The organism is Planococcus liqunii, from assembly GCF_030413595.1.
GTDB lineage: Bacteria > Bacillota > Bacilli > Bacillales_A > Planococcaceae > Planococcus > Planococcus liqunii.
Genome location: NZ_CP129238.1, coordinates 3,284,869 through 3,398,925, shown reverse-complemented (window position 1 = coordinate 3,398,925; position 114,057 = coordinate 3,284,869). Strand labels below are relative to the sequence as shown.

The following is a 114,057-nucleotide window of genomic DNA, read 5'->3' as shown; positions in this document are numbered from 1 at the left end:
AAGTAAAAATACAACAGGTTTTTATTCAGGATGCTTGAATAGGCGCTTAACCCCCGGAAGTCCTGGACGATCGGCGTGTTGTTCCGAACGCCTTCCATCCAGTCGATGCGGTAGGAAACGCCGTCTTCGCGTTCATGGATGGTTTCAATAAGGCCGCGCACTTCCGCTGTGTCGTATCCGGAACTCGTCAGCAGATCTTTATTGACGTGTTCAATCCGGCCATCCTCCAGTATTTTTTCCACTTGATAGATGTTGGCAAAACTGAGGGTGGAAGCAATCAGGAATCCTGCAAGCCACGCTTTGGCGCTTTTCTTCTTAACTTGCAGCACCGTAAATACCAAAAGGAGTGTGAGCAGCAGGCTCAGCAAGATCAATTTGGTAGACTGGGCATTCCAATCAAATGTCTGATCCATCCATACGGCGAACATATAGACAGCCGCGGTCAAAACGCCTGCCGCAGCGAATTGGCGGTGCGTCAGTGTCCTGATGTGCTGGAAACCGGCCGCAACTGTGCCGCCGGCAACCAGCGACAGGAAATATTCCCAGCGGTATTGAGGAGCTGAAAACCCGTTGAAGACACTTGCTGCAACCGGGCTGAAATGAAGCAGCGTTCCGGCTATGCCCAAAACGGCAAACAACCGGAACGTTTTGTAGCGGTACAGCGAAAAGCAAAAAAGAAACAGCACGAAAATAGCTGGCAGCACAATGAAACGGCTTGTAAACAAAATGTTGTCTGTTAAATCAACCCACGGGATTTCCTGTTCAAAATCCGGGCGGTGGTTGTTCAAAAATGCATAAACAGCCGGCACAAAGGACACGGCACTGATGCCGAAGCCGATGATCCCGGTAACCAGAAACACCGCGACGGCTTTCAGCCAGCCGGTTTCGTTCGGTTTCTGGCGAATTACCAAGCGAGCAAGTATGTATAGTCCGGCTAACAGGAAATTGATATAAGAGAAATAGAAATTGTCGATCAAGGAAATCGAGACGGCGAACAAAAACCAGCCAGGCTTTTGCTCCCTGAACACTTTCTCAATACCAAAAATCAGAATCGGCAGCCATAAAAAAGCATCCGCAAAAAATTCCCAATAGGTGGCATGCCGGAAATACATGCCGGAAATTCCGTAGATGCTGGCGCCAAGCAGAGCAGGGAAGCGGTTGATTTTCATATACATAAACAAACGGGCAGTGATGAACAGCACCAGGCTCAGCCGAACCACGTTGATCCAGACAGCGGCATTTGCCCAGAACAAGACATCAGGCGAACCGATGGCATGGAGCGACTCCAAGGCAAACACTATAACGACGGATGCCCAAAACACGATCGACGTGGAAAAGTAGTAGGACAGTTCGCTGAAAGTTCCTGCGCCGAGCCCAAAGTCGAATGAGTAGAAAAACTCGCCGTTTGTGTACTGATTGTAAAGCAAATGTTTAAACGGCAGCATTTGAGAGCCGCCGTCATTGATGCCGATCATATAATGCTGCCGGGTCCACTGATACAAAAAGACCCCGTGGGCAAGAAAAGCCAAACCAAGGCAAATGAAATAGAATTTGAGATTAGGGGATTTTTCTTTCATCAATTCACCTTCTTTTCGCACCGGCCGTCCGGACCGATCCTTTCAGAATTTTACTGGAAACTGCGAATGTAATCGGGATGGTAAACAATACTGCCGCGAACGGGGCAATATTGCTGTTAAGATTAAAAAATTCCACGAATACGAAAATCAGCAGAGTGGAAACAGACATATTGACGACTTGCGTCAGCGGAAAATACAAATACTTTTTCAAGGTCGGTTTGATCCTGTACGTAACATAGCAGTTCAGGAAAAAAGAAATATTCAACGAAATGAAAAAACCGGCGATATGCGCCAATAAGTAGGGCAATGACAATAGGTTATGCAAAATCAGATAGATGGAGTAATACGTAGCTGTGTTGATGACACCGACAAATATGAAACGGGTGAATTCAGTATTCAGCGATTTAAGATTCATCGTAATCATCCGCATTGCTGATATCGATTAAAAAATTCGGCCGCCTTTTGGTTTCATTGTAAATCCGGCCAACGTATTCCCCGATCACGCCTAAGCTGATCAATTGAATTCCTCCCAAAAATAATATTGCAGTAATGGTGGTGAAGTACCCGGGCGCTCCAACCCCTTCTTTCAGGATTTCGTAGAAAGTCACCCCGATATAGACGAGCGAGAGGAAGAGCACAAGGAAACCAGTATAAAAACAAACGCGCAAAGGCTTTAAGTTAAATGAAATAATACCATCAATGCCGTAATTGACCAAGCTCCAGAACGACCATTTGGATGTCCCTTTCGCGCGCTGCACATTTTCGTAGCTGATGATTTTTTTGCTTAAGCCAATCCAGGAGTACAGCCCTTTTGAAAAACGGTTGCTTTCACTGAGCTGAAGGATGGAATTGATGGCTTTTCTGCTGAGCAGCCTGAAATCGCCCTCGCCGTCCACGAAGTCGACATCGGTGACGGCATTGACGATTTTATAATAGAAGGAAGATAAAAAACTCCGAAACTTTGAATCGCCTGTCCGGGAGCGTTTGGCGACTACTTGGTGGAAGCCTTCTTCAAAACCTTCGATCAGTTGGCCGATCAATTCGGGAGGATGCTGCAAATCGCTGTCCATTAAAATAGCCGCATCGCCCTGGATGCGGTGCAGCCCAGCCAAAATGGCGGACTCTTTGCCGAAATTGCGGGTCAGCGAAATGTACTTCACGTCCGGATGTCTTTCAGCGAGCTTTAAGATTTCCTGGAGAGTTCCATCACTGCTGCCGTCGTTAATAAACATAATTTCATATTGGTATGGAAGCAGGTGAAGTTCCTGGACCAACTTTTCATACATGCTCATAATATTTGCTTCTTCGTTGTAAGCCGGAACCACAATTGAAATAAGCTTCATCTGTACTCCCCTTTCATTTCTTGATGCTTTATGCTCATAAAATACACACTATGGTTTTGTTTACCCGCAGCTCGATAAAAGTATGCTGAAAACCGGTGGATAACATTGAAGAATTGTATCTTCTGTGACAAATGAAACTTAAAAGCGAGTTAATCGTATATATTTATATCGGGATTATTTTAATTTTACCACAGTAAAAAGTTCCCATTTTAAATCGGGACGTTTTTTGGGTGCGCGGGTTCCTTAAGGGGGAACCTTTAGGCAACAACCCTTAATAATTGAAATTTTCCGGATTTACAAATACTATTGAAGTTAGAGTACATAACGATGAATGGAGAGTGCGAAGAATGGCTATCAATCTCGTAAAAGGTCAAAAAATTGATTTAACTAAAGGACGTTCGTCACTTTCAAGCATCATGGTCGGACTTGGCTGGGACCCGGTCACTACCAAAAAAAGCGGCGGCTTTTTAAGCGGACTGCTTGGCGGCGGTGGCGGTGGTGGAGCGGATGTGGATTGTGACGCTTCAGTTATCTTGCTTGATGAAAACGGGAAGTTAAGTGGGAAAGAAAACCTCATTTATTTCGGCAACAAAAAAAGCAAAGACGGCAGCGTCGTCCATTCCGGCGATAACTTGACCGGTGCAGGCGAAGGAGACGACGAAACCATCCAAATCGACTTGAAACGGATTTCCCCATCGGTTCATCGTTTGGTCTTTGTCGTAAACATTTACAATGCCAAGCAAAAGAAACAGGATTTCGGCATGATTCAAAATGCATTTATCCGTTTGGTGGACAACCAATCGAAAGAAGAGATGATCCATTACAATTTGACTGAGAACTACGCAGGCAAAATGTCGCTGATTCTTGGTGAGATGTACCGCCAGGGAACGGATTGGAAATTCTCGGCTGTCGGAGAAGGCACCATCGATCCGGATATCGGTTCAATCGCAAACAAATACGCATAAGGAGTGAAGGAAGAATGGCAATCAATTTATCTAAAGGGCAAAAAGTGGACTTAACAAAATCAAATCCAGGATTAACAAACGTAATTGTCGGTCTTGGCTGGGATACAAACAAGTACGACGGAGGACAGGACTTTGACCTTGATTCATCTGTTTTCTTATTGAACTCAAGCGGCAAAGCTTCTTCTGAAGCGGATTTTGTTTTCTATAACAACACAATCGGTGCAGCTGGTGCAGTAGAGCATACAGGCGACAACAAGACGGGCGAAGGAGACGGCGACGATGAGCAAGTGAAAGTGAACTTATCTACGGTCCCATCTTCGATCGAACGCGTTACATTCGCCATTACGATCCATGATGCAGAAACACGCGGCCAGAACTTTGGCCAAGTCAGCAACTCTTACGTGCGCATTGTAAACGGCGACACGAACGAAGAATTGATCCGCTACGATTTAGGGGAAGATTTCTCTATCGAAACAGCGGTTGTCGTTGGTGAGCTTTACCGCCACAACAATGAATGGAAGTTTAATGCGATCGGCAGCGGCTATCAAGGCGGGCTCGGTGCACTTGTTAAGGATTTTGGATTGGACGCTTAATGGCAAAGAAAAAAGCAAGGAGCATACCTCCTTGCTTTTTTAGCCTTTTTTTATGTAACTTTAGTTATTAATTTTGGCCATGCTTTTGCAGCGTGCCGGGAGGAAACAATTTATGAGACATTTTGACGTATTGACTGATTCTGAGCTGAAGGCATTTTTTAAATATTCCCCGGCAGAATTTAACCGTGATACGGAACGGGAAACACTGGGGCTGGCATTGGGTGCAGCTCTTTACACACCGGGGTCACGCCCGGAATTTGGAGATAAGATTTTGTCGGGGCAGTATAGACGGGGGGCTTTTTCGGGATTAGCCACGTTGATTATCTGTTTGGAAGATGCGGTTGCCGATTTGGAACTGCCGAAGGCGGAAGCAAATGTCATCGAGCAGTTGAAACTGCTGGAAAGAGCAGCTATTTTTCAGGCAGAAGCCGGTCCGGCGCTATTTTTGCGTGTCCGGAATGCGGCTCAGCTTGATAAGCTGACTGCAGAAGCCGGAACAGCTTTTGGCGTTTTGACCGGAATCGTTTTTCCGAAAAGCAGCGCTGAAAATCTTCCAGGCTTTTTCGCTGCATTAGACCGGGCAAGCGAAGCAGCAGGACGGAACCTTTATGCCTTGCCTTTGCTGGAAACAAAAGAAGTGCTGTATTCCGAACTGCGTGAACAAAATCTCCAGGAAATCCACCGGATTTTATTGGCAGAAATAGACCGGGTGTTGACGGTGCGGGTTGGGGCCACCGATTTTTCCAGCCTTTACGGCCTCCGGCGCCCGGCGGAGCGGATAATTTACGAGGTCCATGTGATCCGGGACGGCTTAACCGCTATCCTAAACCAGTTTGGCCGGGCGGAAGACGGTTTTGTCGTCTCGGGTCCGGTATACGAGCATTTCTCTTCAGGACAGGAGCGCCCGATGTCTTCCAAGCCGGAACAAATGCTTTGGCAGGAAGTACAGGTGGACGTTCTAAACGGTTTTAAGGGCAAAACATGCATCCATCCATCCCAGATCTCAATCGTCAATGCCGGCCATATCGTGTCTCTTGAAACGTATGAAGATGCATCGTTGATCATGTCTCAAAGCTTCAAGTCCAACGGCGTCCTGCAAAGCCCGAAACGCAACAAAATGAATGAAGTGAAACCGCATTTAAGCTGGGCACGGAAAGTGATGGCCCAGGCGGAAGTATATGGGGTGCTGAATGAAAACTATAAACCAATCGATGTCCTCAACTATATTGGATCGAACCGATTATCAAACCAACTTTAAATTATGGCAAAACCTGGACCTTTCGGTTGCAGTTTATGAAACTTACAAAGGGCTTCTTCCGGAGTCCCTTTTCTCTATGGCTTTACGAGTCAACAAAAAGCGGCAGTTCCTGTTCGTCAGTCCGTTAATCGCCAAGCATTTGGCTGTGCGGCCCGAAGTCGCGCTTGGGACCGGCACTTTGCTTGCTTATTTGTTGATGGAAGACGCTGGACTCGACTACCCGTCTTATGCGGATGCACTCGCAGCATTAATAAAAACCGGAAAGAGCGATCCGGATGAGATAAAGAAAGCCTTGGCTTATAAAACGAAGCTGCCAGAACGAACCATTTTCATCGGAATGGCTGAGACCGCTACAGGGCTAGGGCATGCTGTATTCCAGCATTTTAAAGAAGCGGCCTATATCCATACAACCCGCGAAAACGTCAATGGACTGACCCCTTCTTTTGTCTTCGAAGAAGAACATTCCCACGCCACTTCCCATATCGTCTATGCTCCTAAAGGAATGTTGGAAGAAGCGGAAACCATTGTGTTGATTGACGATGAGATTTCGACCGGCAATACCTTAATAAACTTAATCCAGGCACTCGATGACCAATTTCCTGGGAAAAAATACAAATCGCTTTCGATCTTGGATTGGCGGAGCAAAGAACAGCAGAAAAAAACGGCTGAACTGGCAGCTGCGCGAAACATTCAAGTGGATGTTCTGTCGCTCATGAAAGGGCAATTTGAACTGCATCACAGTGAATCGCCGGACGAAGCGCCTCTTCCTTATTTAGCAGGAGACAGTTCAGTCCCGCTGCAGGAAATAACGGAAGCGGACCAGCTTCCATATGAATCCGCCACCGGCCAGCGCTACGTGCCGCTAACCGGCCGCTTTAGCCTGACAAGCGAAGAACATGATAAAATCAGCCGCTGGGCAGAACAGGCAGCTGGCCGCGTAAACGCTAAAGCCGGGGAAAAACCTCTGGTCATTGGCATAGGGGAGAATATGTACTTGCCTCTGCGCTTCGCCCATGCCTTAAATGCTGATGCATTGGTGCAGACTGCGACAAGAAGCCCGATTTTCGCTTCTGATGCAGAAGGGTATCCTATCAAAGAAAAAGTGAAGTTCCGCTTGCCTGATGCAGAAGGTGTGGATCAATTCCTGTACAATTTAAAGCAACTGGATATCGATAAAATTTATTTGATCGCCGAATCGGTAGTGGACGAAGCCGCGTGGCGGCAGCTAGTCACGTACCTTAAAGAAAAAGCGCCTGTTGAATGGATTTCATTGACGGGGGCAAAAAAGGGAGATTGAGCCTGATGATTGCGACCGGATTGGTGAAAACAAGTTATCCGAAAGAAGACATCACATTTTTGTTGAAAGATGTCTCGGAAGTTTTTGGGGAAAGTACGCTCGAGGAACGTGAAAATGCAGTACGGGCGGGAGGCCATTACGCAGAACGCCTGCCGATGGAATACCGTCCTTCTGCAGAATATACAAAACTGTACCACGAAACAGTGGAGGCGACGAAGCAGCGCTTAGGCTTTTTAATCGGGCTTTTGACGCGCCGCATTGCATTGAATGCCAAAACGGAGGACATTGTGCTCGTTTCTTTGGCGAGAGCGGGAAGCCCGATCGGCATCTTGGTCCGACGCTACGCCCGGCAAGTGCTCAATGTGGACTGGCCGCATTACAGTGTGTCGATTTTGCGTGGAAAAGGAATTGATGAAAATGCGATGGAAGCCATCCGGAGCCGGCATCCCGAAAGCCGCATCCAGTTTGTTGACGGCTGGACCGGAAAAGGGGCCATCCAAAAAGAGCTGACCCGCTCGGTCCGTTTGCTGAATGAACAAAAGGGCTTGAAACTATACGATGATATGGCAGTGCTCGCAGATCCTGGAGCGTGTGCGGTACTATTTGGTACACGCGAAGATTTTCTCATTCCGAGTGCCTGTTTGAATGCTACGGTCTCAGGCCTGATTAGCCGGACCATCTTGAACGACCAGTTTATCAACGAAGAAGATTTCCACGGCGCCAAATTCTACAGCGACTTGCTGGAAGAGGACTTGTCGAATGATTTTGTCGACCGGGTTACAGCCAGCTTTTCGGAAACGTTAAAAGCGGTAGAAGATGCAGTTGCAGCGAATCCGGTTACAGCTGAACGTACTTGGGAAGGCATGAAAGAAGTAGAAGAAATAGGTCAAAAGATGTATAATGAAAGAGACTATACGTTAATCAAACCAGGCGTTGGGGAAACGACGCGTGTTCTGCTTCGGCGCAGTCCGTGGAAAGTGCTTGTCCAAGATCCGGCACATTCGGATGTTCAGCACTTACTGGTTTTGGCAAAGGAAAAGGACGTGCCGGTTGAAGTGGTGCCGGAGTTATTTTACCGGGCAATCGGGCTGATCCGTTCGGGGAAAGAGATATGACGATTTTATTTGCCAGCGATTTGGACCAGACTTTGATTTATTCACGCCGCACTATGGGTTCTGGCGTTTCGGAAGAGGAACTGAGAGAAGCGGAGCGGATAGACGGGAAACCGCATTCGTTTATGACGGCAAAAAGCCAGTCGGCGCTGTGGAACCTTGATTCTTCCGTCTGCTTTTTGCCGGTAACCACCAGAACCCAGGCACAGTATGAGCGGGTGACGGGCATCTATAGCGGAAGTGAACGCCCGCGTTTTGCAATTGTTGCAAACGGAGCCGTCATCCTGGAAAACGGAAAACCCATAAAAGAATGGTCGGACGATATCCGTAAGCGTTGTGTCAGCCGGAAAACGATCATTCAGGAGCTGAAGCCGGAAATTGAGCGATATTTTACAGAAGACTGGGTAGTGAGCGTGCGGGAAGCGGATGACTGGTTTGTTTATATGATTTTGGACCGGGAACGTTTCCCGGAAGACCAAATGGAATTTTACCAAAGGACATTCCGTGAAATCGGCTGGTCGCTGTCGCTCCAGGGCCGAAAGCTGTATTTTATGCCGGAAAGCATTACGAAAGCGGCGGCAATGGAATACGTTAAAAAGCGCATCGATGCGGCTTATGTAGTGGCAGCAGGGGATTCGCTTTTGGATATGTGCCTGCTTGAAAATGCAGATCTGGGCTTGCTGCCTGCCCACGGAGAAGCGGTCCAGAGCGGTGCTGTCTCTGAACATATTGAAATTACCGAGGAAAAAGGAATCAAAGCCGGGGAAGAAATCTTGGAGAAAGTGATGAGTATTTCCCGGAAGTTTGAATAAGGAGGAAATCCCATGGTTCAACTGCATCCGGTCCGCGTGAGAACGTGGGATCCGGAAAAATTGGGCGACTGGCTGACGAAGCCGATTGTCAATCATCCGGAAACGAAAGTTGAAGAAGATGCCATCACTTATCCGCAGCTGCTCGGCCAATTTGTCGGAATGCCGCTCGATGCCGACGATTATTTTGCTTCAATTTATGATCTGATGGAAGAGTCAAAGGGGCGCCTCGTACGGCTATCCGGGCGCTTGAACAAGCAGATTGCGGCTGAACGTTTGCGCAGCCTGCAGGATTTGTTTGAAATGAATACGAAAGAGCGAGGGCTGTCGCCAAACCGAATTGTAGCTTTTCTTGATGGCAAAGGCTTGCTGCCAAGATTGAAAGACGCAGGGCTGAATCGGCGGATTCGCCTGGTCATGATTGATATATTGAAAGCTTTCCAAACGCAATCCGGCGGAAGCACGACCCATTCTTCGTTCCGGCGGGTTGCAACAGACTTGGTCAAATGGACGTTCAACCACATCGAGCCGGAGCTGGAAAAGCTGGACCTGGAAAAAGGGCTGCCTGCTTTCCTTTGGTACGGCGATACGACAGAAAGCGAAAAATGGTTCCTTAAATTTTCTGCGGCTTTCGGTTTTCATGTCATCGTTTTCGATCCGACCGGAAAGCATTGGCTCGAAACGGTATTGGAAGAAAAAGATTTACCGACCCACAGTTTCCAGGTGACAGGGGATGCGGTTCTGCCGTTTCCGGAAGAAAAGCCGGAGCGGGTCGGAACGGTCGCATACCGGGCGACACAGGAAGTGGACCGCTTGCTGCACCATGACGATTCCGGCCTCTATAAGCCTTATCAGTTTAAATCCTATTTAACCAAATCCATCCGGCTGAAAACGACCATTGATGAAGCATTTATGCTTGCAAAAGAACGGGCAATGGTCCGCCCATCATTTGGCGTGGAACGCGGAAGCGTCAACATCCCGGTGGTGTTTGCCAAAATCATGGGCATTGAAAAAGACCGGAAGCGCTTCTGGGACAATATCCATGGGTTGACCGAACGCGAGGACACGCTATTGGTCCGGAGCTTTCCGTTTATCGAAGAACGCAAAGGGAACCAGCAGTTCCATTACCGGGCGGCGCTCGGAAAAAATGGACGGTTGGATCCCGAGAAGATGAAAACGGCCAACTGGTGGAAATACGGTCGCTTGCCGGACGGCCTGCAAACGGCCCTTTGCGAAGCGATTGCACGGCTTGTTGAAAAGCCGATGCTCACTCCGCAAAACGGCGAATCGTTTGAAGATCTCCAGCTTTATCAATTTTCCCAGTCAATGTCGATGCCGGACGCTGTTATTCAGCTGATCCAGCAGTTCGATTACCCGCAGTTTGTCCCGACTTTGCTGTTTTACAATGAAGAAAAAGACGGCGAATTGAGCCGTGCGGATGCTAATGCCATTGCACTCATTCATACATTCGGACTCGATGTCATCATTATCAATCCGCAAGGGCATCAGGACATTGAACGTTGGATCGATGCCGAATCAATCGATACGCACTGGCTGGATGACCGCAGCTACAACGAGCCATACCGCGAACCGTCAGTGGTCAAAAAGTTATTCAGAAAATGGCTTTAACCATTACAGGGAGGGATACCAATGAGCACATTGCCAAATCAAATCGAGCAGCAAGAGCTGGTCATGCAAGATGAAAACAACTTGAAAGTCCAGTTGAAAAAAGACCCTGAAGTGCTGGCACTGGCTTCAAAAATAAACCCCAAAAACCAGATTGAATTGCTGGAATTCGGGCGTGAACCCGCAAATGAAATCTCCGCTTTCACCGGCAAAGTCTTGAATTCGGTCCAGGCCAACAGCATGGAAGAATCAAGTGAACTTTTAAAGCAGCTCGGCAAAATCATGGACAAATTCGATAAAAAAGATTTTGTTGAAAAGAAAGGCTTCCTCAACAAAATCTTTAATAAAGGCAATAAAGTGATTGAACAATTGTTCAATAAGTATCAGACAATGGGTACGGAAATCGACAAAGTCTACGTCGAAATTACAAAATACGAAACTGAAATGAAAAAGTCGACATCGACTTTGGAAGAGCTGTACGACCAGAACTTCAATTATTTTATGGAACTGGAAAAGTACATCGCCGCTGGAGACATCAAAGTGCAGGAACTGAAAGCCCAGGAGCCGGAAGTGCGCAAACGGGCGGAATCCGGCAACCAGATGGCTTTGATGGAATTGAATTCCCTGCAAAACGCCATCGAATTGTTGGAACAGCGCGTCTATGATTTGGAAATGGCGAAGCAGGTTTCCTACCAGTCGGCTCCGCAAATCCGTATGCTGCAGCGCGGGAACACGAAGCTGATCGGAAAGATCAATTCTGCGTTTGTCACAACGATTCCAATCTTTAAGACCGGCTTGATTAATGCCATTGCGGCCAAACGCCAAAACTTGGTGGCAGAAGGCATGAATGAACTGGACCGCCGCACCAATGAAATGCTGCTGAATAACGCAAATGATATTTCGCGCCAAAGCGTGGATATTGCCCGCATGTCCGGACAACCTAGCATCAAGATCGAAACCATTGAACAGACTTGGGAAACGATTATGCAAGGCATGAACGACACACGTGAAATCGAAGCGGAAAACCGCAAGATGCGTGAGCAAGGGCGTTTGCGCATTGAGGAATTGCAGAAGAAATACGAAGACACCCAACGAAAAGCGAATTAATCGGAGGAGGAAATCAGTATATGTCTACAATTAACTTAACAAAAGGCCAGAAAATCGATTTAACAAAAACCAATCCGGGATTGACAAAAGTGCTTGTCGGCCTTGGCTGGGATACGAACAAATACAGCGGAGGCGGAGATTTCGACTTGGATGCATCTGTATTCTTAGTTGCGGAAAACGGAAAATCCCGCAGTCCGGAAGATTTCATCTTCTACAACAACCTGTCAGGCGGCAACGGTTCCGTTGTGCATGCTGGAGATAACTTGACCGGCGAAGGCGATGGAGACGACGAGCAAGTGCTGGTTGATTTGCCGAATGTTCCTGCAGATGTCCATAAAGTGGTCTTCACGGTAACGATCCACGAAGGCGAAAGCCGCGGCCAAAACTTCGGCCAGGTATCCAATGCCTTTATCCGTGTATTGAACGAAAGCACCAACGAAGAAATTCTGCGCTACGATTTAGGCGAAGATTTTTCGATTGAAACTGCGCTTGTCGTCGGCGAATTATACCGCCATGTAGGCCAATGGAAATTCAACGCCATCGGAAGCGGCTACCAAGGCGGCCTGGCAGCCCTTGTCAGCGACTTTGGTTTGAGCTGATAAATGAATGCAAAAACGTCCATCAAGAAATTGATGGACGTTTTTTTGTTTTGCAATTTACCGGCTGGATATAGGCAAGGAAGAAGAAGTTGGAGGAATCCTCAGCTTGGATATAGCTTCAAGGAAGGATAATAAACTTTTACACAAACCAATTTACGATGAATTTAATTATCATACTATAGTATCAAAAAATTCTCTTTATTTCATTAATTCTACATCCGCTTTTTATTTTATGCTAAGCTCGAAAAGAAGAGTTGATACATAGAAGGGATGAATACAGATGACGATTACTGAACGTGTGAAAGAGATTCGGAGAGATTTGCACCGGAATCCGGAACTTGGCGGCGAGGAATGGGAAACTTCTAAACGCATTCAGGCCGAATTGGAGAAAGCCGGCATTCCTTTCAAAACAGGCTTTGCCAAAACAGGCGTCCTTGGAATAATTGAGGGAAGTGGAAGCGGAGGGACTGTCGCTTTGCGTGCAGATATTGACGCGCTTCCGATTATCGAAAAAACGAATGTCGAATTCAAATCGACAGTTGCAGGAAAAATGCATGCGTGCGGACACGATGCGCATACATCCATGCTGCTTGGTACAGGATTCAAGCTGCAGGAAATGAAGGATCAATTGCCGGGGCGTGTCCTTCTTGTGTTCCAGCCGAATGAAGAATCCACGCCAATCGGCGGCGCAAGGCCGATGATGGAAGACGGTGTTTTTGATGAATACAAACCGGATGTCATTTTTGGGCAGCATGTATGGCCCGACTTGCCAGTAGGGAAAATCGGGGTTCGCGATAAAGAGATGATGGCGGCATCCGATAGGCTATCGTTTACAATTACCGGCGCAGCAGGGCATGCCAGTATGCCGCATCAAGGAAAAGATGCGATTGTCGTCACTGCGGAATTTATTTCTTCGCTTCAGTCGATTGTCAGCCGCAACATGAACCCATTGGAGTCAGCTGTTATTACGATTGGCACGATTAATGGCGGATACCGCTACAACGTAATTGCCGACCATGTAGAACTGACTGGAACGGTTCGGACTTACAGTAAACAAGCAAAGTCGACCATTAAACGGAGAATTGAAAATCTGGTCAAAGGATTTGAAATTGCATACGAAGTCAAAATTGCTTACGACTATATTGAAGGCTATGATGCCACCGTCAATACACCGGAATGGGCAGAGTTAGTCCGGGATACTGCAGTTGGTTCGTTTGGTGAAGAAGCATTGCCAACAGTAGATCCATCCATGGCAGGAGAAGATTTTTCGCGGTTTTTAGCTCAGTATCCCGGTGCATTTTATTGGCTGGGATGTGCCAAAGAAGGAGAAGAAATTCCGAAACCGCTCCATGATCCGGAATTTTATTTTAATGAAGATGCAATTGAAATCGGCGTCGATACAATGGTAAAAGTTACGGTCAAAGCTTTGGAAAAATTGAAGGAATTACGTTAATTCCGAACGTTAAGACGTCATTTTATTAAAAATTATCGGAATATCTTGAAAAAACGATGTATTTCTGAATATAATATTAAGGTATTAGTGTAATTATGCAGTCAGAGGAGGAGAAAGATGAAACAGCCAAAACAGAACGTGGAGAAGCGGGGATTTTTTATACGCTTTTTGAACGTCGTCGAGAAATTAGGGAATAAGCTGCCCGATCCCTTTATGATTTTTGTGTACTTAGCAGTCGCCGTTATGATTGCTTCCTTTATTTTCAGTATGTTCAATGCTTCGGTCGTTCATCCAGGCACTGGAGAGACGCTGGCAATCCAAAATTTGCTGTCGTGGGCCGGGCTGCAATACATCATAACTTCCATGCTTGAAAACTTTACAGGCTTTGCACCGCTTGGAACGGTACTCGCAATTATGCTAGGTATCGGCTTGGCCGAAAAAGTCGGATTATTGGAAATTGCCATTCGCAAAACTATTTTAAAAGCACCGCCTGCGCTTGTTACATACGCCATTGCTTTTGTCGGAATCATGGGGAATATCGCATCGGATGCTGCCCAGATTTTGATTCCGCCGCTCGCGGCAATGGTATTCTATAAAATTGGACGCCATCCGCTCGCGGGTCTTGCAGTAGGTTTCGCAAGTGCCGGCGCCGGGTTTACGGCAAACTTGCTGATTGTTGGAACAGACGCTTTGCTTTCGGGAATTTCAACGGAAGCTGCTGCAATCCTTGATCCTTCTGTTATTGTCACACCGGCTGACAACTGGTATTTCAATATGATTTCTGTTTTTGTTCTAACCATAGTTGCTGCACTCATCACAGAAAAAATCATCGAGCCTAAATTAGGAAAATATGAAGGCGATATGGTCATTGACGTGGATGCAGAAGAGCATCCAAAAGCCAATAAGGGCCTGCGCAACGCCGGCCTTGCAGCATTGGCTTATCTGGCGGTGCTTGCATTGCTTATCTTCCTGCCGGGTTCATCGCTTCGGAATGAAGAAGGCGGCTTGATTCCTTCGCCGTTCTTGACAGGAATCGTACCTATTATTTTCGGTCTTTTCATTGTACTCGGCGTAGCTTACGGAAAAACCGTCGGAGCTATCAAAAGTTCAAGAGATGCTGTCGGATTTATGAGTGAGTCTATCAAAGATATGTCTGGATTTATCGTTCTGATTTTTGCTGCATCGCAATTTATCGCTTATTTTACATGGACCAATATCGGAACTTGGGTAGCGGTCAACGGTGCTGAATTATTGACGCAAATCAACTTTACAGGAATCTACCTGATCGTCGGCTACATTCTCTTTACCGCAATGCTGAACTTCCTGATTTCTTCCGGTTCTGCGAAATGGGCACTGGAAGCACCGGTGTTTATACCGCTGTTTATGCAGCTCGGTTATCATCCGGGATTCACACAAATGGCTTATCGGATCGGGGATTCCTCGACCAATATCGTGACGCCGTTAAATCCCTATTTTATTGTCGTGCTTTCTTTCATGCGCGAATACGATAAAAAAGCAGGAATGGGAACGTTGATTTCCTTAATGATTCCCTATACATTGTCTTTCCTGGCCGTCTGGATCATTATGTTCCTGATCTTCTTCTTTGCGGAACTTCAGTTTGGACCGGGAATCACCCCTTATCTATAAACAATCATTAATGGAAAAGAGGAGAAAAGATGGCAGAGCAATTATTGGATGAAAATTTGCAGGATCAGATGATTCGCTGGCGCCGCGATTTGCACAAACATGCCGAATCGGGATTCTTGGAAATGCGGACAGCTTCTCTTGCCGCAGCATATTTAGACTCACTTGGCTATGGCATGAGCACTGCGGAAGAAGTTATGAAAGCAGAAGCGCGCATGGGTGTGCCGACACAAGATATTTTGGATGCGCATTACAGGTGGGCTGAACAAAATGGTGCCAATATCGACTGGCTGCCGAAATTCAAAAATGGCATGACAGGAATTGTTGCGACGTTAAAGACCAACAAACCAGGTCCCGTTCTTGCTTACCGTTTTGATATGGATGCGCTTGATATCCAGGAAGAAATGTCTGCCGGCCACATTCCGTTTGAAAAAGGTTTCACTTCGTTGAACGAGTTTAAGATGCATGCCTGCGGACACGATGGCCATACTTCCATTGGTCTTGGATTTGCGAAAACCCTAATGGACAATAAAGAACAGCTAGCCGGAACGATTAAACTGATTTTTCAGCCGGCTGAAGAAGGGACGCGCGGAGCCAAGTCAATGGTGGAAGCGGGAGTTGTAGATGACGTCGATTTCTTTATCGCCATGCACTTGGGCATCGGAGTGCCATCCGGTGAGTTTGTAGCCGGGAATTCAGGGTTTTTAGCAACGACTAAAATGGATATCGCCTTTAAAGGAACAGCGGCCCATGCCGGCGGAAAGCCGGAAGAAGGACGCAATGCGTTAATGGCAGCATCCTCAGCGGTACTCGGCTTATACGGAATCCCGCGGCATTCGGCAGGCGCATCACGGGTAAATGTCGGTGTTCTGAATGCCGGAACCGGCCGCAACATCATTCCCTCTCTAGCGGAACTGAAAGTGGAAACACGCGGAGAAACGTCGGAAATCAATGACTACATCCGTTCTCAAGCCCTCAATGTTTTAGAAGGTGCTGCAAAAATGTACGGAGTGGAAGTCAAAGTGGAGATTGTTGGCGAAGCGAAAAGCAGTATGCCCAGCAAAGAATTGGTGGAAACTTTAGCAAGGGCTGCGGAAAAGTCGCCGCTGATGAAGAAAACAGTCGAATGGTCGACGGATTCGGCAGGCTCTGAAGACGCGACTTATTACATGGAACGCGTAAAAGAGCTCGGCGGGCTTGCGACTTACTGCATCGTCGGCAGCGATTTAGCGGCCGGGCACCATAATGAACGTTTCGATTTTGATGAAGATTCAATGCTCGCAGCGGTTGATGTACTGTACCAGTCGGCCGTAAAAATAAGCAATTCATAAGAAAAAGACGGAGGCTCAGCTCTCCGTCTTTTTGCTGTCTATCGAGTTAGTTTACGTGAGGTATAAAGAAATCTGCGGGAAGATAATGACAATCACCAGCACGATAATGAATATCGCGAAAAACGGAACAACGCCTTTGATGACTTCTTCCACCTTTTCGCCTGATATCCCGCTTACAACAAAGAGATTCAGACCGACCGGCGGAGTAATCATCCCGAGCTCCATGTTGACAACCATGATGATGGCAAAATGGATGACGTCGATTTCCAATGCTGTAATGATCGGCAAGAGAATCGGCAGCGTGATCAAAATGATGGCTGTCGGTTCAAGGAACATGCCGAGAACAAAGAACAGCAGCGAAACGATCAGCAGGAAGGTCCACTTATTAAACCCGCTGTCGCTGACCCACTGGGCAAAATCCTGCGGCACTTGTTCGGTAGTTAAGAATGTACCGAGAACAAGAGCTGCTGCGATGATCAGGAAAATCATGGCTGTTGTGTTAATGGATTCGGTAAGAATATTTCTGAATTGGAATAAATTCAGTTCGCGGTATACAAAAACAGAGATGATGAGCGCATACAGCACAGCAAGGAAAGAAGCTTCAGTTGGTGTGACAATCCCGCTGTAAATTCCGCCCAAAATAACAACGGGCATAATCAGACCCCAAATGGATTTGATCGTCGGTCTGATCCGGTCTTTTATCGGAACTTTTGGCAATCCGCCGTAGCCTTTTCTGTGGGCAACAATCACTGCATAGATGATTAATGCCAGCCCTAATACTAAGCCCGGCAGGATACCTGCAGAAAACAGTTTTCCAGTCGATTGTTCCGACACAGATCCATAGAGGATCAAAGGAATAGAAGGCGGTATTAGAATTCCTAGTGTTCCGGCTGAGGCAACCAAGCCCATGGAATATTTCTTGTCGTAGCCAGCCTTGACCATCATGGGAATCATGATAGCACCAATGGCAGCAGCAGTAGCCGGGCTGGAACCTGAAATCGCGGCAAAAACCATACAGGTGAGGACCGTAACAACGGATAATCCGCCTTTTGTATGGCCGACCCATGAACGGATGGCTTCAATCAGGTACTTCGAAATTCCGCCTTGTGCCATGATCAATCCAGCGAATACGAAGCCGGGAATGGCCATCAAGGTGGTGCTGTTGACGCCGGTAAACATTCTCTGGATAACCGTATTAAGTGAAAAGTCCACCAGGTAAAGCCCGATAATACTTGAAACCGCCAAACTTATGGCAATCGGTACCCGCAATAAAGCAAGAATGAATAATAAACCAATGACGATTACTGTTTCCATAGAATGTCATCCCCTCCGGTATCATCTTCTTTTTTAACAAAGAACCGATAAGCTTTTTCGCAAAAACGAATGAACAGCAGTAGACCGGCGAGCGGCATGATTAAGTAGTTAATCCAGATGGGGAAACCAAGGTCGATCGTTTTGATTTGCTGATCATAGGCGGTCATCACCATATCCATGCCTGTCCAGAAAATAAATGCACTGAAGAAGAGTCCTACTAAAAGGGTAATGACCTGAGAAAACTTCCTGAAAGCAGGCCCAGATTTGTCATACAGAATATCGATGGCAATGTGTTTGTTTTCTTTTAACGCAGTAGAAAAGCCGATAAAGATTGCCCAGACCAGAAGCATTGTATAAATTTCCGTAGCCCAGCTTTGAGAGTTGCCTAAAACATATCTCATGAAAACGGAATAGAGACTGATGCCAATGCCGACCAAAAAAAACAAAGAAGAGAAAGCGCTTTCAATCAAATCTAAAACTCGTAAAACTTTCATCTTTTTTCCTCCCTTACATTATCAATGTATTTTGGATACGAGATTATTAGCTAAATCATAATATAAGATGAAAAGGATAACAAGAGCAAATATTTAAATAATTCTAAAATCGGTAAAAGTAATATTGGTTTAATCGATAGAAATCTACTATAAAATGTTCTATAAAACAAACTCTTTAAACCTGTATAATAGTTAGAAAATTAAAATTTTTTCTTTACATTAAGTTTTTTCTGTGCTAATTTTGGGGTGAGTTGTATCCAAAAATCAAGATGGAGGAATTCGACTCTGATTCAGCCATAAAATTCAATTTAGCAGGAGGGATGCGAGTTGGAATGAAAGCCCTTTCAAAACGCAGCGTCTGTATTGGATTAGTTTTATGCACAAAAACAAATTAAGGGGGAAATCGTGTATGAAGAAGTTTGCCTTATCTTTATTTTTACTGACGTCCAGTGCTTTCTTGGCTGCTTGCGGCAGTGACGAACCAGCAAGCGGTGGGGGTGCAGACGGCGTTGAGGAAATGACCATCAAATTCTCTCACGTAGTTGCAGAAAATACGCCTAAGCACCAAGGGGCCTTGGCGATGAAAGAGTATATTGAATCAGAGTCGGGCGGCAAGATTGAAGTGGAAATTTATCCGAACTCTTCGTTATTCGGAGATCAGGATGAATACCAGAACCTAGTTTCCAACAACGTGCAGTTCATTGCACCTGACTTGACGAAGTTTGTAGGGAATAACCCGCAGTTCAACGTTCCGGCACTTCCGTTCATGTTTGAAAATGATGAAGAAGCGATTGCCTTCTGGGACGGTGAAAAAGGCCAGGAAATCTTGAGCAGCCTTGAAAATGATGGGGTACTTGGATTGAAGATGTGGCCGAACGGCGGAAAGCATTTAACAAACAACGAACGCCCGATTGAGTCTCCAGATGACTTAAAAGGCTTGAAGTTCCGTACACAAGGCGGACAGGTTCTGGAAGCTCTTTACTCTGAGCTTGGAGCGGGCTCCGAGTCGATTCCTTTCTCTGAGCTGTACACAGCTCTTGACCAAGGGGTAGTAGATGGCCAGGAAAACACATTCAGCAATATTGAGTCTAAGAAATTCGATGAAGTCCAAAAGTATATGACGGTTATGAACCATACACGTGTTGATTACGCAGTGTTCACCAACACGGAATTCTGGGAAGGCATGAACGCCGAAACCAAAGAAATCGTTGAAGCCGGTTTGGAAGAAGGAACGAAAGTGGCTCGCGAAGAAGCGATCAATTTGAATAAAAAAGCGTATGATCTGATTAAAGAACGCGGTGAAACAGAAATCATTGAATTGACTCCAGAGCAAATCGAAGAGTTCAGAACTGCGTTGGAGCCGATTTACGAGGAATTCGAAGAGGAAATCGGTGCTGATGTGTACGAAGCAGCCCGAGCTGCAGCTGGCCAATAATCATTTCTTCATATCTTTAACTGAAAAAGTTGGCTGTGTACATAGCCGGCTTTTTCAGTTTAATGAAAACGCAACATCCATCCGCTTAAAAAAGGAGAATGAAGATGAACAAAGAAAAGTTTGAACAAGGGTTGGAAATCCGCAAAAGTGTATTAGGAGCAGAATACGTCGAAAAATCCATTCAAAATGCCACAGATTTCAATATGCCGATGCAGGAACTAGTCACCGAATATTGCTGGGGAGAGGTTTGGTCACGTCCTGGTTTATCAAGAAAAACACGCAGCATCATCAACTTGGCGATGATCACCGCATTAAACCGGCCGCACGAATTGAAACTGCATGTCAGAGGGGCCATCAATAATGGGCTGACCCGGGAAGAAATTCAGGAAGTGTTCTTGCAAACTGCCATCTATTGCGGGGTGCCGGCGGCTATCGACAGTTTCAGAACTGCAAAAGAAGTATTGGACGAGATGGACCAAGAAGAAATTAATCCGTCCTAATCGCGGCATTGGCAAGCCGTTGGAGCGAAGAAACAGAATCTGGGGTGAAGGAAATACGTATATAAATTTTTTCGCAAATTTTGGATACAAAATACGAAAAGATATGATGCAGGAGTAATTCAAACCAGACTCTGTTTACAGCTTTGCTTGAGTAAAAAAGAAACACAAAACAGGCGCAGTCGAAGAGACGAATCTTTTGAGCGAAAGTCGCATAGTTTCATCAAAGTGGAGGAGGATTTTCATGAATTTCCCTGAACATGTGCAAATAAATGAAGTGGTCTTAAGAGACGGCCTGCAGCTGGAAGCCAAAATCGTTCCTTTGGAAGAAAAAAAGGAATTGTATGAACTGCTAGTGAATGCTCATATAAAGACTCTTGAATTCGGTTCGTTCGTGCATCCTAAACTAGTTCCCCAAATGGCCAATAGCGGAGAGCTTTTTGACGCTGTTGCTGCAGAAATCCAACGCCCCGCTTTAATCGCCCTGATCCCGAATTTAAAAGGAGCGGAAAATGCCCAGTCGCATGGCGTCAGCCGGCTCAACTTTGTTTTTTCTGCCAGTGATACCCATAATCAGCAAAATGTGCGCAAAAACACAGAAGAATCACTAACCGAACTAAAAACCATATTGGAATTCTGCAACTCGCATGGCATCATTTTGAATGTCTCCATCGCGACAACGTTTGGCTGCCCATTTGAAGGCGAAGTGCCGGTGGCAAGGATTCAGAATTTGGTGCACCGGCTAGTGGAGATGAAGATCGATGTAATTACATTAGCGGATACCACCGGAATGGCCAATCCCAAACAAGTCTACGGCTTGCTTTCATTGCTGCGAGGTGAATTCCCATCACAAAAATTCAATTTGCATTTCCATAACACAAGAGGGATGGGACTTTCCAACATCCTGGCAAGCCTGCAGGCAGGAATCGACAGCTTCGATACATCGCTTGGCGGGCTTGGCGGCTGCCCGTTTGCCCCAGGCGCTACCGGGAATGTCTGCACAGAAGATGTTGTTCATATGCTTCATAATATGGACATTGATACCGGCCTGTCGCTGGAAGGACTCTTAAAAGCATCGGCAGCGCTTGAAAAAATCGTCGAACACCGAACGCCGAGCTACCTGTTGAAGGCTGGGCCTTCTGACCGCAAATACCCGGTGCCGGCCGGTTGAAAAGAAAAATAAATTGAATCCTACAAAATGGAGGCTGAATCATGGCAGAATGGCAAACGATTTTAGTAAATGAGGAATACGTTTCCGATAATGTATACATCCTGGAATTGAACCGCCCGGAGGCAATGAACTCCTTGAACACCTTAATGGGCATTGAATTGATCGACTGCCTGAAATCACTGCAGAAAAAACCGGATTTGCGGGTGTTGATTTTGACGGCATCCGGAGAAAAAAGCTTTTGTGCCGGAGCGGATTTAAAAGAGCGGAAAGGGATGACCAATGAGCAATGGAAAGAACAGCACGATATTTTTGAAGATGCTTATGAGCAGCTTCGGAACTTCCCGTACCCAGTGATCGCCGCAGTCAATGGCTTTGCATTAGGCGGCGGCATGGAAATGTTGCTGAGCTGCGATTTGCGCTATGCTGCAGAGCACGCAAAAATGGGGCTGCCAGAAGTGACGCTCGGCATTATTCCCGGTGTCGGAGGCACACAGTTATTGCCAAGAGCCATTCCGGTCGGCTTGGCCAAGGAATTTTTATTTAGAGGAAATCAGATACCGGCTGAAAAAGCATTGGCGGCTGGAATTTTAAACGGAGTTTTTACGAAAGAGGAGTTGCTCTCAGGGACTTTGGACGTTGCCAAAGAAATCGCAAAAAACGCACCACTTTCTTTGAAATCCATTAAAAAAACCATCAATACCGGCTTGGAAACGGATCTCACTACCGCTTTGTCGATTGAACTGGACCAGTACTATAAATGCGCAAATTCTGAAGACCGGCAAGAAGGCGTTCTGGCGTTCAATGAAAAACGGAAACCGCAGTGGCAAGGAAAATAAACCTGTGATAGAGAAAACGGATGTCTATTCCTAAGAAAAGGAGCGGAAACGATGGAGCTTAGCAGAAAATTAGCGGAATACAGCCTGAGGCTGGCTTATGAAGACCTGCCAAAAGAAGTGGTGGAATTCACGAAGCTCTGCATCTTGGATTATTTTGGGTCAGCAATCGCCGGCTCGGAAAAAGTACCGGTTCAGATGATTAGCGAATTAGCGAAAGAAATGGGCGGATCCGAACAAGCGCATCTGGTGACCGGCGGGCAATCGTCTGTTTTAAACGCAGCTTTGGTGAACGGTGCGGCTAGCCATGTAGTGGAGCTGGATGATATTCATAAAGGATCAATCATACATGCAGCAACGGTCGTGATTCCCGCTGCCTTGGCAGTAGCGGAATGGAAAAGGCTATCCGGAAAAGATTTGATTGCCGCAGTCGTGGCAGGATATGAAGTGTGCTATCGAATTGGCGAAGCCGTTTCGCCTTCCCATTATTACTACTGGCATAATACGGCCACCTGCGGCACATTTGGTGCTGCTATTGCAGCAGCTAAATTGCTCGGTTTGACAGTGGACCAGACGATTGCGGCTCTCGGCAATGCGGGCACTCAGGCAGCTGGGCTTTGGGAGTTTATTGAAGACGGCGCGATGACGAAACAGCTGCATACAGGAAAAGCGGCTATGAACGGATTACTGGCTGCGCTTCTTGCGCAAAAAGGATTTACAGGGCCTCAAAAAATCCTGGAAGGCAACCGAGGCTTTTTTAAAGCGATGAGTGAAGAATACGATATTTCCCGTGTCACAGAGGGACTAGGCAGTGAATTTAAAATTATGGAAAATTCCTTTAAAATCCATGCTTCCTGCCGGCATACCCACCATGCAGTGGATTTATTGATTGATATCTTTAATGAACGCCAGCCCAAGCTTGAAGAAATCGAATCAGTTATGGTTGAGTCCTACCAAGTGGCGCTTAATATCACGGACAATGACAATCCGCAAACACAGTACGCTGCGAAATTCAGCCTGCAGTTCTGTTCGGCGCTTGCTTTATTGAAAGGCAGTGCGACACTGGACGATTTTAGCGATTCGGTGCTATGGGATGAAGAAATCCGCCAGCTGTTGAAAAAAGTGAAAGTGGTCACCGACCCGCAGATTAACGCCAGTTACCCCAAACAATGGGGAGCAGCAGTCGAGGTCCGCTTTGCCAATGGAGAAACCGTCAAAAAGCAAACGGATTTCCCAAAAGGAGATCCGGAAAATGCAGTAACTGCTGAAGAACTGCGGGAAAAATTCCTGAACATGACGAACAAGTATCCGGAAAAGCAACGGCATCAACTGGCTGACGATTTACTTGAATTGGAAAAGTTTGAAACGGTAGAAAAAGTAATGGTGACTCTATAACTTATCCCAATAGCAAAGAGGGAGAGACGATGATTGATAAAAGAAGTGAGCGATTAAATGCAATCCAGGACCAACTCAACACATTAAAAGACCATGAACTTGAAGAAATGGAGCATCTTCTGTCCCTTTATCAAGATCAAACCGTTACAGAAGACCATCCCAATGCGGTGCCGATGCATTTCTTGGGCCGGTTTTTAGGAATTACTCAAAATCAGGACGGCACTTCCGAAATGAAACTGGGTTTGCAAAACGCCAATACGTACAGGGTTGCCCAGGGAGGCGCCATTTATACATTAGCAGATGTCGCAATTGGGTTTAGCATTTTGCAGGATGTAGAAGAGGGGCAAAAAGTGCTGACTTTGGAACTGAAAGTCAACTTTATCGAAAAAGGGCAAGGGTCCCGGCTGATTGCTTCTCCAATCATTTTGCGCCGCGGAAGGAGCACCGTGGTTTCGGAATGTGCAGTAATGGATGAACAAGGAAGATTAGTGGCAAAAGCACTTGGCACTTTTTATATCACCAGCTCCCGGAAAGCTCGTGAGGAGGAGACATCATGAAAGAAATTCACTACCAGGCAATTGTTGAAGAAGTTAGCGAAATGTGCAAGAGAGCCAATTACGATCTGGGGGACGACGTGTATACTGCTTTCAAAAAAGCGTTGTCTGCTGAAAAGTCGGAAACCGGAAAAGAAGTTTTAACCCAATTAATCGACAATGCCGATATCGCAAAAGCCGAAAGAGTGCCGATGTGCCAGGATACAGGAACGGCTGTCTTTATCGTCGAGCTGGGGCAGGATTGCCATATTATAGGCGGAAGCTTAATCGATGCAATTAACGAAGGCGTATCAAAAGGCTACGGCGAAGGATACTTGCGGGGGTCAATGATTTACAATCCGTTGAACCGGAAAAATACCGGCAACAATACGCCGGCCATTGTCCATATCGAATTGGTGGAAGGCAGCGAGTTGACTCTTCATATGACCGCAAAAGGCGGCGGTGCAGAAAATATGAGCGCGATGAAAATGTTGAAGCCTTCGGACGGCATGGAAGGCGTCAAAGACTATATCTTATCCATCGTCAAAGTGGCAGGCCCGAATGCCTGCCCGCCGCTGGTCGTCGGAATCGGGATTGGCGGAAACTTTGAGCGCTGTACGTATTTGGCGAAAAAGTCATTATTCCGTTCTGTAGGTGAACGGAATGAAGATCCGGCTGTTGCAGAGCTTGAAGAAGAGTTGCTGAACAAAATTAACCGGCTTGGAATCGGTCCTCAAGGAATGGGCGGAAGCACAACGGCATTGGACGTGAAAGTGGAAGTGGAATCCTGCCACATTGCTGCATTGCCAGTGGCTGTCAATTTGAATTGCCACGCGAGCCGCCACCAAACGACTACATTATAGTAAGGAGGGCGAACTGTGCAAAAGAAAATAACACTGCCATTAACGGATGCGGACCTGGACTCATTGAAAGCAGGAGACCGGGTATTATTGTCCGGCACGGTTTATACCGCGAGAGACGCTGCCCATAAACGTATGACTGAACAAGAAAAAGAAGGCATCCCATTTCCAATTGATGTAGCGGGGCAGGTGATCTACTATACAGGGCCGACACCGGCAAAACCGGGTGAAGTAATCGGTTCAGCCGGGCCTACCACAAGTGGAAGAATGGATCTATATACACCAAGACTATTGGAAAAAGGTTTGAAGGGCATGATTGGGAAAGGCTATCGGAACGAAGAAGTAAAGGCGGCTATCAAGCAGCACCGGGCAGTTTACTTTGGCGCGGTGGGAGGCGCCGCAGCATTGATTGCACGCTCAATAAAAGCGGTGGAAGTGATTGCGTATGAAGACCTGGGCACTGAAGCGATCCGCAGACTGACGATTGAGAATTTCCCGGTGTTTGTCATCAATGACGTGCACGGCGGCGATATTTACGAACAAGGCGTTGCCCAATTCAGGCAAGACCATTAGCATAAACTGACCATTACAAAAGGGGGCGAATGACGGATGAAAGCAGGAATCATAGGGCTTGGCAATATGGGAGGCCGAATGGCCAAAAGGCTGCTGGAACAAGGGGTTGAAGTCGGCGTTTTCGATGTGAATAAAGAGTTTGTTCGTTCTTTTGTAGAATTGGGAGCTGAAGAAGCCCGAAGCCCCGCAGAGCTGGCTAAAAAGTTTCCCTACATCATCACCGTATTGCCGAATGTGTTTATCGTCAAAGAAACGCTGGCAGGAGCAAACGGATTGATGGAAGGCATGACACCGGATAGCCTGTTAATCGAAATGACGACGTCTATCCCTTCTGTTACGAAAGAATTAAATGAAATGATGAAAACGAAAAGCTTTCGGATGATTGATGCTCCGGTAAGCGGAGGCGTGAAAAAAGCGGAAGATGGAAGCTTGTCGATTATGGTAGGAGGCGAAGCGGATGATTTTGAGGAAGCGAAGCCGCTCCTTTCATTGCTTGGCCAGAATATTTTTCATGTTGGAGAATCAGGGGCAGGCCATACCATCAAGGCATTGAACAATATGATTTCCGCCACTACTTTAGCGGCTACGGGTGAGGCCATGGCGCTTGGCGTGAAACTAGGGCTGGATCCGAATAAAATGCTCGATGTCATCAATTCCAGTACAGGAAGAAGCTTTTCAAGCGACTTTAAATTTCCGAACCAAGTATTAACGAGGAATTTCGAAGTCGGGTTTACGCTGGATTTGATGGTGAAAGATTTGAAAATTGCCATGAGCATGGCAGAAGAAGAAAAAGTGCCGATGTTTATCTCCAGCGCATCCTTCCAGCTGTGGAAGCATGCCTGGTCACAGGGTGGCGGCAGCGAGGACCATACGGCCATCGTCAAATACATTGAAGAAATGTTTGGTGTCGAAATAAAGGGATGAGCACCTCATCTGTACCGGATTTTTAGAAAGAATGCTAAAATTACTTCATCTTTCTTTTCATGAGAGAAAAGTATTTAAGGGGTGCAGCATGGAGAATATCAGATTGACCGAACAAGATAGAGCCACTTTGCAGTTCAAAGTTACAACTAAACTAAGAGAACTGATTTTAAAAGGCGAATTCAAAATGGGCGAACGCCTGATGCAGGAAGAGTGGGCACAGAAATTAGGAGTAAGCCGCATGCCGCTCCGCGAAGCTTTGCGGCAGCTGGAAGTGGAAGGCCTGGTTCGTATCGAGCCCAGAAGAGGCGCAGTCGTAACACCGGTTTCGACGGAAGACATTGAAGAGATCTATCAATTGCGGGCCCTTTTGGAAGGAGAGGCGGTCGTCAAATCCCTTCCATTTTTGGATGAAGAAACGATCCAGGAGCTTGAAACGATTTACAATAAGATGCTTCAGTTGAAAGCGGATGAGACCGATATGGAAGCCTATATGAAGCTGAATACGGAATTCCATCGGATTATTCGGGAAGGTTGTCCGTGGAGAAGAATTCAGGGATTCATCGAAACCTTATGGAAAGGCATTCCGCCGTACACACCGAGCCTTCTTGCAAATCATTTGCCGGAGTCCCATAAAGAGCATGGCTTGATGCTGCAATACATTAAAGAAAAAGACGCGGAAAAACTGAAACAAGTGACCATCAAACATATTCTTCGCACAAAAGAAAATTTGATTCAAATGATTGGGAACAAATAGCTGCTGACAGCGGAAAACGAAGGGAGATCAGTTCATGAAGACATTGGAAATAGCCGTCATACCGGGAGATGGAATCGGGAAAGAAGTGGTACCGGAAGCGCTTCGTGTATTGGATGCAATTGCTGATATTCATGGAGGCTTTAAGTTTAACTATACTCATTATCCTTGGAGTTCCGAATACTACGTAGAACATGGAACGATGATGCCTGAAAATGGGCTTGAACTGATTAAAGGGAGTGACGCCATCTTTTTGGGAGCTGTCGGAGATCCAAATCTTGTGCCGGACCATGTTTCGTTGGGGGGGTTATTGTTAAGAATCCGCCGGGAGTTTGAACAGGTCATCAATGTCCGTCCGGCAAAGAAGCTTAGAGGGATGGTATCGCCATTATCGAATCCCAAAAACTTCGATATTCTAATCGTGCGGGAAAATAGCGAAGGTGAGTACAGCAGCAGCGGGGGCAGAGTCCATAATGGAATAGATGAAATTGTCGTCCAGAACGCCGTCTTTACAAAAAGAGGTGTGTCCCGTGTCATGGAATACGGCTTTGAAATAGCAGGGAAAAGAAACGGACATCTCACAAGTGCGACAAAATCGAATGGCATCGCCCATTCCATGCCTTTCTGGGATGAAGTGTTCAACGAGTTGTCTGCAAGCTATCCGGATATCAAAACAAGGAGCGAACATATTGATGCGCTTTCTGCCTTTTTTGTCACTCGTCCGGAAACGCTGGACGTCGTTGTTGCGAGCAACTTGTTTGGCGATATTTTAAGTGATTTAGGTGCGGCCATCATGGGCAGCATCGGCATTGCACCGGCAGCGAACGTCAACCTTAACGGGAAATATCCGTCGATGTTTGAACCGGTCCATGGCTCAGCTCCAGATATTTACGGAAAAGGCATTGCCAATCCAATCGGCCAGATCTGGACAGCGAAAATGATGCTGGACCATTTAGGTGAACCGGAAATGGGAGCTATCGTTTTAGAAGCAATTGAACGTACCTTGGAAGCAAATATTAAAACCGGGGACATCGGCGGCAGCTCCACAACGAGTGAAGTGACAGATGCCATTATTGCCGCTATGAAAGAACAAATAAGATAATGAATAGCTGGGGATCGAGTAAAAGGTGATCAGTTTTTATTTTTTGCTTCAGATTCCCTTCCTTACGCTTTCCTTTATCTGAATTTTTAATAGAATTTAAATTATTTAAATATTGTATCCAATATCCTATATGGTTTAATCGATTTGTTGATGTTTAAAGAACCGTTGGAAAAAAGCGGTTTCAATAAATTCGAGTAGGAAGAATAGATACGAATTGCTGCCATATATGGAAAAGAGCAATTGAGGAAGGCAAGGAGCTGAAATGATGGCCAAAAAGATGGAATTTGATACGGAACTTGCAAAAGAATATGACAAAGGCGTGCGGCGAACACTGCCGACTTACGATCCGATGCTCCGTCTGGCGAAGACATTTTTACGTTTCAACTTGGATTCGGAAGCCTCTTTGTTAGTTGTCGGAGGCGGAGGAGGGGGCGAACTGAAAGCATTCGGCCCGGAAAATCCAGGCTGGCGTTTCACGGCAGTGGATCCTTCAAAAGCCATGCTTGAAGTGGCAGCTATGAAAGCAAATGAATTGGAAATGCAGAACCGGGTGGAATTTATCCGCGGAACGATTGTAAATGTGCCTGCTGAATCGGTTTATGACGGCGCGACGTGCATTCTGGTGCTCCACTTTATTGCTGAAGCGGAAGACAAATTGGCACTATTGAAGAGAGTGCGTTCTCATTTAAAGCCGGGTTCGCCGTTTGTGCTGGTTTCAAAAGTTGGCGATCCGACTGACCCCGAATTTAAGGAGTTGGTGTCGCTCTGGAAAAATTACTGGCTGGATCATACACGGATGACCGAAGAAAAAGTGGAAGAGTTGATGAAGGGGACATTGACAGAGTCGGTAATTCCCGAAAAAAGGCTAAGGGAATTGATGGAAGAAGCCGGATTCCACCGGATTGCCAACTTTTTCAAAACCAATCATTTTGGCGGCTGGATTTGCTACGCCAAGTAACAGCGGTTCGGATTCTGCTATGATATGCGGCGAATAAGAGGTTGAGACAGGAGGCAGGGAGCATGAAACGATTCGACAGTAAAGATATAAAAGTATACGGCTCTTTTGCACTTGCTGTTCTTGCCTTTATCGCTGTTTACTATGGATTGCCGGATGCCTTCAGCTACTCAGGAAAAATCATGACCGCAATCATCGTTTCCGGAGTGATTCTTTGGGCGTTAGAACCGATTTCATTGGGGCTGACGGCTTTACTGATTTTACTGGCAATGCTGCTGTTTAATGTCGCTGATTCGTCGGTAGTTTTCAGCGGTTTTGCTTCGCCGGCCACTTATTTGATTGTCGGGGGGATGATGCTGGCAACTGCGGTTGATGAAACTTCCCTTATCAAAAGAATGACTTATATCATTCTGAAAAGATGGGGGAGCCATTCAAAAGGGCTGCTTGGCAGCATTATCATGATTCAGCAGCTGCAGGCCTTCTTTATTCCTTCTACGGCGGTGCGTTCGGCTCTGATTTTGCCGGTTTCCAGTATGATTATCGACACGACTGGAGCCAAAGCGGGCAGCAACCTGCGGAAAATGATCATGCTCGGCGTAGCTTACGGCGGCGTCATCAGCGGCACGTCGGTGATGACTGCGGCAATTGGAAATATCCTGACTGTCGAACTGCTGAACCAGTTTGCCGGAATTAAGATTACGTATTTTCAATGGTTTTACTATACCTTTCCCCTATGGGTGATTTTAATCCCGGCTATCTGGCTATTGCTGATTAAAATTTTTCCCTTGCCGAAAGAACAGCAATACTTTCCCAAGATCAAAGGCGAAATGCAGGAGAAACTGGCGGAACTTGGCCCAGTCAACCGGCGGGAAGTCCGCTGCTTTGCCATTTTGCTGTTTATTGTTGCATTGTGGTTGGCCGAACCGCTGCATGGCATGCATCCAAGCATCCCGGCATTGATCGGCGTCGTATTAATGACATTGCCAAAAATCGGTGTTGCCGACTGGGAGCCGGTGGTGAGGATCAATTATAATACGATTTTATTAATTAGCGTTACCTTATCGATGGGCTATACCTTTGTTGACTCAGGGGCAGCTGACACCATCAGTGAGTATTTAAGCGTCAGCTGGTTTATGTCACTGATCAAAAATCCGCTGCTTGCAGTCATTATCGTGACATTCCTGGCGCAGGTGTTCCATAAACTGATTTCAAATGTGGCAACAGCCGTGGTGGTACTGGTACCTATCATTATCAGTGTGGCGCAAAATGCCGGTATCGACCCGACAGTCACCGGCTTTGCGACAGGACTCAGCTGCCTGTTCGGTTTCGTGTTGATTGTGGAATCGATGCCGAATCTGCTTGTACATAGTACGGGCATGGTCACCCAAAAAGATTTTTTGAAACCCGGTTTATACGCCACCATCATTTCAATAGTAGCTACTGTCTTGGTTGCATCGACTTGGTGGACCTGGATCGGATTGGTTTAAATAGCGGTTTAAAGAAAAATATAGAAGGAGGGACTGTTATGTTGCCATTAGAAGGGATTACGGTTGTGTCATTGGAACAGGCTGTGGCAGCGCCTTTTGCTACACGCCAGCTTGCAGATTTAGGAGCTCGTGTCATTAAAGTGGAACGGCCGGGACCAGGTGATTTTGCTCGAGGTTATGACCAAACGGTAAAGGGAATGTCGAGCCACTTTGTATGGGCGAACCGGTCGAAAGAATCGATTGCCTTGGATTTAAAGCACGAAGAAGCGAAAAAAGTCTTGGAGGAACTGCTGTCAAAAGCGGATGTGTTCATCCACAACCTAGCACCGGGTGCCGTGGACCGGCTCGGTTTCAGTGCGGCTGAACTGAAAGAGAAATACCCGCAGCTGATCATTTGTTCCATTTCCGGTTACGGAACGTTCGGCCCCTATACTAATAAAAAAGCGTATGATCTGCTGATTCAATGCGAGGCGGGTTTGGTATCGGTTACGGGCACCGAAGAAACGCCGTCAAAAGCAGGGATTTCCATTGCGGATATTGCAGCGGGGATGTATACGTATACCGGTGTTTTAACAGCGTTAATTGCCCGCTCGAAAACAGGGAAAGGCGCCGTTATCGAAGTGTCGATGCTTGAAGCGCTTGCGGAATGGATGGGCTTTCCGCTGTATTATTCCGCTTATGGAGAACAGGAACCGAAACGGACCGGCGCGAGCCATGCCACCATTTATCCGTACGGTCCGTTCAAAGCCGGAGATGGGAAGTTCGTCTTTATGGGTATTCAGAACGAGCGGGAATGGGTGCGTTTTTGCAAGGAAGTGCTGAAAAAACAGGAAGTTGCGGCAGACGGCCGGTTTGACAATAACTCCAAGCGGGTGGTGAACAAAGAGGCGTTGAAAGAGATCATCGAAGACGTCTTTCAGCAAAGCGAGTCCCTTCAAATCATCGAGCTTCTCGAAAGCGCGAAAATTGCCAACGCCCGCTTAAACACATTGAAGGAATTGGTTGATCACCCTCAATTAGAAGCACGCAACCGCTGGAGCGAAGTGGATTCGCCGGTAGGACCGCTAAAAGCCTTGATTCCGCCAGTCACATCTGATGAAATCAGTTCGGTGATGAAACCGATTCCGGAAGTTGGGCAACATACAGCAGCCATTTTAAAAGAGTTTGGATTTGATCCCGATAAAATGCAGTCATTTACATCGATAGATGCTGCTGAAAACTAAAATAAGATTGAATCGAAATTGAAAGGACGGAGAAGCTTGTGGCCAAGTTAAATGTGCAGGAGAGAGAACAGTTAAGAGAAGAAATCCGGAAATTATGTGCGGATTATCCAAATGAGTATTGGAGACAATTGGACATCGAACGCGAATATCCCTATGAATTCGTGGATGCCTTAACGAAAAGCGGCTACCTGTCGGCATTGATTCCCGAAGAGTATGGCGGTAAAGGCTACGGCATGACAGAAGCCACCATCATTCTGGAGGAAATCAACCGCTCAGGCGGCCATGCCGCCGGATGCCATGCCCAGATGTATACAATGGGTGCTTTGCTGAAACACGGCAGCGAAGAGCAAAAACGCAAGTATCTGCCGGAAATTGCGAGCGGCAGCCTGCGCTTCCAGGCCTTTTCGGTGACCGAAGAATCAGCTGGTTCCAATACAACGGCAATCGAGACCTTTGCGGAAAAAACGGAAGAGGGTTATATCGTCAATGGGCATAAAAACTGGACAAGCCGCGTTTTGCAGTCAGATTTGTTGATGCTGCTGGCAAGAACGACTCCGGCGGACCAAGTGGGTGCAAAGAAAACGGAAGGGCTCAGCTTGTTCTTAGTAGATTTGCGCGAAATCCGCGAAAAGCAGCCGGAAACCTTTGTTGTGGAATCGGTACGCACCATGTTCAACTACGCCACCAACCAGGTGTTTTATAAAAATATGAAAATTCCTTCAGAATGCTTGATTGGAGAAGAAGGGAAGGGCTTCCGCTACGTCCTTGACGGCATGAACGCTGAACGTACTTTGCTTGCTGCTGAAGCAATTGGGGACGGTTATTTCTTCATCGACAAAGCGACCAGCTATGCCAACGAACGCGAAGTATTTGACCGCAAAATCGGAACGAACCAGGGAATCCAATTTCCGATTGCCCGCGCCTATGCCGCCATCAAAGCGGCTGATTTAATGCGCTATGAAGCGGCTCGGAAATACGACCAAGGGGAAAAATACGGGGAGCAGGCCAATTTGGCGAAGTATCTGTCGAGTGAAGCGAGCTGGCAGGCTGCGAACGTTTGCCTGGATACGCATGGGGGCTATGGTTTTGTGGACCAGTACGATGTGGAGCGGAAGTTCAGGGAAACCCGCATGTACCAAGTGGCGCCAGTCAGCAATAATATGATTTTGGCTTTCCTTGGGCAAAACGTGCTGGGCATGCCGAGGTCTTACTGAAAAAAAGTGCAACAAGAAAGGATGCCGGTTTGTTCCGGCATCCTTTTTAAATGGTTTATTTACTTCACAGCAGAAGGTTTGACGTCTTTTGGAATTGGGCAGAAGTAAGGCTCTTTTGCCCGTTTCTTTTCGTGTTCAGCTTTTACTGCCTGCAGAGCGTCTTCGTTTTCGTATAAATGAATAGCTGCAGCGGCCATGGATTCTGCAGCCAACAGCATGCCGCTGTGGGCGAATGGGCTGAGGCCCTGCGTCACCATTTGCCAAGTATGCAACGGCGTGCCGATGGCACTTGTGGCAGCCGTTAACTGTGCGGTAGGAACGACCCAACTGACATCGGAGACGTCAGTGGATCCCGGCATGACTTTGTCGGAAGCGACATAGTCTGAAATGATATCCGAAAGGAATTTGCCTTCGAATTCGCTGCCATCGCCGAAATAGCCGAAGCTTTCCATTCCGGAGACAAAGTTTTTCTTTTCACCGTCGGACAAAGAGTCCCAGATACCTTTGGCAAAGGCGATGTCTTCTTCAGTCGGTTGAATCGGACCGGCTTCCTGCAGCTTTTGGTATAGGATTTCCTCTAAAACACGATTCGGTTCGTAATTCGAGCAGGCTTTATCAAAGACAATCGTCATTTCAGTTTCCGTCATCAATGCCGCCCCTTCTGCAATTTTGCAGACGCGTTTGTAGATTTCGTCAACCTGCGCCACTTTCGGCGCCCGGATCAAATACAGAACTTCCGCTTCCGATTGGACAACATTCGGTGAAATGCCGCCGCTATTGGTAATGGCGTAATGGATGCGTGCTTCCTGTACGACGTGTTCCCGCAAATAATTGACCCCGACATTCATCAATTCCACTGCATCCAGTGCGCTTCTTCCAAGATGCGGGGAGTTGGCAGCATGGGAAGCGATGCCCTTAAAACGGAAATAGACCTGGTAGTTGGCAAGGCTTGATAAGCTCATAATAGTAGTTGAATAGGATGGGTGCCAAGTGAAAGCCGCATCCAGTCCTTCGAAAACGCCTTCCCGGACCATGAATGTTTTGCCGGATCCGCCTTCTTCTGCCGGGCAGCCATAAAATTTCAAAGTGCCTTTGATGCCATTTTCCTGAAAATAAGCTTTCACTGCATAAGCGGCAGCTAAAGAACCGGTGCCGAGCAAGTTATGCCCGCAACCGTGGCCAACACCGCCTGGAACCAAAGCTTCCTGTTCGGTGCTATTGGCTTTTTGGCTCAGTCCGGACAAAGCATCAAATTCCCCTAAGAAACCGATGACCGGCTTGCCTTCACCAAAAGTCGCGATAAAAGCTGTCTCTATTCCGCCGACGCCGCGTTCCACATGGAACCCTTCTTTTTCAAGTTCATCCGCTAAAAAGCGGGCAGATTCAAACTCCTGATAACGCGTTTCCGGATGCTCCCATATATAGGTGCTGATTGCTTCAAAGCGCTCTCTATTCGCTGATAAATAATCTTCTGCCGAAAAAGTTTTAATCACGATACAGCCTCCTTTAAAATTCTTACCTTCAGTATATCAAAAAAACCATAAAAAAATTAAATCATTGATTTTTTCTGAATTATTAGCAAGGAATAAAAAAATATTAAAAATTTTTAGAAGCGCATGGTTACTGGCATTGCTAAAGATGAAAACGGTTGCAAATTAGTTTGAATATTTATTCTATATTGACAACTTTTTCGGATTTGATATGATGGATTCAACTCAAATATCAAAAAACTATTTCGACGGAGATAGGCGAAGCACAAGAGGAATCTTCAGAGAGCTGATGGGTGGTGAGAATCAGCGGTTCCGGTCCTTTGCAGCACTCCTGAATAGATGGACTGAAATTCAGTAGGTTCATCCGGCTCGTGCCCGTTACGCATGTGAACCAATGAGACTGCGTCTAATCTTGAGGCAGTGAACTAGGGTGGTACCGCGAATCGAAAGACTCTTCGCCCCTTGCATTTTTATGTGAGGGGCGTGGAGTCTTTTTTATTGCTGCTTCTAAACACGAAAGGGGAAACCAATATGCTGACTGACCAACAAATTTTGCGAATTCCAGGACCTACACCCATTCCGCCAAGCGTCAACCGTGCCATGAGCCAACCGATGATCGGCCATAGGGGGCAGAGCACTTCCGAGATGATCCGTGATATCCGCCCGAAATTAAAACGCGTTTTCGGTACACAGCAGGAAGTGATGATTTTAACTGCCAGCGGAACAGCAGGCCTGGAAACAGCAGTTGTTAATACCGTAGCACCAGGCGAAGAAGTTTTAGTGGTTGTGACAGGTGCTTTTGGTGAGCGGTTTGCGAAAATCTGCAAAGCTTATGAAATAAAAACCCATGTGTTGGATGTGGAATGGGGGCAAGCAGCAGACCCTGAAGCAGTCAAAGCATTCCTGAAAGAACACCCGGAAGTGAAAGCGGTGTTCGCTACATTTTGCGAAACGTCAACCGGCGTGCTGAACCCGGTGCAGGAACTTGCAGCAGCTGTAAAAGAAGAATCGGATGCTTTGTTTATTGTCGACGGTGTTTCTTGTGTTGGAGGAACCGAGACGAAAATGGATGACTGGGGAATCGATGTCGTCGTGACCGGTTCGCAAAAAGCGTTCATGCTTCCAGCGGGGCTCGCGTTTGTAGCGGCGAGCGAACGCGCATGGGCGAAAATCGAAGCAAATCCGCAGCCGCGGTTTTATCTCGATTTAAAAAAGCACCGAGATAATATCCTGAAAGACACCACGCCGTTTACGCCGGCATTATCGATTCTTTTCGGTTTGCAGCAAGTCTTGCAGCTGATGGAGGAAGAAGGGCTGGAGCAGGTATATGCGCGGCACCGGTTGATGATGAAAATGACACGGGCTGCATTCCAAGCTTTGGATGTGCCGCTGTTGACCACAGACGAAGCTGCTTCCCCGACGGTCACGGCGGTTAAGCCGGCAGACTTCGATACAGAAGCGTTCCGGAAAATCATGAAACAGGAATTCGGTTTTGAAGTGGCAAGAGGCCAGCAGCATTTGGCGAAAACCATATTCCGCATTGGCCATATGGGCTATTGTTCACCGGCGGATATGCTGCAGGCCATTGCAATCATGGAAATCGGCGTCATGAAAGCCGGCAAAGAGATTGAACTTGGCAAAGGTGTAAGAGCTGCACAGCAAATCTACTTACATGAAGGGAAGTTGGCACAATGACTTACAATATCCTAATCAGCGATCCATTAAGCGAAGATGGTATTTATCCGCTGCGCCAAGCGGACGGCTTTAATATCGTGATGGAAACCAATTTGACACCCGAACAGCTGGGAGAACGGATCAAGGATTTTGATGCCTTGCTGGTCCGGAGCCAGACGCAGGTGACGCGCGACATTATCGAAAAAGCCCAGCATTTGAAAATCATCGGCCGCGCCGGGGTTGGAGTGGACAATATCGATTTGGAGGCTGCCACAGAACACGGCATCATCGTCGTCAACGCGCCGGATGGCAATACGAATTCTGCTGCTGAACATACCATTGCGATGCTGATGTCAATGGCCCGGAAAATCCCGCAAGCTTTCTATGCACTGCGCAATCAGAACTGGGACCGCAAGTCGTATGTTGGAGTGGAACTAAAAAATAAGACGCTTGGCGTCATCGGACTCGGCCGGATCGGCACAGAAGTAGCGGCCCGGGCAAAAGGCCAGCGCATGAACGTTATTGCTTACGATCCTTTCCTGACAGCTGAAAAAGCGGCAAAAATGGGCGTCGACTTCGGTTCAGTAGAAGACGTCATAAAAGCGGCGGACTTCATCACTGTCCATACCCCGCTATTGAAGGAAACCCGCCACTTGATCAACGCGGAAGCATTCAAGCTGATGAAAGACGGCGTCCAGATCATCAACTGTGCGAGAGGCGGCATTATTGACGAAAATGCTCTGTATGACGCCATCAAATCAGGAAAAGTAGCCGGTGCAGCGCTCGACGTGTTTGAACAGGAGCCGATGGTCGATTTCCGTTTACTCGACTTGCCTGAAGTGGTGGCGACGCCGCACCTGGGCGCCAGCACGATTGAAGCGCAGGAAAGCGTCGCAGTGGACGTCAGCAATGACGTCATCAGCTACTTCACGACAGGCACCGTCCGCAACTCGGTCAACTTGCCATCTGTACCGAAAGAAGTTATGGCAAAAATCGAACCGTATTTTGACCTTGCTGAACGCCTTGGGCGATTCCTGACCGATCTGAGCGATGGCACAGCCGAAGAAGTAAATATCCAGTATTCAGGGGAATTGGCGAATGTCGAAGTCGGCCCTTTGACGCGCAACGCATTGAAAGGTTTGCTGAAACGCCATCTCGGGGAAAACGTCAATGACGTCAATGCTTTGTATTTGGCCAATCAAAAAGGCATCACGGTCAATGAAAGCAAGTCCACTACGGCAAAAGGCTTCACGAACCTGATGACGATGGAAGTGAAAAACGCCAACGGCACGCGGACAGCTGCGGGTACCTTATTGAACGGGCAAGGCGCACGCATTGTCAAAGTGGACAATTATTTGGTGGACATCGTTCCGCAAGGCCATTTGGTCTTTATCCGGCACAATGACCGCCCGGGTGTAATCGGACGAGTCGGAACTCTGCTTGGAGAAGAAGGCGTCAATATTGCGACGATGCAGGTATTCCGTTCGAATGCCGGCGGAGATGCCATCATGATGCTGTCAATCGACAAAGTAGCCGAAGACAGCGGTCTGGCGCAACTGGAAAGCTTGGCTGAAATTGAACATGTAACGGCGATTAATATGTAAGTGAACTTGAAAGAGACCCTCAATGAGGGTCTCTTTTCATGTCTGCAAGCTTTCCAATATCGGCAGCAGTTGGTCCAGGTGGCTGATTTCGTATGTAGGAATGATGCTTTCGTGCGGCGCTTTTTGTTCCCGGTTGATCCAGACGGAGCGGATGCCGGCTCTTTCGGCGCCGATGATATCCGTCAGTAAGTTGTCGCCGACCATCAATACTTCATCTGCCCGGTAGCCGAATTTCGCCAAGGCGTGTTCGAAGATCTCAGGAGCCGGCTTTCCTTTTCCAAATGCCCCTGAGATGACAATATGGCCGAAATAAGGCGCAATTTCGGGTGTAATTTCAAGTTTGATGTTTTGCAGGGCTGGAGAACCGTTCGTCAGCAGCAGAAGCTCGTATTTCCCTTTCAGCTCTTCTAGCACGTCGAGCGCTTCTTCATAAAGAATCGGACTTTGCCTGCGGGCTTCCGGAAAGTAGTCGGCCAGGTCCTGCCCCAGATCCGGATCATCAATGCCGATTTTTTTCAAGCCCTGTGTCCAGGCTTCGCGCCGGTATTCAGGGGCGATTTTTTTCATTTCCTGGAAATCAGCACCTTCGTCATCAAAAGTTCCCCATAGCCCTTCAAAAGGGTTGATGCCAATCATTTGGGTGAAAGGGTAAGTGGCATAGGCAGAATAAAGTGCGGTTGCTTCCGTGCGGACGGCTGCTTCGAGTCCTGTGCAATCTTGTCCGCTCTTATCCGCTGCCCGCTCGCAAGTTTTCCGGAATGCTTCCGCCACACTTTTCTTATCCCATAATAAAGTGTCATCCAAATCAAAAAAAATAGCTTTTACGATCAGTGCCGCCTCCTCGTGACTGTATTTTCACTCAATTCAAGTGTACTGCACCGGCTGGGAAAAACAAAGCAGGCGAAAGGTTGGGAAGTGAAAAATTCGGATGGGGGATGATATGATATGGGCGAGGAGTGATGAACTTGACTGCCGTTGGGACACCCAATGCTTTACTCGATGAAGCAATAGAGTTTTTGTCCGTCTGCTACTATGAATTAGGGAAAAACGAACAACAAATAGAAACCCGTATTGCTGAAATTGCCAAGGAAATTGAACAGACAAATACGTATACGCATACATTTGAAGAGCTTGAACATGGCGCCCGGATGGCTTGGCGTAATAACAACCGCTGCATTGGCCGGTTGTTTTGGAATTCGTTGACCGTCTTTGATGAACGCCAACAATCTACTGCCGAAGGCGCTTTTGACGCCTTGTTGAACCACATTGAATTTGCATCCAATGGCGGCAAAATCCGCCCGACGATTACGGTGTTTGCACCTTCACAAGACGGGGAAGATGCCATGCGCATCTGGAACCATCAGTTGATCCGCTACGCGGGCTACGAAAAGGATGGAGAAATTATTGGAGATTCAACATCCTTGGAGTTCACGAAGCAATGCGAGAAATTGGGATGGCGAGGCGAAGGCGGCCATTTTGATGTTTTGCCATTGGTCATTCAAGTGAGAGGGGAAGAACCCTGTTATTTTGAGCTCCCGAAAGAATCCGTCATTGAAGTGGAACTGGAACACCCGGAAATCAGCCGCTTTAAAGAGCTGAAGGCCAAATGGTACGGTGTGCCGATCATTTCAGAAATGAAGCTGGAAATCGGCGGCATCCATTATACGATGGCACCGTTTAATGGCTGGTATATGGGAACGGAAATCGGTGCGCGCAATCTGGCTGATGAAGACCGCTATGATCTGCTGCCGGCTGTGGCGGGAATCATGGGGCTGAATACCGATTCCAACCGTTCGCTTTGGAAAGACAAAGCCTTGGTGGAATTGAATATTGCGGTGCTGGATTCGTTCCAAAAAGCCGGCGTCACCATTGTTGACCACCATACCGCTGCAAAACAATTCAAAAGCTTCGAGAAAAAAGAGGAAACGGCCGGACGGGACTTGACCGGCAACTGGGCTTGGCTGATTCCGCCGATGTCCCCGGCAACGACGCATATTTTCCATAAGCCCTATAAAAACGATGTTGTAAAACCGAATTACTTCTATCAGAAGGCTCCCTATCCTTTATAAGGAGTGAGAAAGTATGAAAGAATTCAAAGTCACGTATTTTTTTGACGAAGAGCATTACATCCGCCGGTTTATCCACGTCGAGTCACAGGAAAAAGCAGAAGCTTTAATCCGCAGCGAGCGGGATCAGTATATCTCGTTTACCGACAGCAGAGGGATCTACCATGAACTGCATACAGGGAAAGTCCGCGTCGTCCAGATTTCTGAGTATTTCCGAGTGGATAAAAGCAAAGCCAAAAAAGCCGCCAACGACTGAAGGCGGCTTTTTTCTATTATTCATTAAAACCTGTTGAATGGAGTTTCTTCTTATTTAAAGCTCAGGAATCCATCGTCTACCGCAACGGTGGAACCATTGATGGCAGCAGCTTTCTCGGAGAACAGAAACTTCACGACGCTGGCCACTTTCTCAGGCTGAATCAGTTTGTTGTGCATATGAAGTGCAGACAAGGCTTTTTTCATTTCTTCATCTTCTCCGAGAATCGGCGTATCGATAAATCCGGGAGCAACGCCGACTACCCGAATGCCGTGTTCAGCAAGTTCGAGCGCGCCGGATTTGGACATCATAACCACTGCGGCTTTTGCCGCGTTGTAGTTGAAGCTTCCTTTTGCCGCCATGGAGCCGTAAATGGAAGCGGTATTGACGATAGTGCCTTTGGCTCCGAGTTCGACCATCTTTTTCGCGCCGTAATAAATGCCGTAGTAGACGCTGTGCTGGTCGACATCGATTACTTTATGGTAAGAAGCGGGATCCATTTCAAGCAAAGGTTTAACAAGCCCGATGCCGGCGTTGTTGAAAATGCCGTTTAATGTGCCGAATGTTTCGACCGCAAAATTAACCATCGCTTCCACTTCTTCGGCTTTGGAAACATCCACTTTGAACGTTGCCGCTTTGCCGCCTTGCGCTTCAATATTCGCTGCAGTTTCTTTTGCGCCTTCTTCGTTGAAGTCGGCTACGACAATGGCGTTTCCAGCCTCCGATAATAGATATGCCGCTTCACGTCCGATGCCGCTGGCTCCGCCTGTAATGATAATCACGTTATTTTCTGCCATTTCAAATTCCTCCTTCTGGTTTTGCTGCATTTGTTATTAAAAGATTTCCTTCTATATAGGTACTTGCCCTTAAGATCCGGATTTAAAACAAGCGTTGAAGTTTTTGAGTATATAAGTCGATAGAAAAGCGGAGTTTATATATAATAGGAGATAGTGAACGTTCTTCACATTCAAAGTTGAAAGAAAGTGGGAAACCCAATGGGACGCAAATGGAATAATATTAAAGAGAAAAAAGCATCCAAAGACGCAAACACAAGCCGGATCTACGCGAAATTCGGACGGGAAATCTATGTTGCCGCAAAACAAGGCGAACCGGATCCTGAATCGAACCAGGCGCTGAAAGTCGTGCTTGAACGCGCCAAAACATATAGTGTGCCCAGAGCTATCATTGACCGGGCGATTGAAAAGGCAAAAGGCGGTTCGGAAGAAAGTTATGATGAACTGCGCTACGAAGGTTTCGGGCCGAACGGTTCCATGGTGATTGTGGATACATTGACAAATAACGTGAACCGCACTGCTTCAGATGTCCGTGCGGCGTTCGGCAAAAACGGCGGCAACATGGGTGTCAGCGGCTCGGTTGCTTATATGTTCGACTATACAGCTGTTTTCGGCATCGAAGGCAAAACAGCGGATGAAGTGCTTGAATTGCTGATGGAAGCGGATGTGGATGTACGCGATATCAGCGAAGAAGAAGATTCGGTGATCGTTTATGCAGAACCGGATCAATTCCATATTGTCCAGGAAGCGTTCAAAAACGTCGGCATCACGGAGTTTACTGTGGCTGAACTGACCATGCTGGCACAAAACGAACTGGAATTGCCCGAAGATGCACAAGCCCAATTTGAAAAAATGATCGATGCCATCGAAGATTTGGAAGATGTGCAGCAGGTTTACCACAATGTTGATTTAGCTTAATAGCAACGGAAGGCTCTTCATTTTAAAATGAAGAGCTTTTTTTATACACTTAAGATTTTGAAATTGTTTTAGAGATTTTAGATTAGGGAAAAAGCTTAGGAAGCAAGTGACGAGAAAATTGATGGTATGAGGTGTTGAGATGAACCTGAGGGAAAGAAAAACGGCCAAGAAAAAAGAAGACATTCTTCGTTCCGCCAGTTTGGTTATCTCGAGGAAAGGGTTCCGCCAGACCACAATGGAGGACATTGCGGCTGAACTGCTGATGACAAAAGGTTCTTTGTATTATTATTTTAAGAACAAAGAAGAATTGCTGTTTTATTGCCATGAACATATTTTGACAACTGTTTTGGACAAACTGAGGAAAATTAAACAACAAGACATCACTTCCAGCGAAAAAATGAAAGCCGCCATCAAAATCCATTTGGATACCGCGATCCGCGAACGGGAAATATTCAATCTGGCGATAAAGCCGGAACAGATTTTTTCTGGTGATCATGTAGAAGTTATTGTACAAAAATTGGATGAATACGCGGAGCTTTTTGATCAGCTGATTCTCCAAGGGATCCAAAAAGGAGAATTTTAGGTTGTCCAGAAGAAAATGGCACGGATGATTATTTTAGGAGCGGCCAATTGGATTCAAGTATGGTATTCGCCCGAAGGGGAATTTAGCAAAGAGGAAATCGAACAAGTTTATGCGGATTATTTATTGAAAATTTTGAAGTAAAAAGGTATTTGAATTTTCCAAGCCAAGGAGGATGGGGAAATGAAAGCAATCGTCGTAAAGGAACTGGGAGCGCCGGAAGTAATGGAGCTTCAGGAAGTGGAAAAACCGGAAATTGCCCCGCATCAAGTGCTGATTCAAGTACAGGCGATCAGTGTGAATTTTGCCGATATCAAAGCACGCCAGGGGCAATATCACGGCACCGAGGCAGGAGCTGCATTCACTCCAGGATTGGATTGCGCCGGGGAAATCATTGAAGTGGGCAGCGAAGTGACGAAGTTTAAGCCGGGACAGCGGGTAATGGCTTTTCCGAAAAATGGGTCATATGCCGAGTATGTCGCAGCGGATGAAGTGCTGGCTTATGCGGTTCCGGACGAATTGGATATTGAAACAGCGGCAGCTTCACTGACGGTGGGCATTACAGCGTACAATGTCATTCGGAAAATAGCACGCCTCGCTCCGGAAGAAACCATCTTAATCCATGCAGCAGCGGGCGGCATCGGCTCAACAGCCATTCAGTTAGCTCGTCTATTTGGCGCCGGCAAAATTATCGGAACAGTAGGCAGCGATGAAAAGAAAGAAGCCGCAAAGAGCTTTGGGGCAGACCACGTCATCAATTACGTATCAGGTGATTTTGTCGAAGAAGTGAAGCAACTGACCGGCGGCAAAGGAGCAGACGTCATATTGGATACAGTGGCCGGTAAAAATTTCGAGAAGAGCTTGAACTGTCTGGCACCGTTTGGCCGGATTGTTTCATTTGGCCACGGCAATACGGGCTCTGTGCCAGGCGCCCTTACCACCGCTGATCTGCATTCCAGCTGCCGGTCTGTCCTTGGATACAGCACCGGAACTTACCGGAAACAGCGTCCCGAGTTTCTGCAGGAGGCAGCGGCAAAAATAACAGAATTGATGCTGGAGAAAAAATTGGAGATGGCGATTTCCAAACGCTTTCCGCTGGCGGAAGCCGCACAAGCCCATGTCCATATTGAAAGCCGAAAAAGCATTGGCAAGATTTTGCTGATGCCTTAAAGAGTTCCGGCTTCCGTTTGGTTTCATCAGCGAAGCCGGATAAAGCGTAATTTGTTATTTCAGTAATAGGAACTACAAGCCCAATGATTTTACTAAATGTAGTGGTGATAGCAGTAAGAAAGTACCTAAAATCTTATTTCCTTCTTAAATATAAAGACTTATCATTATATTGGAATAAATTTAAAACTTGTATATTATTTTAGATTTCGGTTAAACTATTGTTTAAGTCTGAAGAAAAAGGAAGAGATGCATGAAAAAAACTAGTTTGACTGTGAAGGTATTAAGCGGACTTGTTCTCGGTGCAATTGTCGGTTTACTTATTAATTTATTTGCGCCTGGAGCTTTCGAAAATTTAAATACATTCTTATTTGTTCCGCTTGGTCAAATATTTTTGAGTATGATTAATATGCTCGTGGTGCCGCTTGTACTGTTTTCAATCATTTTGGGGACAGCAGGACTTGGCGATCCAGCTAAGTTAGGGCGCATCGGTTTTAAAACGGTTACATACTTCTTAGTGACGACAACAATTGCCATTATCATTGGCCTTGGACTGGCAGCCTTGATTCAGCCGGGCCTTGCAGGCGATTTTGATCTTGGAAGTGCTTCATTTGAAAGTGAAGAAGCTCCTTCTGTGGCAGATACTCTTTTAAATATTATTCCTGATAATCCATTGGCAGCTATGACAGAAGGAAATATGCTTCAAATTATTGTATTTGCCGTATTCATTGGTCTTGCATTGACTGCTCTTGGTGATAAGACAAAAGGAATCTTTAACCTGGTTGAGCAAGGAAATGAAATTATGATGTATCTGGTAGGCCTGGTCATGAAGTTTGCGCCTTACGGTACATTTGGATTGATTGCGACAGCAGTAGGGTCTCAAGGGTTCTCCGCTATGAAAGCTATGGGATCTTATATGGTCGTTATTTTAGCTGCACTTTTCATTCACTCGGTGTTTACATATGGAGGAACAGTTGCAGTATTGGCAAAGAAAAACCCAATCTGGTTCTTCAAGAAATTTGCGCCTGCAATGAGTGTAGCGTTTAGTACATCAAGCAGTAACGCAACGTTGCCGGTATCGATGGACGTAGCACAGAAAGAACTTGGCGTGCCAAAATCCATCAGTTCATTTGTACAGCCATTAGGGGCGACCATCAATATGGACGGAACTGCAATTATGCAGGGTGTGGCTACGATGTTTATTGCGCAGGCCTTTGGGATTGAACTGACATTAGTCGAACTAGCTACAGTTGTATTGACTGCCGTATTAGCGAGTGTCGGGACTGCCGGGGTCCCAGGCGTCGGTCTCATCATGCTTGCAATGGTGCTTGGCAGTGTTGGCTTGCCGGTTGAAGGAATTGGTTTAATCATAGGTATTGACCGCTTGCTTGATATGACTAGAACTGCCGTAAACATTACTGGTGATGCTGCTTGTGCAGTTTATGTAGCAGAAACTGAAGGCAAACGCGTATTGAAAAGAGAAGAAGCAGAAGCAAACGCTTAAGCTTGAAAATAAGAAACTTCTTTCTCCAGCTCCGGATCTCCGGGCAGCGAGAGGGAAGTTTTTTATATGGAAAGAAGTAGGTTTAACGGCCCGATTGTTTCGCAAATTTGAATTGGCAGCTTTTTAGGCTAAGTGGATGGATATAATTCGAGGATCGAACTAATAGGTATTATAATTCAAATATTGAAACTTTTCAGTTTATTATTGTGGGAGTTACCATTCTTTTCTATACTAATATCAGATTGAAGAGGGAGGAATAAATTTGAAGAAAAATTATTTTGTTCCAGTATTATTATCTTCGGCTCTCGTACTTAGCTCATTTTCCGCAGCCAATGCATTGGCTGCGCCACCGGACCAGCCCGGCAAGCCGTGGAATGAAACGGGCAGCGTACCGGTTTTTGTAAAAGAAAAATTTGGTGAAAAACAGGTTGGCAATGCGGCAGCCCATGCTCTGGATTATTTAAAAAAGATTGAAAAGCAGATTGGTGTAGCCAATCCGGATAAAAACTTGAAAGTGAAAAACATACAGAAAGATTCGCTTGGCATGAAACATGTCCGCTTTAACCAGACCGTAAAAGGCATTCCGGTAGAAGGATCCGAAGTGGTCGTCCATTATAACAAACAAGACGAACTGGTGTCTGTAAATGGCAGCCATATTCCGGAAGCAACAGAGGAGATCGACACATCAGCGGCTGTCAGTGAAGCGGCAGCGGTGGAAGCAGCCAAGAAGGCAGTAAACGCTCCGGCTCAACTGGAAGAAACCCCTTTAGCGGATTTGGTGATTTATCCTTTTGAAGGAACCAACCATTTGGCTTATAAAGTGAATGTCAATTTCCTCGGGGAAAAACCAGGGAATTGGTTTGCCTTTATTGATGCAAAAAGCGGGGAAACCATCGACCAGTACAATGCATTGATGCATGTGGACAACCATCACGAATCGGTTGGAACAGGTGTCCTTGGAGCGCAGCGGAAAATACATACTACGCGGACTCAACTGCCAAGCCAGGGAACGATTTTTAGTTTATCGGACACTTCCCATGCAGGACTTCAAGGAATTTTCACCTATGATGCAAATGACGGCAAGATCTTTTCGAACAACAGTGCATCATGGAAAGACGAATATCAGCACGCCGCTGTAGATGCACATTACAATTCGGAAGTCGTCTATGATTATTACTTAGAGGAACATGGACGGAATTCACTTGATGACAAAGGAATGGCAATCGTTTCTTATGTGCATTACGGCGATAATTACAATAACGCTTTCTGGAACGGCCGCCAGATGACATACGGAGACGGGGACGGCTCTTATATGGTGCCCCTGTCTGCCGGGCTTGATGTAGCTGCCCATGAAATGACGCATGGCGTAATCACAAACTCTGCAAACCTTCAGTACCGCTTCCAGTCAGGTGCATTGAACGAATCGTTCGCCGACATCTTCGGGGCCTTGATTGACAGTGAGGACTGGGAAGTCGGAGAAGACATTATGGGTCCAGGGGCAAAAGCGGACGGCCGTGTATCGCTCCGCAGTTTGAGCGATCCAGGCAAATACCCGGTTAAAGCGGACTATGTTCCTTACGGCGACGGAAAAGGCAAATACCCTGCGCATATGGACGAATACTATGACCTGCCGAGAAGCCTTGACAATGGCGGCGTGCATATCAACTCGTCGATTACCAACCATGCGGCGTATTTGATTGGCGAAAAAATCGGAAAAGAAAAGCTGGGCCAAATTTTTTATCGGGCACTGACGGTGTATTTAACGCCGACTTCTGATTTCAGCGCTGCGCGCCGGGCCATTGTCCAGTCTGCAGCTGATATTTACGGAGAAGCGAGCGCTGAAGCGAAAGCCGCCGCTGAAGGTTTTGATAGTGTTGGCATTTACGAATAAATCAGTCATCCAGCAAGTACCTGCTTAGAATATTATAAATAGTTTCCTAAAAGGATTTTCATCAATCGATGAAAATCCTTTTAATATGGAAAATCTTCACATTGACAAGGGTGTAACAGCGTTGTATATTTTGTGTAACCGGTTACACATTCGAGCAGAACGGAGCATATATATGACGACGATTAGAGATGTGGCGAAAAAAGCAGGAGTTTCCGTAGCGACAGTGTCCCGTTATTTGAACGACAGTGGATATGTCAGCGGAGATGCGGCCAAAGCAGTGGCCGCCGCTGTAAAAGAATTGAAGTACGAGCTGAATCCTGTTGCCCGGTCTCTCAACACGAAAAAGACCAATTTAATCGGTCTCATCGTACCGGACATCACCAATCCCTTCTTTCCGGAATTGGCCCGTGCAGTGGAAGATGTTGCTTTAACCTATGGCTATACCGTCATTTTATGCAATTCGGATGAAAACCCAGAAAAAGAAAAAAATTACCTTGAAACGTTAAAGAAAAAATACATCGATGGTTTTATTGTGACATCCAACCAGCTCGATGCTCCGCATTACGCCAATATGGCGCTGCCGATCGTGGCGCTTGACCGGGCCATCAATGAGCACATTCCGACAGTGGCATCGAACAACAGAGAAGGCGCGGCGATGGGCACCCGTGTTCTATTGGAGCGGGGCTGCAAAAGAATCCTCTTTCTGCGGGGCCCGGAAGAACTGAATCCGGCAAATGACCGCTATGAAGGCTTTATGGATGCCATCCGCGATTCGGGTGTTGAATATGATGTGGTGGTTTGTCCGTTCCATTTTGCGGATTCGGAAAAAATAGTGGACCGGGTGCTCCGGGAGCATAAAAACATCGACGGCATTTTTGCCAGCAGCGATGTGTCGGCAGCAGGTGCTTTAAAAGCCGCAGCTAAGCTTGGAATTGCGGTGCCGGATGAGCTGCAGGTAGTCGGCTTTGATGGAATCGCGATGGGTGAAATGCTGACGCCCGGCTTGACGACGGTCGCTCAGGATGTCTATAAAATGGGGGCCATTGCCACCCGAGTTTTGATCAAACGGATCGAAAACCAAGTGGAAGAGCAGCATTTCTTTGAAGTGCCGGTCCAGTTGAAAATCCGTGGAACCACAAGGAGCGTGGAAAAATGATTACAGTAGTAGGAAGCATAAATATGGACCTCGTCGTACGGACGAACCGTTTTCCAAAACAGGGGGAAACGGCGCTCGGCGATTTGTATACGACAGTTCCTGGAGGCAAAGGCGCCAATCAGGCTGTTGCAGCCGCTCGGCTTGGCAGTGAAGTTCATATGATTGGAGCAGTTGGGACAGATGCTTTCGGAGACGAACTGCTGGCGGGCTTAAAGGCTGAATCCATTCAGGTAAATAACGTGAAACGGGTTGAAGGCACAAGCGGCATTGCCAACATTTTGCTGTCTGAAGGCGACAACCGGATCATCGTCGTGCCGGGTGCAAACCATCAACTGACAGCGGTGGAAATGGAAGCGTTTGAAACCCAGCTGGCGAACAGCCAAATGGTGATCATGCAACTTGAAATACCGATTCCGGTCATTCAGCGCACTTTGGAAATCTGTCATCAGCACGGAGTTCCGACAATTTTGAATCCGGCTCCGGCCACAGGTTTTACAGACGAATTCCTCCCTTATGCGACGTATTTAACACCGAATGAAACCGAAGCAGAGGAAATGTTCGGGCAAGACTGGGAAGCGGCGCTTGAACAGTACCCGAATCGGCTGGTTGTCACAATCGGCCAAAAAGGCGCCCGTTATTTTGATGGATCCCGCCATGTGACCGTTGAAGGGTTTGCTACAGAAGCGGTCGATACGACGGGTGCAGGCGACACCTTTAATGGAGCGCTCGGTGTTGCACTAGCGGAAAGCATGCCATTTGAAGAAGCTGTCCGCTTTGCTAATGCGGCAGCTTCCTTATCGGTGGAGAAATTCGGAGCCCAAGGCGGCATGCCGAAGCGGCAAGAAGTATTGGCGCGTTTAGGAGGAAGAGAGCTATGAAAAAACTGGGGATGATCAACCGGGATATCGCAGCTTCGCTTGCCTCATTCGGCCATACCGATTTACTGGTCATCGGAGACTGCGGTTTGCCGATTCCAAAAGGCGTGCCATGCATCGATTTGTCCTATCGCATCGGCGAGCCTCCGTTCTTAACGGTTCTCGAGGCCGTTCTGGAAGATTTCCAAGCGGAAGCGGCTTTCATTGCCCGGGAAATAACCGAGGGCAATCCGGAAGTGGAAAAGAAAGTTCTGGCGCAGCTTAAAGCAGATTATATATCGCACGAAGAATTAAAAGAACAAAGCAAACAAGCGAAACTGATTATCCGTACAGGAGAAGCGACACCTTATGCAAATATCGTCCTTCGTTCTGGCGTGATTTTTTAACTGGGAGGTGAACCACCATGATCCAAATGACCAATATATCAAAATCATTTAGTGGAAACCAAGTGCTGAAAGATGTCCAGTTTTCCTTAGAAAAAGGGGAAATTCACGCCTTGATGGGCGAGAATGGCGCCGGAAAGTCCACCATGATGAAAATACTGACCGGCATTTATTCGCGTGACAGCGGAACGATTAAAGTAAAAGGGCAGGAAGTGGAGTTCACTTCGCCCAAACAAGCGGAAGAAGCGGGAATTGCGGTTATTCATCAGGAATTGAACATCCTGCCGCATTTATCGATCACCGATAACCTGTTTCTTGGAAAAGAAGAAACATTCGGGCGCAGCGGAATCCTCAAAACAAGAACGATGCGCGAAAAGACGCGTCAGGCATTGGCAGAACTCGGCTTGAATGTCGATCCATCCCAGCCGGCAAGCACACTGTCGGTTGGCCAGCAGCAGATTGTGGAAATTGCAAAGGCCTTGTCCGCCAATGCGGAAGTGATTGTCATGGATGAACCGACAGCAGCTTTGACAGACCGGGAAATTGATACCTTGTTTGAGACCGTGCGAGGCTTGCAAAGCAAAGGCGTTTCGTTCATCTACATCTCTCACCGCATGGAAGAGATTTTTGCTTTATGCGACCGCATTACAATCTTGCGGGACGGACAATACGTCGGAGACCGGAACATCAAAGAAACATCTTTTGAAGAAATTGTCCAGATGATGGTAGGGCGCGAACTGGGTGAACGTTTTCCTGAGCGCAATGCACAAATCGGAGATGTTAAATTGGCGGTCAAAGGCTTGTCGCGGAAAGACTGTTTCGAAGACGTCTCATTTGAAATCCGCAAAGGCGAAGTGCTTTCGATTGCCGGGCTCATGGGGGCAGGGCGTACCGAAGTAGCCCAATCCTTGTTCGGCTATAAGAAAGCGGATTCAGGGACGGTCCTATTGGACGGGCGGGAAGTAAAAATCGCCAACCCGAAAACAGCGAAGGAATTGGGCATCGGCTATGTAACCGAAGACCGCAAATCCGAAGGGCTGATTGTCGATTTCACTGTAGAAGAAAATGTCAGCATGACCAATTTTTCTTCGATTTCGAAAAATGGCTTGATTTCCAAAGACAAAGAGCGCTCGCTTTACGAGGGGATGGTTAAGCGTCTGGGCATTCGCACATCCGGACCAACCCAAACCGCAAAATCCCTGAGCGGCGGAAACCAGCAGAAAGTGGTTATCGCCAAATGGCTCGGCATTGAGCCGGAACTGCTGATTTTGGATGAACCGACCCGCGGAGTGGATGTGGGGGCGAAAAAAGAGATTTACTCGATCATCAATGAACTGGCAGAACGCGGCGTGGCGATTTTAATGATTTCGTCTGAATTGCCGGAAGTGATCGGAATGGCGGACCGGGTCATCGTCATGCATGAAGGAAAAGTGACGGCTGACTTGCCAAAACAGGAAATGACACAGGAACGAATTATGCATTTTGCTACAGGAGGTGGAAAACTTGCAGTTGAAAACAGCTAACCAGTCAATCATACAAAAAATTGCTCCGTTTATCGGGCTGATTCTTATCATTCTTATTATTTCCATTTTAGAGCCAAGATTTCTGGCTACGAGCAACTTACTGAACGTTTTGCGGCAAGTTTCAATGAATGCCTTGATCGCATTCGGGATGACGTTTGTTATTTTAACCGGAGGAATCGACTTGTCGGTCGGGTCGATTTTAGCCCTTACCGGAGCGGTTACAGCCGGCATGATGGCAAGCGGCATGGATCCGATTCTGGCGATGCTGATCGGATTGTTGCTGGGTGCAGTGCTGGGGGCGATTAACGGAATTATCATTGCCAAAGGGAAAGTGGCGCCATTTATTGCTACACTTGCGACGATGACCATTTACCGTGGACTGACGCTCGTTTACACGGAAGGCCGTCCGATTTCCGGACTTGGAGATAATATGGCTTTCCAGATGCTTGGAAAAGGCTATTTCCTCGGGATTCCAATTCCAGTTGTCACGATGCTGATCAGTTTCGCAATTTTGTACTTCATCTTGAAAAAGACAACGTTCGGCCGCCGCGTCTTTGCGGTAGGCGGCAATGAAGAAGCGTCTATTCTTTCCGGCATCAATGCCGATCGCGTAAAGATCTACGTTTATGCACTGGTCGGATTGCTGGCGGGGCTTGCTTCATTGATTTTGACTTCACGATTGAATTCAGCGCAGCCGACTGCCGGGGAAATGTTCGAGTTGGATGCGATTGCAGCAGTTGTTCTGGGCGGCACCAGCTTGACTGGGGGCCGTGGCTGGATTGTCGGCACTTTGATCGGCGCACTGATTATCGGAGTTTTGAATAACGGTTTGAACTTAATTGGGGTTTCATCCTTTTTCCAGCAAGTGGTTAAAGGTGCAGTCATATTACTAGCGGTTCTCTTGGACCGTAAAAAAACAGCATAAGGGGTGTTGGAAAATGAAAAAAACGTTCTTACTATTGGTATTGATCGCAATGATGATTTTGGCAGCTTGTTCAATGGAAGCACCAGGTTCGGAATCAGAAGATGCAGGAAGTGGCTCTGATTCCGGCGGCGATTACAAAATCGGTTTCTCTGTTTCTACCTTGAATAACCCATTCTTCGTTACATTAAGCGAAGGAGCAGAAGCAAAAGCGAAGGAACTTGGTGCAACAATTTCTGTAGTTGATGCACAGGACGATGCAGCAAAACAAGCAAGTGATGTAGAAGATTTGATCCAACAAGGCGTAGACCTGATTATGATCAACCCGGTGGATTCTGAAGCAGTTACAGCAGCAGTTGAATCTGCAAACTCAGCAAACATCCCGGTCATCACAGTTGACCGCAGTGCAGCAGGCGGCGAAGTGGTTTCCCACATTGCATCCGATAACGTTGCCGGCGGGGAAATGGCTGGGGAATACTTGCTTGAACTTGTTGGCGACGGCGCACAAGTAGCTGAACTGGAAGGTGTTCCAGGAGCTTCAGCGGCACGTGAACGCGGAGAAGGCTTTAACAAAGTGGCTGCAGAAAGCTTAGAAGTTGCAGCAAAGCAAACAGCTAATTTTGACCGTGCTGAAGGCTTGACGGTTATGGAAAACATCCTGCAAGGAAACCCTGACATTAAGGGAGTGTTCGCACACAACGACGAAATGGCATTGGGTGCTCTTGAAGCAATCGAAGCCGCTGGAAAAGAGATTACAGTGGTTGGATTCGATGCAACAGATGATGCTGTGAAAGCAGTGGAAGAAGGGCGCTTGGCTGGAACGGTCGCTCAAAAACCTGAATTGATCGGCCAGACGGCAGTTGAAGCCGCTGTGAAATCATTGGACGGCGAAGAAGTGGAAGCATCGATTCCGGTTGAATTGGAATTGATTAAACAATAGTATAGAAGCTCGATGCAGGTGTATTGGATCTGCATCGCTAGCTTCAATGGAAAAGAGTCGTGCAAATATTTTGCACGGCTCTTTTTCTGCTATACTATCTTCAATAGTTTAGTGCAGGAGGCGATGGAATGAGAGATGTCTGGAAGCTGAAGTACGGGATGCACACGATTCAGGTGGAGAAAACGGTGGCGGGAGAAAAGCTTTTTGTCGATGGGGTATTGCAGGATGAACATCTCGGTTTCCATTTGAGTTCAAGGCTGTTTGGCAAAGTGAAGAATGAGGAAGGCGAAACAGAAGACATCAAAGTGTCGATCGGCTGGCGTCTTTTTAAAGTGCAATGCCGCATTTTCGTAGGGGAGCGGCTTGTCCATTCGACTGACATCCAGTGGGAAGGCTGAAAAGAGAGGTGCAGAATTTGCACCTCTCTTTTTTATGCCTAATTTTGCCGATATTATAACCAATTGTGTCGCAATCCCGGTTTTCAACAATTAAATGGCTTAGAATCTTCTACACCTCAAGTCTTATCAATAAAAAGTCCTGCGCCTGATGTCTCAGTTTTTGCGCCCGGCTACAATAAAGACAAGTAAAAACGCAGGGCTGCAAGAGACGGCTGGTGAGGAGATGAAACAATGGAGGTCTATATGGTGTTTACCGATACGAAGACTCCGCTGTCAAAAATGATCAAACTGTATACACGGCATCCATACAGCCATGTATCGCTGTCATTCAACCGGGAACTGAATGAAGTGTACAGTTTTGGCAGGAAAAGTGCGAACAAAGCATTCAGTGGAGGTTTCGTCAAAGAAGATTTGCATGGAGCATTATTTCAACGTGCGCATTGTGCAATATTCAAATGTCAGGTATCCGAGGAGGGCTATGCGGCCATGCGGGTGTTTATCCATAAAATGGAGCAGCGCCATGAGCAGTATAAGTATAATTTGGCTGGCTTGTTCGCTATAGCACTTCAGAAAGCCTTTGAACGGGAAAAAGCTTTTTTCTGTTCTCAATTTGTCTCAGAAGTTCTGCAATACGGCGGCATCCAAGTTTCAACAAAACCGTCTTCCCTGACGATGCCAAGCGATTTATTCGATGCAGAACAATTTGACTTATTGTATCGGGGTGCAATGGAGGATTACCCTTTTTTCGAAAAGGTCCATCTGTCTTTGCAAGAAGAGAAATGTTTAGCGGAGGTGCTTTAGCATGAAGAAAATCCTGATTTTTCCGCTTCTAAACAGTATGCCGTCCGGTCATCACCAAGTTGCCGCTGCTTTCTCTGAATACGTAGCGGGCGATTCTTTTGAAGTAGAATGCAAAAAAGTGGACCTGTTGAGCGAATGGAATGCCAAAGCCGAAATGGTGACAGTGAAAGCTTATTTGCAGTGGATTCGACGGTCGCCTCATTCTTATGGCTGGATTTACCGGCAATTTGCTTTTCGCTCAAAGGAAAAGCATTCTGCAAAATATTTTGAGTGGCTGTTCATGAAAAAAGTAGAAACAATTATCTCAAAAGAAAAACCGGATCTGATTGTCTGTACGCACGGGTTTCCTTCCTTCTTCATCAATAAACTAAAAGAAAGCGGAAGGTGTCCAGTTCCATGTTTGAATATCTACACAGATTTTTTTATCAACGATGTATGGGGCAGAAGCCGGATTGAATTTCATTTTGCAGCAACCAAAGCGATGAAAGACAAGCTCCAACAGGAATATCAAATTCCAAGAGAGCGCATATTTGTTACAGGCATTCCGGTCAGCGAGCGATTCCGGGAAGGCAAAAGAAGAAAAGAGTCTCAAACGGTATCCGTTTTGGTGTCAGGAGGAAGCACGGGATTGTCTAACATCATCGGGCAGCTGAAAGAAGGAATCGACAGCAGCAAATGGGAAATCCGGGTGCTTTGCGGCACCAACAAGCGTCTTTTTAAACAGCTTACTGCATTAAACAATCCGGCTATTAAACCATTGGCGTATATTTCCTCCAAAGAAGAAATGAACCGGCTTTACAACGAAGTGGACGTGCTCGTCACAAAGCCGGGCGGTGTGACGATCAGTGAAGCGCTGGAAAAAGAGCTGCCAATTTTCGTATCTGCTCCGCTTCCGGGGCAGGAAGAAATCAATCTCCGTTATTTAATGGAACAGAATCTGGCATTTACTTTGCCGAGTAGTGGAAATTTGCTGGAATTTATTGCGAGAACCCTGGAAGACACCAAACAAATCAAGCGCCATCAAGCGGCTGTTCAAAAACACAAACAATCGCTTTTATACACCTCTCCTCATAAAATAACGAATGCCATTGAACAGATGCTGATTAGCTGAGGAAAGGAGAGTGGCTATGTTGGTAGAGCAATTGCTGGCGTTTCTTGAGAGTCTGGGGCTGTCCGGATTGCTTGCGGCTATGTTTCTTGAAGGTTCTTCACTTCCTTTTCCCGGGGTGGTACTCGTTATTGCTTATGGAGGATTATTGAATCTCAATTTCGGAGAAGCGGCGCTTTTGTCAATCGCTTTAGCAGCGACATACAGTGCAGCCAGTCTGATTCCTTACTTTCTCGGCAAAAAAATGCATGCGTTATTGCCGAAGGGCTTCACGAAAGGCCGGCAGAGAGCATCTGATTTGTTCCGGCGTTATGGAATCTGGAGCATTGCGCTGTCACGGCCATTCGGAATCGGGAATTATATTTCGTACGTCGCCGGCATGAGCAAGATAGGAATTGTCCAATATTTGCTGCTGACTTTTACGGGCATCTATTCTTGGTGTTTGGCCATGCTTTGCATCGGTGCTTATGTGAACGGCAATTATGAAGTATTCCAATCTCTCTACAGTGACCATCAGCTTTATGTATACGGAGCAGTGTCAGCAACCGGGGCAGTGGGCTTAGTTCTTTACGCAAGATTCAGAAAAGCCAATCGTCTTATTGACAAATCTAAATCCGAGTACTAAGATAGACATTAAATTCATAACCTTATCCAGAGAAGCCGAGGGACTGGCCCGTTGACGCTTCAGCAACCTCTGACATTTGTCAGGAAGGTGCTAACTCCAGCAAGAATTCATTCTTGAGAGATAAGAACAGGGCGGATCAAAAGCCTTCTTTTCTCTTTTACGAGGAAAGAAGGCTTTTTTGTCTCCTTGAAACGAGTGGTACATAGTTCAAAAAAGAAAGGGAGAGTGCAATGAGCGATATCGTAATTTTGTCAGGAAGCCCTTCTGAGGTTTCACGATCGGAGCTAGTATTAAAGCATTTAGGAGAGCTGCTGAAAGAAGTCGGCTTTTCGGTCAGCCATATATCCGTTAGAGATGTGCCGCAGGAAGATTTATTTTTAGGGAAATATGACAGCAACGCCATCGCAGAGATCAGTACACTGATCCACGGCGCAAAAGGCGTGATTGTAGGCTCTCCGGTGTATAAGGCCGCTTATTCCGGTGTCTTAAAAGCGTTGATCGACCTGTTGCCGCAGGATGTCTTGCAGGATACACCGGTATTGCCGCTCATGACAGGCGGAAGTTCTGCCCATCTATTGGCGCTTGAATATACCTTAAAACCTTTGCTTGCGACATTAAAAGGGCAAAACCTAAAAGGCGTTTATCTGGTGGACAGCCAAATCGATAAAACAAATCCGGCAAAGCCGATTATCGACCAAGACGTGGAACAGCGAATCCAAAAACAAGTGGAATACTTTTCAGAGATTATTGAAAGGCGAAAGGCCGATTTAGTCGTCGGACAAAAAGTATAAGAAAGTCTTTGCTTCTAATGGAGTGTTGGAGAGTACTCTTGCTCCTTCATATCCCAGTCCCGGCGCTAGCTTTGTCGCAAAGGAGTTGCCCCAAATTACTTTTGGTGCAACTTCTTTTTTATTGGAGCAGCTTAAATTTTTTTATTAATAAATGGATAATTTTATCATATGTTATAGAAATTACTATGTTTATAGATTCATTTACTTAAAAATCGGAATATTCTTTTTCTTCTTATGATACGCTTCTGTTATCACACAATTAGGGGAGATGGAACAGTGGAGAAGAAGCGGTCTTGGAAGTGGGGAGTTCTGTTGTTTTTAGCGGCGGTATTGGCTTTTTCACCGGTGCAATGGGGACAGGTGAACCAGTCGGCTGGAGCGGATGAAGAATATGCGGGACTGGCCAATCAAGTAAATCAAATTTTACAGGACAAGCGATTGAACGGAGCACTGGCTGGCGTCAGCATACGGAAAGCGGATTCGGGCGAAGTGATTTACGATCATTTCGGAGATGTCCGGTTGAAACCGGCTTCCAATACCAAGTTGTTCAGCAGCACAGCGGCCCTTGAGACATTGGGCGAGGATTATCAATTCAGCACAGAAGTGCTTACTGATGGAAAGCTGTCGGGGAAAGTCCTGCAGGGGAATTTGTATTTGAAAGGCAAAGGGGATCCAACCTTGCTGCAGGAAGATTTTGAGCAGTTTGCTGCAGAATTGAAAAGCCAGGGCATCCAGAAAGTGAAAGGCGATTTAATCGGTGACGACACCTGGTACGACAATGAGCGCCTGTCTGAAGACCTGACATGGAAAGACGAGATTTATTATTACGGCGGACAAGTTTCGGCATTGACGGCTTCGCCGAATGATGACTATGACGCTGGGTCAGTCATTGTGGAAGTTAATCCGGGAGATCGGGCAGGCAGCGAAACAAAAGTGACGCTTTCGCCGTATACCGATTACGTCAACATCATCAACAAAACAACGACTGTAGCAGCAGGGCAGAAAAAAACTGTCTCCATTACACGTGAGCACGGCAGCAATGACATCATCATCGAAGGGGAAATGCCGCTTGAAGGATCGCGCACACGCGAATGGATTGCGGTATGGGAGCCGTCCGGTTATGCCTTGGATTTGTTTGAAAACGCTTTGTTGGCTGAAGGCATCCAGTTGATCGGCAAACATAAAATGGCTATGGGCAAAACGCCTGAAGGGAGCACCTTGCTTGCGGAACGGAAATCGATGCCGCTGCGTGAGCTTTTCATTCCGTTCATGAAACTGAGCAATAACGGGCACGGAGAAATTCTGGCAAAAGAAATGGGGCGGGTTGTATCCGGTGAAGGCAGCTGGGATGCAGGAATTGAAGTCATGGAAGGGGTAGCGGCTGATCTTGGCGTCAATACGGACACGATTCAATTGCGCGATGCTTCCGGGATGTCGCATGTAAACCTGGTCCCCGCCAATGAAATCTCGCAGCTTCTTTATGCAGCGCAAGGCAAAGGCTGGTACGATACGTTCCTCACGTCGCTTCCTGTAGCGGGTGCAGCAGACCGCATGGTAGGCGGAACACTCCGAAACCGGATGAAGACAGGAGCGGCAACCGGCAATGTCACAGCTAAAACGGGCAGCTTGACTGCTGTGTCTTCCTTGTCCGGCTACGCTGACACAAAAGACGGGGAAAAACTGATCTTTTCGATTGTCATCAACAACGATTTAACGACCGTGACGCCGATTGAAGATGCAATTGCAACGGCAATCGCGGAATACGAAGGCGAATAAAAGAGCAGACCCCGAAGAGTAAGTTCTTTTCGGGGTTTTGGTATTTGCAGAAGAGCGTCTTACATGAATTATTCCTTCTCTCCATCTAGCAATTCATTCGTTTTTTCTGTATGTTTAATATATTCGGATAAATACTTCTGGGGGGCAATACATATGAAACCAATCATCGGTGTGACGTCATCAAAAGAATTAGGAAAAGCAAAATACCATATTCAGCAAGCGGATACAGACGCGCTTCTGCAGGCAGGCGGACTGCCAATAATGCTGCCGCATTTGCTGCAGGACAGCGACATCGACCAGATCGCAGAGCGGATTGACGGGCTGTTTGCAGCGGGCGGCTACGACGTCGACCCGACGCTTTTTGGGGAAGAGCCGCATCCAAATCTCGGAACGATCATTCCATCCCGGGATGCGTTTGAGCTGGCATTGATCCAGAAAGTCCTGGAACTCGGCAAACCGATTTTAGGGGTGTGCCGCGGAGCGCAGATTTTAAATGTAGCTATAGGCGGAGACATGTATCAGGATATTGCTGCGCAAAAAGAAGGGGCTTTGCTGCAGCACCAGCAGCAGTCGCCTGTCGAGCATGGCAGCCACTTTGTCCATGTAGCGGAAGGATCGCTGCTTCACCGTTTGACGGGCACTGAAAAATTGAGAGTCAACAGCCGGCATCATCAGGCAAACCGAAATGTGCCGGAGCCTTTCGTGATTAGCGGAACAGCGAGCGATGGGGTAGTGGAAGCGATTGAAAGCAAGGAACATCATTTTGTCCTGGGCCTTCAATGGCATCCTGAAAATATGGCTATCGCCGCGGATGAAGCTTCCAAAAACATCTTCAAAGGGTTCATTGAGGCGTGTACAGAAGAAGGAGATGAATAAATGCATATCATCGATACCCATTGCGATGCCCTATTAAAATTGCAATTAGCCAAAAGAGGCAGGTTCTTTCAACAGGAACCGCTCCATTTCACCGATTCGGAAGTACTGGATACGAATTTCAAGCGTCTTCAGGCAGGCGGGGTGAAAGTGCAGTTTTTCGCCATCTTCCTGTATCCGGATGTGCCGTCAGAGGAAAAATGGCAGCATGCACTCGAACAAGTGGATTTGTTCTATACAGAAGTGCTTGGGAAAAACCCGTCCATGAAACACATCAAAAAATGGGAAGACATCGACCGCTTGAAAGACGATGAAATCGGCGCCGTCCTTACACTGGAAGGCGCAGATGCCTTCGGCAATGATTTGATGAAGCTGCGCCAATTATACCGTCTCGGTGTCTTGTCCATCGGTTTGACTTGGAACAACGCCAATCTGTGTGCAGACGGCGCCGGAGAGCCGCGCGGAGGCGGCTTGACGCTGCTCGGCAAAGAAGTGGTGCAGCTCAACAATGAGCATAGGGTTTTCACGGACGTTTCGCATTTGTCGGTAAAAGGCTTCTGGGAAGTCATGGAACTGGCAGATTACCCGATGGCGAGCCATTCCAATGCGCGGGCGCTTCGCGATCATCCACGCAACCTTGACGATGAACAGGCGAAAGCGATGTTTGCGAAGAATGGCTTGATTGATGTGGTATTTTGCCTTGACTTTATTAAAGAAGATACATCCCGGGTAGAGATTTCGGATTTGATCAAGCACATCGACCACTTCTGCGGGCTTGGAGGAATGAAACATATCGGCATCGGTTCGGATTTTGACGGCATCGTTTCCCATATTCATGATTTGGAGAATGCCTCGAAATTCCAGAATCTGATCAATGAGCTGCAAAAGCATTATTCGGAAGACGAAGTCGCCGGCTTTGCGTACCGGAATTTCCTGGAGCACCGGCCAGGGCTAAGACAAGGAGCGATGGATGATGGAGGAGCATTTGAAAGAAAAAGTGAAGTCGGTATTTGGCAAAAACGCAGATAAATACGTCACCAGCGACATCCATGCAAAAGGCGATGACCTTCCGCTTTTGGCTGAATGGCTTGAACCCCAAAAGACGTGGGTTGTTTTAGACATCGCAACGGGCGGCGGGCACGTGTCAAAGGCGCTTGCCCCGCATGCTGGCACCGTCATTTCAACAGATTTGACAGAAGCCATGCTGGAAAATACAGCGAGGCATCTCAAAGAAGAATATGACAATATCCTTTACGTCATAGCTGATGCCGAATCGTTGCCTTTTTTGCCGGAAAGCTTTGATGCGGCCGTTTGCCGGATTGCCCCGCACCATTTTCCGCATCCGGAAAAATTTATCCGGGAAACAGCACGCGTTCTGAAAACAGGCGGCAAGTTTATTTTAATAGATAATGTCGCACCTGAAGAAAACGAATGGGCGTTATTTATGAATGCCACGGAAAAGCTGCGGGACACGAGCCACGCACGCTGCTTATCGAAAAATGAATGGCGCCAATTGCTTCAGGAGAATAATTTAAAGGAAATCCAATCGCTCGACCGCAAAAAGACTTTCCAGTACCCAGCGTGGGTAAGAAGGACGGCTGAAAGCGAAGAGCAGGTCCGGCGAGTGGAAAAGCATTTGCTGGGAGCGGATGCAGCTGTGCAGGAATATTTTCAAATTGATGTCGAAAACGGGGAAGTCCGGACGTTTGTGATCGATGAGTGGATGGTTATGGCCCAAAAATAAAACCAGCACGCTGACATTTGTCAGTGCGCTGGTTTTTTCTTATTCTTCGTATACTTGAGCCGGTGCATTTTTCGTATGTTTGCGTTTATGCAAGACGGCATTGATTTCTGCGCCGATTACTAAAATTAAGCCGGTTAGGAAAAACCATAGCATCAGGACGATCAAACCGCCAAGGCTGCCATAAGTAGCAGAATAGCTGCCGAAGTTTGATACGTAAAACGAGAAGCCGAGTGACACGACTTGCCATAGCACTGTAGCAATCACCGCTCCGATAATTACTTCTTTGAACGGGAAATGTTTGTTTGGCGCAAATTTATAAAGGAACGCCAATACTAAGCTCATTACAGCAATGGAAATGACCCAGCGCAGCACTTGGAAAATGATTTCCGTCTGCTGAGGCAAGTTCAAGAATGAACTGATCATATCAATAATGGCGCCGCCGAATATCGGAAGAACCAAAGCGATGATTACCGCTACTAGCATAAACAGCGTTAAAAGAATTGCCATGCCTTTCAGTTTGATGAATGAACGCGTCTCCTCTACATCGTATGCCTGGTTAGTAGCTTCGATAAAAGCCGTCATGGCATTGGAGGCAGACCAGAGAGTCCCCAAAATACCGAATGTCAACAAACCGCCTGATGGGGTCGTGACCACGCTGACAATGGTATCTTGGAACGTGGTAGCCACTTCTCCTGGGAGAACTGTGGCAATGAAGTCCATAACCCGATTTGGATCAAGCTGTAGATAAGGTAAAATTGCTAGTAGTAAGATCAATAATGGAACAATGGCTAATAAATAATAATAAGCTTGCGCAGCAGCCAATGTCGTGGCTCTGTCTTTTTTGATTTCGCCGGCTACATCTTTGGCGACACCCATTGCTTTGCTCATAAATCCAACCTCCTTAGTTAATGTTGCTTATCTTTTATATGCCCCGTAACGGCAAGCTTTAATCCTAAAAACGGAAAGAAGCGGACATGCAAATTGCCATGCCGCTTCGTTTTGTTCTTTATTCCAATGTTTTTGCTCCTATAATTTCGCCAAAAGACAGCTTTTGTGTATGAAGCCCGGTATCGAGATGAAGTTTCTGCAGATGCAGATCAACAGTTGTAATCAAACCGGTGAATTTTTCGGAGCCATCCCGCCAGATCTGGATTTCAACGTCGCATTGCCGCTTGTAAGCCAGTTGAATCTCCTCGAAAATCGCTTCCAAATCAAACTCGTCCAATACCGGGCGGCTGTTGTAGCGGTCTTCTTCCTGCCATTTTTTTAGCATGTCCACATGCTCTGTCAGCATCATTGCGGTCCATTTGATGCGCCCACGGTCCTTGATTTGGCCTTTGACCGATAGATGTTTATTCAGTTTCATAAATAGCCCTCCTTTTTCTTTGATAGGAACATTTGTTCTTATTCTATAGAAAGGATAGGGAAGGGTCAATTGCCAGTGAAAGGAACTGGATGATATAAACAGAAAAAGAGACTTTCCACATGGGAAAGCCTCTTGTGATCAGCCTTTAAAAATATCAACAGCCACTTTTAAAATGTGATGGTTTTCCATATCGATAATCGACCAGCGATATCCTTCTTTTTCCACAATATCGCCAGTTTCAGCCTCGATCAGCTGATGCTGGATCCAGCCGGCAATCGTGTCGATATCGTCGCTGTCTTCAAACTCCATATTGAAGCGCTCTTCCAAGTCCTTCAATAGGACACGGCCCGCTATCAAATAGCGGTTCTCGCTTTCTTTAATAATCTCAGCTTCTTCTTCATCGTCAAATTCATCGCGGATTTCTCCGACAATTTCTTCCAGGATGTCTTCCATCGTAATAATACCGGATGTGCCGCCATACTCATCAATGACTAAGGCGATGTGTGTCCGGTCCTTCTGCATTTTCATGAGAGCCGTCTGAAGCGGCGTGGTTTCATGGAAATAGGGAAGCTCGTGGATAAAATCAGCCATATTGACCTCACCGTTCACTGCATAATGGGTCAAAATTTCCTTGGCATTGATAAATCCGATCAAATCGTCCTTATCGCCGTCATTCGCTATCGGATAGCGGGTATAACGATGTTCGCGAAGCTCTGTCAGCAATTCCTCGCTGCTCAAATCCTGCGGGAACGCGATAATTTGCGTACGGGGCACCATGACATCTTTGGCGCTTCGCTCATCAAAAGCAAAAATGTTCTGCATATAGGACAATTCGGTCTGATTGATTTCGCCGCTTTGAAAACTTTGGGCCATGATGATTTTCAGTTCTTCTTCCGAATGGGCTTGCTCATCCTTGATTGGCTGCACGCCGAAAACCCGAAGGAATACACGAGCCGAACCATTCAGCAGGAAAATGAACGGTGCCATGATTTTGCCGAACCAGTAAAGCGGCGGTGCCAAAAGCAGCGTCATGCGTTCTGCAAACTGCAGCGCCAATGATTTTGGCGCCATTTCACCGACCACTACGTGCAGGAATGTCACAAGTGAAAATGCCAGCACAAACGAAATGATCAACGAAACGGAGTCCGGGACGCCGAGAAGTTCAAATAAAGGATGCAGCAGGCGTTCGACTGTCGGTTCTCCGAGCCACCCAAGGCCAAGGGCCGTTACCGTTATGCCAAGCTGGCAAGCCGATAAATAATAATCGAGATCGCTGACCACTTTCTTTACAAGAACGGCTTTTTTATTTCCTTCTTCAATCAGCTGTTCGATGCGCGACATGCGTACTTTGACAACGGCAAATTCTGCGCCGACGAAAAAGGCGGTTAACGCGATTAATAAGACAAGTAAAGCTAAATTCACTAAAAGTATGGGGTCCAATAAATTCCCTTAAATAAGGGATTCACCTCCGGGTTATTTTATATACCTTTAAATTTACCATAAATTAAAGTGAAAACCTACAGGCAACTCTTGTCAGTCTTCAAGTACAGCGCGTGTGATTTCCTTGATATCAATGATGGTGTCTTCATTGATGACGTCATCAAGCATCACTTCCCGGAAGTAGGTGACGCTTGCTTTTAGCGGAATGGCAAGCAGTTTTTTCAGCGCAATCCGGTACATGGCGACAAATTCCTTGTCAGCGTTGCCCCGTTTCAATTCAGCAAAAGACTCGTAAAACTGATCCAGTTTATCCGCCATTTCCAGCAGGCGGCCTTCGATTGTGGCATCTTTTCCTTCTTTCATCCGGTCAAAAAAGACTTCCTGAAATTCTTCAGGAATTTCCCGGATGATGAATTTTTCCATCATGCCTTCTTCGACTTTGGCAATCATTTCTTTCAGTTCCGGCGAGGAATGCTTGACCGGTGTTTTAATGTCTCCGATAAAAACTTCTGCAAAGTCATGGTTGATGGTTTTTTCATATAATGACTTCCAATCGATGGTTTCTCCGGCCCGTTCTTCAATCGTTGCAAAGAACAATGCATATTGGCTGACTTTCCAGGAGTGGGCCGCCACATTGTGTTCTTCAAATTTAAATCTTCCCGGAGCACGGATGATCCGCTCCAAATCGTTCAACGAAGTAAAAAATTTATGAATTCCCATTCCCTCGACTCCTTTAGTATAAATTCTCTACCAACACCATACCCCATTTTGCGTATAATAAAAAAGAGAACAATAAAAAAGGAGCTCAATTCGCATGACAGGAAAAACTCACATCACAGGCGGTATCGCAGCAAGTCTTGCTTTTGCTCAAATCACCAATTATGATCCCGTTATTTTATTAAGTGCGGGAGTGGTCGGCGCCATCCTTCCAGACATTTGCCACGGCGGCAGCAAAATCGGACGGGCGCTTCCGGTCCTATCGAAAATCATCAATACCTTGTTCGGGCACCGGACGTTCACCCATAGCTTGCTGTTCCTATTACTTATTGGAGCATTATTGAACGCTACGCCGCTCCACGAAGCGGCGATTGCCGGTGTTTTGGTAGGGATGGCGAGCCATTTTATCCTGGATATGGCAACCAAAAGAGGGATTAAATTATTGTTTCCTTTTAAACTCAATGTACGCTTTCCGATAACGGCCACAACAGGAGGAACCGCCGAATATTTCGTATTCGCCGCACTCTCGCTGCTTTCCGTTTATTTTGGCTACGAGGCGTTTGCTGTTTACTTGTAAACGGTGGTTTTGTTAATGGGATTTGGGGAATATCTTCCTTAAACGCAGTAAAGGGAGGGAGACTTTGTGGGAAAAGACGATTTTTCAACTGAGAGACATCCGGACACCCCTACTGAAAACCGCCGTCAGCGGGAAGAATTCGAAAGCATTGGCCAGGAATCCGCTGAAGACGGAGCCGAAATGGCAAAAAGAGGCGCCCACAGCAACCTGGGCATTGGCGACGAACAAAACCCAGTTGAAGAAAAAGAAGAGCATTAAAAAGGAAAGGCGTCTGTTCATTCAGGCGCCTTTCCTTTTTTCAGCGTTTCTATAGAGACTGACAGCGGCTAAGTACAGGAGCGGCAACAAGGCGGTAAAAAGAACTAAGCCGGTCCAGCCGCCGTTCGTCCATAAGGGGCTCAGCAGCGAACTTCCGCAAGCGACACCGATGTAATAGGAAACCAGGTATAGGCTTGACGCGCTTCCTTTATGGTGGGCGGCCTGCTGTCCGACTGAAGCAGCGGTAAGGGAGTGGGCAGTGAAAAAGCCCAGGCAAGTAACGCAGAGACCGACAACGACAAGCCAAGTGACAGAGCTCAAGGTCAATAAAATGCCTAACGACAGAATGGCGACGCCGGCTCTGCGCACTTTTCGCAATCCGAAATTTTCAGCCGCCCGGCCTGCTAATGGAGAGCCGACAACCCCGATTCCATAAGCAAAGAATAAATAGGAAATCGACTGAAGGGACATGGAGAAAGGCGGGTTTTCCATATGGAATGGCAAGTAAGTCCACATGCCGGTGAATGAGATCTGGAGAACGGCACCCAGTCCAAAAACCACCAGCAGCGAAGGGTTTTTCAAATGGAACCAAAAGCCTTCGATATCTTTGGCAAACGTCAAATCCCCAGCCGCAAAATGGCGAGACTTTGGCAGCAGAAAAAGCACGGCAGCAAACAAGATAAGTCCGGTAACCCCAAAAATGACAAATGTGGTTTGCCAGGAAAACAGATCCGTCAGGGATCCCGAAAGCACCCGGCCGATCATGCCGCCAAGGGCATTGCTTGAAATATACAAGGCCGTGGCATAGCCGATATTTTTAGGAGCAATTTCTTCACTTATGTAGGCAAGTGCTGCAGCCGGCACTCCAGCAAGCGCAAACCCTTGGATAAATCGGAGTATCAGAAACCAGTTATAGGATTCGGCGAGGGGAAGAAGAAAAAAGGGAAGTGCCGAACCGAGCAAAGAGTAGATGATATAAACTCTTCGGCCATTGCGGTCCGAGAAAAACCCAAGCACAATCAGTCCAAGGATGAGCCCGACGATCGTCAGGGACATGGCAAGGCTGGAGGCGGAAACCGACACTTGAAATTCATCTACAAAAAGAGGCAGTAGCGGCTGGACTACGTACAAATTGGCAAAAATGAAAAGAGAAGCCAACAGCAAACTGAACATAATTTTCCAAAATTCACGGGTGTCTGCCGTGTACTTTTCCGTATGCATCCGGCCACCTCCTTCGAATTGATAATCCTATACTAACACTAAAAAACAATCATAGAAATTCCGCCAAGGGTGATTTTTGGGATAAAAAAACCCGCAATAGCAATCATTGCGGGAGTCGGTTATATTTTTTTGAAGAAAGAGATGATTTGTTTTTTTGAAGGTTCTTGAAGCCGGTAGCGCAATTCTTTGTTTTGCGTATTTACGAGGTGGTATGCCGGATTCTCGGCAACCGTAAACTTCCAATGCGGCTTCGTGTTTTTCTTTTGGATCTGCAATTCAGGGGGCATCATCTTTTTTGTGAAACTTTCCAGTTTAGCCATTAAAAAGGTATCCATATACCTTACGATCAAAAAGCCTTGCTGACGCTCAGGATCAAACTTCGCCAAAGTGAATTCGCTGATATCGAATCCTTTTTCATACCGCTGTACCGAGGGGGACAGCACAAAACAATCTTCATTCGTAAAAACTGCAGAATTGCCTTGTTGTTTCAGCCCTAATTCTTCGACCAGAAAATCCTTGTTAACCAGACTCATTTCTCGCGCAGTAGCCATGTAATTCCTCCTAATGAAACATATTATACTTCTATTATAGCACTCTTCCGCCAATAAAGGGGCGTTAGAAGGTTCTCGGTCTTTATACATGGATAAGGATGTAACGCTTTGGAAAATAATCATATAAATGGAATCGAAAAGATGGCAGGAAAGTCAAGCGAAGAAAGAATTTCGAAAAAAGGAGATAGCTGTTTTTTATCGAATAGAAACAGGACAGAAAGTGCATGAAAAAAATGGCTGTGAAATATAAGGAGGGAAGCTTTGTGAAAACAATCGGGATGATTGGCGGCATGAGCTGGGAATCTTCCGCTGAATACTATCGGCTGATCAATGAAGAAGTGAAAAACCGTTTGGGCAGGCTGCATTCCGCAAAATCCATTTTGTACAGCGTGGATTTTGAAGAAATCGAGCAGCTGCAGGCAAGCGGTGAGTGGCACCAAGCCGGAAAACTGCTGGGGCAAGCGGCCACAAGCCTTGAAAAGGCGGGAGCGGATTTTATCATTCTTTGCACCAATACGATGCATAAAGTGATAGAAGAAATAGAAGAGAACCTCTCCATTCCGCTATTGCATATTGGGGATGCTGCTGCCGCTGCAATTAAGGAAAAGCAGCTTCAAACAATCGGATTGCTTGGTACCCGCTACACGATGGAAATGGATTTTTATAAATCCCGATTGGCCGCGGGCGGTTTGGAAGTACTGATTCCAAGTGAACAAGAAAGAACCGAAATCAACCGGATTATTTTTGAAGAACTGTGCATGGGCACGGTGCGGGAAGCTTCGCGGAATTTCTTCCTGGAAGTCATGCAAAGCCTGGCGGTGGACGGAGCAGAAGGAATCATTCTTGGCTGTACCGAAATCGGCTTGCTGGTTCAAAAAGAGCATACGGGCATTCCGTTATTTGATACAACGATGATTCATACCAAAGCTGCGGTAGACTGTGCTTTGAGTAATTAAATGCATTTTAGAGGAATATTCTGATATATTTAAATTAATAAAATCGTATGCAGAAAGGATGATTCTCATGTGTGGAAGGTACTCCTTGTATGCAGATTACCGTGTCCTATTGGAACGTTTTAACATTGATGAGGCAAGCTTTTCGGAAGAAGACTATTCACAAAGCTTTAACGTAGCACCTTCCCAACAGGTAGTAGCCGTCGTAAGCGACGGCAAGAAAAACCGTCTGGGATTCTTGAAGTGGGGGCTTGTGCCGCCTTGGGCAAAAGATGAGAAAATCGGTTATAAAATGATCAATGCGCGGGCGGAAACCGCGGCGGAAAAACCGAGCTTCCGGAATGCCTTTAAGAAAAAGCGCTGCTTGGTGGTAGCCGATTCCTTTTATGAATGGAAGCGGAGGGATGATGGAAAAACGCCGATGCGCATCAAATTAAAATCTGGAGAACCGTTCGCTTTTGCAGCTTTATGGGAGTCCTGGAAGTCACCGGAAGGCAAGACCGTCAACACTTGCTCGATTTTAACGACGGGAGCGAATGAATTGATGGGTACCATCCATGACCGGATGCCCGTCATTTTAACGAAAGAAGCAGAGAAAATCTGGCTCGACCCGAACGTGCAGGATGCAGAAGAGCTCGGCAAACTGCTCCAGCCCTTTGATTCCAATGAGCTTGAAGCGTATGAAGTCTCTGATGCTGTCAATTCACCAAAAAACAATGGCCCTGAGCTGATTGAGAAAATTGGGTGACCAAAAGCTGGCGGAACTGATCCGGCCGGCTTTTATTGACGGGGGGAGTGAAGATGAAAAGCGGTTTGATATTAGAAGGCGGAGGGATGCGCGGCGTTTACACCGGAGGCGTCCTGGAAAAGTTTTTGGAAGAAGAGATATTTGTGGATTATATTATTGGGGTTTCGGCAGGTGCCTGCAATGCTTCTTCTTATGTATCACGCCAGACAGGCCGCAACCATAAAGTGACCATCGGTTCTGTGCACCATCCTGATTATATATCTGTCAAAAACCTGCTGCTGAAAAGGGAATTGTTCGGGATGAACTTGATTTTTGACGAAATTCCAAATCGGCTCGTGCCATTTGACTACAACAGTTTTCATGACGCAACGGAAGAGTTTGTCATAGGGGTGACAGATTGCTTAACTGGAAAGGCCGTGTATTTTGAAAAGCGGGAGCATGCCAAAGATGTCTTGGCGATAGTGCGGGCATCCAGCTCTTTGCCTTTTATGGCGAAGCCGGTTGAATTTGAAGGCCGTTTGCTGATGGATGGCGGCGTAGCTGACCCCATTCCCATCCGCAAGGCCCTGGCAGACAGTGTCACAAAGCCCATCATTGTACTGACAAAAGAAAAAGGATACCGGAAAAAGAAGAATTCTTTTGCCCGGCTGATGCCTGCGCTTTACCGCCAATTTCCTGGCATGGTGAAAAGCATGGAAAGCTGGTCTGTGCGCTATAACGAAACGATGGAGTTTATTGAAGAACTGGAAGCAGAAGGGAAAGCCCTCGTGATCCAGCCTTCTAAGTTCTATAAGATCAATAGCATGGAGCGGGATATTGAAAAGTTGACGGAGTTGTATGACCAGGGCTACCGGGATGCGGAAGAACGGATGGAAGAAATTATCAAGTTCATCTCAGTTTAAGGACCATAAGAAAAACCGCTGAAGCCAGCGGTTTTTTTCTATAGCCGTTTTACCGTTAAACTGCCGTTGTCCGATTGCAGAACGACGGAATGGAGTCCATCGCCGAATACGGCTTTGTTGCTTTTGGAACCGAAAAGGGAAGCTTTTCCATGATTTTTATGTGCACGAATCGAAACATTGAACGGATCTTTCAAAGTTTCAAGCGTAATGCTGCCATTGTCGGATTTCAAGTCAATGTTGCGTTCAAGGTCGGGTGTCTGCAAATGGATTTTTCCATTGTCTGATTCCGCCTCTATATTTCCAGCGGCATTTTCCATTACAATACTGCCGTTATCCGATTTTAGTTTCATGGTTTTCGCCTCTGCACCTTTTAAGACAATTTTGCCGTTATCGCTTTTTGCTGAAAGTGTATCTGCTTGGATTTCTCTTAACTTAACGGAACCGTTGTCGGATTTAACGGTGAGGGCTGAGGCGACAATGTCCTCTAATTCGATGCTTCCATTGTCTGACTTGGCATTAAAAATGCGGCTTCTCAATTGTGCAGCTTCAATCTTTCCATTGTCCGACAGGATTTTGATGGACTCATACATTTTTGGAGGCAATTGTACAGTGACAACAGGGGATTTGGTGTTGATCGTGAAACTGAAAATCCCCCATTTTTTCACTTCATCTTTCAGCGTAATGACCAGTTTGCGGTCGATGACTTCTGTAAGGAACAGCTGGTTATAACTTTTGTTTTCGATGTCGACATGCACCTCGCCATCAAAAGAAGGGCTGATTTCCAATGAACCATTGTCCAGTTGAATATCGACATGGTCAAATCCGTCGTGGTCCAACTCACTCTTTGTTAGATTCACAGACTTTGCCGGAAACTCAGCTTGGTTGAAATCAAACGATCCGATCAGTTCACCCGCAATTTCAGAAGGGGCGCCAAGTTCAGCTGCAATTTCCTGTTCGCTTTTGCCGTCAGCGCGTCCATTGGAAAAATATTCTTGGATATCCTGAAGAATGTCCTTGCGTTCTTCTTCTGGAAGCCGAGTTAATGCCTGTTCAAGTTCTTGGATAAACTGTTTTTCAATCATTGTGCACACCCTCTTCGATTAGTTGGTTAACTCCATGCGTGAAACTTTTCCATTCAGCCAATTGCTCGTGCAAATACTCTTTTCCGGTTTCTGTTATTTTGTAGTATTTGCGTGGAGGGCCTTCACTCGATTCCTGCAAATACGTGCTGAAATATCCTTCCTTTGTCAGCCGCCGCAACAACGGATAAACCGATCCTTCGGATATGGCGATGCGGTCAGAGATTTTTTGAACCAGTTCATAGCCATAACGGTCCTGTTTCTCAAGAAGAACAAGAACACAGAGGTTAAGAACCCCTTTCTTAAATTGGACATTCATTAGAAAATCACTCCTTCCTTACTACTATTCATAAAATAGTACTGTTTAATGAGTACTATATCATTCACTACTGTTTATAGCAAGGTATTGGTAATTGACTTTATATACTTAATGGACTACGTTGAGTGCAAAGGCTTAAAAGGAGTTGGAAGCGATATGGAGAAAGTGAAACAAATCGAAGCGGTTCTTGCCGGTTCAGAACCATTTACCGTTATTGATATGGAAGTGAAAAACTACTTACCGATTTTTTCGGATTACCAGCGGATGAGTCCGTTCTTTATGCTGGACCATGAACCTCCGCAAACATTCCCTGCGATAACAGGCTCTGGAAGAGTGGATGGATTGCATCCCCACAGGGGATTGGAGACCGTCACGATTGTCTATGAAGGGGCCATTACCCATTACGACACCAATGGGAACGGCGGGACAATCCATAAAGGCGAAGCCCAGTGGATGACAGCTGGCGCTGGAATCCAGCACACTGAATTTCCTGAGCTTCCGGAAGGCGGCGTTTCTGAAATGATTCAGTTATGGGTGCTGCTTCCGAAGGCACAGAAAATGGCGCACGCGAAGTATCAATCGTTGACTCAGGACAAGATCCATTCGGTTCCGGTTCACGGAGGAGAAGTCCGCGTGATAGCGGGCGAGTATGCAGGAACTGTTGGCGCAGCGCTGTCATTTTCGCCTCTGCATCTTTTCGATGTCCATTTGCAAAAAGAAGGCCAGGCAGAATTTGAGTTTCCACCGCATTTCAATACGGGAGCATTTGTGGTGAAAGGCGAAGTAAGCGTCAATGGAGAGGACTCTGTCGCTTCAGGGAATTTCATTTTGTTCGAAAACAGCGGTGAAGCTTTTGTCGTCAACGCTTTAAAAGAGGAAACGGTTTTGCTTGTTTTGAGCGGAGAGCCGCTCGGTGAACCCATTGCACACCGAGGCCCTTTTGTGATGAACACAAAAGAGGAACTGGATCAGGCATTCCAGGATTATTGGAATGGAAAGTTTTAGTATAAACTTCTATAAGTTTTCATTTATAATATAAGAACCACTTACAAGAAAAGGAGCACCCCGCATGAGCAGAGGTCGATTCATATGATTATAAAACTGGACCATCGGCAACAAGAAATGGCTGAAGCGATTCAACGGATTCAAAAACCCGCATATGAAGTGGAAGCAAAACTGATTGGATTCGCTGGCATTCCTCAAATCAAGGAATCCGTTGAAGACATTCAAAGGAGCGATGAGATTTTCTGGGGCATGGTGGAAGAACGGCTGAAAGGATTCATTTCTTTTAAAGAAATAGGAAAGACCATTGATATTCATCGGCTCGTAGTTGACCCGGCAGCCTTTCGCCAAGGCATCGGGAAAACATTGCTGGTTCATTTGATGGAGCAATATGGCGATCATGACTTTCTGGTAAGCACCGGCACAGCTAATCAGCCTGCTGTAAACTTATATAAATCGTTCGGCTTTGCCGAACAGAAGCGGTTTGAAGCAGCTCCCGGAATTACACTTAGTGAATTTTTAAAAAGAAAGTAAAAAGAACTATTTAATTTCGAAAAGAAACTAAATATAATGGTTGTATTACAAAACGGAAGCAAACAGTGCTTTGTTATGTTCTGTTTATAGGTCGGAGGTGGAATGATGAAAATAGATGAAACCGATAGAAAGATTTTAGAATTGCTGACAGCGAATGGACGCTGCTCTTATGTCGACATTGGAAAAGAGTTGAATCTTTCCCGGGTGGCGGTCCGTGAGCGGGTCCATCAATTGACGGAAGCTGGAATCATCGAAAAATTTACGGTAGTGATCAACAGCGAAAAAGTAGGGAAGCAAGTATCCGGTTTTTTTGAAGTGGACTGCGAGCCTTCATCTCTGGTGGAAGTAGCCCAAGCACTTGCGGATAATCCAAATGTCGCCAGCTGCTACCAAATGACAGGGCCTTCCACTTTGCACATGCATGTCTTGGTAGACGATTTCATGGGACTGGAAAAATTCATAAACGAAGAGTTATACGCTCTTGAAGGCATTACTCGAGTCGAAAGCCATATTTTGCTTCGGCGCTTCAAAAGCAGAAACGGTTTAAAGTTATAAAACAACATAAAAGCCTGCAGCGAAATTTATTTGCTGCAGGCTTTTTCTTTTTGGTGATTTTGAAAACGGCAAAATATATTCATTAGTAAACAGAAAGCATTAGAAATTAAAATAATAGAGACAAATCGAAAGGGGCATGAATATAAAATATGGTTTTTGTTAATTAGAAATGAGTAAAAAGTACTTTTTTGAAAATTCGTATAGATTTTTACATTGCATTAACATATAATCAAAATTATCAAACAACTAACATTTGTTAAGTGTATTTGATTTTATGCTTAACAAATGTTTCAGGAGGTGTAAAGATGGTTGCTTTAATTATTCGTCGGGCCTTTCAATTAGTGTTTTTGCTTCTCGGAATTTCTTTCCTTGTATTTTCTTCTATGTACATTGCGCCCGGAGACCCGGCTTCGATTATCGGAGGGCCGACGGCAACTGCTTCAGATATTGAAGCAATTGAAGCTAATCTCGGATTGGACAAACCGTTCTTAGTGCAATATGCCAATTATCTGGGCAACGCAGTCCAAGGTGATTTTGGCTATTCTTATCAAACTTCTCAGCCTGTAGGGGATGCGATTGCGGTTCGGTTCCCCAATACGTTGAAACTGGCCATCGCGAGCATGATTGTAGCGGTCATTATTGGAATCATTACCGGCCTTGTATCCGCGCTTAAACAAAATTCGTTGCTCGATGTATCGGCTACAACGTTTGCACTTGCTGGAATTTCTATCCCGAACTTCTGGTTGGGGGCATTGCTGATTCTCGTTTTTGCGGTAAATCTCCAATGGCTGCCGGTAGGCGGGATGTCGCATCCGTTTTATACGGTAGATGGCATTAAAGAATTGATACTGCCGGCTATTACGCTCGGAACAGGTTCTGCGGCGATGATTGCCCGGATGACCCGGTCTTCGATGCTCGAAGTAATTCGGGCAGATTATGTACGGACAGCCCGGGCCAAAGGGGTTAAAGAAAAAAACGTCATTTGGATTCATACGCTGAAAAATGCCATGATCCCAATCATTACCGTTATCGGGCTGAACTTTGGATTTCTTCTCGGGGGAACCATTATTACCGAGAAGGTTTTTGCCATCAATGGAGTAGGGCGTTTAATGATTGATGCCATTGCAGCACGTGACTTTCCGATGGTCCAAGGGTCGGTGCTGCTGGTTGCCACATTGTTTGTTCTTGTGAATCTGATTGTTGACATTATTTACACTTATATTGACCCACGCATCAAATACGATTAAAAGGGGGGAATGCTATGACAACGGCTGAAGCGGTAAAAGCAAAACCGAAGAAAAAGGAGAAGGCCTGGCAAACCACGTTAAGGCGCCTGTTCAGAAACAAAATGGCCATAGTCGGCTTGATCGTCGTACTCCTCCAAATCCTATTGGCCGTTTTTGCACCGGTCATTACGGTGCATGACCCCATCAGACAAAATCTCGGCAGCAGCGAATTGCCGATGTTCAGCGACGGGCACTGGCTCGGTACGGACAACTATGGGCGCGACGTTTGGAGCCGGATTGTCTACGGCGCAAGAATTTCACTAGTGGTTGGTGCAGTGGCTGTTTCACTGGGATTACTGGGTGGCGTGATCCTCGGCATGCTGGCTGGCTATTACCGCAAACTGGATGCCATCATCATGCGTTTTGTTGATTTGCTGTTTTCATTTCCCGGCATTTTGCTGGCGATGCTGATTATCGCAATTTTAGGTACTAGCCTGGTAAATGTAGCAATTGCCATCAGCATCTGGTCGATTCCGACATGTGCACGGATTGTGCGCGGATCGGTGCTATCGGTCAAAGAAAAAGAATACATTATGGCGATGCGTTCAATGGGGGCTTCCAATTTGCGGATTATGGTCAAACATATTCTGCCGAACGTAACCGCACCGATTATTGTTTTCGCTACAATGCGGATGGCAACGGCCATTCTTTCTACCGCCTCATTAAGTTATTTGGGGCTTGGCGCACAGCCGCCTACACCGGAATGGGGCGCCATGATTTCGCAGGGGCAGGATTATATGTGGACTTCTCCGCATTTGACGATTGTTCCTGGCATTGCCATTATGCTGACGGTCTTTGCTTTTAATGTACTTGGCGACGGTTTGCGGGATGCGCTTGATCCGAATATGGACATTGAACAATAAAACATTGGGGGAATTTAAATGAAGAAACAGTGGCTGTTTTTACTCGCATTAATCGGAATGTTGATTTTAAGCGCGTGTTCAGGAAGTACGATTCCTGAAGGCGCGGAAACCGGCGGATCAAAAGATGCACCGGCTTCAGATGGAGAAAAAGAAGTTGTATATGCCTCTACTTCAGATGCGGTTGGACTTTCTCCGACGATGACAAATGATTCGGTGTCTTCGAACGTCATGACACAAATCTATGAAAACTTGTTTGAGAGAAATCCTGAAACGATGGAATTGGAACCTAAACTAGCCGAATCCTATGAAAACCCTGATGATTTGACGTGGGTCATCAAGCTGAAAGAAGGCATCAAGTTCCAGGACGGAACAGACTTTAATGCCGAAGCGGTAAAATACTCATTTGATAAATTGCGCGACCCTGCAACTGCAGCACCGCGTGCCTCTCTTTTAGAGCCGGTGGATACGGTAACTGCTATTGATGAAACGACTGTAGAAATCAAAACAAAATATCCATATGGACCATTGCTTGCAGCTCTTTCACACTCCAACGCTGCGATTATCAGCCCAACAGCAGACCAGAAACAAGACTTGATGCAAAATCCGGTAGGCACAGGGCCATTCAAGTTTGTCAGCTGGAACCAAGGCGATGAAATCGTGCTTGAAAAGAACCCCGACTACTGGAATGGAGAAGTTGCACTTGAACAAGTGAAGTTTAAAGTGGTTCCTGAAATCTCAACAGCCATTTCCATGCTGCAAACCGGCGAAGTGAACTTCCTGGATGCGTTGCCGCCGGAACAGATTTCCCGCATCGAAGGGCTTGAAAACGTAGAAGTGACGAAACAGGAAGGAACACCCGTCTACTATTTGACGTTCAACCACTCAAGAGAACGCAACCAAAATCCTGATTTCCGCAAAGCGGTAGCAAGTGCAGTCGACCGTGATGCTTTTGTGGAAAAATTGAATGGCTTAGGCGTCAGAAGCGACAGCATTCTTGGGCCGAAAGTATTTGGCTACACAGAAGAAGCGGATAATGCAGGAACTCCGTACGATCCAGAATTGGCAAAACAGCTGGTGCAAGAAAACGGCTTTGGCGACGAACCGATCAAATTGCTTGCAGCTAACCGCGACAATTTCATCTTGATGGCTGAAATTGTGCAATCCCAACTAACAGAAGCTGGATTTAAAGTTGAAATTGAAACGATGGAATGGGCAACCTTCCTGGATACAGCACGCGGAGGGGAATACGATATGACCTTCCTCAGCTGGTCAAACGTAACGAGCGACGGTTCTGAAATGTTCTACCCGAACTTCCATTCAGACAACGTCGGCAATTCCAACCGTGCCCAGTACAGCAATCCGGAATTCGATAAATTAGTAGAAGCGTCGCGCACGACAATTGTGCCGGAAGAACGCGAAAAATTCTTAGCGGAAGCGAATCAGTTTATGCTGGATGACAACGCAGCAATCGTGATGTACCACGGCGTCGTTACCTCCGCTACTGAAAAATCCATCAAAGGTTTAAAAGTAGATCCGAACGGCCAATGGAGTTTGGCAAACGTAACGAGAGAGTAGGGAGAATATGGCACAGACATTACTTGAAGTGAAAGATTTAGTAACCTCATTTCGTACAGCTGAAGGAACAGTACGGGCGGTTAAAGGAATTTCTTTTCATGTTGAAAAAGGAGAGACACTTTGCATCGTAGGAGAATCGGGGTGCGGGAAGAGTATAACGTCATTGTCTGTGATGGGGTTGCTGCCTTCGAATGGTTCGATAGAAAGCGGAGAGATCTTGCTCCACAACGAGCCTCTCCAAAATCTGTCACAGGAACAATTGCGAAAACTCCGCGGCAACCAAATGTCCATGATTTTTCAAGAGCCGATGACGGCGCTCAATCCAGTCTTGACGATTGGCTATCAATTGAGAGAGCCGTTGATGCTCCATCATAAATTGTCAAAGAATGAAGCAACGAAGCAGGCAGTGGAATTGCTCAACCAAGTCGGGATTCCGAATCCGGCAAAGCGTTTGAACCAATATCCGCATGAATTGAGCGGTGGCATGAGGCAGCGGGTCATGATTGCAATGGCCCTCGCTTGCCATCCAAGTCTGCTGATTGCGGATGAACCGACGACGGCACTGGATGTGACCATTCAGGCGCAAATCCTTGATTTGATCAACGACTTAAAGGACAAGCTGGATATGGGTGTTCTGTTGATTACACACGATATGGGTGTTGTAGCGGAAGTGGCAGACCGGGTGATGGTCATGTATGCCGGACAGAAAATTGAAGAAGGGCCCGTGGAACAGATTTTCAATAATCCGAGCCATCCGTATACAATCGGATTGCTGAACTCTGTGCCGAATGTGGACGATCCGGAATTCGAACTTGAACCAATTCCTGGCAATATGCCCGGCTTAAATGAAGATATTCCAGGATGCCGCTTCCATCCCCGCTGCAAATTTGCGATGGATAAATGCAAAGTCATGGTGCCTCCCGAATTCCACCTATCCGATGGCCATTCTGCCACTTGCTGGCTGAACGAAAAGGAGGCTGAAACAGATGAAAACAATGGACGAGTCGTTATCAAAGCCTAAAATTCTCTTGGAATTAAATGACGTTAAAAAATATTTTCCGATCAAAGGCGGCATTCTGAAACGCGTCCAAGGGAATGTCAAAGCTGTGGAGTCTGTCTCATTAAAGCTTTATAAAGGAGAAAGTCTGGGAGTGGTTGGGGAATCGGGCTGCGGGAAATCGACGCTCGGCCGAACAATTCTGGGCCTTGAAGAACTGACAGCTGGAAAAATAAAGTTTAATGAGCAGGAAATCCAGGATTTAAAGCGAAAAGAGAAGAAGAAGTTCGTAAAAGAAATGCAGATGATCTTTCAAGATCCTTATGCTTCTTTAAATCCACGGCAGCGAATAGGCCATGCACTCGATGAAGTGTTCCGGATGCATACCAATATGTCAGCGCAGGAGCGAAAAGATGCCGTACTTGATCTGCTGAAAGAAGTGGGGTTGAAAGCTGAACATTACGACCGCTATCCCCACGAATTCAGCGGCGGGCAGCGGCAGCGGATCGGCATTGCCCGGGCAATCGCTTTAAACCCTTCGTTCATCATTTGCGATGAAGCCGTTTCCGCTTTAGACGTATCCGTTCAAGCACAGGTCTTAAAACTATTAAAGACTTTGCAGGAAAAGTATAATTTGTCTTATCTGTTCATTTCACATGATTTAGGAGTTGTCCGTTATTTCTGTGACCGGGTTCTGGTAATGTACCTGGGGCACACAGTAGAAATGAGCGATGTGACAAGAATCTTTAATCATCCGCTCCACCCTTATACCCGCGCATTGCTGTCGGCTATTCCAAGGCCGACGATGCAGGCGAAAAGAGAACGGATTCGATTGGTCGGCGACATGCCAAATCCGTCGAACCCGCCAAGTGGATGTGTATTCCATACACGCTGCCCAATGGCGCAGGAAATCTGCAGCGTCGACAAACCGGCGTTCATCGAGCATGAAAAAGATCACTTTGCGGCATGCCATTTTGCAGGAGAATCATTGAGCCGGGTGCTGGGGTAAGTCCCAGCAGTCGGCTATTATTTTGAAACTGGAGGAATTTCAATGGACTATTTACAGCACCCTTTCGATGCCAAACGGCACACAGCATTTTCAAAAAAAGGAATGGTGGCAACTTCCCAGCCACTCGCGGCTCAGGCTGGAATTGAAGTGATGCGAAACGGCGGCAACGCAATTGATGCGGCCATCGCGACAGCAGCGGCTTTGACGGTTGTCGAACCGACATCCAACGGCATTGGCGGAGACGCCTTTGCACTGGTTTGGGTAAAAGATAAATTGCACGGATTGAACAGCTCAGGCCCAGCGCCGAAGAGCATTTCAGTTGAAGCGGTGAAAGCATTGGGACATGACAAAATGCCGGTGCACGGTGTGGTGCCTGTTACAGTCCCTGGAGTTCCAGCGGCCTGGGCGGAACTGTCAAGAAAGTTTGGGAAACTGCCGCTTTCAGAAACCTTAAAGCCTGCGATCCGTTACGCAGAAGAAGGATATCCGTTGACGCCGATCCTCGGGAAGTACTGGGAACTGGCGTATGACAAATTTAAAACGTCCTTTACTACGGAAGAATATCAGTCGTGGTTTGACACGTTCGCACCGCACGGAAAAGCTCCTGAAATCGGTGAAATGTGGTCATCTCCTGGACATGCTTCTACTTTAAGGGAAATTGCTGAAACGGATGGCCGTTCTTTCTATGAAGGAAAGATTGCGGACAAAATCGATGCATTCATGAAGCAGCACAACGGCTTTTTGGCAAAAGAAGATCTGGCGGCCTTTAAACCGGAGTGGGTGGATCCGGTCTCCACAAATTACCGTGGCTATGACGTCTGGGAAATTCCGCCGAATGGCCAAGGCATGGTGGCACTGATGGCGTTGAATATTTTCAAGAACTTAAATGAACCAAAATGGCAGTCGGCTGAGACGTATCACGAACAAATTGAAGCGATGAAACTTGCTTTCACGGACGGCAAAGAGTTCATTACAGAACCCGAAGCGATGCCGGTAAGTGTTGAACACCTGCTTTCGGACGATTATGCGAAGCAGCGGGCAGCCACAATTGGGACCGAGGCTTCTGATCCGGTTCCGTATGAATTGCCAAAAGGCGGTACAGTTTATTTAGCAGCGGCGGATGAAGAAGGAAATATGATTTCGTATATCCAGAGCAATTATATGGGCTTTGGATCGGGCATCGTGATTCCGGGCACCGGTATCGGGCTTCAGAACCGCGGAGCTGATTTTTCGCTGGAAACGCAGCACCCGAATGTATTGAAAGGCGGGAAACGCACCTATCATACGATTATCCCGGGCTTTCTGACAAAAGAGGGCAAACCGGTCGGCCCGTTCGGCGTGATGGGCGGTTATATGCAGCCGCAAGGGCATTTCCAGGTGGTCACAAACACAGTAGATTATCTATTGAATCCTCAAGCGGCACTTGATATGCCGAGATGGCAATGGATGGAAGGCAAAACGATTTTAGTGGAACCGAACTTCCCGAATTATTTGGCTCAGGCATTGGCCCGGAAAGGGCATGCAATCCAAGTGGCAACCGACGGCGGTGCTTTCGGCCGTGGACAGATCATTTGGCGTAATCCGGAGACGGGGGTACTGGCTGGCGGCACAGAATCCCGTACGGATGGATCGGTTGCTGCTTGGTAACAAATAAAAAAATGCGGGAAAAGTCGTCCGGAACCTCCAGCCTGAAGGTGAATGCCGATATTTTTGCCGCCTTTTTCCGCGTCGGCATGTTAGGTTTTGGAGGAGGGCCTTCTGCAATCCCGCTCTTTCATACAGAAGCCGTCAAAAAATATAAGTGGATGACTGATGATGAATTCGGCGATACATTGGCGCTTGGCAATACAATGCCGGGCCCTATAGCGACGAAGATGGCCGGATACATCGGCTACCGGGTGAACGGCATCATTGGAAGTATTGTCGCTTTGGTTGCTGTAACGGTTCCAACCGTCCTGCTGATGATTTTGCTGCTTGGCGCATTGCAGCAGTTTAAAGGAGTGGAATGGGTCAATAACATGTCAGCGGCAGTCGTGCCGGTGGTCGGGGTGATGCTCGCAGTCATGACCTGGGATTTTCTGAAAAAATCGGGCCAGTCACTCGGCTGGGCCCGTGCCGTTTTATTTGTATTGATTGCAGCTGTGTTAATGGAAGTGCTGAATGTACATCCGGTCTTTTTAATAATTTCCATTTTATTGATTTCCTTACTGTCCTTTAAGAAAGGAGGAGGAGCGTCGTGATTTACTGGTATATCTTTCTGGCGTTTTTCATTCCCGGCATTTTGGGCTACGGGGGAGGGCCGGCTTCTATTCCGCTGGTCGAAAAAGAAGTGGTCGACCGGTATGGATGGATGACCACCCAGGAATTCGGTGAAGTGCTGGCGCTTGGCAATGCTTTGCCTGGTCCGATTGCCACCAAAATGGCCGGTTATATCGGGTATATGGAAGGCGGCATTCTGGGCTCCGTCATCGCATTGTTTGCATCTGTGGCGCCTTCTCTTATTTTAATGATTCTGCTCATGGTGACTTTGCTGAAATACAAAGATTCACCAAAGGTGAAAAATATAACGAAATTGATTCGGCCGGTGATTGCAGTGCTTCTCGGCGCCATGACGCTCCAATTTTTCATGACGTCGGTCGATACATCAGGCAGCGTGCAGACCGTCATTCTAATCGTGATCAGTTATTGGATGCTTGAAATCCGTAAAATCCATCCTGCATTTGTCATCCTGCTGGCACTTGCCTACGGCGGAATATCAGGATTTTTATAAAAGAAGAAAACTATTCACACATGATGCGGGTGCAGACTGTAGACAAAGTATAAATGAATAGAAATGTATAAACCCAACCGGGCTGGCCACTTCGCTTTCCGTGGGCTCAGCCTCAGTCTCCTCGTCGCTGAAAACCATGTGCTCCTGTTTCTGCATCGCTTCGCTAGCTTCGAAACATGAAAGAGCGTTGCATCGCTGCGCTAGCTTCGTCGCAGGGCCTTCAGCTTTCGTCGCTCCGTCGCGTTGCTCCTTCACTGCTCCCACAGGAGTCTTCGTGGCCGAACCGGCTGGGGTGTCTCTCTTTGCTTCTAAAGTGAACGATAAACCGAATGACGCTCAATTTTTTAGTTGCAGTAGAAAAGCGACACCTTTGGATAGCTTCACTTCTAAGATCCGAAGTGAAGGCCGGCGACTCCTGCGGGGCAGCGTAGCGACGAAGTGCCGAAATCCACTCGGGACGCAAGTTCCGAGTTAGTTCGGCGCGAGCCCGCGGAACGCGTCCGGCTGAAACGGAGGATCCGCGATTCCCTGTTGTCTGTTCATTCATTTCTCATGCGTAAAAATCTTTTGTCTACAAGCTCCATCCGCACATGATGTGGATGGTTTTTTGTTTAGAGCAGATTTCTTTACAATAGTAGATCCGCTCCTTATTATAGGATAATGCGGACAAAGATTGTCCTCGTTAACAGGATTGAGGTGAACTCCATGCACATGAAAACTGGCGTTGAACAATCGGTTTACGCCATACTTTTACTGAATATGCTTCCGGAAAAGGCTGTGTTGCCTGGCGAAGCGATCAGCCAGCAATTGAATGTATCCACGAGCTATTTCCAAAAGCTGCTGCGAAAGCTGGTCAGCGCGGATTTGATTTCTTCCGTGCCTGGAGTAAAAGGCGGCTTTAAATTAAAGAAAAAACCCGAAGACATTTGCGTATACGATATATATTTGGCAATTGAAGGGAGGCAGTCGCTTTATTCGCCGAGCGGCATTTTAGGCGATATGCTGGAGCTTGAACAAGAGGAAGACTGTTGTTTGCTGTCTGACTTGATGGAAGAAGCGGAGACTGCCTGGAAGTCGGTTATGAAGCGAGAAACGATTGCAACCTTGGCTGAGAAAATGAAAGAACAGCGTTTTTTGCTAAAAACTGAGACATTGAAGCAATGGCTTCAGGAAAAAATGGTTGCCTGAGATAACGAAAGGGTGAAGGTCATGATTGCAAGCATTTCCCGTATTAATGAATTAGCAAAAAAATCTAAGGAAGCCGGCTTGACGCCTGCTGAAAAAGTAGAGCAGCAAGTGCTCCGAGAAGATTACCTCCGGGAAATCCGCGGGCAAATCGAAAATACGGTCACCAGCCTGAAAGTACTAGATCCTTTAGGCGATGACGTGACGCCGGAGAAAGTAAAGAACGAAAAAATGCTCCGGCAGCAATAAAAGGAATTTACACATGGGCAAGTTTCTTAGCCCCATAAACTAATTAAAGAAAGATGTGAAAATAGATGAATGATTATTTAGTAAGAGCTTTAGCTTATGACGGACAAGTGCGTGCTTATGCAGCGCGGACAACGCAAACGGTAGGAGAAGCGCAGCGCCGCCATTATACGTGGCCGACCGCTTCAGCGGCTCTTGGCCGTTCCATGACTGCCAGTGTAATGCTTGGTGCCATGATGAAAGGCGAAGAAAAATTGACGATTAAAATCAACGGCGGAGGTCCACTGGGGACGATTCTGGTGGATGCCAATGCAAAAGGCGAAGTCCGGGGCTATGTCTCGAATCCGCAGACGCATTTTGACTTGAACGAACAGGGGAAACTCGATGTCAGACGGGCAGTCGGAACCGAAGGGACTCTTTCAGTATCAAAAGACATCGGCTTAATGCAGCCATTTGTCGGACAAGTGCCGATTGTGTCAGGCGAACTGGGAGAAGACTTTACCCATTACATCGTGACGTCCGAGCAAGTGCCGTCGTCCGTTGGCGTCGGGGTTATTGTAAACCCGGATAATACCATCCAGGCTTCAGGCGGTTTTATCATTCAGCTATTGCCGGGGACAAGCGAAGAAGTGATCACCCAAATCGAACAGCGCTTGTCGGAAATCCCGACGATTTCCAATATGGTCCGCGAAGGAATGACGCCGGAAGAAATTCTGGAAAAAGTACTTGGCAACAACAATCTAAAAGTGCTCGACAATATGCCCGTCCAATTCCAATGCCAGTGTTCACGAGACCGCATCCATAATGCGATTGTGAGCTTAGGCACTGCGGAAATCCAGGACATGATCGAAACAGACGGCCAAGCAGAAGCACAATGCCATTTCTGCAACGAAAACTACCTCTTCACAAAAGAAAACTTGGAAGATATGCTGGAAGCAATCAACTAATCAACCGATAATGGAACCATCCGCTGGAAGTACAAGCGGATGGTTTTTTTTACGTCAATTTCGAAAAAGCTTTTGATTGGTATTTCCTCCACGCTGTGATATATTTATCTTGAATTCGAGATAAGTTTCAGCTGCTTTGATTTAGGGAAAAGAAATCCGTGAGGCAGCTCCACTATTAGGAGGTAAATTTTATGAAACATATTTTTCAGCAAGGTTCCAACCCATCAAAACCGACTTTTCTAGTATTGCACGGAACAGGAGGCAATGAGCATGACCTTTTGCCGATTGCTTCGCATATTGACCCGGAAGCGTCTGTCTTAAGTGTTCGCGGCAACGTTTCGGAAAACGGCATGCTGCGGTTTTTCAAACGCCTTTCAGAAGGTGTGTTTGATATGGAAGATTTAAAGGCGCGTACAGAAGAATTGAACCAATTTATTGCAACAGCAGCTGAAGAACATGGCTTTGACCGCAGCAATGTCATTGCCATCGGCTATTCAAACGGCGCTAATATTGCAGCCAATTTATTGTTCACTTATTCGGATGCGTTGAAAGGAGCAATCCTGCATCATCCGATGGTGCCGAACCGCGAGACGCAGCTGCCTGATTTGTCAGGCATCCAAGTATTTATTGCTGCAGGCACGAACGACCCAATTTGCCCGGCTGAGGAATCCACTGATTTGGAGGAATTGCTCCAAAACGCGGGTGCTGCGGTTAAGCTGCACTGGGAAAACTACGGCCATCAATTGACCATGCCGGAAGTGGAAGCGGCAAAAGCATGGTACGATCAATTATAAAACCTTATGCCCCTTGTAAAAACAAGGGGTTTTTTGAAGTCTAGGAGGAGGGACGGTATGCAAAACAATCCGCTGATTCAACAACAGCTCGAAGCATGGATCCAGGAAAACAAAGGGCATGCTATATTAGGGACGACTGCGCAATACATACCGGCGCTCGGAAATGTCGATCCGAGTCTGCTTGGCATTTGCATGGTCGACGAAGACGGCCATTATTACTGCGCCGGAGACACAGACAAGGAATTTACGCTTCAAAGCATTTCAAAAGCGTTGACGTTTATCGCCTTAAGCTGCCATTACGGATTGGAATTTGTCCTTGAGCGGGTGGATGTGGAACCGACGGGTGAAGCTTTCAATTCAATTATCCCTTTTGAAATCCATCGGCCGAACAAGCCGTTCAATCCGTTTATCAATGCAGGCGCGATCACTGTTTCTGCGCTGTTGCCTGGACCAACCAGCCAGAAGAAATACGAGTACCTGCTGTCATTTTTAGAAAGCCTGGTTGGCCATCCGCTTGAGATGGATCAGGAAGTGTATGACTCCGAATGGAAAACTTCACACCGCAACCGGGCGCTGGCTTATTATTTGAAAGAAGCGAACTTTTTAGAGATTGAAGTGGAAGAGGCACTGGATATTTACATCAGCCAATGCTCCATTAAAATCAGTGTGAAAGATTTGGCATTGATCGGTTTGATCATTGCATACGATGGATACAATCCGATTACGAAAGTGAAGCATTTTTCGGACGAAATTGCCCAAGTGGCAAAAGTGCTGATGGTAACTTGCGGCATGTACAATTCTTCAGGGAATTTTGCAGCTCATGTCGGCATCCCGGCCAAAAGCGGCGTGTCCGGCGGAATCCTGGCGGCGGTACCGCCGAAACTGCATTCCCAAACCTATGAATTCCGGGCAGGAGCAGGAATCGGTGTATACGGACCGGCGATTGACGCGACTGGAAACAGTGCGGCAGGAACGATGATGCTCCGCCAAATTTCAAAAGAGTGGGATTTAAGCATATTTTAATATGGAAAGCCCATGAACGGCGAAGCGTTCACGGGCTTTCAGCTTGTTGAGAAAGATATAACTGATATTCCGCAACCCAGCTGTGCTTGCCGCGGGCGAGCCGCCAAGCCTCCTCAGCCGCTGCGAAAACCTTGTGCTCCTGTTTCTGCATCGCTTCGCTAGCTTCGAAACATGGAAGAGCGTTGCATCGCTGCGCTAGCTTCGTCGCAAACAAGTCTGCTTTGCAGCCTTGTTTCCTGCGGGAGCAGCACGAGCTGAAGCCCCTGGACGGAGCGCAGCGAAGGAAGCGGCTGAAGCCGTGCCCGCGGAAAGCGTCCACTTGGAGCAAAATGACTTAGAGCATGAATTGTTTCTCGACAGCCTGAAAGCCCATGAACGGCGAAGCGTTCACGGGCTTTTTTGCATTGAACCGGAAATTTCTTTTACGTGGAACGCTAAGCTATTAAGGTTTACAATGCATTCATATTTGTGTTCGTTTGCCCAATCCCTAAATTGCAAGGTGACCAAATGGGAGCTGACTGATTTGATTTCAGGTGCAATGATGTCGCCCGTTTCCTGATTTTCGAGTACTTGGGCAATTGCAGTACTGATTTGCTGGCTCGCTTCGTCCTCATGTTTGACAAGAGACAGCAGGACGCCTTTTTCCGGAAGCTGGCCGGTCGTTGTTTTGCTGGCTGTTAGGAATACGAGGTCCCCTGGCTGCAGTTCTTTCGGCTCAAGAGGGGCGCCTGAAACAGTCGTGAATGATGATGCTGCTGTCACTTCATAATAAGTACCGTCGATTAAAATGGCTTGATCGGAAGCAAGCTGGACCACACGCACCGAGCTGTAATCCACGAGTGGAATTTTCAGGTTAACGGCTTTTGAAGGAGGAATGCTTTCGGAAGAAACAGGCTGGGGTGCACAGCCTCCAAGTGCCATGGTAAAAAACAAGACAAAAAGAACTACTGCCAATTTCCCCATATCTTCCCTCCTCTTAAAATCAATTATAAAGATAGACGTCAAATTGGAAATAAAGTTACAAAAAAGAGGAATATTTTCAAAATATTTTTTAAATAAAGGTGCAAAGTATAAAACGAGGAATTTCTGTTGAACTTTCTTGGTTTTATTGACCTATTCATTTGCCAAAAATGTTTGAGAATATATCGGTCGGGTATTTCTTGAGTAGTAAGATTTTTCAACGATACACATCAAAAAATGGAGGTATCAAAAATGGCCAGCAATAACTTTATGGGGACGTTTGATAACGAAACAGAAGTGTTGAGAAAAATCGAAGAACTGAAAGCGCAGGGAATATCTGAAGATCACATGTACGTTATGGCGCATGACAAAGACCAGATTTCGATGGTCCGGGGACGCACCGATGTAGATTACAAGGCTACTGAAGGCGGCGGCTGGATGGATAAGTTTATGGGCTTTATGTCCGGCAATGAGCCTATCCGCCAAGCGTTTAACGACATGGGTGTAGACGGCAACGAAGCAGACCGTTACTATCAGGAAGTGCAAAACGGGAAAATCCTGCTGTTTGTGGACAAGGAAATTGGTGATTCCTATAACAACAGAACGGGAAGCGGCAGTTCTGCATATGGCGATCCAATGAAAAATACTTCGTCAGGTGCTGGAGCAGGCGCAGCATCAGGTATTGTAGGAGCTGATGATACTTCCCGCTATACAGGAGAAGATTCCGGTATGGTCGGTCGTGACGGCTTGACTGTGGATACCAATGAAGCGAACGATGTCAACTTCCATTCAGGACACAACTTAGTGGATTCCGATGAAACTTCCGCGTCTTCACGGCTGGACGACAGTGAATCGGCAGGAGTTGGCCGGAAGTCCGGAACAGGATTTGGCTTAGGGGCCGGAAGTTCAGTCGATGACGTTCCTTCACCAAGCCGCGATACAGGAGATTTCACTGCAACCAATGAAAGCCGTTATGGAGACACAGACCGCGCAGGCGGAATGGGAACCAGTGGCGGAGGACTTGATGGAGTAGACAGAACGAGCACAAGCGGCGGATTGACGAATGCAGGTGGCCTTGGATCAACAGGAGGAGTACGCGACAGCCATAGTTCGACTGGTGACTTCACCGACCGTGACCGGACCGATAGAGATTTTGTGGATTCGGATCGCGACCGGACCGACCGTGACTTTATGGACAACGACCGCAACCGGATGGATACGGACCATGACTTTGCAGATTCAGATGAAGAACGGATGCGCCTTCACGAAGAACGCCTGCAGGTCAATAAAGACCGTGTGCAGACCGGAGAAGTAAATGTCGGCAAACGTGTTGTTGAAGACAATCAAACAATTGAAGTGCCGGTTGAGCGGGAAGAGGTCTATGTAGAACGCCGCCCGGTAAACGAAGAAGTTGATGGAGATTCACATATTGGCAGAGATGCTTATCAAGAAGGGGACAATATCCATATTCCATTAACGGAAGAACGGGTAAATGTCTCAAAAACGGATGTTGTTAGTGAAGAAATTGTAGTAGGCAAACGGAAAGTACAGGACACTGAAGTCGTCAAAGAAACCGTCCGCAAAGAAGAAGCGGATATCGATGATGACAGTGATCTGGGTACAGACGATTTTGACCGCAACCGAACAGATCGACGCTAAAGCAAAATCAGGGCGGGGATTTCCCCGCCTTTTTGTGTGGAAAAAAAGCGGGAATAGCGTATCATGAAAGTAAGGCAGGAGGGATAAAGATGGACGGCAAAAAAAGAAGCGACGTTAAACCGGGTTTAGAAGTCAATATTGTGCTAAAGCAGGATCAACGAACCGGCAAAAAAACACGGGGAATTGTCAAAGACCTTTTGACGAATTCCGCCACGCATCCGCATGGCATCAAAGTAAGGCTTGAAGACGGCCAGGTTGGGCGCGTAAGCGAAATCCTCAGCGGTACTGACAAATAATTCATAAGCTCAAAGGACCCGAATTAGCGGGTCCTTTTTCATCTATTTTTTATGCTAGAATAGAGTATCGTTTATTTATTGAAGAGAATTTTTTTCGATTTGCAATTGAAACTGCCAGACCTTTCTCCCGGTAAAGGCGGCGAGAATCATATTGTCTGTTTAAATAAGATCATGCACCGAAAATGCGAAGGAGTATCGTATGAGCAATTTTTTTGAACGCAAACAAAAACAACTCGGAGTGGAACTGAACAAAATTCAACGCAAAGCCGTCGAGCGGACAGAAGGGCCGCTGCTCTTATTAGCGTGTCCCGGATCGGGCAAAACAACAACGATGATTATGCGTGTTGGGTATTTGATTGAAGAGAAAAAAGTTCAGCCGCACCGCATAAAAGCCATCACGTTCAGCAAGGCATCTGCCATCGATATGCAGGAACGCTATAAACGTTTTTTCCCAAAGCTAGCACCGGTTGATTTCTCGACGATCCATAGCCTCGCTTTCCAAATCACGCGGGAATACTTTGCGGAATCCCGTTACGTAATGATTGAAGGCAGCGAATCGCACGGCCTTCATAAAAAGCGGCTGCTGCGTGAAATGTTCGAAACGGAAGTCGGAGAACCGATTACCGAAGACCAGCTGGATGAATTGACTTCGTTCATCAGTTTTGTGAAAAACAAAATGACCCCAAGGGAACAATGGAAAAAGTTAGATGCGCCTTTTGAAGGGGCAATTGAGATCTTAAAGACGTACGAGGCATTTAAAGAAAACTACGATGTCCGCTTGGTCGATTTTGATGATATGCTTTCCCTCGCAAATGAAGCGCTGGAAAAAGATGCGGATCTGCTTGCGAAGTACCAGAATCGCTGGGATTATGTCATGACCGATGAAAGCCAGGACACTTCGATGATCCAGCATGCCATCGTGGAAAAACTGGTGGCCCGCCATAAAAACCTGTGCGTGGTCGCAGATGATGACCAGTCGATTTATACATGGCGTGCTGCAGAACCGACTTATTTGCTGAAATTTAAAAATGTGTATCCGGACGCCTATGTGATGAAAATGGAGCGCAATTACCGCTCCTCCAAAAACATTGTAGAGGCCGCGAATTTATTCATCAAAACGAACAAAAAGCGGCACGACAAAAACATGTTCACCAAGCAACCGGAAGGAGATCCGATTGTCATCCGGCGCCTTGCTTCAGAGGAAGCGCAGTTGAAGTATGTGATGAAGGAACTGAAAGAACTGAAGCATTTTGGCGATGTGGCCATCCTTTACCGCAACAATTCCTCTTCGACACTTTTGATGAGTGAACTGGACCGCCTGGGCATTCCTTTTTATATGAAAGATGCGGACAACCGTTTCTTCTCGCACTGGATTGTGGAAGACATGCTGAATTTTATGCGCTTCAGCTTGAAGCCGGAACGCATTGATATTTACGCGAAAATTGCTTCGAAAACAAATGCCTACTGGTCGGGCAGCCAATTAAAGCAGTTGAGCCGCATGAAGCCGACGGTGAAAAACGCGTTCGATGAAATCAATTTGAACATTACGCTGAAGGACTACCAACTCAAAATTCTTGCCGAGCAGAAAAAATGGTTTGATGCATTGAATGGCATGAAACCCCTAAAAGTGATTCGGACAATCCGGGCGGATCTGGGATACGATCAAATGCTTGCGAGCCGTGCTGAAAAATTCGGTATGCGCCTGCAGTATTTGGAGCAGATCTTAATTACGCTGGAACAAATTGCCGAACCGCTTTCAAGCATGACTGAATTTGCGAAAAGATTGAAGGAATTGGAGCAAGTCACCCAAAATGCAAAAGCCGAAAAAACCGAGGACATGCTGACTTTATCCACTTTCCACAGTTCCAAAGGCTTGGAATTTGAACGGGTGTATATGATTGATCTGGTGGAAGGCATCATCCCGACCGAGGAAGATGCAGAAAACCCCGACACCTTGGAAGAAGCACGGCGGTTGTTTTACGTCGGCATGACGCGTGCCAAAAAGCATTTGGAACTGATTAGCTATGACAGCGAGTCCCGCTTTGTGGATGAAGTGCGGGATATTGTAGTGCCGGAGAAGTCGGTAGCCCAAAAAACCCGGACGGTCGCTAAGACACCGATTAAAGTGGATGTTCCGGATAACCCGAATGCCGCTAAGAGGGAAGATGAACTTTTGGAAGGGGCAAGAGTTCGCCACCGTGTTTTTGGCACGGGCAAAATCATTGAACGGGATCATGAGCGCATCTCGATCCAATTTGCCAAAGAGCGGAAAGAATTGCTGATTGATATTTGTTTGAGCTATAAGTTATTGGAAGTACTGGATTAAACACAACAGTTTTAAGAACGCGGAGATGGGAAAATGAGGATTAGGGATTGGGATCGAAGTTTAAAAGTTCGCCTGGTAGGCGAATTTTTTATGAACACAAGTTATTGGATGGTATTTCCATTTCTCGCGATTTATTTTGCAGATGAATTCGGAAAAGGGACGGCCGGGCTTTTGCTCGTCATCTCGCAAGTTTTTTCAGTGGCGGCTAATCTGGTAGGAGGGTATTGCGCAGACCGCTTCGGCCGGCGCGCGATGCTTGTATTTGCATCGGTTGCCCAAGGCGGGGCATTTTTGCTGTTCGCATTTGCCAACTCGCCGTGGCTTGAATCGCCTGAGCTAGGGTTTATCGCCTTTACGTTGGCAGGCATGTGCAGTTCGCTTTACTGGCCCGCCAGCCAGGCGATGATTGCAGACGTCATTCCGGAGAAGTACCGGAGCGATGTCTTTGCAATCTTTTATACGACACTTAATATTGCCGTCGTCGTCGGGCCGTTATTTGGCGCGGTGCTGTTCTTCACGTACCGTTTTGAACTGCTGCTGGTTGTAGCGGTAATTTCGATGGTGCTGGGCGTTATTCTTCGGCTTTATACAAATGAAACCTTGGCACGGGAATTGGCGGACCAATGGGCAACGGAAGAAAAAACCGGTTGGCCGGCAGCTGTCGCTAAGCAGTTTAAGGAATACGGCCTTATTTTCAACGATCGCCTGTTTTTGCTTTTTGTCATCGCTGGCGTTTTGGTGGCACAAACGTTCATGCAGCTGGACTTATTGATTCCGGTTTATTTGAAAGAAACCATCGATGTCCAAACGATTGCTTCTTTCTTCGGGAAAGAATGGACTGTGACCGGTGAAACGTCTTTCGGTTTTCTGCTGTCTGAAAATGGCTTGCTGGTGGCATTGCTGACTGTAATCGTAACGCGGTGGATGACGCAATTTCCGGAGAAATGGGTCTTTTTCTTATCCACTCTTCTTTACGCAGCGGCCATGCTATTGTTTCCGCTTACGTCGTGGTTCTGGATGTTTGTCGTCGCGATGGGGATTTTCACTTTTGCCGAACTGATGGTGGTGGGAGTACAGCAAAGCTTTATCTCGAAACTTGCACCAGAAGATAAAAGGGGGCAGTATTTTGCAGCAGCCAGTTTGCGCTATACGATTGGCCGGATGATTGCACCGCTTTCCATCCCGATGACGGCGTGGTTTGGATTCGGTTGGACATTCGCCATCTTGGCGGCTTTAGCTGTGATCAGCGGATTTGTTTACTTAGCGATGTTTCGGTTGTTTGAAAAAAGGCCTTCCCATTGAGGAAGGCCTTTTTATTATTCTTTTTTCACTAAGCGTAAAAGCATGTGGGCTAACATATGGCGTTCTTCTTTTTCCCCTACGCTCCATAATTGCTGTAAAACATATTCTTCGCGGTTTTTTGGATCTTCATTTTTTGCTAAGTAATCGGCGACTTTTTCAGTGATTTGGGCCAAGCGTTCTTCGCTCAATCCCATCTTTTCGCCCAATTCAACTTTTGAGCTTAAGTATTGTTTGAAGTGTTCAAAATTCGCTAAAATATCCTCCTTTTTTTCGTTATCGAAGGATTTTAGTTTGTCATCTACTTTTTTATCGATATTTTCCATTTTAGTCACACTCCTTATATTTTTCTTGCACTACCTGTTTACCTCACACAACTTCTTTTAAACGTCTGAATAATTAAAATAGTAATTGATTGACTGTTTAACGAAAAAGACTTAGGGTATTGAGATAAGTAGGATGGATTTTAAGGAGGATGATGAATGTATGACATTATACGACGAAATTCAGAAACTCAAAGCTTTCAATTGTGAAGACCGCTGTGTTTTAAGTGTGTATCTCAATACGAACCCCGCCGATTTGAATGCGCAGAACGGGGCGTGGAAAATACACCTTAAAAATGGACTGAAGCGGATTGAGGAATATATAACAGCCTCCCAAAATGAGAAAGAACTTAAAACCTATCAATCTTTAAGAAAAAAAGTTGAACGAGAAATTAATGACCATCGAGATGACCTCAACAAGGGCGTTGTAATTTTTGCGTCTCCACAGGATGATCTGTGGTTTGTGCATTATGTGCAAGTGCCCGTTAAGACAAGCTTCCATTGGGAAAGTGCACCGGTACTGGATGAGTTGAGATATATGTACAAAGCCTATCCATATGCGGGAATTGTGCTGCCAAGCTTCAAAGGCGTTCGAATCTTGGATACTTCCATGGGAATCATCAATGAAGAAGTCTTTGAAGAATTCGATTCAGGATTGGATGTCTGGAATGAACAGAAAGGCGTCCATTCTGCTTCCCATACAGCGGGCGGCAGCACAGGATCTTTCAATGCTGGAAGCCATGTTGGAGGCAACTCGGGAAGTGCAGCAGACGACTTCAACTGGCGCATGAAAGAAAACCTGGAACGCTTCTACAAAGATATGGCAGGAAAGATTGAAAAAATGAAAAAAGATCGCCATTGGGACGAAGTCCACGTTGTTGGCGAAACTGAACAAGCTAAAGCTTTTGCTAAGGGATTGCCGAAAAAACCGGCGAGCTGCATCTACAAAAACTTGGCTAATGCTAATCCGAGCCAGATTATTCATGAAGTATTTGAAAAATAAGATTAAAAGGCCCCAGCACAGTGCTGAGGCCTTTTGGTTTTTATGGACGGGGCTGCGGACAAAACGTGCAAGTGGCAAAAGCCGGGAGTTTCTTATACAGGCAGCAGGTCTTCCGCAGCGGACCCGATACGGCTTGCTCCAATGAAGCAGTCCCCATCAATTTTTGCAGATAGGAAGTTTTAATCGGTGCCCAATTGCTTGGTTCGAGCAGCCAGTCGATGTCTTCGGCAGTTCTTCTCGGCTCTCTTTTTTCCAAAGTGGCGTAAAACCAGACAACGGAGCCGAGCACATTTTCCCATAGGATAAGGGGAGAAATTTTCACGTATTTTCGAAATTCCTTGATCAGGCTATCCACTTGCTCCGTTAAGATGAAATGCATCGCCTCCTGCCGGTTTTCAGGAGAAACTGGCGTATAGTGGCGTGAATCAATATGTGTTTGAAGCAAATTGAACCCGTAATTATGTATGCGGCCAAATTCGATGTCTTTCCATGAACAGGCGAAGTAGCCATTGTGAAAAGTAAGCAAGTCGAATTGTGCAGAGATGAAAAGGGCATATTGGCGGAAAAAGTAAGAGACAGCTACGCCGTTATTGTCCGTGCCGCTCCATTGTTTGGTTTCTTCGATGAGTGTCTCGAAATCGGAAGACAAACGGGAAGCGGGGGGACGATCAACAGCGATGGATTGAGCTGCTAATTTATGTTTCAACTGAACGGGAAATTCCACAAGTCCTTCCTCCTTTATTTTTCATGCTACGGCAAAAGGAAGTATTTGCAAAGTGATAAGCCAATCTTATGGTAATTGATAAATACAATCATCTTTTCTTTATAGAAGAAGTTAGCTACCCTAAAGTAAAGAAGGGGTGAAAAAATGGAATTTACAATCGGCAAAATTGATCATGTACAAGTTGCAGCACCAAAAGGCAAGGAACAGGAAGCGGTTGATTTTTATGCAGGCATTCTCGGCATGAATGAAATTGAAAAACCGGATGCTTTAAAAGGCAGAGGCGGCGCCTGGTTTGAGTTTGGCTCTTATCAATTGCATGTCGGTGTGGAAGAACCGTTTTCGCCGGCCAAAAAAGCACATCCCGCTTTTAGAGTGAACGGGTTTCATGCGCTTCAGGAGCATTTGGCTGCAAACCACTATGAAGTGAAAAACGACACCAGCATTCCGGAGGTTCAGCGCTTTTTCGTTTCCGACCCATTCGGCAACCGCCTGGAATTTCTGGACAGCGAATCATCAGCTGGATAACAAAAAACGCTCCGCATCAGCGGAGCGCTCATTTTTTTACGGGGCAGTAGGGACATTTGTCGGTATCCGGCAGATCTTTGTACAAGCAGCACGTAATGCGCTGATAATCCGCTTTTGATTCTTCAAGGCTGCGCCCGCCAAGAAATTGCCGGAAAGGGGATTTACGCATTTCGGGCTGCCAGATGGCGGAATCCAGAAGAGCGGCTGCATCCTGTTCCGCTTGTTCCGACTCGAGCATGCCGTACATCCAGATGGCGTATCCCCAGATATTTTCCCAAAGAATTAATTTCGAAACGTGTCCGACTTTCCGGAAGGCTTCCACCACAGGAAATGCATAGTCCTTTAAGACTTTTTCCAAATCGCCTTCTTTGCGGCTGCGGACAAAGCGCTCGTCAATTTCGAATGCAATGCCGCCTTCTGTCCTTACAAGATAAACGGCATCAAGCGGCCCTTCCCACATCTTGCCGTGGGCGAGCAGGTAGAGCTGAGCGGTTATAAAAAAGCCGAAGCGCCGCATGAAGATAGACGATGCTACTGCTTCAGTGGATGCTCCGGTTTGTAATTTGATTTCAGCGGCCAGTTCGGGATAATGGCTGCCAAGGCCTTGCTGCATGGTCATAAAGCCATGCGCATCTTCCCGGACTTTCACCTGGCAAAGCTCAAGTTCTTTCATATCAGGCTCCGCTCTTTGCTTGGCGGAGTTCCGGTACGATGCAGCGCCCTCTGCCGAATGGAACACAATGCGGCGTGCCGAATAGTGGGTCTTTGGAAACTTGGCATTCCATTCCGAAAACAGAACGCACAAGGTCGCAATTGATGACATTTTCCGGAGTTCCTTGGCCGAAAACTGCCCCATCTTTAATGGCGATGATATTGTGTGCATACCGGGAAGCCAGGTTCAGGTCATGCAGTACCATAATGATTGTGCGGCCGTGCACTTCATTCAATTCAAACAGCAGATCCAGAATTTCAATCTGATGCGTCATGTCCAGATAAGTGGTAGGCTCATCAAGAAGAATGATATCGGTATCCTGGGCAAGCGTCATGGCAATCCATGCACGCTGGCGCTGGCCGCCGGACAGTTCATCGACCGGCTTGTCGCGGAATTCATCAACGCGCGTGGCCTTCATGGCAGCTTCAACTTTCTCAGTATCTTCTTCCGTCCAGCGCTTCAGCCAGGATTGGTGGGGATAGCGGCCCTGTTTTACCAGATCATGCACCGTCAAGCCTTCCGGTGAAACAGGAGACTGTGGCAGAATGCCCATTTTCTTTGCCACTTCCCGTGAAGACAGCTTGTGGACTTCTTTGCCTTCCAGCAATATAGAACCTTCGTGAGGTTTAAGTAAACGCGCAATCGAACGAAGCAGTGTGGATTTGCCGCAGCCGTTGCTGCCGACAAATACTGAAATTTCGCCGCGCGGAATGGATAAGTTCAGGTTTTCAAATAATAAATTTTCGTTATAGCCAATTGACAAGTTGTTGGTTTGAACAGCCGTCGCCATTGTGCAATTCCTCCGCATCTTTTTCCATAAGTCGAACTCAATGCAACATCTTATTACGGCTACTATATCATAAATTCATGATAAATGAGAACGATTTTCATCTTATTTCACAAAAATCCTTTACAATAAAGTGTACAAGCACTAAAATTATACTTATTGAGAACGGTTATCAAATAGCTGGGAGGCTTACCTATATGAAAAAGAAATGGATGTTGTTGACGGCAATGGTTTTGCTGGTTCTGTCAGCTTGTTCGTCTGCTGGTGAAGAAACGGCCACTAACGAAGAGGCTGCAGGAGAACCGGTGACAATTACCGGTACGAACGGAGAAGTGAAATTGGATGCGCCTGCAAAAAAAGTGGTCGTGCTGGAATGGACATATGCTGAAGACTTATTGGCTGTAGGCGTTCAGCCGGCAGGCATGGCAGACATCGCTGAGTATGGCGATTATGTCAATATCGAGCCCCAATTGGATGAAACGGTAGTAGACGTTGGCGGGCGGCAAGAACCGAACCTGGAAGCCATCGCCGCGATTGAACCGGATCTGATCATTGGAGTAAGCTTCCGCCACGATGCGATGCTTGCAGAACTGGAAACCATCGCCCCAACGGTCATCTTCAATCCGTATCCGGAAGATGAAAGCATTGACCTTTATCAGGAAATGGAAACAACGTTCAAGGAAATTGCCAAAGCGGTAGATAAGACAGCTGAAGCGGATCAAGTCCTGGCTGATCTTGAAAAAGAATACGAAGCAAGCGCTGCTGAAATTGAAGCAGCCAACTTGAAGACCAAAGATGTAATTTTGACTTTGGCATACACCGGCCCGCAAGCTCCTGAAATCCGGGTGTTCACGCCGAATTCAATGGCTTCGATTATTTTAGACCGCATCGGGCTGAAAAATGTCCACCAGCCGGATCAATTTGAAGTGTTCGGTTCGAGCACATTCAACGTGGAAGGCTTGGTCAAGTATGAGAATGCCAATTATTTATACACGGTTCCTGACGAAGACAATATTTACGAAAACCAGCTGAAAGGCAATCCGGTATGGGAAAACCTGGCGTTCGTAAAAGAAGGACGCACCTATGACCTAGGGGCGGATACATGGCTATACGGCGGTCCGTTGTCAGCGAAAACCTTAATGGACCAGATTACAGATGTGATGGTGAATCAATAATGTCCGGGAAGTTAAAACAGAAGTCCTTTGTCTCGCTGACAGGGGGCTTTTTCCTGCTTGTAGCGCTGTCAGTTATTCATTTGACGCAAGGGCAAGCAGATTACACAATTTCAGAACTGCTGACCGGCGTCTGGAGCGATGGCCGCATCCAGGATATCGTGACGTCGCTGCGACTGCCGCGGCTGGCTATCGGAATTGTGGCGGGCGGCGCATTGGCCGTATCCGGTGCGGTTCTGCAAACCTTGACGAATAATCCGCTGGCGTCTCCAGGCACACTCGGCATCAATGCAGGAGCCTTTTTCTTCGTCGTCCTGTCCATGATTTTCTTTCCGAATGTATTGGGGGCTTTTCCTTTTATCACAGCGTTGCTTGGAGCCGTCCTTTCTTCTGTCTTGGTAGTGGGGCTCGCAGGCAAAGCGATGGAGCCTGTGCGTGTGGCTTTGACCGGAATGATTATTTCGCTTTTATTTTCTTCGTTAACCGGTGCGATGCAGCTGCTTTTTGAGAATGAAACGAACGGCTTGTTCCTATGGGGATCGGGCACGCTTGTCCAGTTGAACTGGGAAGGGGTCCGTTTTGCAGCGCCAGTTGTCCTGGTGCTTTTTATCGGATCGTTGCTGCTGGCAAAGCCGATGGATATTTTATCGCTTGGAGAAGATATCGCGTCATCTCTTGGTCAGAATGTCCAGGCAGTAAAACTCGCGGCGTGGGGAGTGGCAATCATCCTCTCCGCTGCCGTTGTCAGTGTAGTGGGGCCGATCGGCTTTATTGGGCTGATGGCGCCACATATTGTCCGCATGATGGGCATACGCGGCCATCTGCAGATTTTCATCCATTCGTTTTTATGGGGCAGCGTCATGCTGATCGGTGCCGATGTATTGGGCCGTTTGATCCAGCCGGGCCAGGAAGTGCCGGTCGGCGCAATGACGGCGCTGATCGGCGGTCCGTGGCTATTGTATTTGGCTTGGAAGACAGCTAAATCGCTGAAACGCGGCGACCGCCAAGTGGGAGGGACGACAAAACCGGTTCGCTTATCGGTCTTGGTGCCGATTTTAATTCTTTTAATTCTTGGAATTACCGTACTGGCACTGAGCTTTAACGGGACTGCGTGGAACTTCGCTTGGCTGGAGCCGGTCGTTTGGAATTTCCGGGTTCCGCGCGTTCTGACTAGTTTTATTGTCGGCGTCATGCTGGCGCTGACCGGCGTTATTTTACAAGGCGTGCTCCGAAATCCGTTGGCAGATGCCGGCGTGCTTGGCGTCACCTCAATGGGAGGAGCGGGTGCGATGCTCTTGCTCGTTGTTTTCCCGGCTGTTCCGCCGGCCTTTTTGCCGCTTGGTGCAACGCTTGGCGCTTCTTTGGCACTGGGCATCATTTTAGTCACCGCCTGGAAAAATAATTTCCAGCCAATGCTTGTTGCGTTGATGGGGATTGCGATTTCGGCGTTCGGTTCGGCGGCAACGCAGGTATTTGTCGTCAAAGCGAAACTGGCAGTGGCCAGTGCGCTTGTTTGGCTGTCGGGAAGCACCTACGCGAAAGGCTGGGACGATGTGCAGCTCGCCTTGTTGTTGTTTGCGCTATTTATCTGGCCAGCCGTTTACATTACACGCAGCTTGGATACGCTGACGTTTGGAGATGACGTAGCTGCCGGTCTCGGATTGAATGTAAGATCGACCCGGGTATGGGCGCTGGTTATCGGAGTGGCCATTTCCACCGCGGCCGTTTCAATCGTAGGAACGATCGGCTTTATCGGCTTGGTAGCTCCGCACATCGCCCGCCGGATTGTTGGCTTCCGCCACTTGCCGTTGATGCTGGCATCCGGTTTGATCGGAGGGCTGCTGCTTGTCACCGCTGACTTTATCGGCCGCATCCTGATTGCGCCGAAGGACATCCCGAGCGGCTTGATTGTGGCTTTGATCGGAACCCCTTACTTGCTGTATTTGCTGCGGAAAATGAAATAGAAAAGGCTTGCCGAACCGGCAGGCCTTTTTTGTCGTTCTAAAAGTGGCTATGAGCGGTCGAGCAGGTTCTATGATCACTCACTCAAAAAAACTGCCCGCTTCGGAAAGCGGACAGCTTTTTGATTGCTTAAACGGTTTGCAAAGCGACAGCAGGGCCGAAGAATTCAAAGTGGATCTGTTCTTCTGCCATGCCGAGGCTGCGCAGTTCCCGGATCATCTGTTCCATGAAAGGCACAGGGCCGCATACGTAAACGTCGCCGGTCACATCGACCATTTCTTTCAATACTTCGCGGGTGATATAGCCGTCTGGCTGGTCGGAGTACAAGGTCTTGTAAGCTGCATTTTCCATAGAATTCGCATATTTTTGGATATCTTGGTCGAAGGCATGCAGGGATTCGTTGCGCGCAGCGTGCAAGAAAGCGGTTGGGCGCTCAGGAGTGAGCGTTGCCACAGTTTCGAACATGCTCATCATCGGCGTGATGCCGACACCGCCGCTGACAAAGGCAACCGGCGATTTCTTGCCGGCATCCAGAACGAATTCGCCTGCTGGTGCGCTGACTTCAATGGTGTCGGCGATGTTTACTTCTTCATGAAGGTAAACAGAGACACGGCCGTTCGGGTCATTGTCGGCTTCCCGTTTCACGGAAATGCGGAACTCATCCGGTTGTGCTGCCTGCGATAAGCTGTATTGGCGGTTGAACAAGTATTTCTCGCCAGGAATCGAAAGGCGTACAGAAATGTATTGGCCAGGCTGGTAAGTTGGAACGTTCGATCCGTCCGCTGGTTTTAAATAAAACGAAGTGATGTTTTCGCTTTCTTTTACTTTGCGGGCAACCACAAAGTCTTTGAAGAATTTCCAGCCGTTTTCCTGGGCTTCGGCTTCTTCGTACATTTTGTGTTCAACGCCGATGAAGGCATCTGCAATTACGCCGTAGGCTTCAGCCCAGGCATTGATGATGTCGTCTGTTGCGGCATCGCCCAATACTTCTTTGATGGCTTTCAGCAAATATTCGCCGACGATTGGGTAATGTTCCGGCTTTACGCCTAAGCTTACGTGTTTATTGGCAATCTGCACGACAGCCGGCAGAATGGCTTCAAGATTGTCGATATGGACGGCTGCCGCATAGACGGTATTGGCAAGCGCCGCTTGCTGGCGGCCTTTTTTCTGGTTTGCATGATTAAAAATATTTAAAAGTTCAGGATGCGCTTCAAACATATTCTTGTAAAAAACAGTAGTGATCGCTGTTCCGTGTTCTGCTAAAACCGGTACTGTTGATTTAATAATGGATCTTGTTTGTTGTGATAACATTGTCAATCGCTCCTTTTGTTTTCTATAGCTTTACTATATTCCTAAAAAAAAATTAAAGATATATTTAAAATACATCTTTAAAATTTAGACACATTTTGAATTCACAGAAAAGCCACAATAAAGGAGTTGTCCCAAAAGTAATTTGGGACAACTCCTTTGCGACGAAGCTAGCGTAGCGATGCAACGGTTTTTCATGTCTCGAAGCTAGCGCAGCGATGCAGAGACAGGAGCAATAGTACTCCCAACGCTTTATTAGAAGCAGGGGGCTGTCCAATAAGTCTGATATTCGACTTATTGGACAGCCCCTCGTAAACAAACAGTTTATTTATTGGCTCTTCAGTTCTTCCAAATCCATAGCTGGTCCGAAGAATTCGTAATGGATCCGGCTGTCATCCATGCCGATATTGCGCAGTTCTCGAATCATGTTGACCATGAACGGCACCGGTCCGCAAACATAGGCATCTCCGGCGGGATCTACATGTTCTTCTAGCATCGCCCGGGTAATAAAGCCGTTTTCCTCGTCGGAATAGACGGTGCTGTAGGAAGCGTTCTCCATCCGGTTGACAAAACTTTTAATGTCTTCATCAAACGCATGCTGGTTTCGGTTCCGTGCCCCGTGAAGAAAGACCGTCGGGCGTTCCGGCGTCGAAGTGGCAACGGTTTCGAACATGCTCATCATCGGTGTGATGCCGACGCCTCCGCTGATAAAAGCGACCGGTGTCGATTTAGAAGCATCGAGGACAAACACGCCGGCTGGTGCACTGACTTCTAGCCGGTCGTCTTCGTTTACTTGTTTATGAAGGTAAATCGAAACGATTCCGTTCGGGTCATTGTCGGCTTCCCGTTTAATGGAAATGCGGAATTCATCCGGCTTGGATGCCTGGGATAAGCTGTACTGCCGGATCATCGTATATTTTTCTCCAGGGATGGACACGCGCACCGAAATGTATTGGCCCGGTATATAGGTCGGCACATTGGAGCCGTCAGCTGGTTTTAAATAAAACGAAGTGATGACGTCGCTTTCTTTTACTTTGCGCGCTACAACAAAGTCCTTGAAATAATTCCAGCCGTTCTCTTGTTCCGCTGTGGTTTGGTACATGCTCCTCTCGACGCTGATAAAGGCATCGGCAATCACGCCGTAGGCATCAGACCAGGCTTGAATAATCTCATCGGTTGCCGCATCTCCGAGCACTTCTTTCATTGCAATCAGCAAGTGGGCACCGACAATCGGATAATGTTCCGGCTTAACGCCCAGGCTGACGTGTTTATGGGCAATTTGAATAACGGCAGGCATGATTTCCTCTAAATTGTCGATGTGGACAGCTGCTGCATAAACGGTTTTGGCCAACGCCGTCTGCTGGCGTCCCTGCGCCTGGTTTGCGTGGTTGAAAATGTTCAGCAATTCGGGATGCTCATCAAACATTCTGCTGTAAAATCGGGTGGTAATGGCAACGCCGTGATCTTCAAGGACTGGGGCAGTGGATTTGATAATCATTCGAGTTTCAGGTGATAACATAATCGATTCGCTCCTTTTCGATTTTGCTTGCACGCAAATCAAGTCTGTTTTCAACAAGTCTCAATTTCTTTTCTGGAGACTGCTTAGCCGCTATAATGAATAGGCAGGGAAGGTGAAAAAATGAGACTGACAATGTACACCGACTACTCATTGCGCGTATTGATTTACCTGGCTTCAACAGAAGAAGATAAACTCTCGACCATCCAGGAAATTTCTGATGCTTACAATATATCGAAAAACCATTTAATGAAAGTCACTTTCGAACTTGGCAAAGCCGGCTTTATCCACACCGTCAGAGGACGGGGAGGCGGCATCCGTTTGGCAGACCTTCCAGAGAACATCAACATCGGTACAGTCGTTCGGCGCATGGAAGACGATTTCCATCTGGTTGAATGTTTTGACATGGAACATAATCGCTGTCCAATTGCACCAGTCTGCGGACTGCGCGGTGTACTCGGAAAAGCGCTGCATGCTTATCTGGCAGTACTGGACGAATACACGCTGGAAGATTTGCTTTTCAATAAAGAAGGCCTCCGCGCAATTCTGCAACCTTAAAAAACGGCTCAAATAAATGAGCCGTTTTTTTATTTTATAATTGGAGCGTCTGCGGCTCTTTGCCTTTTTTGTTGATCAGGCGAGCACGATCCGGTTTGATGGCTAAAATGACAAGATTCGGATCATCCGGTCCTGAGAACCACCCTTCCAAATGTTCGTTCCATACTTTATCAATCATGCTTTGGTCATCGTGAACGCCCATCGTGCCTTCAATTTCAAGGAACGCATCTCCGACACCTTGGCCTTCATAGCCTAACAGGATATGGGCGTGCGGGTTGGCTTCAAGCTCGTCGACTTTTTGTGTTTGTTTGTTGGTTGCGGTGTATAAAGTGAATTCATCATTGAAAAACGTCATGTAACGGGAATGCGGCTTATCACCTTTCACCGTTGATAAAATACCAACATGGCTTTCTTCTAAAATTTTTAAAGCATTCTGCTTCAATTCTTCCTGATTCATCCTCTTCACTCCTTTAGTAGTTTGCTGCTCCTTATCTATATTCCTGTTTAAAATCTTGCTAAACATTAGAAGCTGTAAATCACCGAGAGATCGGAGTAACTGCCAAAGCAAAACAAAAAGGCCTGCTGGGAAGCAGGCCTTTAAACGGGTTCTACAATTTTCGGGTTTCGGCTGAATATGCTTGGCAGCACCATGCCGAATAATATAACGAAGATGCCGACCACTTGAAGGATCGTCAAAGTTTCATTCAAGACCAGGACCGAGGCGATAACGGCTACCGGCAATTCCATCGCACTTAAAATGGAAGCGAGGCCGGAGCCGACATGCGGGACGGCAATCGAGAAGAAACAGATGGGCATGATAATGCCGAAAAATCCGAGCAACAAGCCGTATACCCACAGGCCTTCGTTAAAGAGCTGGCCGTTCCAGACGATTTCCGGTGTCTGGAAAATCGAGATCACAATAGCGGCTGCAAAAGAAACAAAAAACAAACGGGTCGTGGTATCCATGCCTTCGACTTTTATGCCGTTGACAAACATAAAGGCAGAAAAACAGAATGCCGCTCCGATGCCCCAAGCCCATCCTTGCCAAGGGATGCTGCTGAGATCTGCGTCAATCACTCCCGCGGCAAGTATTGTGCCGCCGAACAGTAATACCAGTGAAACGGCTTCAGTGCGTTTCAGCCAGCGGCGGTGCACGATGCAATCCAGGAACATGCCGATCCACGTAAATTGGAAGAGCAGGACGACTGCGAGGGAAGCCGGCAAATAGACAAGGGATTGTCCATAGACCATGCCGGTTGCAGCGGTGAATGCACCGGACAACGCCAATACTTTCCAGCCGTGCAGGCGAGGGATTCTTCGCTTCGTAAAGAGCAGCAGCACGACTGCAAGGGCAAAGCCGACAAAATATTGGCTTGTTACCGCTTCAGCGGCAGTAAATCCGTTGGCCATGGCCACTTTGATAATTGTTGAAAGGATGCCGTAACAGCTTGCTGCTACCACAACCATAAGAGGGTAAATCCAATTTTTCATTCGTAAGGTCACTCCTGTTCATTCAAGAATCATAACACAGAAAAACCGCATGGTGGGCACCATGCGGTTCTTCAGAAAAGTAGGTTAATTCTGAGCATTAATCCGGGAAGAGTTTGTCGCTTCCGGAACTGTCTTTTGTGGAACGTTTATTCTCCTCGTCATCCATATTTTCTTTTAAATCCTCTAATGGGATGGCGTCGACTGTCTCTTCTTCTTTAAACATTTCATGCATTGTTTCTTTATCTGTTTTGACCTGTTCCGGATTGTCTCTGGATGGCGTATCTCTTGTTTCACGGTTTTCTTCATTAAAAGGTTTTTTGTCTGTCATGAGAAGCACCTCTTTCTAAATTGTCATTAGTTTTGTATTCCTCAAATGGCGGCACCTCAAACATGAAGCGTCTGCTCGCCTATACGCTTTAGATAGCAAGGGAGGATATGATAAAATAAAAGATGAGAACGAGAGGGGTTATCGCATGGAAACAAAACCGGAAATAAATGTTGGCGGTCTGCAATTTGCATGGGATCTGGAAGAAGGCCGGTTTCTATTCGAAGGCCAGGATTCTGTACTATTTTGGACCGCAAGTGCAATGAAATTATTTTTTGATACGATAGAGGAAATTTCAGGAGAAGATGCAGCGGGCGTCGTGCTGGAGACTACCGGATTCCGCCAAGGTTTACTGGTCGGCGAATACTTTACCGGGATGAAAAACGTCAGCATTTCTGAAGCTGCGCACTTGATTACCAATACATATGCTTCTGCAGGATGGGGGAAAGCGAGCATTCACGAGTTGGATGAATCTGCTGGGACTCTCCGGGTGGATTTAAAGAACAGTTGGGAACACAAGATTAACGTAGCACAAGGGAAAAAAGAGGGGGGGAGATACTTGGCTGCCCATTATGCCGGCATCTTCACCTTGCTGTTCGGGCGCAATATTTGGTACCGCGTTTTGCACCATCAAATTGAAGGCCATCTGGAAACCGTCATTGAGTATTTCCCTTCCGAAAAAAATATTGAAGAAAACATTCACCGGCTTGCCCGCTTGAAAGAAGCCGAGCAAATTAGCCAATTGGAACGGCTGGTCGATGAAAAAACGGCAGAACTCAATGAACTGATCAAGGAAATTTCTTCGCCGATCATACCGGTGCTTGAAGACATTGTAGTTGTTCCATTGCTCGGAACGTATGATGAAGCGCGGGCAGAAGAGCTTTTGGTCAAAACTTTGCAAAACCTTCCGAAGTACAAAGCGAGATACTTGGTGCTCGATTTAACCGGCTTGAACAACAATTTCACGCTTCATGCGGCAGCATTGATTGATAAATTGGGATCGACGGCGTCGTTGATCGGGACCGATACGATCTTGGTCGGCATTGCACCAAAAATGAGCATGGTGATTACCGAATCCGGCTTGAACCTTTCCAAATTCAATTGCTTCCAAACCCTGCAGCACGGGATTCACTACGCGCTGGCACAAAATGGCCGCAGCATTATCTGAACAAAAAAATAAGCGCCCGCAGGCGCTTATTTTTGTTCCATCGATTTCACGATTTCCACGATGACTTGTGTGGCTTTTTCCATGTTTTGCACCGAAATGAATTCATACTGGCCATGGTAGTTTTCGCCGCCAGTGAAAATGTTCGGTGTCGGCAAGCCCATATACGACAATTGCGAACCGTCTGTACCGCCGCGGACCGGCACGATATTCGGCTCGATTCCGAGCGCTTTCATCGCGGCCTCGGCTGCGTCAACGATTTCCATGACCGGTTCGATTTTTTCACGCATATTGTAGTACTGATCTTCAAGTTCCAGTTTTACGGCTTCAGTGCCATACTGCTCCTGCAGCTTCGCGGCTGTTTTTTGCATATGGCTTTTTTTCGCTTCAAAAGCGTCTTTGTCAAAATCACGGATGATATAAGACAATACCGCTTTTTCCACGTTGCCGCTAAAGCTATTTAGATGAATGAATCCTTCATAGCCTTCCGTCAATTCCGGCAATTCGTTTTTCGGCATTTCTTCCTGGAAACGGATGGCGACGGTCTGGGCATTGACCATTTTGTTTTTAGCAGAACCCGGATGGACGCTTTTCCCTTGGACCGTCAATTTGGCGGCAGCGGCGTTGAAGCTTTCGTACTGCAGTTCGCCAAGCGGCCCGCCGTCCATTGTATAAGCGTAGTCAGCAGCAAAACGGCCGACGTCGAATTTATGCGGTCCGCGGCCGATTTCTTCGTCCGGCGTAAACGCTACGCGGATTTTGCCGTGTTTGATCTCCGGATGCTGGATCAAATATTCCATTGCTGTCATGATTTCTGCGACGCCCGCTTTATTGTCAGCGCCAAGCAAAGTCGTGCCGTCGGTCGTAATAAGTGTGTGGCCGCCGTAATTTTTCAAATCTGGAAAGTCGGCAACCGCCATTGTGACGTTTGGACTCAATTGAATATCGTTGCCGTCGTAGTTTTCGATGCGCTGCGGATTGACATTTTTCCCGGTAAAGTCTGTCGCTGTATCCACATGGGCCAAGAAGCCAACGACCGGCAGTTCTTTATCGGTATTGGCAGGCAAAGTTCCGAACAGGTAACCGAATTCATCCATGCCGACATCTTCCAGTCCGATATCGGTCATTTCCTTTTCCAGTACATTCAGTAAATCCCACTGGCCTGGTGTTGACGGTGTTTCTGTGCTTTCAAAATCAGATTGTGTATCGATTTTTGCATAACGAACCAAGCGTTCAATTAAAGCTTCAAACATGTACAGTTCCCCCTAAGATATGTATTCTCTTTATTTTAGCATGAAAAAAGAGAATTTTGGAAATACGCTCGATTGTAAGATGGATATGCACAGTAAAGGTTAAAATACACTTCTGCACAAGAAAAGGCAGCGAACTTCGCTGCCTTTTCTTTATTTTTTGCTATTTTTTTCAATTAAAGATTGTGCATGTGCCCGTTTTACTTCTTCAAGAAGCACAGCATCCGTCAGCAGGCGATAACCTGTATTCGCAAGCGCTTTTGCGCCGCGGATCAATGCGTCATTGCCGGCTTCGGACTTGGCTGCTTCACGGAATTCAGCCGTGTGGGCAATCAAGTCGTCCGGGCCGATCTTGATGTACGGATGAGCCGTCGGCACTTCGTAGCTGATATTGCCGGCATCCGTTGAACCGAGTCCTTTCGAGCGGGACGCAGCGACTTCTTCGCCGACCGCCAGCAGTTCTTCGCGTACAATTGCATCCAGCGCATCGGTCAACACCAGATCTTTCACTTCGTTCTGGAACCGCTCAATTTTCACGGTTGCTCCAGTGGCAAGAGCAGCTCCCTCAGCAATGGCACGGATTTTCCGTGCGGTGTCCTCGGTCTTCTTCCAGGAATCGGCACGGATGTAAAAGCGGGCCGAAGCGTATTCCGGGATGATGTTCGGCGCATCGCCGCCGTGTGTGATGATGCCGTGTACACGGGCATCAGACGGCAACTGCTGGCGCAGGGCATTGATGCCGTTGAACAATTGAAGCACGGCGTCGAGTGCGTTGATGCCTTCTTCCGGAGAAGCTGCCGCATGCGCCGGTTTGCCGTAAAAATGAAAATCAAGCGGGTCGACCGCAAGGGAAGGGCCGGTGATGGCCGATTTCCCGGATGGGTGGATCATCAATGCAGCATCAATTCCCTGGAGCAGCCCGTGCTTCACGAAACTGCCTTTGGCGCTGCCGTTCGGTCCGCCTTCTTCAGCCGGCGTCCCGAGCACTACGACACGCCCGCCAGTGGAAGCAAAAGTTTCCGAAAGGGCAATCGCCGCTGCGACGCTTGTCGTGCCGATAATGTTGTGGCCGCAAGCGTGTCCGAGGCCCGGCAAGGCATCGTATTCAGCGAGGTAAGCAATGGTCGGACCGGGCAGTGCGCTTTCTTTGCTGGCAAAAAACGAAGTGTCGTGTCCGGCAACACCCGTTTCAACAGTAAAACCGGCATCTTCCAGCAATTCCACCAAAGTAGCACTGGCAAAAACTTCTTCATTGCCGATTTCCGGTCTGGCATGGATGGCCTGGCTTGTGGCGATATACTCTTCGCGTTTCGAGTCGATGGACTGGGAAATGGTTAGGGCTGCTTCTTGGATAGCTGTCATTGATGTTCCTCCTCAAGGTTTATTGGTAATCCACTAGTTCTTTTACAGGGACGAATGTCGGAATTTGAGCGCCTTTTGTATGTTCTTTGATAAATTCAGCAGTATCGTCCTGCTGATACAGTTCAACGATCTTCAAGAAATCCGGATCGTCAGCATTTTCTTTGCTGGCCGCAATCAAGTTGATGTAAGGAGCGGCAGTTTCGCTTTCACGGGCAATCGGATCTTCCGATGGATTCAATCCGGCATCGACGGCAACACCGTTATTGATGATCGAAGCAGCAACATCCGCCATGGCACGAGGCGTCTGGCCGGAAATCATCGGCACCAGTTCGATATTTTTCGGGTTTTCGATAATGTCGTCCGCAGTGCCAGTCAATCCGGCATCATCCGATAACTTGATCAAACCGGCTTCCTGCAGGAGCAATAAGCCGCGGCCCATGTTTGTCGCTTCGTTCGGCAGCGCAATTTGAGCACCGTCCGGCAGTTCATCGACCGTCTTGTATTTTTCAGAGTAAAGGCCCATTGGAGCAATAACAGTAGAACCGATCGGGACGATATCCAATTTATGTTCAGCAACAAATTCATCGAAATAAGAAATGGTCTGGAATGCATTTAAATCCAATTCGCCTTCGGCAAGCGCCATGTTCGGTGCGACATAGTCAGAGAACGTAACGATTTCGATGTCGATCCCTTCTTTTGCAGCTTTTTCGCCTACATAATCCCAAATCGTTGTATCAGAGCCGCTGATGCCAAGTGTGACTTTTCGGTTGCCGTCGGCGCCTTCTTCATCGCCGCCTCCGCATGCTGCCAAAAGCAAAACCAGTGCGGCTAATAGTAAAAGGGAAGTAATTTTCTTCATGTTGTGTTTCCTCCAATGTTTGTTTTAGTTGTTTTAGAATTTAATGATGTTGTTTTTAACTGCGGCGTACGCGTTTTGACAACACGTTTCCGAGCGACTGCACGCCTTGGACGAGAATCACCAGGATAGCGACGGTGATGACCATGACTAAGGTATCAAAGCGCTGGTAACCGTAGGTGATGGCCAAGTCTCCGAGGCCGCCGCCTCCGATGGCTCCGGCCATAGCGGATGCACCAATCAAGCCGACAATCGCAATCGTCAATGCCAGGACCAGTGAACTCAAGGCTTCCGGAATCAAAAAGCGGAAGATGATTTGCCCAGGGGTGGCACCCATTGCCTGCGCTGCTTCGATAACGCCTTTATCCACTTCAAGCAAGGAGTTTTCGATTAAGCGTGCGATATACGGCCCTGCATAAAAGACCAGTGGGACGATGGCGGCTGCTGTGCCGATTGACGTGCCGACAATCAGGCGGGTCAACGGAATGATGGCGACCATCAAAATGATGAATGGCACGGAGCGGAAAATATTAATGATGATGTTCAAAACTTTCGAAACCGGCTCGTTTGCCAACAAATGCCCTTTGCGGGTGACGACCAGCAGTATTCCGAGCGGGAATCCGATGATCAAAGAAAAAAGAAACGAAGCACCTGTCATATAAACGGTTTCCCAAAGGGCTTCTAAAATTTGTTCGTTATCAACTAGCATAGTTCTTAACCTCCTCAACTTTGACCGTGTCGCTTCGAATCGCTTTCAACGCCTGCTCAATTTCAGCCGGCGTTCCGGAAAACTCGACGATCAAATTGCCATATGGGGCGCCTTGGAGTTCGGTGATGTTGCCGAACAGCACGTTCAGATCGAGATTGAACTCCCGCGATACCCGCGACATCAACGGCTGACCGACAGAAGGACCTGTAAACTGGACGCGGTAGATCGTATGGCTGCGGTTCGGGTCCTGAATTTGGTTCAGAAGCGATTCAGGCAGGTCGTCGTTCATGACAGAACGGACAAAGCGCTGGGTTGTCGGCTGCTGCGGATTGGTGAATACTTCGAATACGCTGCCTTGTTCGATCACTTTGCCGGCTTCGAGAACCGCGACTTTATCGCAGATTTCCCGGATTACGCCCATCTCGTGGGTAATCAGCAAAATGGTGATATTGTATTCCCGGTTGATGCGGCGAAGCAATTCCAGGATGGACTGCGTTGTTTGCGGATCTAGCGCGGATGTCGCTTCGTCGCACAGCAGAACCGAAGGGTTGGTAGCAAGCGCACGGGCAATGCCGATCCGCTGCTTCTGTCCGCCGGAAAGCTGATCAGGGTATTTCTCAGCTTGGTCTGCAAGCCCCACAAAATCAAGCAAGTCTTTTACTTGTTCCTTGATTTTGTTTTTCGGTGTGTTTGCCAGGATAAGCGGCATGGCGACGTTGTGGTACACCGTTTTTGAATTCAACAGATTGAAATGCTGGAAAATCATGCCGATGTCTTTCCGGGTTTCCCGGATTTCTCTGCTGGATAGGGTGGAGATGTCTTTGCCGTGGATCAAAACCCGGCCGCTTGTCGGCCGTTCCAATAAGTTGACCGTCCGGATCAAGGAACTTTTGCCGGCGCCGCTAAAGCCGATGACACCATATATTTCACCTGTTTCAACGGTCAAGTCAATGCCGTTCAACGCGTGGATTTCCTGCTTGCCCGACTGGTAGGTTTTTGCGACCTTTTCAAATTGAATCATTTGGTATGCCTCCTCTTGCTGTCTAAACCTTTACTGTACACTTCCACTTTCTTTCAAAATGAACGAAAAAAAGCCCTCTTTTTTCTTATCCACAAGAAAAAAGAAGGCTTCAGAATGAAACCATCTCGTTCTCATCTTCCAGATGCAAAAAAAGCATCTGCAGGAATTAGCACAGTGTTCGCATATAGCGAACCCGCTGCCGAAACGTCATAGGGCCTGTCCCTCGGTTTCTCTGGATAAGAAAGTGATGTACGTTATTCGATTTGTAATGTTTACTTTATTGTGAAATAACGAATAAGTCAAGGGCATCTCTAAAAAACTTTATTCAAGCAGAGAAAAGAAGCAAAAAGACCTATGTGAAGCCGTTGTGTTAGGCGGACCCTGCTGGTTTCTTTCGAAATACCGCAGATACTTTTGTTTCCGTGCCATCTTTGATGCGAATAATGTTTTCAAGATGTTTCCAAACGGCCATAGCAAATAAGGCAACAGCAGTGGCAAGGGGCCAGATGCCTTCAGCCGGCCAGTAGGCGATGGCAAAAAACATGCCATACAAAACCAGCACGCCAATCACCAAATAATTGGTGACTAGTGCCGCCAGCACCAGCAGCAATCCGCCGGCAAGCCCAAGTTTCCAGTCGAGCGCAAGCATGACGCCTATGACAGAAGCGGTTCCTTTGCCGCCGTCAAAGTTCATATAAAATGGGAAGTTGTGGCCGAAAATCACACCGGCTCCTACCAGGAACAAGAGCATCCAAACCGTGTCATCGGATAAAGAAAAGCTGTTCAGCAAAAGGCGGAATCCGACGACGGCGAGAGCTCCTTTCAGGATGTCCCAAAAAGCGACCAGTGCGCCGTATTTCCAGCCAAGGACGATTGCCGCATTGGACGCTCCAGAATTTTTGACGCCTTCTTTTTTGACATTGACGCCGGATAAGAGCTGGGCAAGGGAAGAACCATGAAGGCAGCCGATCAAATAACCTGAAAAAAGTGCAAATGCAATCCATAAAATCATATTTTCTCACCTCTATATAGTAAACGGCTGAAAGAAGTAATGGTTTCATAATTTTTAGAAAAGATAGACTTGACAAATTATTTTATTCTTTTTATACTACTCAACATGATGGAAAACTAAATCTGAATACTCTTATCAAGAGAGGCGGAGGGAATAGGCCCTATGATGCCCGGCAACCAACAAGCGATGCTTGGAAAGGTGCTAAATCCTACAGATCCGGCAAGACGGGATCTGGCAGATGAGAGGAGGCAATCCGTATACAACGGCCCTCTTCTTAATTGAAGGGGGCTTTTTTCTATTCCTCCTCAACCGCGGTTTCCATCAAAAAAACCTTAGGAGGAAAACAAAATGACAAACTTTAAACCAGAAACGCTTTTATTGCACGGCGGACAACAACCGGATCCAGTGACTGGAGCGAGAGGGGTAGCCATCCATAAAACCACTTCTTATGTGTTTAAAAATACGGAGCATGCCCAAAACTTATTTGGATTGAAAGAACAAGGAAATATTTATTCGCGCATCATGAACCCGACCGTGGACGTCTTTGAACAGCGTGTGGCGCTTCTTGAAGGCGGGACTGCTGCAGTCGCCCTTGCATCGGGAATGGCGGCCATTGCTTTCTCCATTCTGAACGTAGCGGAAGCGGGAGACGAAATTGTGGCGGACGGCAATCTGTACGGCGGTACCTACAGCCTTTTTGCCAACACATTGCCGCGCTATGGCATCACGGTTAAATTTGTAGACGGAACAACAAACCCGGAAAACTTCCGGGCAGCCATTACGGATAAAACAAAAGCGATTTTCGGTGAAATTATCGGAAACCCAAGCTTGAACGTTTTTGATGTAGAAGCGGTAGCCGACATCGCCCATGAAAATCAGATTCCTTTATTGATTGACAATACATTTGCCTCGCCTTACGGCAGCAATCCGATCGCGTTCGGCGCAGACGTTGTCATCCATTCCGCGACAAAATGGATCGGCGGGCACGGCACAACCATTGGCGGCGTTGTCGTGGACGGCGGCAAGTTCAATTGGAATAATTCAAGATTCCCGAACTACACAGAGCCGGATGAAAGCTACCACGGCATCCGCTATGGCATCGACGTGGAAGGCGCCTCGTTCGCAACCAAGCTGCGCGTGCAGCTGCTTCGCGATTTCGGGCCGTCATTAAGTGCGGAAAGTGCCCATGCGTTCCTGCAGGGACTGGAAACTTTGCATTTGCGCATCCCGCGCCATAACAGCAATGCGCGCTTGATTGCGGAATATTTGAAAGACCATCCGCAAGTGGAGTGGGTAAACTATATCGGTTTTGAAGACCACCCGTCTCACCAGTTGGCGCAGAAATATTTGAGAGACGGCTACGGTTCAATCGTCAACTTCGGCGTGAAAGGCGGACGCGAAGCGGGGCGCAAAGTCATTGACAGTGTCGGTTTATGGTCGCATGTAGCGAATGTCGGCGATGCCAAATCATTGATCATCCACCCGGCT

The 114,057-nt window shown here is 47.0% G+C and carries 114 protein-coding genes, 1 pseudogene, 3 riboswitches and 1 other annotated feature (2 of these 119 cut by a window edge); of the genes and pseudogenes, 83 read left to right on the top strand and 32 right to left on the bottom strand.

Annotated elements, in window-relative coordinates:
• The 3 genes in view from QWY22_RS16780 to QWY22_RS16770 are tightly spaced (at most 4 nt apart) and all read right to left on the bottom strand, a layout consistent with a single transcriptional unit that may run on beyond the window.
• On the bottom strand, positions 1-1,577 hold the 5' portion of the coding sequence (locus QWY22_RS16780; protein WP_300981962.1) for a YfhO family protein. 1,012 nt of this gene lie to the left of the window's left edge; only the first 1,577 of its 2,589 coding nucleotides appear in the window; the start codon lies at positions 1,575-1,577; its stop codon lies off the left edge, out of view.
• 4 nt (positions 1,578-1,581) lie between these two features.
• Complete coding sequence (locus tag QWY22_RS16775; RefSeq protein WP_074508729.1) at positions 1,582-1,992, bottom strand: GtrA family protein; 411 nt, start codon at positions 1,990-1,992, stop codon at positions 1,582-1,584.
• On the bottom strand, positions 1,982-2,920 hold the full coding sequence (locus QWY22_RS16770) for a glycosyltransferase family 2 protein (protein WP_300981961.1): 939 nt from the start codon (positions 2,918-2,920) through the stop codon (positions 1,982-1,984). The genes QWY22_RS16775 and QWY22_RS16770 overlap by 11 nt, the downstream gene beginning before the upstream one ends.
• Positions 2,921-3,267: 347 nt before the next feature.
• On the opposite strand from QWY22_RS16770, the gene QWY22_RS16765 reads away from it, so the two are divergent.
• The 12 genes from QWY22_RS16765 to QWY22_RS16710 all read left to right on the top strand — a co-directional run bounded on the left by QWY22_RS16765 (position 3,268) and on the right by QWY22_RS16710 (position 16,714).
• Positions 3,268-3,885 carry a TerD family protein gene (locus QWY22_RS16765; protein ID WP_300981960.1) on the top strand — a complete coding sequence of 206 codons (618 nt, stop codon included), beginning with the start codon at positions 3,268-3,270 and terminating at the stop codon, positions 3,883-3,885.
• A gap of 14 nt (positions 3,886-3,899) precedes the next feature.
• Positions 3,900-4,478 carry a TerD family protein gene (locus tag QWY22_RS16760; protein WP_300981959.1) on the top strand — a complete coding sequence of 193 codons (579 nt, stop codon included), beginning with the start codon at positions 3,900-3,902 and terminating at the stop codon, positions 4,476-4,478.
• Positions 4,479-4,590: 112 nt separating this feature from the next.
• Positions 4,591-5,736 (top strand): HpcH/HpaI aldolase/citrate lyase family protein, encoded by a 1,146-nt coding sequence (locus QWY22_RS16755; RefSeq protein WP_300981958.1) that lies wholly within the window; start codon positions 4,591-4,593, stop codon positions 5,734-5,736.
• Positions 5,669-7,033, top strand: a complete 1,365-nt coding sequence (locus tag QWY22_RS16750) for a phosphoribosyltransferase domain-containing protein (protein ID WP_300981957.1) — start codon at positions 5,669-5,671, stop codon at positions 7,031-7,033. Before QWY22_RS16755 ends, QWY22_RS16750 begins: the two co-directional genes overlap by 68 nt.
• 5 nt (positions 7,034-7,038) lie before the next feature.
• Positions 7,039-8,148 carry a cysteine protease StiP family protein gene (locus QWY22_RS16745; protein ID WP_300984421.1) on the top strand — a complete coding sequence of 370 codons (1,110 nt, stop codon included), beginning with the start codon at positions 7,039-7,041 and terminating at the stop codon, positions 8,146-8,148.
• The gene (locus QWY22_RS16740) at positions 8,145-8,957 is read left to right on the top strand and encodes a hypothetical protein (protein WP_300981955.1); all 813 of its coding nucleotides are present in this window, start codon (positions 8,145-8,147) and stop codon (positions 8,955-8,957) included. The genes QWY22_RS16745 and QWY22_RS16740 overlap by 4 nt, the downstream gene beginning before the upstream one ends.
• Positions 8,958-8,969: 12 nt before the next feature.
• Positions 8,970-10,583, top strand: coding sequence for a YceG family protein (locus QWY22_RS16735; protein ID WP_300981954.1), 1,614 nt, complete (start codon positions 8,970-8,972; stop codon positions 10,581-10,583).
• 21 nt (positions 10,584-10,604) lie between these two features.
• Complete coding sequence (locus tag QWY22_RS16730; RefSeq protein ID WP_074508724.1) at positions 10,605-11,687, top strand: toxic anion resistance protein; 1,083 nt, start codon at positions 10,605-10,607, stop codon at positions 11,685-11,687.
• A gap of 20 nt (positions 11,688-11,707) precedes the next feature.
• Positions 11,708-12,286, top strand: a complete 579-nt coding sequence (locus QWY22_RS16725) for a TerD family protein (protein ID WP_300981953.1) — start codon at positions 11,708-11,710, stop codon at positions 12,284-12,286.
• Between the two features lie 280 nt (positions 12,287-12,566).
• The gene (locus tag QWY22_RS16720) at positions 12,567-13,739 is read left to right on the top strand and encodes a M20 metallopeptidase family protein (protein WP_300981952.1); all 1,173 of its coding nucleotides are present in this window, start codon (positions 12,567-12,569) and stop codon (positions 13,737-13,739) included.
• Between the two features lie 117 nt (positions 13,740-13,856).
• Entirely contained in the window at positions 13,857-15,386 is a 1,530-nt protein-coding gene (locus QWY22_RS16715; RefSeq protein WP_074508722.1) for an AbgT family transporter, read from the top strand.
• 29 nt (positions 15,387-15,415) lie between these two features.
• A complete protein-coding gene (locus QWY22_RS16710) occupies positions 15,416-16,714 on the top strand; it encodes an amidohydrolase (protein WP_300981951.1) in 1,299 nt (432 codons plus the stop codon).
• A 51-nt stretch (positions 16,715-16,765) separates the two neighbouring features.
• Here QWY22_RS16710 and QWY22_RS16705 read toward each other — a convergent pair whose 3' ends face one another.
• Together QWY22_RS16705 and QWY22_RS16700 are read right to left on the bottom strand one after the other, a co-directional pair.
• Positions 16,766-18,028 carry a TRAP transporter large permease gene (locus tag QWY22_RS16705; RefSeq protein WP_300981950.1) on the bottom strand — a complete coding sequence of 421 codons (1,263 nt, stop codon included), beginning with the start codon at positions 18,026-18,028 and terminating at the stop codon, positions 16,766-16,768.
• On the bottom strand, positions 18,016-18,522 hold the full coding sequence (locus QWY22_RS16700; protein ID WP_074508719.1) for a TRAP transporter small permease: 507 nt from the start codon (positions 18,520-18,522) through the stop codon (positions 18,016-18,018). The genes QWY22_RS16705 and QWY22_RS16700 overlap by 13 nt, the downstream gene beginning before the upstream one ends.
• Before the next feature lie 409 nt (positions 18,523-18,931).
• Here QWY22_RS16700 and QWY22_RS16695 point away from each other — a divergent pair, with 409 nt between their 5' ends.
• From QWY22_RS16695 to QWY22_RS16625, 15 genes are all read left to right on the top strand, one after another.
• Complete coding sequence (locus tag QWY22_RS16695) at positions 18,932-19,957, top strand: DctP family TRAP transporter solute-binding subunit (protein ID WP_300981949.1); 1,026 nt, start codon at positions 18,932-18,934, stop codon at positions 19,955-19,957.
• A 104-nt stretch (positions 19,958-20,061) separates the two neighbouring features.
• Complete coding sequence (gene pcaC, locus QWY22_RS16690) at positions 20,062-20,457, top strand: 4-carboxymuconolactone decarboxylase (RefSeq protein WP_300981948.1); 396 nt, start codon at positions 20,062-20,064, stop codon at positions 20,455-20,457.
• Between the two features lie 241 nt (positions 20,458-20,698).
• Positions 20,699-21,625 carry a hydroxymethylglutaryl-CoA lyase gene (locus QWY22_RS16685; protein ID WP_300981947.1) on the top strand — a complete coding sequence of 309 codons (927 nt, stop codon included), beginning with the start codon at positions 20,699-20,701 and terminating at the stop codon, positions 21,623-21,625.
• 41 nt (positions 21,626-21,666) lie between these two features.
• Positions 21,667-22,461: an enoyl-CoA hydratase/isomerase family protein gene (locus QWY22_RS16680; RefSeq protein WP_300981945.1), complete on the top strand. Its 795-nt coding sequence runs from the start codon at positions 21,667-21,669 to the stop codon at positions 22,459-22,461.
• A 51-nt stretch (positions 22,462-22,512) separates the two neighbouring features.
• Positions 22,513-23,853: an MmgE/PrpD family protein gene (locus QWY22_RS16675; protein WP_300981944.1), complete on the top strand. Its 1,341-nt coding sequence runs from the start codon at positions 22,513-22,515 to the stop codon at positions 23,851-23,853.
• A 29-nt stretch (positions 23,854-23,882) separates the two neighbouring features.
• A complete protein-coding gene (locus tag QWY22_RS16670; RefSeq protein ID WP_300981943.1) occupies positions 23,883-24,410 on the top strand; it encodes a PaaI family thioesterase in 528 nt (175 codons plus the stop codon).
• Positions 24,407-25,249 carry a fumarate hydratase gene (locus QWY22_RS16665; protein ID WP_300981942.1) on the top strand — a complete coding sequence of 281 codons (843 nt, stop codon included), beginning with the start codon at positions 24,407-24,409 and terminating at the stop codon, positions 25,247-25,249. The genes QWY22_RS16670 and QWY22_RS16665 overlap by 4 nt, the downstream gene beginning before the upstream one ends.
• A gap of 15 nt (positions 25,250-25,264) precedes the next feature.
• The gene (locus tag QWY22_RS16660; RefSeq protein WP_300981940.1) at positions 25,265-25,819 is read left to right on the top strand and encodes a Fe-S-containing hydro-lyase; all 555 of its coding nucleotides are present in this window, start codon (positions 25,265-25,267) and stop codon (positions 25,817-25,819) included.
• A gap of 36 nt (positions 25,820-25,855) precedes the next feature.
• Complete coding sequence (locus tag QWY22_RS16655) at positions 25,856-26,743, top strand: NAD(P)-dependent oxidoreductase (protein WP_300981939.1); 888 nt, start codon at positions 25,856-25,858, stop codon at positions 26,741-26,743.
• Positions 26,744-26,831: 88 nt separating this feature from the next.
• Positions 26,832-27,497, top strand: coding sequence for a GntR family transcriptional regulator (locus QWY22_RS16650; RefSeq protein ID WP_074508709.1), 666 nt, complete (start codon positions 26,832-26,834; stop codon positions 27,495-27,497).
• 34 nt (positions 27,498-27,531) lie between these two features.
• A complete protein-coding gene (locus QWY22_RS16645) occupies positions 27,532-28,596 on the top strand; it encodes a tartrate dehydrogenase (RefSeq protein WP_300981938.1) in 1,065 nt (354 codons plus the stop codon).
• Between the two features lie 265 nt (positions 28,597-28,861).
• On the top strand, positions 28,862-29,554 hold the full coding sequence (locus tag QWY22_RS16640; RefSeq protein ID WP_300981937.1) for a class I SAM-dependent methyltransferase: 693 nt from the start codon (positions 28,862-28,864) through the stop codon (positions 29,552-29,554).
• A 62-nt stretch (positions 29,555-29,616) separates the two neighbouring features.
• Positions 29,617-31,038, top strand: a complete 1,422-nt coding sequence (locus QWY22_RS16635; protein WP_300981935.1) for an SLC13 family permease — start codon at positions 29,617-29,619, stop codon at positions 31,036-31,038.
• 38 nt (positions 31,039-31,076) lie between these two features.
• Positions 31,077-32,261: a CaiB/BaiF CoA transferase family protein gene (locus tag QWY22_RS16630; RefSeq protein ID WP_300981934.1), complete on the top strand. Its 1,185-nt coding sequence runs from the start codon at positions 31,077-31,079 to the stop codon at positions 32,259-32,261.
• Positions 32,262-32,299: 38 nt separating this feature from the next.
• Positions 32,300-33,475 (top strand): acyl-CoA dehydrogenase family protein, encoded by a 1,176-nt coding sequence (locus QWY22_RS16625; protein WP_300981933.1) that lies wholly within the window; start codon positions 32,300-32,302, stop codon positions 33,473-33,475.
• Between the two features lie 59 nt (positions 33,476-33,534).
• Here QWY22_RS16625 and QWY22_RS16620 read toward each other — a convergent pair whose 3' ends face one another.
• Positions 33,535-34,971 (bottom strand): M20 family metallopeptidase, encoded by a 1,437-nt coding sequence (locus tag QWY22_RS16620; RefSeq protein WP_300984420.1) that lies wholly within the window; start codon positions 34,969-34,971, stop codon positions 33,535-33,537.
• Between the two features lie 230 nt (positions 34,972-35,201).
• Positions 35,202-35,431, top strand: a binding site (T-box leader).
• A gap of 65 nt (positions 35,432-35,496) precedes the next feature.
• On the opposite strand from QWY22_RS16620, the gene QWY22_RS16615 reads away from it, so the two are divergent.
• Positions 35,497-36,660 (top strand): pyridoxal-phosphate-dependent aminotransferase family protein, encoded by a 1,164-nt coding sequence (locus QWY22_RS16615; RefSeq protein ID WP_300981932.1) that lies wholly within the window; start codon positions 35,497-35,499, stop codon positions 36,658-36,660.
• Positions 36,657-38,243 carry a phosphoglycerate dehydrogenase gene (serA, locus tag QWY22_RS16610; protein WP_300981931.1) on the top strand — a complete coding sequence of 529 codons (1,587 nt, stop codon included), beginning with the start codon at positions 36,657-36,659 and terminating at the stop codon, positions 38,241-38,243. Before QWY22_RS16615 ends, serA begins: the two co-directional genes overlap by 4 nt.
• Before the next feature lie 36 nt (positions 38,244-38,279).
• On the opposite strand, the gene QWY22_RS16605 is transcribed toward serA, so the two are convergent.
• The gene (locus QWY22_RS16605) at positions 38,280-39,071 is read right to left on the bottom strand and encodes an HAD family hydrolase (protein ID WP_300984419.1); all 792 of its coding nucleotides are present in this window, start codon (positions 39,069-39,071) and stop codon (positions 38,280-38,282) included.
• 137 nt (positions 39,072-39,208) lie between these two features.
• On the opposite strand from QWY22_RS16605, the gene QWY22_RS16600 reads away from it, so the two are divergent.
• A complete protein-coding gene (locus QWY22_RS16600) occupies positions 39,209-40,312 on the top strand; it encodes a nitric oxide synthase oxygenase (protein ID WP_300981930.1) in 1,104 nt (367 codons plus the stop codon).
• A 13-nt stretch (positions 40,313-40,325) separates the two neighbouring features.
• Positions 40,326-40,565 carry a hypothetical protein gene (locus QWY22_RS16595; RefSeq protein ID WP_300981929.1) on the top strand — a complete coding sequence of 80 codons (240 nt, stop codon included), beginning with the start codon at positions 40,326-40,328 and terminating at the stop codon, positions 40,563-40,565.
• A gap of 50 nt (positions 40,566-40,615) precedes the next feature.
• Here QWY22_RS16595 and QWY22_RS16590 read toward each other — a convergent pair whose 3' ends face one another.
• Positions 40,616-41,359: an SDR family NAD(P)-dependent oxidoreductase gene (locus QWY22_RS16590; protein WP_300981928.1), complete on the bottom strand. Its 744-nt coding sequence runs from the start codon at positions 41,357-41,359 to the stop codon at positions 40,616-40,618.
• 198 nt (positions 41,360-41,557) lie between these two features.
• Here QWY22_RS16590 and QWY22_RS16585 point away from each other — a divergent pair, with 198 nt between their 5' ends.
• The 20 genes and pseudogenes from QWY22_RS16585 (at position 41,558) to QWY22_RS16490 (ending at position 61,331) form a co-directional block, all read left to right on the top strand.
• A complete protein-coding gene (locus QWY22_RS16585; protein ID WP_036801785.1) occupies positions 41,558-42,274 on the top strand; it encodes a YebC/PmpR family DNA-binding transcriptional regulator in 717 nt (238 codons plus the stop codon).
• 139 nt (positions 42,275-42,413) lie between these two features.
• Positions 42,414-42,998 (top strand): annotated as a pseudogene (locus QWY22_RS16580) (TetR/AcrR family transcriptional regulator).
• Positions 42,999-43,037: 39 nt separating this feature from the next.
• A complete protein-coding gene (locus QWY22_RS16575; RefSeq protein WP_300981927.1) occupies positions 43,038-44,024 on the top strand; it encodes a quinone oxidoreductase family protein in 987 nt (328 codons plus the stop codon).
• 250 nt (positions 44,025-44,274) lie between these two features.
• Complete coding sequence (locus QWY22_RS16570; protein ID WP_300981926.1) at positions 44,275-45,525, top strand: dicarboxylate/amino acid:cation symporter; 1,251 nt, start codon at positions 44,275-44,277, stop codon at positions 45,523-45,525.
• Between the two features lie 262 nt (positions 45,526-45,787).
• The gene (locus tag QWY22_RS16565) at positions 45,788-47,416 is read left to right on the top strand and encodes a M4 family metallopeptidase (protein ID WP_300981924.1); all 1,629 of its coding nucleotides are present in this window, start codon (positions 45,788-45,790) and stop codon (positions 47,414-47,416) included.
• A 172-nt stretch (positions 47,417-47,588) separates the two neighbouring features.
• On the top strand, positions 47,589-48,572 hold the full coding sequence (locus QWY22_RS16560; RefSeq protein WP_300981922.1) for a LacI family DNA-binding transcriptional regulator: 984 nt from the start codon (positions 47,589-47,591) through the stop codon (positions 48,570-48,572).
• A complete protein-coding gene (rbsK, locus tag QWY22_RS16555; protein WP_300981921.1) occupies positions 48,569-49,450 on the top strand; it encodes a ribokinase in 882 nt (293 codons plus the stop codon). Before QWY22_RS16560 ends, rbsK begins: the two co-directional genes overlap by 4 nt.
• Positions 49,447-49,833 (top strand): D-ribose pyranase, encoded by a 387-nt coding sequence (gene rbsD, locus QWY22_RS16550; RefSeq protein ID WP_300981920.1) that lies wholly within the window; start codon positions 49,447-49,449, stop codon positions 49,831-49,833. The genes rbsK and rbsD overlap by 4 nt, the downstream gene beginning before the upstream one ends.
• Before the next feature lie 17 nt (positions 49,834-49,850).
• Positions 49,851-51,353, top strand: a complete 1,503-nt coding sequence (locus QWY22_RS16545; RefSeq protein WP_300981919.1) for a sugar ABC transporter ATP-binding protein — start codon at positions 49,851-49,853, stop codon at positions 51,351-51,353.
• A complete protein-coding gene (locus QWY22_RS16540; RefSeq protein ID WP_036801803.1) occupies positions 51,334-52,278 on the top strand; it encodes an ABC transporter permease subunit in 945 nt (314 codons plus the stop codon). The genes QWY22_RS16545 and QWY22_RS16540 overlap by 20 nt, the downstream gene beginning before the upstream one ends.
• Before the next feature lie 13 nt (positions 52,279-52,291).
• Positions 52,292-53,215 (top strand): ribose ABC transporter substrate-binding protein RbsB, encoded by a 924-nt coding sequence (gene rbsB, locus QWY22_RS16535; RefSeq protein WP_300981918.1) that lies wholly within the window; start codon positions 52,292-52,294, stop codon positions 53,213-53,215.
• 128 nt (positions 53,216-53,343) lie between these two features.
• The gene (locus tag QWY22_RS16530; protein WP_300981917.1) at positions 53,344-53,613 is read left to right on the top strand and encodes a hypothetical protein; all 270 of its coding nucleotides are present in this window, start codon (positions 53,344-53,346) and stop codon (positions 53,611-53,613) included.
• Positions 53,614-53,844: 231 nt separating this feature from the next.
• Positions 53,845-54,414, top strand: a complete 570-nt coding sequence (locus QWY22_RS16525; protein ID WP_300981916.1) for a C40 family peptidase — start codon at positions 53,845-53,847, stop codon at positions 54,412-54,414.
• A gap of 1 nt (position 54,415) precedes the next feature.
• On the top strand, positions 54,416-55,525 hold the full coding sequence (locus QWY22_RS16520) for an MGDG synthase family glycosyltransferase (protein ID WP_300981915.1): 1,110 nt from the start codon (positions 54,416-54,418) through the stop codon (positions 55,523-55,525).
• 16 nt (positions 55,526-55,541) lie between these two features.
• Positions 55,542-56,147, top strand: a complete 606-nt coding sequence (locus tag QWY22_RS16515; protein WP_300981914.1) for a DedA family protein — start codon at positions 55,542-55,544, stop codon at positions 56,145-56,147.
• Positions 56,148-56,166: 19 nt separating this feature from the next.
• A riboswitch (SAM riboswitch) is annotated at positions 56,167-56,274 on the top strand.
• A 103-nt stretch (positions 56,275-56,377) separates the two neighbouring features.
• Positions 56,378-56,938 carry an NADPH-dependent FMN reductase gene (gene ssuE / locus QWY22_RS16510; RefSeq protein ID WP_300981913.1) on the top strand — a complete coding sequence of 187 codons (561 nt, stop codon included), beginning with the start codon at positions 56,378-56,380 and terminating at the stop codon, positions 56,936-56,938.
• A 276-nt stretch (positions 56,939-57,214) separates the two neighbouring features.
• A complete protein-coding gene (gene dacB, locus QWY22_RS16505; RefSeq protein ID WP_300981912.1) occupies positions 57,215-58,714 on the top strand; it encodes a D-alanyl-D-alanine carboxypeptidase/D-alanyl-D-alanine endopeptidase in 1,500 nt (499 codons plus the stop codon).
• A 153-nt stretch (positions 58,715-58,867) separates the two neighbouring features.
• On the top strand, positions 58,868-59,590 hold the full coding sequence (locus QWY22_RS16500) for a gamma-glutamyl-gamma-aminobutyrate hydrolase family protein (RefSeq protein ID WP_300981911.1): 723 nt from the start codon (positions 58,868-58,870) through the stop codon (positions 59,588-59,590).
• Entirely contained in the window at positions 59,591-60,616 is a 1,026-nt protein-coding gene (locus QWY22_RS16495) for a dipeptidase (RefSeq protein ID WP_300981910.1), read from the top strand.
• On the top strand, positions 60,558-61,331 hold the full coding sequence (locus QWY22_RS16490; protein ID WP_300981909.1) for a class I SAM-dependent methyltransferase: 774 nt from the start codon (positions 60,558-60,560) through the stop codon (positions 61,329-61,331). Before QWY22_RS16495 ends, QWY22_RS16490 begins: the two co-directional genes overlap by 59 nt.
• 39 nt (positions 61,332-61,370) lie before the next feature.
• Here the strand turns inward: QWY22_RS16490 and QWY22_RS16485 are convergent, their stop codons facing one another.
• The 4 genes from QWY22_RS16485 to QWY22_RS16470 all read right to left on the bottom strand — a co-directional run bounded on the left by QWY22_RS16485 (position 61,371) and on the right by QWY22_RS16470 (position 64,857).
• Complete coding sequence (locus tag QWY22_RS16485) at positions 61,371-62,219, bottom strand: YihY/virulence factor BrkB family protein (RefSeq protein ID WP_300981908.1); 849 nt, start codon at positions 62,217-62,219, stop codon at positions 61,371-61,373.
• A gap of 118 nt (positions 62,220-62,337) precedes the next feature.
• On the bottom strand, positions 62,338-62,697 hold the full coding sequence (locus QWY22_RS16480) for a YolD-like family protein (protein WP_300981907.1): 360 nt from the start codon (positions 62,695-62,697) through the stop codon (positions 62,338-62,340).
• A 138-nt stretch (positions 62,698-62,835) separates the two neighbouring features.
• On the bottom strand, positions 62,836-64,119 hold the full coding sequence (locus QWY22_RS16475; protein ID WP_300981906.1) for a hemolysin family protein: 1,284 nt from the start codon (positions 64,117-64,119) through the stop codon (positions 62,836-62,838).
• Positions 64,120-64,230: 111 nt separating this feature from the next.
• Complete coding sequence (locus QWY22_RS16470) at positions 64,231-64,857, bottom strand: YfbR-like 5'-deoxynucleotidase (protein ID WP_036801824.1); 627 nt, start codon at positions 64,855-64,857, stop codon at positions 64,231-64,233.
• 94 nt (positions 64,858-64,951) lie between these two features.
• Here QWY22_RS16470 and QWY22_RS16465 point away from each other — a divergent pair, with 94 nt between their 5' ends.
• Both QWY22_RS16465 and QWY22_RS16460 read left to right on the top strand, forming a co-directional pair.
• Positions 64,952-65,431, top strand: a complete 480-nt coding sequence (locus QWY22_RS16465; protein ID WP_300981905.1) for a metal-dependent hydrolase — start codon at positions 64,952-64,954, stop codon at positions 65,429-65,431.
• Positions 65,432-65,497: 66 nt separating this feature from the next.
• Positions 65,498-65,689 (top strand): hypothetical protein, encoded by a 192-nt coding sequence (locus tag QWY22_RS16460; protein WP_300981904.1) that lies wholly within the window; start codon positions 65,498-65,500, stop codon positions 65,687-65,689.
• Between the two features lie 21 nt (positions 65,690-65,710).
• Here the strand turns inward: QWY22_RS16460 and QWY22_RS16455 are convergent, their stop codons facing one another.
• Together QWY22_RS16455 and QWY22_RS16450 are read right to left on the bottom strand one after the other, a co-directional pair.
• Positions 65,711-66,910 (bottom strand): MFS transporter, encoded by a 1,200-nt coding sequence (locus tag QWY22_RS16455; RefSeq protein ID WP_300981903.1) that lies wholly within the window; start codon positions 66,908-66,910, stop codon positions 65,711-65,713.
• 119 nt (positions 66,911-67,029) lie between these two features.
• Positions 67,030-67,461: a hypothetical protein gene (locus QWY22_RS16450; RefSeq protein ID WP_036805491.1), complete on the bottom strand. Its 432-nt coding sequence runs from the start codon at positions 67,459-67,461 to the stop codon at positions 67,030-67,032.
• A gap of 263 nt (positions 67,462-67,724) precedes the next feature.
• Between QWY22_RS16450 and QWY22_RS16445 the strand changes: the two genes are divergently transcribed.
• From QWY22_RS16445 to QWY22_RS16435, 3 genes are all read left to right on the top strand, one after another.
• Positions 67,725-68,417 carry an aspartate/glutamate racemase family protein gene (locus QWY22_RS16445; RefSeq protein WP_300981902.1) on the top strand — a complete coding sequence of 231 codons (693 nt, stop codon included), beginning with the start codon at positions 67,725-67,727 and terminating at the stop codon, positions 68,415-68,417.
• A gap of 67 nt (positions 68,418-68,484) precedes the next feature.
• On the top strand, positions 68,485-69,162 hold the full coding sequence (locus QWY22_RS16440; protein WP_300981901.1) for an SOS response-associated peptidase: 678 nt from the start codon (positions 68,485-68,487) through the stop codon (positions 69,160-69,162).
• 53 nt (positions 69,163-69,215) lie between these two features.
• On the top strand, positions 69,216-70,064 hold the full coding sequence (locus QWY22_RS16435; protein ID WP_300981900.1) for a patatin-like phospholipase family protein: 849 nt from the start codon (positions 69,216-69,218) through the stop codon (positions 70,062-70,064).
• A 38-nt stretch (positions 70,065-70,102) separates the two neighbouring features.
• Here the strand turns inward: QWY22_RS16435 and QWY22_RS16430 are convergent, their stop codons facing one another.
• Both QWY22_RS16430 and QWY22_RS16425 read right to left on the bottom strand, forming a co-directional pair.
• Complete coding sequence (locus QWY22_RS16430; protein WP_300981899.1) at positions 70,103-71,146, bottom strand: DUF4097 family beta strand repeat-containing protein; 1,044 nt, start codon at positions 71,144-71,146, stop codon at positions 70,103-70,105.
• Positions 71,139-71,462, bottom strand: coding sequence for a PadR family transcriptional regulator (locus QWY22_RS16425; protein WP_300981898.1), 324 nt, complete (start codon positions 71,460-71,462; stop codon positions 71,139-71,141). Before QWY22_RS16425 ends, QWY22_RS16430 begins: the two co-directional genes overlap by 8 nt.
• A 156-nt stretch (positions 71,463-71,618) precedes the next feature.
• Between QWY22_RS16425 and QWY22_RS16420 the strand changes: the two genes are divergently transcribed.
• The 16 genes from QWY22_RS16420 (at position 71,619) to glsA (ending at position 86,248) form a co-directional block, all read left to right on the top strand.
• Complete coding sequence (locus tag QWY22_RS16420; protein ID WP_300981897.1) at positions 71,619-72,467, top strand: pirin family protein; 849 nt, start codon at positions 71,619-71,621, stop codon at positions 72,465-72,467.
• An 84-nt stretch (positions 72,468-72,551) separates the two neighbouring features.
• Positions 72,552-72,998 carry a GNAT family N-acetyltransferase gene (locus tag QWY22_RS16415; protein WP_300981896.1) on the top strand — a complete coding sequence of 149 codons (447 nt, stop codon included), beginning with the start codon at positions 72,552-72,554 and terminating at the stop codon, positions 72,996-72,998.
• A gap of 105 nt (positions 72,999-73,103) precedes the next feature.
• A complete protein-coding gene (locus QWY22_RS16410) occupies positions 73,104-73,553 on the top strand; it encodes an Lrp/AsnC family transcriptional regulator (protein ID WP_036805521.1) in 450 nt (149 codons plus the stop codon).
• 305 nt (positions 73,554-73,858) lie between these two features.
• The gene (gene nikB, locus QWY22_RS16405; RefSeq protein WP_300981895.1) at positions 73,859-74,800 is read left to right on the top strand and encodes a nickel ABC transporter permease; all 942 of its coding nucleotides are present in this window, start codon (positions 73,859-73,861) and stop codon (positions 74,798-74,800) included.
• Between the two features lie 14 nt (positions 74,801-74,814).
• Positions 74,815-75,702, top strand: coding sequence for an ABC transporter permease (locus QWY22_RS16400; RefSeq protein ID WP_300981894.1), 888 nt, complete (start codon positions 74,815-74,817; stop codon positions 75,700-75,702).
• An 18-nt stretch (positions 75,703-75,720) separates the two neighbouring features.
• Positions 75,721-77,277: a glutathione ABC transporter substrate-binding protein gene (locus tag QWY22_RS16395; protein ID WP_300981892.1), complete on the top strand. Its 1,557-nt coding sequence runs from the start codon at positions 75,721-75,723 to the stop codon at positions 77,275-77,277.
• A 7-nt stretch (positions 77,278-77,284) separates the two neighbouring features.
• On the top strand, positions 77,285-78,298 hold the full coding sequence (locus QWY22_RS16390) for an ABC transporter ATP-binding protein (RefSeq protein WP_300981891.1): 1,014 nt from the start codon (positions 77,285-77,287) through the stop codon (positions 78,296-78,298).
• Positions 78,264-79,283 (top strand): ABC transporter ATP-binding protein, encoded by a 1,020-nt coding sequence (locus QWY22_RS16385; RefSeq protein WP_407072323.1) that lies wholly within the window; start codon positions 78,264-78,266, stop codon positions 79,281-79,283. The genes QWY22_RS16390 and QWY22_RS16385 overlap by 35 nt, the downstream gene beginning before the upstream one ends.
• Positions 79,284-79,325: 42 nt before the next feature.
• Entirely contained in the window at positions 79,326-80,930 is a 1,605-nt protein-coding gene (locus tag QWY22_RS16380; protein WP_300981890.1) for a gamma-glutamyltransferase family protein, read from the top strand.
• 11 nt (positions 80,931-80,941) lie between these two features.
• Positions 80,942-81,523 (top strand): chromate transporter, encoded by a 582-nt coding sequence (locus tag QWY22_RS16375; protein ID WP_300984417.1) that lies wholly within the window; start codon positions 80,942-80,944, stop codon positions 81,521-81,523.
• On the top strand, positions 81,520-82,053 hold the full coding sequence (locus tag QWY22_RS16370; protein WP_053165236.1) for a chromate transporter: 534 nt from the start codon (positions 81,520-81,522) through the stop codon (positions 82,051-82,053). The genes QWY22_RS16375 and QWY22_RS16370 overlap by 4 nt, the downstream gene beginning before the upstream one ends.
• Positions 82,054-82,758: 705 nt before the next feature.
• A complete protein-coding gene (locus QWY22_RS16365; RefSeq protein ID WP_300981889.1) occupies positions 82,759-83,241 on the top strand; it encodes an RrF2 family transcriptional regulator in 483 nt (160 codons plus the stop codon).
• 21 nt (positions 83,242-83,262) lie between these two features.
• Positions 83,263-83,487, top strand: a complete 225-nt coding sequence (locus tag QWY22_RS16360; protein WP_300981888.1) for a DUF896 domain-containing protein — start codon at positions 83,263-83,265, stop codon at positions 83,485-83,487.
• Between the two features lie 65 nt (positions 83,488-83,552).
• Complete coding sequence (hslO, locus tag QWY22_RS16355; protein WP_036805554.1) at positions 83,553-84,431, top strand: Hsp33 family molecular chaperone HslO; 879 nt, start codon at positions 83,553-83,555, stop codon at positions 84,429-84,431.
• A 191-nt stretch (positions 84,432-84,622) separates the two neighbouring features.
• On the top strand, positions 84,623-85,225 hold the full coding sequence (locus QWY22_RS16350; protein WP_300981887.1) for an alpha/beta hydrolase: 603 nt from the start codon (positions 84,623-84,625) through the stop codon (positions 85,223-85,225).
• 57 nt (positions 85,226-85,282) lie between these two features.
• The gene (gene glsA, locus QWY22_RS16345) at positions 85,283-86,248 is read left to right on the top strand and encodes a glutaminase A (protein ID WP_300981886.1); all 966 of its coding nucleotides are present in this window, start codon (positions 85,283-85,285) and stop codon (positions 86,246-86,248) included.
• Between the two features lie 387 nt (positions 86,249-86,635).
• On the opposite strand, the gene QWY22_RS16340 is transcribed toward glsA, so the two are convergent.
• Positions 86,636-87,211 carry a hypothetical protein gene (locus QWY22_RS16340; RefSeq protein WP_300981885.1) on the bottom strand — a complete coding sequence of 192 codons (576 nt, stop codon included), beginning with the start codon at positions 87,209-87,211 and terminating at the stop codon, positions 86,636-86,638.
• Positions 87,212-87,460: 249 nt separating this feature from the next.
• Here QWY22_RS16340 and QWY22_RS16335 point away from each other — a divergent pair, with 249 nt between their 5' ends.
• The 4 genes from QWY22_RS16335 (at position 87,461) to QWY22_RS16320 (ending at position 92,791) form a co-directional block, all read left to right on the top strand.
• Complete coding sequence (locus tag QWY22_RS16335) at positions 87,461-88,867, top strand: DUF2382 domain-containing protein (protein WP_300981884.1); 1,407 nt, start codon at positions 87,461-87,463, stop codon at positions 88,865-88,867.
• 89 nt (positions 88,868-88,956) lie between these two features.
• The gene (locus QWY22_RS16330; RefSeq protein WP_300981883.1) at positions 88,957-89,163 is read left to right on the top strand and encodes a YwbE family protein; all 207 of its coding nucleotides are present in this window, start codon (positions 88,957-88,959) and stop codon (positions 89,161-89,163) included.
• A 199-nt stretch (positions 89,164-89,362) separates the two neighbouring features.
• Complete coding sequence (locus tag QWY22_RS16325) at positions 89,363-91,489, top strand: ATP-dependent helicase (RefSeq protein ID WP_300981882.1); 2,127 nt, start codon at positions 89,363-89,365, stop codon at positions 91,487-91,489.
• Positions 91,490-91,522: 33 nt separating this feature from the next.
• Positions 91,523-92,791 (top strand): MDR family MFS transporter, encoded by a 1,269-nt coding sequence (locus QWY22_RS16320; protein ID WP_300981880.1) that lies wholly within the window; start codon positions 91,523-91,525, stop codon positions 92,789-92,791.
• A 14-nt stretch (positions 92,792-92,805) separates the two neighbouring features.
• Here the strand turns inward: QWY22_RS16320 and QWY22_RS16315 are convergent, their stop codons facing one another.
• A complete protein-coding gene (locus QWY22_RS16315) occupies positions 92,806-93,114 on the bottom strand; it encodes a DUF3243 domain-containing protein (protein ID WP_036805574.1) in 309 nt (102 codons plus the stop codon).
• A 160-nt stretch (positions 93,115-93,274) separates the two neighbouring features.
• Here QWY22_RS16315 and QWY22_RS16310 point away from each other — a divergent pair, with 160 nt between their 5' ends.
• Positions 93,275-94,114: a VLRF1 family aeRF1-type release factor gene (locus tag QWY22_RS16310; protein ID WP_036805576.1), complete on the top strand. Its 840-nt coding sequence runs from the start codon at positions 93,275-93,277 to the stop codon at positions 94,112-94,114.
• A gap of 40 nt (positions 94,115-94,154) precedes the next feature.
• Here the strand turns inward: QWY22_RS16310 and QWY22_RS16305 are convergent, their stop codons facing one another.
• A complete protein-coding gene (locus QWY22_RS16305; protein ID WP_300981879.1) occupies positions 94,155-94,838 on the bottom strand; it encodes a hypothetical protein in 684 nt (227 codons plus the stop codon).
• A gap of 144 nt (positions 94,839-94,982) precedes the next feature.
• On the opposite strand from QWY22_RS16305, the gene QWY22_RS16300 reads away from it, so the two are divergent.
• Positions 94,983-95,363: a VOC family protein gene (locus QWY22_RS16300; RefSeq protein WP_300981877.1), complete on the top strand. Its 381-nt coding sequence runs from the start codon at positions 94,983-94,985 to the stop codon at positions 95,361-95,363.
• A 28-nt stretch (positions 95,364-95,391) separates the two neighbouring features.
• On the opposite strand, the gene QWY22_RS16295 is transcribed toward QWY22_RS16300, so the two are convergent.
• Together QWY22_RS16295 and QWY22_RS16290 are read right to left on the bottom strand one after the other, a co-directional pair.
• Complete coding sequence (locus QWY22_RS16295) at positions 95,392-96,036, bottom strand: IucA/IucC family C-terminal-domain containing protein (RefSeq protein WP_300981876.1); 645 nt, start codon at positions 96,034-96,036, stop codon at positions 95,392-95,394.
• A gap of 1 nt (position 96,037) precedes the next feature.
• Positions 96,038-96,865, bottom strand: coding sequence for an ABC transporter ATP-binding protein (locus tag QWY22_RS16290; RefSeq protein WP_300981875.1), 828 nt, complete (start codon positions 96,863-96,865; stop codon positions 96,038-96,040).
• Positions 96,866-97,059: 194 nt separating this feature from the next.
• On the opposite strand from QWY22_RS16290, the gene QWY22_RS16285 reads away from it, so the two are divergent.
• Both QWY22_RS16285 and QWY22_RS16280 read left to right on the top strand, forming a co-directional pair.
• Complete coding sequence (locus tag QWY22_RS16285) at positions 97,060-98,037, top strand: ABC transporter substrate-binding protein (RefSeq protein ID WP_300981874.1); 978 nt, start codon at positions 97,060-97,062, stop codon at positions 98,035-98,037.
• The gene (locus QWY22_RS16280; RefSeq protein WP_300981873.1) at positions 98,037-99,998 is read left to right on the top strand and encodes an iron ABC transporter permease; all 1,962 of its coding nucleotides are present in this window, start codon (positions 98,037-98,039) and stop codon (positions 99,996-99,998) included. Before QWY22_RS16285 ends, QWY22_RS16280 begins: the two co-directional genes overlap by 1 nt.
• A 127-nt stretch (positions 99,999-100,125) precedes the next feature.
• Here QWY22_RS16280 and hmpA (QWY22_RS16275) read toward each other — a convergent pair whose 3' ends face one another.
• Positions 100,126-101,307 carry an NO-inducible flavohemoprotein gene (gene hmpA, locus QWY22_RS16275; protein ID WP_300981872.1) on the bottom strand — a complete coding sequence of 394 codons (1,182 nt, stop codon included), beginning with the start codon at positions 101,305-101,307 and terminating at the stop codon, positions 100,126-100,128.
• A 325-nt stretch (positions 101,308-101,632) separates the two neighbouring features.
• Positions 101,633-102,826 carry an NO-inducible flavohemoprotein gene (gene hmpA, locus QWY22_RS16270; RefSeq protein ID WP_367281313.1) on the bottom strand — a complete coding sequence of 398 codons (1,194 nt, stop codon included), beginning with the start codon at positions 102,824-102,826 and terminating at the stop codon, positions 101,633-101,635.
• A gap of 117 nt (positions 102,827-102,943) precedes the next feature.
• Here hmpA (QWY22_RS16270) and QWY22_RS16265 point away from each other — a divergent pair, with 117 nt between their 5' ends.
• The gene (locus tag QWY22_RS16265; protein ID WP_300981870.1) at positions 102,944-103,378 is read left to right on the top strand and encodes an RrF2 family transcriptional regulator; all 435 of its coding nucleotides are present in this window, start codon (positions 102,944-102,946) and stop codon (positions 103,376-103,378) included.
• Positions 103,379-103,412: 34 nt separating this feature from the next.
• Here the strand turns inward: QWY22_RS16265 and QWY22_RS16260 are convergent, their stop codons facing one another.
• The 3 genes from QWY22_RS16260 to QWY22_RS16250 form a co-directional block, all read right to left on the bottom strand.
• Positions 103,413-103,835 (bottom strand): pyridoxamine 5'-phosphate oxidase family protein, encoded by a 423-nt coding sequence (locus tag QWY22_RS16260; protein WP_036805609.1) that lies wholly within the window; start codon positions 103,833-103,835, stop codon positions 103,413-103,415.
• 140 nt (positions 103,836-103,975) lie between these two features.
• Positions 103,976-104,869 carry an EamA family transporter gene (locus QWY22_RS16255; protein WP_300981869.1) on the bottom strand — a complete coding sequence of 298 codons (894 nt, stop codon included), beginning with the start codon at positions 104,867-104,869 and terminating at the stop codon, positions 103,976-103,978.
• A 97-nt stretch (positions 104,870-104,966) separates the two neighbouring features.
• Positions 104,967-105,197, bottom strand: a complete 231-nt coding sequence (locus QWY22_RS16250; protein WP_036805620.1) for a YczO family protein — start codon at positions 105,195-105,197, stop codon at positions 104,967-104,969.
• Positions 105,198-105,342: 145 nt separating this feature from the next.
• On the opposite strand from QWY22_RS16250, the gene QWY22_RS16245 reads away from it, so the two are divergent.
• A complete protein-coding gene (locus QWY22_RS16245; RefSeq protein WP_300981868.1) occupies positions 105,343-106,362 on the top strand; it encodes an STAS domain-containing protein in 1,020 nt (339 codons plus the stop codon).
• 26 nt (positions 106,363-106,388) lie between these two features.
• On the opposite strand, the gene pepT is transcribed toward QWY22_RS16245, so the two are convergent.
• The 6 genes from pepT to QWY22_RS16215 all read right to left on the bottom strand — a co-directional run bounded on the left by pepT (position 106,389) and on the right by QWY22_RS16215 (position 112,569).
• Positions 106,389-107,612, bottom strand: coding sequence for a peptidase T (gene pepT / locus QWY22_RS16240; protein WP_300981867.1), 1,224 nt, complete (start codon positions 107,610-107,612; stop codon positions 106,389-106,391).
• 150 nt (positions 107,613-107,762) lie between these two features.
• Positions 107,763-108,971: a M20 family metallopeptidase gene (locus QWY22_RS16235; RefSeq protein WP_300981865.1), complete on the bottom strand. Its 1,209-nt coding sequence runs from the start codon at positions 108,969-108,971 to the stop codon at positions 107,763-107,765.
• Positions 108,972-108,990: 19 nt separating this feature from the next.
• A complete protein-coding gene (locus QWY22_RS16230; RefSeq protein WP_300981864.1) occupies positions 108,991-109,830 on the bottom strand; it encodes a MetQ/NlpA family ABC transporter substrate-binding protein in 840 nt (279 codons plus the stop codon).
• 55 nt (positions 109,831-109,885) lie between these two features.
• Positions 109,886-110,536, bottom strand: coding sequence for a methionine ABC transporter permease (locus tag QWY22_RS16225; protein ID WP_036805632.1), 651 nt, complete (start codon positions 110,534-110,536; stop codon positions 109,886-109,888).
• The gene (locus QWY22_RS16220; protein ID WP_300981863.1) at positions 110,526-111,557 is read right to left on the bottom strand and encodes a methionine ABC transporter ATP-binding protein; all 1,032 of its coding nucleotides are present in this window, start codon (positions 111,555-111,557) and stop codon (positions 110,526-110,528) included. The genes QWY22_RS16225 and QWY22_RS16220 overlap by 11 nt, the downstream gene beginning before the upstream one ends.
• Before the next feature lie 128 nt (positions 111,558-111,685).
• Positions 111,686-111,800: riboswitch (SAM riboswitch) on the bottom strand.
• A 127-nt stretch (positions 111,801-111,927) separates the two neighbouring features.
• Positions 111,928-112,569 (bottom strand): glycerol-3-phosphate acyltransferase, encoded by a 642-nt coding sequence (locus QWY22_RS16215; RefSeq protein WP_300981861.1) that lies wholly within the window; start codon positions 112,567-112,569, stop codon positions 111,928-111,930.
• Positions 112,570-112,698: 129 nt separating this feature from the next.
• Positions 112,699-112,814: riboswitch (SAM riboswitch) on the top strand.
• A 103-nt stretch (positions 112,815-112,917) separates the two neighbouring features.
• Between QWY22_RS16215 and QWY22_RS16210 the strand changes: the two genes are divergently transcribed.
• Positions 112,918-114,057, top strand: the 5' portion of a protein-coding gene (locus QWY22_RS16210) for an O-acetylhomoserine aminocarboxypropyltransferase/cysteine synthase family protein (RefSeq protein WP_300981860.1). The gene runs 153 nt beyond the window's last position; only the first 1,140 of its 1,293 coding nucleotides appear in the window; its start codon is at positions 112,918-112,920; the stop codon falls past the right edge of the window.

What these genes read in the sequence shown, in the direction of transcription:
- QWY22_RS16775 (WP_074508729.1), bottom strand. Translation starts at nt 1,992, where the DNA reads ATGAATCTTAAATCGCTGAATACTGAATTCACCCGTTTCATATTTGTC.
- QWY22_RS16770 (WP_300981961.1), bottom strand. Translation starts at nt 2,920, where the DNA reads ATGAAGCTTATTTCAATTGTGGTTCCGGCTTACAACGAAGAAGCAAAT.
- QWY22_RS16765 (WP_300981960.1), top strand. Translation starts at nt 3,268, where the DNA reads ATGGCTATCAATCTCGTAAAAGGTCAAAAAATTGATTTAACTAAAGGA.
- QWY22_RS16760 (WP_300981959.1), top strand. Translation starts at nt 3,900, where the DNA reads ATGGCAATCAATTTATCTAAAGGGCAAAAAGTGGACTTAACAAAATCA.
- QWY22_RS16755 (WP_300981958.1), top strand. Translation starts at nt 4,591, where the DNA reads ATGAGACATTTTGACGTATTGACTGATTCTGAGCTGAAGGCATTTTTT.
- QWY22_RS16750 (WP_300981957.1), top strand. Translation starts at nt 5,669, where the DNA reads ATGAAAACTATAAACCAATCGATGTCCTCAACTATATTGGATCGAACC.
- QWY22_RS16745 (WP_300984421.1), top strand. Translation starts at nt 7,039, where the DNA reads ATGATTGCGACCGGATTGGTGAAAACAAGTTATCCGAAAGAAGACATC.
- QWY22_RS16740 (WP_300981955.1), top strand. Translation starts at nt 8,145, where the DNA reads ATGACGATTTTATTTGCCAGCGATTTGGACCAGACTTTGATTTATTCA.
- QWY22_RS16735 (WP_300981954.1), top strand. Translation starts at nt 8,970, where the DNA reads ATGGTTCAACTGCATCCGGTCCGCGTGAGAACGTGGGATCCGGAAAAA.
- QWY22_RS16730 (WP_074508724.1), top strand. Translation starts at nt 10,605, where the DNA reads ATGAGCACATTGCCAAATCAAATCGAGCAGCAAGAGCTGGTCATGCAA.
- QWY22_RS16725 (WP_300981953.1), top strand. Translation starts at nt 11,708, where the DNA reads ATGTCTACAATTAACTTAACAAAAGGCCAGAAAATCGATTTAACAAAA.
- QWY22_RS16720 (WP_300981952.1), top strand. Translation starts at nt 12,567, where the DNA reads ATGACGATTACTGAACGTGTGAAAGAGATTCGGAGAGATTTGCACCGG.
- QWY22_RS16715 (WP_074508722.1), top strand. Translation starts at nt 13,857, where the DNA reads ATGAAACAGCCAAAACAGAACGTGGAGAAGCGGGGATTTTTTATACGC.
- QWY22_RS16710 (WP_300981951.1), top strand. Translation starts at nt 15,416, where the DNA reads ATGGCAGAGCAATTATTGGATGAAAATTTGCAGGATCAGATGATTCGC.
- QWY22_RS16705 (WP_300981950.1), bottom strand. Translation starts at nt 18,028, where the DNA reads ATGGAAACAGTAATCGTCATTGGTTTATTATTCATTCTTGCTTTATTG.
- QWY22_RS16700 (WP_074508719.1), bottom strand. Translation starts at nt 18,522, where the DNA reads ATGAAAGTTTTACGAGTTTTAGATTTGATTGAAAGCGCTTTCTCTTCT.
- QWY22_RS16695 (WP_300981949.1), top strand. Translation starts at nt 18,932, where the DNA reads ATGAAGAAGTTTGCCTTATCTTTATTTTTACTGACGTCCAGTGCTTTC.
- pcaC (WP_300981948.1), top strand. Translation starts at nt 20,062, where the DNA reads ATGAACAAAGAAAAGTTTGAACAAGGGTTGGAAATCCGCAAAAGTGTA.
- QWY22_RS16685 (WP_300981947.1), top strand. Translation starts at nt 20,699, where the DNA reads ATGAATTTCCCTGAACATGTGCAAATAAATGAAGTGGTCTTAAGAGAC.
- QWY22_RS16680 (WP_300981945.1), top strand. Translation starts at nt 21,667, where the DNA reads ATGGCAGAATGGCAAACGATTTTAGTAAATGAGGAATACGTTTCCGAT.
- QWY22_RS16675 (WP_300981944.1), top strand. Translation starts at nt 22,513, where the DNA reads ATGGAGCTTAGCAGAAAATTAGCGGAATACAGCCTGAGGCTGGCTTAT.
- QWY22_RS16670 (WP_300981943.1), top strand. Translation starts at nt 23,883, where the DNA reads ATGATTGATAAAAGAAGTGAGCGATTAAATGCAATCCAGGACCAACTC.
- QWY22_RS16665 (WP_300981942.1), top strand. Translation starts at nt 24,407, where the DNA reads ATGAAAGAAATTCACTACCAGGCAATTGTTGAAGAAGTTAGCGAAATG.
- QWY22_RS16655 (WP_300981939.1), top strand. Translation starts at nt 25,856, where the DNA reads ATGAAAGCAGGAATCATAGGGCTTGGCAATATGGGAGGCCGAATGGCC.
- QWY22_RS16650 (WP_074508709.1), top strand. Translation starts at nt 26,832, where the DNA reads ATGGAGAATATCAGATTGACCGAACAAGATAGAGCCACTTTGCAGTTC.
- QWY22_RS16645 (WP_300981938.1), top strand. Translation starts at nt 27,532, where the DNA reads ATGAAGACATTGGAAATAGCCGTCATACCGGGAGATGGAATCGGGAAA.
- QWY22_RS16640 (WP_300981937.1), top strand. Translation starts at nt 28,862, where the DNA reads ATGGCCAAAAAGATGGAATTTGATACGGAACTTGCAAAAGAATATGAC.
- QWY22_RS16635 (WP_300981935.1), top strand. Translation starts at nt 29,617, where the DNA reads ATGAAACGATTCGACAGTAAAGATATAAAAGTATACGGCTCTTTTGCA.
- QWY22_RS16630 (WP_300981934.1), top strand. Translation starts at nt 31,077, where the DNA reads ATGTTGCCATTAGAAGGGATTACGGTTGTGTCATTGGAACAGGCTGTG.
- QWY22_RS16615 (WP_300981932.1), top strand. Translation starts at nt 35,497, where the DNA reads ATGCTGACTGACCAACAAATTTTGCGAATTCCAGGACCTACACCCATT.
- serA (WP_300981931.1), top strand. Translation starts at nt 36,657, where the DNA reads ATGACTTACAATATCCTAATCAGCGATCCATTAAGCGAAGATGGTATT.
- QWY22_RS16595 (WP_300981929.1), top strand. Translation starts at nt 40,326, where the DNA reads ATGAAAGAATTCAAAGTCACGTATTTTTTTGACGAAGAGCATTACATC.
- QWY22_RS16590 (WP_300981928.1), bottom strand. Translation starts at nt 41,359, where the DNA reads ATGGCAGAAAATAACGTGATTATCATTACAGGCGGAGCCAGCGGCATC.
- QWY22_RS16585 (WP_036801785.1), top strand. Translation starts at nt 41,558, where the DNA reads ATGGGACGCAAATGGAATAATATTAAAGAGAAAAAAGCATCCAAAGAC.
- QWY22_RS16575 (WP_300981927.1), top strand. Translation starts at nt 43,038, where the DNA reads ATGAAAGCAATCGTCGTAAAGGAACTGGGAGCGCCGGAAGTAATGGAG.
- QWY22_RS16570 (WP_300981926.1), top strand. Translation starts at nt 44,275, where the DNA reads ATGAAAAAAACTAGTTTGACTGTGAAGGTATTAAGCGGACTTGTTCTC.
- QWY22_RS16560 (WP_300981922.1), top strand. Translation starts at nt 47,589, where the DNA reads ATGACGACGATTAGAGATGTGGCGAAAAAAGCAGGAGTTTCCGTAGCG.
- rbsK (WP_300981921.1), top strand. Translation starts at nt 48,569, where the DNA reads ATGATTACAGTAGTAGGAAGCATAAATATGGACCTCGTCGTACGGACG.
- rbsD (WP_300981920.1), top strand. Translation starts at nt 49,447, where the DNA reads ATGAAAAAACTGGGGATGATCAACCGGGATATCGCAGCTTCGCTTGCC.
- QWY22_RS16545 (WP_300981919.1), top strand. Translation starts at nt 49,851, where the DNA reads ATGATCCAAATGACCAATATATCAAAATCATTTAGTGGAAACCAAGTG.
- rbsB (WP_300981918.1), top strand. Translation starts at nt 52,292, where the DNA reads ATGAAAAAAACGTTCTTACTATTGGTATTGATCGCAATGATGATTTTG.
- QWY22_RS16530 (WP_300981917.1), top strand. Translation starts at nt 53,344, where the DNA reads ATGAGAGATGTCTGGAAGCTGAAGTACGGGATGCACACGATTCAGGTG.
- QWY22_RS16525 (WP_300981916.1), top strand. Translation starts at nt 53,845, where the DNA reads ATGGAGGTCTATATGGTGTTTACCGATACGAAGACTCCGCTGTCAAAA.
- QWY22_RS16520 (WP_300981915.1), top strand. Translation starts at nt 54,416, where the DNA reads ATGAAGAAAATCCTGATTTTTCCGCTTCTAAACAGTATGCCGTCCGGT.
- QWY22_RS16515 (WP_300981914.1), top strand. Translation starts at nt 55,542, where the DNA reads ATGTTGGTAGAGCAATTGCTGGCGTTTCTTGAGAGTCTGGGGCTGTCC.
- ssuE (WP_300981913.1), top strand. Translation starts at nt 56,378, where the DNA reads ATGAGCGATATCGTAATTTTGTCAGGAAGCCCTTCTGAGGTTTCACGA.
- QWY22_RS16500 (WP_300981911.1), top strand. Translation starts at nt 58,868, where the DNA reads ATGAAACCAATCATCGGTGTGACGTCATCAAAAGAATTAGGAAAAGCA.
- QWY22_RS16495 (WP_300981910.1), top strand. Translation starts at nt 59,591, where the DNA reads ATGCATATCATCGATACCCATTGCGATGCCCTATTAAAATTGCAATTA.
- QWY22_RS16490 (WP_300981909.1), top strand. Translation starts at nt 60,558, where the DNA reads ATGATGGAGGAGCATTTGAAAGAAAAAGTGAAGTCGGTATTTGGCAAA.
- QWY22_RS16485 (WP_300981908.1), bottom strand. Translation starts at nt 62,219, where the DNA reads ATGAGCAAAGCAATGGGTGTCGCCAAAGATGTAGCCGGCGAAATCAAA.
- QWY22_RS16480 (WP_300981907.1), bottom strand. Translation starts at nt 62,697, where the DNA reads ATGAAACTGAATAAACATCTATCGGTCAAAGGCCAAATCAAGGACCGT.
- QWY22_RS16470 (WP_036801824.1), bottom strand. Translation starts at nt 64,857, where the DNA reads ATGGGAATTCATAAATTTTTTACTTCGTTGAACGATTTGGAGCGGATC.
- QWY22_RS16465 (WP_300981905.1), top strand. Translation starts at nt 64,952, where the DNA reads ATGACAGGAAAAACTCACATCACAGGCGGTATCGCAGCAAGTCTTGCT.
- QWY22_RS16455 (WP_300981903.1), bottom strand. Translation starts at nt 66,910, where the DNA reads ATGCATACGGAAAAGTACACGGCAGACACCCGTGAATTTTGGAAAATT.
- QWY22_RS16450 (WP_036805491.1), bottom strand. Translation starts at nt 67,461, where the DNA reads ATGGCTACTGCGCGAGAAATGAGTCTGGTTAACAAGGATTTTCTGGTC.
- QWY22_RS16440 (WP_300981901.1), top strand. Translation starts at nt 68,485, where the DNA reads ATGTGTGGAAGGTACTCCTTGTATGCAGATTACCGTGTCCTATTGGAA.
- QWY22_RS16435 (WP_300981900.1), top strand. Translation starts at nt 69,216, where the DNA reads ATGAAAAGCGGTTTGATATTAGAAGGCGGAGGGATGCGCGGCGTTTAC.
- QWY22_RS16430 (WP_300981899.1), bottom strand. Translation starts at nt 71,146, where the DNA reads ATGATTGAAAAACAGTTTATCCAAGAACTTGAACAGGCATTAACTCGG.
- QWY22_RS16425 (WP_300981898.1), bottom strand. Translation starts at nt 71,462, where the DNA reads ATGAATGTCCAATTTAAGAAAGGGGTTCTTAACCTCTGTGTTCTTGTT.
- QWY22_RS16420 (WP_300981897.1), top strand. Translation starts at nt 71,619, where the DNA reads ATGGAGAAAGTGAAACAAATCGAAGCGGTTCTTGCCGGTTCAGAACCA.
- QWY22_RS16415 (WP_300981896.1), top strand. Translation starts at nt 72,552, where the DNA reads ATGATTATAAAACTGGACCATCGGCAACAAGAAATGGCTGAAGCGATT.
- QWY22_RS16410 (WP_036805521.1), top strand. Translation starts at nt 73,104, where the DNA reads ATGAAAATAGATGAAACCGATAGAAAGATTTTAGAATTGCTGACAGCG.
- nikB (WP_300981895.1), top strand. Translation starts at nt 73,859, where the DNA reads ATGGTTGCTTTAATTATTCGTCGGGCCTTTCAATTAGTGTTTTTGCTT.
- QWY22_RS16400 (WP_300981894.1), top strand. Translation starts at nt 74,815, where the DNA reads ATGACAACGGCTGAAGCGGTAAAAGCAAAACCGAAGAAAAAGGAGAAG.
- QWY22_RS16395 (WP_300981892.1), top strand. Translation starts at nt 75,721, where the DNA reads ATGAAGAAACAGTGGCTGTTTTTACTCGCATTAATCGGAATGTTGATT.
- QWY22_RS16390 (WP_300981891.1), top strand. Translation starts at nt 77,285, where the DNA reads ATGGCACAGACATTACTTGAAGTGAAAGATTTAGTAACCTCATTTCGT.
- QWY22_RS16385 (WP_407072323.1), top strand. Translation starts at nt 78,264, where the DNA reads ATGAAAACAATGGACGAGTCGTTATCAAAGCCTAAAATTCTCTTGGAA.
- QWY22_RS16380 (WP_300981890.1), top strand. Translation starts at nt 79,326, where the DNA reads ATGGACTATTTACAGCACCCTTTCGATGCCAAACGGCACACAGCATTT.
- QWY22_RS16375 (WP_300984417.1), top strand. Translation starts at nt 80,942, where the DNA reads ATGCGGGAAAAGTCGTCCGGAACCTCCAGCCTGAAGGTGAATGCCGAT.
- QWY22_RS16365 (WP_300981889.1), top strand. Translation starts at nt 82,759, where the DNA reads ATGCACATGAAAACTGGCGTTGAACAATCGGTTTACGCCATACTTTTA.
- QWY22_RS16360 (WP_300981888.1), top strand. Translation starts at nt 83,263, where the DNA reads ATGATTGCAAGCATTTCCCGTATTAATGAATTAGCAAAAAAATCTAAG.
- hslO (WP_036805554.1), top strand. Translation starts at nt 83,553, where the DNA reads ATGAATGATTATTTAGTAAGAGCTTTAGCTTATGACGGACAAGTGCGT.
- QWY22_RS16350 (WP_300981887.1), top strand. Translation starts at nt 84,623, where the DNA reads ATGAAACATATTTTTCAGCAAGGTTCCAACCCATCAAAACCGACTTTT.
- glsA (WP_300981886.1), top strand. Translation starts at nt 85,283, where the DNA reads ATGCAAAACAATCCGCTGATTCAACAACAGCTCGAAGCATGGATCCAG.
- QWY22_RS16340 (WP_300981885.1), bottom strand. Translation starts at nt 87,211, where the DNA reads ATGGGGAAATTGGCAGTAGTTCTTTTTGTCTTGTTTTTTACCATGGCA.
- QWY22_RS16335 (WP_300981884.1), top strand. Translation starts at nt 87,461, where the DNA reads ATGGCCAGCAATAACTTTATGGGGACGTTTGATAACGAAACAGAAGTG.
- QWY22_RS16330 (WP_300981883.1), top strand. Translation starts at nt 88,957, where the DNA reads ATGGACGGCAAAAAAAGAAGCGACGTTAAACCGGGTTTAGAAGTCAAT.
- QWY22_RS16325 (WP_300981882.1), top strand. Translation starts at nt 89,363, where the DNA reads ATGAGCAATTTTTTTGAACGCAAACAAAAACAACTCGGAGTGGAACTG.
- QWY22_RS16320 (WP_300981880.1), top strand. Translation starts at nt 91,523, where the DNA reads ATGAGGATTAGGGATTGGGATCGAAGTTTAAAAGTTCGCCTGGTAGGC.
- QWY22_RS16315 (WP_036805574.1), bottom strand. Translation starts at nt 93,114, where the DNA reads ATGGAAAATATCGATAAAAAAGTAGATGACAAACTAAAATCCTTCGAT.
- QWY22_RS16310 (WP_036805576.1), top strand. Translation starts at nt 93,275, where the DNA reads ATGACATTATACGACGAAATTCAGAAACTCAAAGCTTTCAATTGTGAA.
- QWY22_RS16300 (WP_300981877.1), top strand. Translation starts at nt 94,983, where the DNA reads ATGGAATTTACAATCGGCAAAATTGATCATGTACAAGTTGCAGCACCA.
- QWY22_RS16295 (WP_300981876.1), bottom strand. Translation starts at nt 96,036, where the DNA reads ATGAAAGAACTTGAGCTTTGCCAGGTGAAAGTCCGGGAAGATGCGCAT.
- QWY22_RS16290 (WP_300981875.1), bottom strand. Translation starts at nt 96,865, where the DNA reads ATGGCGACGGCTGTTCAAACCAACAACTTGTCAATTGGCTATAACGAA.
- QWY22_RS16285 (WP_300981874.1), top strand. Translation starts at nt 97,060, where the DNA reads ATGAAAAAGAAATGGATGTTGTTGACGGCAATGGTTTTGCTGGTTCTG.
- QWY22_RS16280 (WP_300981873.1), top strand. Translation starts at nt 98,037, where the DNA reads ATGTCCGGGAAGTTAAAACAGAAGTCCTTTGTCTCGCTGACAGGGGGC.
- hmpA (WP_300981872.1), bottom strand. Translation starts at nt 101,307, where the DNA reads ATGTTATCACAACAAACAAGATCCATTATTAAATCAACAGTACCGGTT.
- QWY22_RS16265 (WP_300981870.1), top strand. Translation starts at nt 102,944, where the DNA reads ATGAGACTGACAATGTACACCGACTACTCATTGCGCGTATTGATTTAC.
- QWY22_RS16260 (WP_036805609.1), bottom strand. Translation starts at nt 103,835, where the DNA reads ATGAATCAGGAAGAATTGAAGCAGAATGCTTTAAAAATTTTAGAAGAA.
- QWY22_RS16255 (WP_300981869.1), bottom strand. Translation starts at nt 104,869, where the DNA reads ATGAAAAATTGGATTTACCCTCTTATGGTTGTGGTAGCAGCAAGCTGT.
- QWY22_RS16250 (WP_036805620.1), bottom strand. Translation starts at nt 105,197, where the DNA reads ATGACAGACAAAAAACCTTTTAATGAAGAAAACCGTGAAACAAGAGAT.
- QWY22_RS16245 (WP_300981868.1), top strand. Translation starts at nt 105,343, where the DNA reads ATGGAAACAAAACCGGAAATAAATGTTGGCGGTCTGCAATTTGCATGG.
- pepT (WP_300981867.1), bottom strand. Translation starts at nt 107,612, where the DNA reads ATGTTTGAAGCTTTAATTGAACGCTTGGTTCGTTATGCAAAAATCGAT.
- QWY22_RS16235 (WP_300981865.1), bottom strand. Translation starts at nt 108,971, where the DNA reads ATGACAGCTATCCAAGAAGCAGCCCTAACCATTTCCCAGTCCATCGAC.
- QWY22_RS16230 (WP_300981864.1), bottom strand. Translation starts at nt 109,830, where the DNA reads ATGAAGAAAATTACTTCCCTTTTACTATTAGCCGCACTGGTTTTGCTT.
- QWY22_RS16225 (WP_036805632.1), bottom strand. Translation starts at nt 110,536, where the DNA reads ATGCTAGTTGATAACGAACAAATTTTAGAAGCCCTTTGGGAAACCGTT.
- QWY22_RS16220 (WP_300981863.1), bottom strand. Translation starts at nt 111,557, where the DNA reads ATGATTCAATTTGAAAAGGTCGCAAAAACCTACCAGTCGGGCAAGCAG.
- QWY22_RS16215 (WP_300981861.1), bottom strand. Translation starts at nt 112,569, where the DNA reads ATGATTTTATGGATTGCATTTGCACTTTTTTCAGGTTATTTGATCGGC.